At 33.0% G+C, this 115343-nt stretch carries 97 protein-coding genes and 4 tRNA genes (2 of these 101 cut by a window edge); 51 read left to right on the forward strand and 50 right to left on the reverse strand.

What is annotated here, in order from left to right; genetic code table 11:
* Positions 1 to 134 carry the 3' portion of a HEAT repeat domain-containing protein gene (locus M4I23_RS10715; RefSeq protein ID WP_158844563.1) on the forward strand. 313 nt of this gene lie to the left of the window's left edge, so 134 of the gene's 447 nt are visible here — the last part of the coding sequence; the start codon falls outside the window, past its left edge; the stop codon is at positions 132 to 134.
* 76 nt (positions 135 to 210) lie between these two features.
* Here the strand turns inward: M4I23_RS10715 and M4I23_RS10720 are convergent, their stop codons facing one another.
* Entirely contained in the window at positions 211 to 2106 is a 1896-nt protein-coding gene (locus tag M4I23_RS10720; RefSeq protein ID WP_249754386.1) for a SulP family inorganic anion transporter, read from the reverse strand.
* A 105-nt stretch (positions 2107 to 2211) separates the two neighbouring features.
* Entirely contained in the window at positions 2212 to 2577 is a 366-nt protein-coding gene (locus tag M4I23_RS10725; protein ID WP_249754387.1) for a hypothetical protein, read from the reverse strand.
* Between the two features lie 341 nt (positions 2578 to 2918).
* Between M4I23_RS10725 and M4I23_RS10730 the strand changes: the two genes are divergently transcribed.
* The 8 genes from M4I23_RS10730 (at position 2919) to M4I23_RS10765 (ending at position 8298) form a co-directional block, all read left to right on the forward strand.
* A complete protein-coding gene (locus M4I23_RS10730; RefSeq protein ID WP_249754388.1) occupies positions 2919 to 3482 on the forward strand; it encodes a TetR/AcrR family transcriptional regulator in 564 nt (187 codons plus the stop codon).
* A gap of 76 nt (positions 3483 to 3558) precedes the next feature.
* Positions 3559 to 4107: a carboxymuconolactone decarboxylase family protein gene (locus tag M4I23_RS10735; RefSeq protein ID WP_158844576.1), complete on the forward strand. Its 549-nt coding sequence runs from the start codon at positions 3559 to 3561 to the stop codon at positions 4105 to 4107.
* Positions 4108 to 4193: 86 nt separating this feature from the next.
* Entirely contained in the window at positions 4194 to 4502 is a 309-nt protein-coding gene (locus tag M4I23_RS10740; protein ID WP_158844579.1) for an EthD family reductase, read from the forward strand.
* 50 nt (positions 4503 to 4552) lie between these two features.
* Entirely contained in the window at positions 4553 to 5218 is a 666-nt protein-coding gene (locus tag M4I23_RS10745; RefSeq protein WP_249754389.1) for a peroxiredoxin-like family protein, read from the forward strand.
* Between the two features lie 49 nt (positions 5219 to 5267).
* Positions 5268 to 5957, forward strand: coding sequence for a haloacid dehalogenase type II (locus M4I23_RS10750; RefSeq protein ID WP_249754390.1), 690 nt, complete (start codon positions 5268 to 5270; stop codon positions 5955 to 5957).
* A 56-nt stretch (positions 5958 to 6013) separates the two neighbouring features.
* The gene (locus M4I23_RS10755) at positions 6014 to 6679 is read left to right on the forward strand and encodes a DsbA family oxidoreductase (protein ID WP_158844589.1); all 666 of its coding nucleotides are present in this window, start codon (positions 6014 to 6016) and stop codon (positions 6677 to 6679) included.
* Positions 6680 to 6856: 177 nt separating this feature from the next.
* The gene (locus M4I23_RS10760; protein WP_249754391.1) at positions 6857 to 7816 is read left to right on the forward strand and encodes a tRNA-dihydrouridine synthase; all 960 of its coding nucleotides are present in this window, start codon (positions 6857 to 6859) and stop codon (positions 7814 to 7816) included.
* A gap of 257 nt (positions 7817 to 8073) precedes the next feature.
* Positions 8074 to 8298 carry a hypothetical protein gene (locus M4I23_RS10765; RefSeq protein ID WP_158844595.1) on the forward strand — a complete coding sequence of 75 codons (225 nt, stop codon included), beginning with the start codon at positions 8074 to 8076 and terminating at the stop codon, positions 8296 to 8298.
* A gap of 6 nt (positions 8299 to 8304) precedes the next feature.
* Here M4I23_RS10765 and M4I23_RS10770 read toward each other — a convergent pair whose 3' ends face one another.
* Positions 8305 to 8646, reverse strand: a complete 342-nt coding sequence (locus tag M4I23_RS10770) for a DUF190 domain-containing protein (RefSeq protein ID WP_158844598.1) — start codon at positions 8644 to 8646, stop codon at positions 8305 to 8307.
* A complete protein-coding gene (locus M4I23_RS10775; RefSeq protein ID WP_158844601.1) occupies positions 8643 to 9947 on the reverse strand; it encodes a voltage-gated chloride channel family protein in 1305 nt (434 codons plus the stop codon). Before M4I23_RS10775 ends, M4I23_RS10770 begins: the two co-directional genes overlap by 4 nt.
* A gap of 290 nt (positions 9948 to 10237) precedes the next feature.
* On the opposite strand from M4I23_RS10775, the gene M4I23_RS10780 reads away from it, so the two are divergent.
* Positions 10238 to 11557 (forward strand): sulfatase-like hydrolase/transferase, encoded by a 1320-nt coding sequence (locus M4I23_RS10780; RefSeq protein WP_249754392.1) that lies wholly within the window; start codon positions 10238 to 10240, stop codon positions 11555 to 11557.
* Between the two features lie 339 nt (positions 11558 to 11896).
* Here the strand turns inward: M4I23_RS10780 and secDF are convergent, their stop codons facing one another.
* From secDF to M4I23_RS10810, 6 genes are all read right to left on the reverse strand, one after another.
* Positions 11897 to 14890: a protein translocase subunit SecDF gene (gene secDF, locus M4I23_RS10785; protein ID WP_158844607.1), complete on the reverse strand. Its 2994-nt coding sequence runs from the start codon at positions 14888 to 14890 to the stop codon at positions 11897 to 11899.
* A gap of 169 nt (positions 14891 to 15059) precedes the next feature.
* Complete coding sequence (locus M4I23_RS10790; protein WP_249754393.1) at positions 15060 to 15680, reverse strand: hypothetical protein; 621 nt, start codon at positions 15678 to 15680, stop codon at positions 15060 to 15062.
* Between the two features lie 72 nt (positions 15681 to 15752).
* Entirely contained in the window at positions 15753 to 16679 is a 927-nt protein-coding gene (gene mdh, locus M4I23_RS10795; RefSeq protein ID WP_158844613.1) for a malate dehydrogenase, read from the reverse strand.
* Between the two features lie 569 nt (positions 16680 to 17248).
* A complete protein-coding gene (gene gyrB / locus M4I23_RS10800; RefSeq protein ID WP_158844616.1) occupies positions 17249 to 19198 on the reverse strand; it encodes a DNA topoisomerase (ATP-hydrolyzing) subunit B in 1950 nt (649 codons plus the stop codon).
* 331 nt (positions 19199 to 19529) lie between these two features.
* Positions 19530 to 20048 (reverse strand): DinB family protein, encoded by a 519-nt coding sequence (locus M4I23_RS10805; protein ID WP_249754394.1) that lies wholly within the window; start codon positions 20046 to 20048, stop codon positions 19530 to 19532.
* Positions 20049 to 20051: 3 nt separating this feature from the next.
* The gene (locus M4I23_RS10810; protein ID WP_249754395.1) at positions 20052 to 21824 is read right to left on the reverse strand and encodes an ABC transporter ATP-binding protein; all 1773 of its coding nucleotides are present in this window, start codon (positions 21822 to 21824) and stop codon (positions 20052 to 20054) included.
* Positions 21825 to 22164: 340 nt separating this feature from the next.
* Between M4I23_RS10810 and M4I23_RS10815 the strand changes: the two genes are divergently transcribed.
* Genes M4I23_RS10815 through M4I23_RS10825 form a run of 3 tightly spaced genes read left to right on the forward strand, consistent with a single transcriptional unit; the run spans position 22165 to position 25384 of the window.
* Positions 22165 to 22779 carry a fumarylacetoacetate hydrolase family protein gene (locus M4I23_RS10815; RefSeq protein ID WP_158844624.1) on the forward strand — a complete coding sequence of 205 codons (615 nt, stop codon included), beginning with the start codon at positions 22165 to 22167 and terminating at the stop codon, positions 22777 to 22779.
* Positions 22780 to 22798: 19 nt separating this feature from the next.
* Positions 22799 to 24718 (forward strand): DUF294 nucleotidyltransferase-like domain-containing protein, encoded by a 1920-nt coding sequence (locus M4I23_RS10820; RefSeq protein ID WP_158844627.1) that lies wholly within the window; start codon positions 22799 to 22801, stop codon positions 24716 to 24718.
* Positions 24719 to 25384, forward strand: a complete 666-nt coding sequence (locus M4I23_RS10825) for a PolC-type DNA polymerase III (protein ID WP_249754396.1) — start codon at positions 24719 to 24721, stop codon at positions 25382 to 25384. It begins immediately after the preceding gene.
* A gap of 58 nt (positions 25385 to 25442) precedes the next feature.
* On the opposite strand, the gene M4I23_RS10830 is transcribed toward M4I23_RS10825, so the two are convergent.
* The 10 genes from M4I23_RS10830 to M4I23_RS10875 all read right to left on the reverse strand — a co-directional run bounded on the left by M4I23_RS10830 (position 25443) and on the right by M4I23_RS10875 (position 39577).
* The gene (locus tag M4I23_RS10830; protein WP_249754397.1) at positions 25443 to 26006 is read right to left on the reverse strand and encodes a porin family protein; all 564 of its coding nucleotides are present in this window, start codon (positions 26004 to 26006) and stop codon (positions 25443 to 25445) included.
* A 277-nt stretch (positions 26007 to 26283) separates the two neighbouring features.
* A complete protein-coding gene (locus M4I23_RS10835; protein WP_249754398.1) occupies positions 26284 to 27111 on the reverse strand; it encodes an endo alpha-1,4 polygalactosaminidase in 828 nt (275 codons plus the stop codon).
* 199 nt (positions 27112 to 27310) lie between these two features.
* A complete protein-coding gene (locus M4I23_RS10840) occupies positions 27311 to 27811 on the reverse strand; it encodes a hypothetical protein (protein WP_249754399.1) in 501 nt (166 codons plus the stop codon).
* A 331-nt stretch (positions 27812 to 28142) separates the two neighbouring features.
* Positions 28143 to 29051, reverse strand: a complete 909-nt coding sequence (locus M4I23_RS10845; protein WP_249754400.1) for a helix-turn-helix domain-containing protein — start codon at positions 29049 to 29051, stop codon at positions 28143 to 28145.
* 259 nt (positions 29052 to 29310) lie between these two features.
* Positions 29311 to 30600, reverse strand: a complete 1290-nt coding sequence (locus M4I23_RS10850) for an ectonucleotide pyrophosphatase/phosphodiesterase (RefSeq protein ID WP_249754401.1) — start codon at positions 30598 to 30600, stop codon at positions 29311 to 29313.
* Between the two features lie 162 nt (positions 30601 to 30762).
* Positions 30763 to 35043: a T9SS type B sorting domain-containing protein gene (locus M4I23_RS10855; RefSeq protein ID WP_249754402.1), complete on the reverse strand. Its 4281-nt coding sequence runs from the start codon at positions 35041 to 35043 to the stop codon at positions 30763 to 30765.
* 354 nt (positions 35044 to 35397) lie between these two features.
* Positions 35398 to 36735 (reverse strand): alpha-L-fucosidase, encoded by a 1338-nt coding sequence (locus tag M4I23_RS10860; protein ID WP_158850478.1) that lies wholly within the window; start codon positions 36733 to 36735, stop codon positions 35398 to 35400.
* 300 nt (positions 36736 to 37035) lie between these two features.
* Positions 37036 to 37695, reverse strand: coding sequence for a hypothetical protein (locus tag M4I23_RS10865; RefSeq protein ID WP_249754403.1), 660 nt, complete (start codon positions 37693 to 37695; stop codon positions 37036 to 37038).
* Between the two features lie 178 nt (positions 37696 to 37873).
* The gene (locus tag M4I23_RS10870; RefSeq protein WP_249754404.1) at positions 37874 to 38416 is read right to left on the reverse strand and encodes an ASCH domain-containing protein; all 543 of its coding nucleotides are present in this window, start codon (positions 38414 to 38416) and stop codon (positions 37874 to 37876) included.
* A 162-nt stretch (positions 38417 to 38578) separates the two neighbouring features.
* Positions 38579 to 39577 carry a YhdH/YhfP family quinone oxidoreductase gene (locus tag M4I23_RS10875; RefSeq protein WP_249754405.1) on the reverse strand — a complete coding sequence of 333 codons (999 nt, stop codon included), beginning with the start codon at positions 39575 to 39577 and terminating at the stop codon, positions 38579 to 38581.
* Positions 39578 to 39720: 143 nt separating this feature from the next.
* Here M4I23_RS10875 and M4I23_RS10880 point away from each other — a divergent pair, with 143 nt between their 5' ends.
* On the forward strand, positions 39721 to 40041 hold the full coding sequence (locus tag M4I23_RS10880) for a helix-turn-helix domain-containing protein (RefSeq protein WP_249754406.1): 321 nt from the start codon (positions 39721 to 39723) through the stop codon (positions 40039 to 40041).
* Between the two features lie 86 nt (positions 40042 to 40127).
* On the opposite strand, the gene M4I23_RS10885 is transcribed toward M4I23_RS10880, so the two are convergent.
* The 4 genes from M4I23_RS10885 to M4I23_RS10900 form a co-directional block, all read right to left on the reverse strand.
* Complete coding sequence (locus tag M4I23_RS10885; RefSeq protein ID WP_249754407.1) at positions 40128 to 40658, reverse strand: GNAT family N-acetyltransferase; 531 nt, start codon at positions 40656 to 40658, stop codon at positions 40128 to 40130.
* A 95-nt stretch (positions 40659 to 40753) separates the two neighbouring features.
* Positions 40754 to 42661 (reverse strand): acetate--CoA ligase, encoded by a 1908-nt coding sequence (gene acs / locus M4I23_RS10890; protein WP_249754408.1) that lies wholly within the window; start codon positions 42659 to 42661, stop codon positions 40754 to 40756.
* A 225-nt stretch (positions 42662 to 42886) separates the two neighbouring features.
* Positions 42887 to 43249: a DUF779 domain-containing protein gene (locus M4I23_RS10895; protein WP_249754409.1), complete on the reverse strand. Its 363-nt coding sequence runs from the start codon at positions 43247 to 43249 to the stop codon at positions 42887 to 42889.
* A gap of 78 nt (positions 43250 to 43327) precedes the next feature.
* Entirely contained in the window at positions 43328 to 44827 is a 1500-nt protein-coding gene (locus M4I23_RS10900) for an aldehyde dehydrogenase family protein (RefSeq protein WP_158844662.1), read from the reverse strand.
* Between the two features lie 232 nt (positions 44828 to 45059).
* On the opposite strand from M4I23_RS10900, the gene M4I23_RS10905 reads away from it, so the two are divergent.
* The 5 genes from M4I23_RS10905 (at position 45060) to M4I23_RS10925 (ending at position 52247) form a co-directional block, all read left to right on the forward strand.
* Entirely contained in the window at positions 45060 to 45977 is a 918-nt protein-coding gene (locus M4I23_RS10905) for an AraC family transcriptional regulator (protein WP_249754410.1), read from the forward strand.
* 343 nt (positions 45978 to 46320) lie between these two features.
* Positions 46321 to 46596, forward strand: a complete 276-nt coding sequence (locus tag M4I23_RS10910; RefSeq protein ID WP_158844668.1) for a hypothetical protein — start codon at positions 46321 to 46323, stop codon at positions 46594 to 46596.
* A 64-nt stretch (positions 46597 to 46660) separates the two neighbouring features.
* Positions 46661 to 47002: a hypothetical protein gene (locus tag M4I23_RS10915; RefSeq protein ID WP_249754411.1), complete on the forward strand. Its 342-nt coding sequence runs from the start codon at positions 46661 to 46663 to the stop codon at positions 47000 to 47002.
* Positions 47003 to 47608: 606 nt separating this feature from the next.
* Positions 47609 to 50512: a YCF48-related protein gene (locus tag M4I23_RS10920; RefSeq protein ID WP_249754412.1), complete on the forward strand. Its 2904-nt coding sequence runs from the start codon at positions 47609 to 47611 to the stop codon at positions 50510 to 50512.
* A gap of 103 nt (positions 50513 to 50615) precedes the next feature.
* Positions 50616 to 52247: an aryl-sulfate sulfotransferase gene (locus M4I23_RS10925; RefSeq protein WP_249754413.1), complete on the forward strand. Its 1632-nt coding sequence runs from the start codon at positions 50616 to 50618 to the stop codon at positions 52245 to 52247.
* An 852-nt stretch (positions 52248 to 53099) separates the two neighbouring features.
* On the opposite strand, the gene M4I23_RS10930 is transcribed toward M4I23_RS10925, so the two are convergent.
* Entirely contained in the window at positions 53100 to 54461 is a 1362-nt protein-coding gene (locus M4I23_RS10930; RefSeq protein ID WP_158844680.1) for a sodium:alanine symporter family protein, read from the reverse strand.
* Between the two features lie 90 nt (positions 54462 to 54551).
* On the opposite strand from M4I23_RS10930, the gene M4I23_RS10935 reads away from it, so the two are divergent.
* The 3 genes from M4I23_RS10935 to M4I23_RS10945 are packed head-to-tail and all read left to right on the forward strand — an operon-like array spanning position 54552 to position 56020.
* Positions 54552 to 55640, forward strand: coding sequence for a heparan-alpha-glucosaminide N-acetyltransferase domain-containing protein (locus M4I23_RS10935; RefSeq protein ID WP_199269902.1), 1089 nt, complete (start codon positions 54552 to 54554; stop codon positions 55638 to 55640).
* Between the two features lie 2 nt (positions 55641 to 55642).
* Positions 55643 to 55855 (forward strand): hypothetical protein, encoded by a 213-nt coding sequence (locus tag M4I23_RS10940; protein WP_233267589.1) that lies wholly within the window; start codon positions 55643 to 55645, stop codon positions 55853 to 55855.
* 9 nt (positions 55856 to 55864) lie between these two features.
* Positions 55865 to 56020 carry a hypothetical protein gene (locus M4I23_RS10945; protein WP_233267590.1) on the forward strand — a complete coding sequence of 52 codons (156 nt, stop codon included), beginning with the start codon at positions 55865 to 55867 and terminating at the stop codon, positions 56018 to 56020.
* 248 nt (positions 56021 to 56268) lie between these two features.
* On the opposite strand, the gene M4I23_RS10950 is transcribed toward M4I23_RS10945, so the two are convergent.
* Positions 56269 to 56772: a hypothetical protein gene (locus M4I23_RS10950; protein ID WP_158844683.1), complete on the reverse strand. Its 504-nt coding sequence runs from the start codon at positions 56770 to 56772 to the stop codon at positions 56269 to 56271.
* Positions 56773 to 57177: 405 nt separating this feature from the next.
* Between M4I23_RS10950 and M4I23_RS10955 the strand changes: the two genes are divergently transcribed.
* From M4I23_RS10955 to M4I23_RS10965, 3 genes are all read left to right on the forward strand, one after another.
* Positions 57178 to 57966, forward strand: a complete 789-nt coding sequence (locus M4I23_RS10955) for a carbonic anhydrase (RefSeq protein ID WP_249754414.1) — start codon at positions 57178 to 57180, stop codon at positions 57964 to 57966.
* 18 nt (positions 57967 to 57984) lie between these two features.
* Positions 57985 to 58632, forward strand: coding sequence for an HAD family hydrolase (locus tag M4I23_RS10960; protein WP_249754415.1), 648 nt, complete (start codon positions 57985 to 57987; stop codon positions 58630 to 58632).
* A 155-nt stretch (positions 58633 to 58787) separates the two neighbouring features.
* Complete coding sequence (locus M4I23_RS10965; RefSeq protein ID WP_249754416.1) at positions 58788 to 59189, forward strand: hotdog domain-containing protein; 402 nt, start codon at positions 58788 to 58790, stop codon at positions 59187 to 59189.
* 336 nt (positions 59190 to 59525) lie between these two features.
* Here M4I23_RS10965 and M4I23_RS10970 read toward each other — a convergent pair whose 3' ends face one another.
* From M4I23_RS10970 to M4I23_RS10980, 3 genes are all read right to left on the reverse strand, one after another.
* Positions 59526 to 60677 (reverse strand): adenylyltransferase/cytidyltransferase family protein, encoded by a 1152-nt coding sequence (locus M4I23_RS10970; protein WP_249754417.1) that lies wholly within the window; start codon positions 60675 to 60677, stop codon positions 59526 to 59528.
* A gap of 108 nt (positions 60678 to 60785) precedes the next feature.
* Complete coding sequence (locus M4I23_RS10975; RefSeq protein ID WP_249754418.1) at positions 60786 to 61733, reverse strand: phosphoribosylaminoimidazolesuccinocarboxamide synthase; 948 nt, start codon at positions 61731 to 61733, stop codon at positions 60786 to 60788.
* Positions 61734 to 62062: 329 nt separating this feature from the next.
* Positions 62063 to 63016 (reverse strand): PhoH family protein, encoded by a 954-nt coding sequence (locus tag M4I23_RS10980; protein WP_158844698.1) that lies wholly within the window; start codon positions 63014 to 63016, stop codon positions 62063 to 62065.
* Positions 63017 to 63185: 169 nt separating this feature from the next.
* On the opposite strand from M4I23_RS10980, the gene M4I23_RS10985 reads away from it, so the two are divergent.
* From M4I23_RS10985 to dnaN, 4 genes are all read left to right on the forward strand, one after another.
* Positions 63186 to 64064, forward strand: a complete 879-nt coding sequence (locus M4I23_RS10985) for an S-adenosyl-l-methionine hydroxide adenosyltransferase family protein (protein ID WP_158844700.1) — start codon at positions 63186 to 63188, stop codon at positions 64062 to 64064.
* A gap of 54 nt (positions 64065 to 64118) precedes the next feature.
* Positions 64119 to 64415, forward strand: coding sequence for a putative quinol monooxygenase (locus M4I23_RS10990; protein WP_249754419.1), 297 nt, complete (start codon positions 64119 to 64121; stop codon positions 64413 to 64415).
* 52 nt (positions 64416 to 64467) lie between these two features.
* Positions 64468 to 66852: a gliding motility-associated ABC transporter substrate-binding protein GldG gene (gene gldG, locus M4I23_RS10995; protein WP_249754420.1), complete on the forward strand. Its 2385-nt coding sequence runs from the start codon at positions 64468 to 64470 to the stop codon at positions 66850 to 66852.
* Between the two features lie 174 nt (positions 66853 to 67026).
* Positions 67027 to 68145: a DNA polymerase III subunit beta gene (dnaN, locus tag M4I23_RS11000; protein ID WP_158844708.1), complete on the forward strand. Its 1119-nt coding sequence runs from the start codon at positions 67027 to 67029 to the stop codon at positions 68143 to 68145.
* 382 nt (positions 68146 to 68527) lie between these two features.
* On the opposite strand, the gene M4I23_RS11005 is transcribed toward dnaN, so the two are convergent.
* Both M4I23_RS11005 and M4I23_RS11010 read right to left on the reverse strand, forming a co-directional pair.
* A tRNA-Gly gene (locus tag M4I23_RS11005) sits at positions 68528 to 68600 on the reverse strand.
* 50 nt (positions 68601 to 68650) lie between these two features.
* Entirely contained in the window at positions 68651 to 69076 is a 426-nt protein-coding gene (locus M4I23_RS11010; protein ID WP_249754421.1) for a GNAT family N-acetyltransferase, read from the reverse strand.
* Positions 69077 to 69120: 44 nt separating this feature from the next.
* On the opposite strand from M4I23_RS11010, the gene M4I23_RS11015 reads away from it, so the two are divergent.
* Entirely contained in the window at positions 69121 to 69582 is a 462-nt protein-coding gene (locus tag M4I23_RS11015; RefSeq protein WP_249754422.1) for a GNAT family N-acetyltransferase, read from the forward strand.
* An 87-nt stretch (positions 69583 to 69669) separates the two neighbouring features.
* A complete protein-coding gene (locus tag M4I23_RS11020) occupies positions 69670 to 70437 on the forward strand; it encodes a M48 family metalloprotease (protein ID WP_249754423.1) in 768 nt (255 codons plus the stop codon).
* Between the two features lie 87 nt (positions 70438 to 70524).
* Here the strand turns inward: M4I23_RS11020 and porV are convergent, their stop codons facing one another.
* Both porV and porU read right to left on the reverse strand, forming a co-directional pair.
* The gene (gene porV / locus M4I23_RS11025; RefSeq protein ID WP_158844720.1) at positions 70525 to 71781 is read right to left on the reverse strand and encodes a type IX secretion system outer membrane channel protein PorV; all 1257 of its coding nucleotides are present in this window, start codon (positions 71779 to 71781) and stop codon (positions 70525 to 70527) included.
* A gap of 32 nt (positions 71782 to 71813) precedes the next feature.
* Positions 71814 to 75692 (reverse strand): type IX secretion system sortase PorU, encoded by a 3879-nt coding sequence (gene porU, locus M4I23_RS11030; protein ID WP_249754424.1) that lies wholly within the window; start codon positions 75690 to 75692, stop codon positions 71814 to 71816.
* A 273-nt stretch (positions 75693 to 75965) separates the two neighbouring features.
* On the opposite strand from porU, the gene gldJ reads away from it, so the two are divergent.
* Both gldJ and murF read left to right on the forward strand, forming a co-directional pair.
* Entirely contained in the window at positions 75966 to 77630 is a 1665-nt protein-coding gene (gene gldJ / locus M4I23_RS11035; RefSeq protein ID WP_249754425.1) for a gliding motility lipoprotein GldJ, read from the forward strand.
* Between the two features lie 84 nt (positions 77631 to 77714).
* Entirely contained in the window at positions 77715 to 78995 is a 1281-nt protein-coding gene (murF, locus tag M4I23_RS11040) for a UDP-N-acetylmuramoyl-tripeptide--D-alanyl-D-alanine ligase (RefSeq protein ID WP_249754426.1), read from the forward strand.
* Between the two features lie 136 nt (positions 78996 to 79131).
* Here the strand turns inward: murF and M4I23_RS11045 are convergent, their stop codons facing one another.
* The 11 genes from M4I23_RS11045 to M4I23_RS11095 form a co-directional block, all read right to left on the reverse strand.
* Positions 79132 to 79902 (reverse strand): LuxR C-terminal-related transcriptional regulator, encoded by a 771-nt coding sequence (locus M4I23_RS11045; RefSeq protein ID WP_158844732.1) that lies wholly within the window; start codon positions 79900 to 79902, stop codon positions 79132 to 79134.
* A 109-nt stretch (positions 79903 to 80011) separates the two neighbouring features.
* A tRNA-Val gene (locus M4I23_RS11050) sits at positions 80012 to 80086 on the reverse strand.
* Between the two features lie 72 nt (positions 80087 to 80158).
* A tRNA-Val gene (locus M4I23_RS11055) sits at positions 80159 to 80233 on the reverse strand.
* A gap of 72 nt (positions 80234 to 80305) precedes the next feature.
* Positions 80306 to 80380: transfer RNA gene (locus tag M4I23_RS11060), tRNA-Val, on the reverse strand.
* Positions 80381 to 80443: 63 nt separating this feature from the next.
* The gene (locus tag M4I23_RS11065) at positions 80444 to 81661 is read right to left on the reverse strand and encodes a folylpolyglutamate synthase/dihydrofolate synthase family protein (RefSeq protein WP_249754427.1); all 1218 of its coding nucleotides are present in this window, start codon (positions 81659 to 81661) and stop codon (positions 80444 to 80446) included.
* Positions 81662 to 81664: 3 nt separating this feature from the next.
* Positions 81665 to 82555 carry an energy transducer TonB gene (locus M4I23_RS11070; RefSeq protein WP_249754428.1) on the reverse strand — a complete coding sequence of 297 codons (891 nt, stop codon included), beginning with the start codon at positions 82553 to 82555 and terminating at the stop codon, positions 81665 to 81667.
* Positions 82556 to 82592: 37 nt separating this feature from the next.
* On the reverse strand, positions 82593 to 82985 hold the full coding sequence (locus M4I23_RS11075; protein WP_158844740.1) for a biopolymer transporter ExbD: 393 nt from the start codon (positions 82983 to 82985) through the stop codon (positions 82593 to 82595).
* 1 nt (position 82986) lies between these two features.
* A complete protein-coding gene (locus M4I23_RS11080; protein ID WP_249754429.1) occupies positions 82987 to 83688 on the reverse strand; it encodes a MotA/TolQ/ExbB proton channel family protein in 702 nt (233 codons plus the stop codon).
* 176 nt (positions 83689 to 83864) lie between these two features.
* Positions 83865 to 85301 (reverse strand): sodium:proton antiporter NhaD, encoded by a 1437-nt coding sequence (nhaD, locus tag M4I23_RS11085; RefSeq protein WP_158844746.1) that lies wholly within the window; start codon positions 85299 to 85301, stop codon positions 83865 to 83867.
* Positions 85302 to 85324: 23 nt separating this feature from the next.
* Complete coding sequence (locus M4I23_RS11090) at positions 85325 to 86551, reverse strand: Glu/Leu/Phe/Val dehydrogenase dimerization domain-containing protein (RefSeq protein ID WP_249754507.1); 1227 nt, start codon at positions 86549 to 86551, stop codon at positions 85325 to 85327.
* 172 nt (positions 86552 to 86723) lie between these two features.
* Positions 86724 to 87779 (reverse strand): anhydro-N-acetylmuramic acid kinase, encoded by a 1056-nt coding sequence (locus tag M4I23_RS11095; protein WP_249754430.1) that lies wholly within the window; start codon positions 87777 to 87779, stop codon positions 86724 to 86726.
* A gap of 96 nt (positions 87780 to 87875) precedes the next feature.
* On the opposite strand from M4I23_RS11095, the gene M4I23_RS11100 reads away from it, so the two are divergent.
* The 16 genes from M4I23_RS11100 (at position 87876) to M4I23_RS11175 (ending at position 104688) form a co-directional block, all read left to right on the forward strand.
* Positions 87876 to 89018: an acyl-CoA dehydrogenase gene (locus tag M4I23_RS11100; RefSeq protein WP_249754431.1), complete on the forward strand. Its 1143-nt coding sequence runs from the start codon at positions 87876 to 87878 to the stop codon at positions 89016 to 89018.
* 142 nt (positions 89019 to 89160) lie between these two features.
* On the forward strand, positions 89161 to 89496 hold the full coding sequence (locus M4I23_RS11105) for an arsenosugar biosynthesis-associated peroxidase-like protein (protein ID WP_158844754.1): 336 nt from the start codon (positions 89161 to 89163) through the stop codon (positions 89494 to 89496).
* A gap of 167 nt (positions 89497 to 89663) precedes the next feature.
* Positions 89664 to 90719, forward strand: a complete 1056-nt coding sequence (arsS, locus tag M4I23_RS11110; protein ID WP_158844757.1) for an arsenosugar biosynthesis radical SAM (seleno)protein ArsS — start codon at positions 89664 to 89666, stop codon at positions 90717 to 90719.
* A 3-nt stretch (positions 90720 to 90722) separates the two neighbouring features.
* A complete protein-coding gene (locus M4I23_RS11115; RefSeq protein ID WP_249754432.1) occupies positions 90723 to 91412 on the forward strand; it encodes a DUF2064 domain-containing protein in 690 nt (229 codons plus the stop codon).
* A gap of 50 nt (positions 91413 to 91462) precedes the next feature.
* The gene (locus M4I23_RS11120; protein WP_249754433.1) at positions 91463 to 94654 is read left to right on the forward strand and encodes a SusC/RagA family TonB-linked outer membrane protein; all 3192 of its coding nucleotides are present in this window, start codon (positions 91463 to 91465) and stop codon (positions 94652 to 94654) included.
* 39 nt (positions 94655 to 94693) lie between these two features.
* Positions 94694 to 96136, forward strand: coding sequence for a SusD/RagB family nutrient-binding outer membrane lipoprotein (locus M4I23_RS11125; RefSeq protein WP_249754434.1), 1443 nt, complete (start codon positions 94694 to 94696; stop codon positions 96134 to 96136).
* Positions 96129 to 97472 (forward strand): sodium:solute symporter, encoded by a 1344-nt coding sequence (locus tag M4I23_RS11130; RefSeq protein WP_249754435.1) that lies wholly within the window; start codon positions 96129 to 96131, stop codon positions 97470 to 97472. The genes M4I23_RS11125 and M4I23_RS11130 overlap by 8 nt, the downstream gene beginning before the upstream one ends.
* On the forward strand, positions 97457 to 98287 hold the full coding sequence (locus tag M4I23_RS11135) for a metallophosphoesterase (protein ID WP_249754436.1): 831 nt from the start codon (positions 97457 to 97459) through the stop codon (positions 98285 to 98287). The genes M4I23_RS11130 and M4I23_RS11135 overlap by 16 nt, the downstream gene beginning before the upstream one ends.
* Before the next feature lie 52 nt (positions 98288 to 98339).
* A complete protein-coding gene (locus M4I23_RS11140; RefSeq protein WP_158844775.1) occupies positions 98340 to 98834 on the forward strand; it encodes a rhodanese-like domain-containing protein in 495 nt (164 codons plus the stop codon).
* Positions 98827 to 99456 (forward strand): TIGR04282 family arsenosugar biosynthesis glycosyltransferase, encoded by a 630-nt coding sequence (locus M4I23_RS11145; RefSeq protein WP_249754437.1) that lies wholly within the window; start codon positions 98827 to 98829, stop codon positions 99454 to 99456. Before M4I23_RS11140 ends, M4I23_RS11145 begins: the two co-directional genes overlap by 8 nt.
* Positions 99449 to 100261: a purine-nucleoside phosphorylase gene (locus tag M4I23_RS11150; protein ID WP_249754438.1), complete on the forward strand. Its 813-nt coding sequence runs from the start codon at positions 99449 to 99451 to the stop codon at positions 100259 to 100261. The genes M4I23_RS11145 and M4I23_RS11150 overlap by 8 nt, the downstream gene beginning before the upstream one ends.
* A gap of 1 nt (position 100262) precedes the next feature.
* Complete coding sequence (locus M4I23_RS11155) at positions 100263 to 100466, forward strand: hypothetical protein (RefSeq protein WP_158844784.1); 204 nt, start codon at positions 100263 to 100265, stop codon at positions 100464 to 100466.
* 71 nt (positions 100467 to 100537) lie between these two features.
* Positions 100538 to 101419, forward strand: coding sequence for a sterol desaturase family protein (locus M4I23_RS11160; protein ID WP_158844787.1), 882 nt, complete (start codon positions 100538 to 100540; stop codon positions 101417 to 101419).
* Positions 101416 to 102312: a DUF547 domain-containing protein gene (locus M4I23_RS11165; RefSeq protein ID WP_158844790.1), complete on the forward strand. Its 897-nt coding sequence runs from the start codon at positions 101416 to 101418 to the stop codon at positions 102310 to 102312. Before M4I23_RS11160 ends, M4I23_RS11165 begins: the two co-directional genes overlap by 4 nt.
* Complete coding sequence (locus tag M4I23_RS11170; RefSeq protein WP_249754439.1) at positions 102305 to 103006, forward strand: TIGR04283 family arsenosugar biosynthesis glycosyltransferase; 702 nt, start codon at positions 102305 to 102307, stop codon at positions 103004 to 103006. The genes M4I23_RS11165 and M4I23_RS11170 overlap by 8 nt, the downstream gene beginning before the upstream one ends.
* Before the next feature lie 158 nt (positions 103007 to 103164).
* Positions 103165 to 104688: a carboxypeptidase-like regulatory domain-containing protein gene (locus tag M4I23_RS11175; RefSeq protein ID WP_249754440.1), complete on the forward strand. Its 1524-nt coding sequence runs from the start codon at positions 103165 to 103167 to the stop codon at positions 104686 to 104688.
* Positions 104689 to 104821: 133 nt separating this feature from the next.
* On the opposite strand, the gene M4I23_RS11180 is transcribed toward M4I23_RS11175, so the two are convergent.
* Positions 104822 to 105553 carry a metallophosphoesterase family protein gene (locus tag M4I23_RS11180; RefSeq protein WP_249754441.1) on the reverse strand — a complete coding sequence of 244 codons (732 nt, stop codon included), beginning with the start codon at positions 105551 to 105553 and terminating at the stop codon, positions 104822 to 104824.
* Positions 105554 to 105759: 206 nt separating this feature from the next.
* On the opposite strand from M4I23_RS11180, the gene M4I23_RS11185 reads away from it, so the two are divergent.
* Positions 105760 to 109212 (forward strand): pyruvate carboxylase, encoded by a 3453-nt coding sequence (locus M4I23_RS11185; protein ID WP_249754442.1) that lies wholly within the window; start codon positions 105760 to 105762, stop codon positions 109210 to 109212.
* A 552-nt stretch (positions 109213 to 109764) separates the two neighbouring features.
* Here the strand turns inward: M4I23_RS11185 and M4I23_RS11190 are convergent.
* From M4I23_RS11190 to M4I23_RS11210, 5 genes are read right to left on the reverse strand one after another with little or no spacing between them, the layout of a single operon-like run.
* Entirely contained in the window at positions 109765 to 111024 is a 1260-nt protein-coding gene (locus M4I23_RS11190) for a POTRA domain-containing protein (RefSeq protein ID WP_249754443.1), read from the reverse strand.
* Positions 111024 to 111773, reverse strand: coding sequence for a hypothetical protein (locus M4I23_RS11195; protein ID WP_249754444.1), 750 nt, complete (start codon positions 111771 to 111773; stop codon positions 111024 to 111026). The genes M4I23_RS11190 and M4I23_RS11195 overlap by 1 nt, the downstream gene beginning before the upstream one ends.
* Positions 111757 to 112764: a glycoside hydrolase gene (locus M4I23_RS11200; RefSeq protein ID WP_158844808.1), complete on the reverse strand. Its 1008-nt coding sequence runs from the start codon at positions 112762 to 112764 to the stop codon at positions 111757 to 111759. The genes M4I23_RS11195 and M4I23_RS11200 overlap by 17 nt, the downstream gene beginning before the upstream one ends.
* Positions 112765 to 112800: 36 nt before the next feature.
* Positions 112801 to 113685, reverse strand: a complete 885-nt coding sequence (locus M4I23_RS11205; protein WP_249754445.1) for a hypothetical protein — start codon at positions 113683 to 113685, stop codon at positions 112801 to 112803.
* 20 nt (positions 113686 to 113705) lie between these two features.
* On the reverse strand, positions 113706 to 114422 hold the full coding sequence (locus tag M4I23_RS11210) for a DUF547 domain-containing protein (protein ID WP_249754446.1): 717 nt from the start codon (positions 114420 to 114422) through the stop codon (positions 113706 to 113708).
* Between the two features lie 203 nt (positions 114423 to 114625).
* Here M4I23_RS11210 and M4I23_RS11215 point away from each other — a divergent pair, with 203 nt between their 5' ends.
* Positions 114626 to 115343, forward strand: partial view of an NAD(P)/FAD-dependent oxidoreductase gene (locus tag M4I23_RS11215; protein ID WP_249754447.1) — the 5' portion only. 626 nt of this gene lie beyond the right edge of the window; the window shows 718 of its 1344 coding nt (coding positions 1-718); it begins with the start codon at positions 114626 to 114628; its stop codon lies beyond the right edge, outside the window.

Below are 115343 nucleotides of genomic sequence, written 5' to 3' on the forward strand. Positions count from 1 at the left end.
CTAAAAAAGTACGTGACAGTGATGCTAAGTTTAAAGCAAACAAAAATAAAAAGCACAATATATATCGTTGGGAACGCGCAAGTAAAAAATCGTTTGACCGTGTGAAAGCACAATTGAAACGACCAATGCGGTAAAATAAGTTATCAGTCTTCATTAGGTTGTCAAATTTATAGACTACTTACTGAAGACTGAATTACTTTATACTTTAATTTAGAATTTATATTCCGAAAGTCCTTTTGGAAAAGCTTCAGGGTTTGCCGCTAAATGGTAACGCGGATCATCGATATCTTCAACTATAACTTCTCTAAATTTAGGATTCGATTTATATAAAAGAAGCTTACAATCGTCACTTAAATGTTTCAGTTTAATAGACTTTCCTTCAGCTTTATATTTTTCAACTATATTAAAAATAGCTTCTATTGCCGAATGATCACTAACACGAGATTCTACAAAATCAATTTCAACACACTCTGGATCTGTTTTAACATCAAATTTATCATTAAATGCTTGTATGGAACCAAAAAATAATGGTCCCCAAATTTCGTAAGTTTTAACTTTTCCATCTTCAGAAACGCGTTTTCTTGCTCTAATTTTCTTAGCGTTTTCCCAAGCAAAAACTAAAGCCGAAATTATAACTCCAACAAAAACAGCAATGGCTAAATCAAAGAAAACAGTTACAGCAGAAACTATGATTAATACAAAAGCATCAGACTTTGGTATTTTTTTCATAATTCTAAAACTAGACCATGCAAAGGTTTCAATAACCATCATGAACATCACACCAACTAATGCTGCAATTGGCACTTGCTCTATATATTTATCTGCAAACAAGATGAAAGTTAATAAAGTTAACGCCATCATAATACCAGACAAACGCCCTCTACCACCAGCATTAACATTTATAACGGTTTGACCAATCATTCCGCAACCACCAGTTCCACCAAACAAACCACTAAGTATATTTCCTGTTCCTTGTGCTACACATTCTCTATTTCCATCACCTCTAGTTTCTGTTAATTCATCAACTAAATTCATAGTCATTAGCGTTTCAATCAATCCTACAGAAGCCGCTAAAAAGGCATAAGGCGCAATAAACTTTAAAGTATCTAAATTAAAAGGAAGGTTACTCCATAGCTCAACCAGATTTAGGTTCTTAGATAATTCATCGAAACCATTTAATCCAGCTCCACCACCATCTCTAATAAACTCACCAACGTTTATGGATTCAAGCCCCCCAAAAACAGCAATTAAAGTCACTATTAAAATAGCTGTTAAAGCTGCAGGGATTTTAGTTGTTAATTTTGGTAAACCCCAAACAATTAGCATGGTTAACAACACAAGACCAATCATTATATAAAGTGTACTACCTTGTAATCTAGATTTTACAACACCACTATCTTTTACTGAATAAAAACCATTATCCTTTATATTGAATATTACTTTTTTCGTTTTAGCATCGAAAACTTGAGTATCGGACATGATATAAACCTCTGCTCCTGTTTTTACATTTACAACAGATTTATCTTTTATAGAAAACACTTCTATATTAGAAACTAAATCTGTTACAGCACCATCACCAAAATTATAAACAAGTTCTTTAGATTCGGTTTTACGCATATTCTGCCCAAAAATATCTTTAGTGTTTTCTGTAAACATACCCAATTGAGCCATAAAAATAACAATAGCTAAACCGTTTACAAACCCTAACATTACTGGATGCGGAATTAATCGTACAAATTTACCGAGTTTAAAAACACCCGCTAAAATTTGAATAACTCCCATTAAAACTACAGCCGCTAACAAATAAAAGTAACCCATGTTTTCTACGGGTTGATCAAACAAAAGACCTTTAGCGTGCCCTTCTTGAATCATGTGGACAAAAATAACGGCAACTGCACCTGCAGCACCAGAAATAAGTCCCGGTCTACCACCAAAAATTGCAGAAACAATACCGATTACAAAAGCCCCAAAAAGTGCTACAATAGGGCTAATTTGAGCCACAAAAGCAAAAGCTACTACTTCCGGAATCATAGCCAATGATGTTGTAATACCAGCTAAAACATCATCTTTAGCATTAGGGATTATCTTCCTTATAAATTCTGTCATAGTTTATTTTTTGAAGGTGCAAATTTACGTTTTATATACGGACAGACAAGTAGAACCTTAATAATTTGGGTTTTACACTAACTAAAACGTTTGAGAAAAGAAAAACTACTGTTGCTCTATCCAGCACAATGCATCGGCTCGACTATCAAAAAACTTTACCGCATTTTGATCTTTCCCGTTTATAGTGCTTAGCGTTTTAAAAGCCAACAAACCCTCTTTTATTTTAGAAACGAAGGCTATCGATTTTACTTGCTCTAAATTTCCAATAATTTTTTGAGCTTCGAACGTGTATGAATAATGGTTCTTTTTATTTACTAAAATGGAAAATGGAGAATCTAAATTACTAAGTAAAAAATCGTGAAATTCATCAACCTCTACTTCATCAATGATTACTTCATCATTAACGATAACCTCAACTAAATGCGGATTAATAATACAAATAGTGCCAAAAGACAGTTTATAAATGTTCATTCTTTTAAACAGAACCAGAGAGATTTTTAAACAATAAACAACTGCTATATAGTGCTACAATTGTTAAGGTAATTTTACAAGTGAAAGGTAATACTTTTTTTTGAAATTCTATCTATTTGAAAAAATGCGGCCTTTGATTCTTAATAGGTTTTACTTCAGACTTTTAATTTATTTTTTCATTTATCAAGACCTAATGAGAGACATTAATTAAGATGATTTATTTTCAAAATCGACTTATTATTTTTAGATAGCTTGTAAAAATTGGTCATAAATAATAAAAATTTGTTAATTATTTTTTTATTACTAACCGATTGTTTAGTTTTGTCCTGTACTTAGAAATAATGGCAAGAAAAAAAGAATATAACGAAGATGAAGTTGTAGAAAAAGCGATGCGTCTCTTTTGGCAAAATGGTTACGAGTCTACATCTATGCAAATGCTTGAAAAAGAAATGGGCATTAACAAATTTTCCATATACTCTAGTTTCGGAAATAAGCACGGTCTATTTATTGAAAGCATAAAATGCTACAAAAGTAAAATCCGTGAGATGTTTGAAAACTTCAAAAATGCTTCTAATGGCATTGAAGATATTAAACAATTTTTCAACGATTCTGTTAGTTCTAGTTTTAAAACCGACGAACAAAAAGGTTGTTTAGTCACCAATACTTACAATGAGTTTTCGGAAACCGACGACCTAATTATAAAAGAGGAAATGACTTCTTTTATGGATAATTTAAAAACATTATTCATAGAAAAGCTTAAAATGGATCCTTCAAAAGATGAAGAGACCGTATTAAAACAAGCTAATTATTTAGTACTCGCAAAGCACGGTTTAGCTGCCGCAGCAAGAGTAAACAGCAAGAAAGAAATTGAAGATTATATCGAATTGACGTTTAAAAACCTCTAATCATTTTTTTACACTATAACTAAACGAATGTTTAGTTATTTAAAACAATTATTAAATTAAAAAGAAAACAAACATTATGACAACATTAAAAATTCACAACATCGAAAGTGCTCCAGCAGAAAGCAAACCATTATTAGAAAACTCTCAAAAAGCTTATGGAATGATTCCTGGTTTACACGGTGTATTAGCTGCATCTCCACAAATCCTTAAGGCTTACCAACAATTACATGAATTATTTGTAAGCTCGTCTTTCAACGAAAATGAATTAACAGTAGTATGGCAAACCATTAACGTAGAGCATGCATGTCACTATTGCGTACCTGCACATACAGGAATTGCAAAAATGATGAAAGTTGACGACGCTATTACTGAAGCTTTACGTAACGAAACACCTCTTGCAGATCCTAAACTAGAAGCGCTTCGTACTATGACATTATCTATAGTTCGTAACCGTGGTAATGTATCTCAAGCAGATTTAGATGCTTTTTACGCTGCTGGATATGGTGAGCAACAAGTATTAGATATCATTTTAGGACTGTCTCAAAAAGTAATTAGCAACTATACAAATCACATCGCAAACACACCTGTTGATGATGCTTTTAAAAGTTTTGCTTGGAAAAAATAAAAAATGTAGTCCCTAAAACTACAATTTAATAGCTGTAAGCCTTCCTCCTATTAAGAGGAAGGTTTATTAATAAACAAACATAAGACATGATTAAAATAACAGTAATGTACCCTAATAATGCCGATTTAAAATTCGACAAACAATATTACATTAAAAACCACAGTCAATTACTTATCGATTTATTAGGTGATGCTATCATATCTTCCGATATAAATTTCGGATTAGCCGGAGCAACTCCAGACCAACCAGCTCCTTATGTGGTTATTGCAAATTTGGTATTCAAGTCTATGGAAACATTCCAACAATCTTTCGGAGCAAATGCTGAAGCTATTTTAGCAGATTTGCCTAATTTCACTAATGCAAAACCAGAAGTTCAAATTAGTGAAGTTGTTTAATTTTTCTTACTATACAAGAAATTACACTAACAGAATTAATACGCATAACAATGGAAACAAATAAAAATAAAGGGGAATTAGATGCCTTATTAGACGTGCAACGTAAAGCAGGTATCGCAAAATTCACTAAAGAAAAAAATCAAATTTATGCCGATGGTATTACCAGCGTAACAAACTCTGGCATACTAGACAAGGCATTAAACGTTGGAGATAAAGCACCTAATTTCATATTAAATAATGCTTTAAATCAACCTGTTTCCTTATACAACACATTAGAAAATGGTCCTGTAGTTTTAACTTGGTACCGCGGTGGTTGGTGTCCTTACTGCAATATCACTCTACATCATTTACAAGAAAATTTACCCGAGTTTAAAAAAGCTGGCGCAACGCTTTTAGCTTTAACTCCCGAGTTGCCAGATAACTCGTTAAACACTTCAGAAAAAAACAATTTAGAATTTAGTGTTTTAAGCGATATTGGTAATACCATTGGAAAAACATACGGTGTTGTATTCGAACTTACTAAAGAGGTCGCTTCTATTTATCAAAACGGATTCGGTTTAAACGAAAAAAACGGAGATAATAGTAATGAGTTACCCCTAGCTGCGACTTATGTTATTGACAAAAACGGAATAATTCAATATGCGTTTTTAGATGCCGATTATAAAGAAAGAGCTGAATCGAAAGAAATACTGTCTGTATTAAACAAGTTAAAGTAAAACTTCGCTAAAAACTATTAATTTTATTTTTGAATAAAAACATATCATAATGGAAACTAAGCAAAAACCTAAAGTATTATTTTTTGACGTTAACGAAACACTTTTAGATCTTACTAAAATGAAACGGTTAGTTGGAGATGCCTTAGGCGGAAACCAAGACTTGTTACCTTTATGGTTTACTACCATGTTACAATATTCGTTAGTCGTTTCGGCTAGTGGCCAATACAAACCTTTTGGACACATTGGCGCTGCAGCTTTACAAATGGTAGCAGCCAATCATGATATTAAAATTTCTGAAGATGAAGCTCGTAAAGTTATTATATCTGGCTTACGCAATTTACCAGCACACCCAGAAGTAAAAGACGCTTTATTAGCATTAAAACAAGCGGGCTATAAGTTAGTCGCTTTAACAAACTCCTCGGAAGAAGGTCTGGCTAAGCAATTTGAAAGTGCCGGATTAACAAGTTATTTCGATGCACAATTAAGCATTGAAGGCGCCGGTAAATTTAAACCATTTACAGATACTTATACTTGGGCGGCAAACGAATTAAACGTAAAACCTGAAGCCTGTATGCTAATTGCAGCACATGGTTGGGATGTTGCTGGTGCACTTTGGGCCGGATGGCGCGCTGCTTTTTTAAGTAGACCAGGGCAACAAACGTTTCCGCTTGCTCCAAAATCTGAAATTGAATTACCCGATTTAAAACAAGTAGCAGATATTCTTGTTACCTATAAATAGGTTTAAAAAAACCAACTAAACATTGGTAATAATAAACCAAAAAATGAAATAGTAAAATGAAAGAAAAACTTAAGATAGATATCGTTTCTGATGTTGTATGTCCATGGTGTACCGTTGGATATAAACGTTTAGAAAAAGCGATAAAAGAATTAGGAATTGAAGATCAAGTAGATATTGAGTGGCAGCCTTTTGAATTAAACCCTAACATGCCAGCTGAAGGACAGGATTTACACGAGCATATTGCTGAAAAATATGGTTCTACAGATGAGCAACAAAACGAATCGAAGCAACGTATGGTAGAAGCTGGTGAAGAACTTGGCTTTACTTTCGATTATTTTGATGGTATGCGCATGGTTAATACTTTTGAAGCCCATATTCTATTAGAATATGCAAAATATTTCGGTAAACAAACCGAATTGAAAATGACGCTTACCAAAGCATTTTTTACTAACCATAAAGATGTTTCTAAACGCGATGTTTTAAAACAAGCTTTATTAGATGTTGGTTTAGATGCTGAAGAAGGTTTATCAAAATTAGATAATGAAGATATTCGTTCTGAAGTAAAAACCAAAGAGGGTTATTGGCAACAATTGGGAGTAAGTTCTGTTCCTACTGTTGTTTTTAACAGAAAAAGTGCTGTTACAGGAGCACAACCTGTAGATACTTTTAAACAAGTGTTAACCGAATTATTACAAGCTCAAAACGCACCTGTTTCCGAATAGGTTCTTTTGCTTTCAAAATAAAATAATAAATTCTAACGCGTTTGTACGCTATGGTATCACAAAAAACCATGGTTTGCAAACGCGTTTTTTTATTAGTGACATTTGGCGTAAAATCATTAAAAATCTTTCTGCCACGCCATAAAAGATATAACTATCTTTGCGCTTCATAAAATATAAATGGCTTTTACTTTACTTTCCTCTCCATTGCAGGGTTTTACAGACTTTAGATTTCGTAATGCTTTCCATCATTATTTTGGAGGTATCGATACCTTTTACTCACCTTACATTAGGTTAAATGGTAAGTTTAAAATTAAAAGTTCTTACCAAAACGATTTACTCTTAGAAAACAATGATACCCTAGAGGTGATCCCGCAAATTATAACCAACGACGCCGAGGAGTTTTTGTTTGTTGCTAAATATGTACAAAGCTTAGGTTATAAAGAATTGAATTGGAATTTAGGTTGTCCATATCCTATGGTTGCAAAATCTGGAATGGGTTCTGGTTTAATTTGTAATCCTGCCAAAATCGATAATATTTTAGAACGCGCACACAAAGAAACTGATATTTTAGTATCTATGAAAATGCGTATGGGTTACGATCATGCAGAAGAAATTCTAGACGTATTCCCTATTTTAGATCAATATCCGCTTAAAAACATAGCTATCCATGCGCGTATTGGAAAGCAACTTTATAAAGGCCCTGTAGATTTAGATGCCTTTGAGCGTTGCACAACCAGTACCAAACACAAACTCTATTACAATGGAGATATTACTAGTGTTGAAGCTTTTAAAAGCATACAGGCTCGTTTTCCGAGTTTAGATCATTTTATGATTGGTCGTGGCTTAATTGCCGATCCCTTTTTACCACAAATGATAAAAAACGAAACTACAGAATATCCTAAAAACCGTTGGACTATTTTTGAAGAATTTCATGATACGATTTATAATCAGTATGATGAATACCTTTCTGGACCAACACCTATTAAAATGAAAATGTTAGGCTTTTGGGAATTCTTTTCACAATCCTGCTCAAATCCGCAGAAAACATATAAAGCGATTAAAAAAGCTACTAACCCTTTTAAATATAAGCAAGCAGTTAGTTTGATATTGGCTAATGAACGTAAGCTGAATAGTTGATTTTTTTTACTTCAAATTAAAATAGATTAAAGTCTCTTTTAATTATTCCGATAATTAGACAACATATGCAAAATCTGCCATTGAATGCGTCAGTAAAAAATAAAATCTGCTTCAAACAAGTTCAAATAAAATCTTTCTTCTAAGAACTAACTCAATTTTAGTAAACGCGAGTTATAACGCTTTAAAAAGAATCCTATAGCAAGTATCGCCCAGACTTCTCTCAATTATGGTATATTGCAGTAATAAATTACATTATTATGAAAATAAACTTATTGTCTTGTGATGCTCAAAGACCAGATAGAAGAGCGATAGCCAAATGTATTGCTGAAGTTTCATCTAACATTGATGGGTCCTTAGCGAATGAACTTACCGATATACTATTAGAAGGAGATCCCGTAGATTTTGATGTGGATGATAAAAACTCAGGTTCGGCTTTAAGAGCTTTGCGAAAACTAAGTATTGATTATGAAATTATAGAATAAATAAAATCACCTAACTAAAACTTCACTTTTAACAATAAGAATTTTAGTTTCTTGCAACACGTCTTTTTGTTCATCAAGAAATTGATTTATTTTAATTTCAGAATCAGTCATTTCAATAAGGTGAGGATGTTTAAAATGACGAATTTCACTTATGCCCCAATTAACTTTCTGATTAGCCAAATAGCCTTTACTAACATTTAGATGTAAAACCTGCTCTATTCCAAAGGCTTTTGCTCTTTTAATGAGTTCCGTTGAAAAATCTGAGGTATACATTTTTTTCCAAAAAGATTGATCCTTTATTTTCTGACCATATTCAAAATAGATCCGTATTGTAGCAAAACCCTTCATTTCTTCTCCCTTTTTTTACTGATTTCAGATAAAGAAAGCCCCTTCTCTCGCATGAATACATCGTTTTTTGGACTTCCTATTATTTGCGAAGAATAAACCCCAGAATGACCAGAAAATAAATAGGCCGTAGAACAAGCCAAAGCAATAAAAACACCCGACTCTATTCCAAAGAGTTCTATTCCCATTATGGTACAAGCAATAGGTGTATTGGTTGCTCCTGCAAAAACGGCAACAAACCCCATTCCGGCAAGTAAACCCATTGGCAATGGTATAAACCATATTAATACATTACCTAAGGCTGCTCCAATAAAAAACAAGGGTGTTACCTCGCCGCCTTTAAAACCTGCTCCAAGCGTAAAGGATGTAAATATAAGCTTTAAAAGAAAATCGTAAGAATTAAGGTTAACATCAAAAGCTTCAACAATTGTAGGTATCCCGAGACCTATATATTTTGTTGTTCCCATAAAATATACGGCAGCAGCCAATATTACACCACCAATTACAGGGCGTAACGGCGGGTATTTAATATGCTTACTAAAAAGGTGACTCCAAAAATGGGTTGATTTTGAAAAAAGCATGGCCACTAAACCAAAAATAATTCCGGCCAATAAACACCACAATAAATTTACGGGTGTCATTTCTGCAACGGTATTAATATGATAATGCGTATGAGATACATTCCATATTTCACAAAAATAATTAGCAAAAATTGCAGCCATAAAACTCGGAATGATAGACTCTAAACGTATTCTACCCAACACCAATACCTCTAATGCGAAAATACCACCTGCTAATGGTGTTCCAAAAACAGATGCAAAACCCGCACTAATACCAGCTATCAAAACAATTTGTCTATCGCGTTTTGATAAATTGAAAACTTTGGTAAACCTATCGGCAATAGCACCACCAATTTGTACTGCTGTACCTTCCCTACCAGCAGATCCTCCAAAAAAATGTGTTAAAATCGTTCCAAATAAAACAAGTGGAACCATTCTAAAAGGAATTACTTTTTTAGGTGAATGAAATTCCTCTAGCAGTAAATTATTCCCTTTTACAACACTACTTCCATATAAATGATAAGATATACCGATTATAAAGCCACCAACTGGTAATAAAGCGATAATCCATAAATGAGACTCTCTCCAATTTGTGGCCCATTCTAAGCTTAATAGAAAAAAAGCAGAAACACTTCCAGCTAAAGCGCCTAATGTTAAACAGATTAAAACCCATTTTAAAAGATATAATAAAGACGGAATTTGTTCAAATGAGAATAAAAAATCTTTAATTTTATTTTTTTCCATATTGCTTTTAATAAATCACTCTACAGAGACATAAGCCTTTAAAGGTAGATGTTATTAGCTCCAAGCGGAACCGTTACAAGCAGACTTTATTGCCAAAATTGAAATGCAAATATAAACAAAAAACCGTTTTCTATCATGGTATATAGCTTATTGCTGGTTCTAACTTAATGACTAAAACTTAGGCCTGTTTTTTGTTCAGGTTATATGTGCTAAATTAGATGCTAAAACAGAAAAAAGTACCTTCGCTATAATTTAACTCCAAAAATATCATCTTCATAGAATTATAATAAATGAAACATCTATATTTAACAGTATTAGCATTATTTTTTTTGGCTTGTAACCAAGGAAACGGCAATAAACAAACTTTAAAAGCAAATACTGAAATTAAAGACAATTCTATCTCTGGAAAAACACCCAACATCTTGTTTCTAATTGCAGATGATATGGGAAAAGAAGCCATAAGTGGTTTTCAAGAAGGAACAATAAAACCGAAAACACCACATATAGATAATATACGGAATTCGGGATTAAGTTTCAGCAATTTCTGGACGTATCCAACTTGCTCACCTACAAGAGCATCAATGATTACTGGTAAATATGGATATCGTACCAACGTGAGGTGGGCAAACCAAATATTAAGTCCATCAGAATTAATATTACAAAAATATATAAACAATAAAACGAAAAATAAATACGCAACTGCTCTAGTTGGGAAGTGGCATTTATCTGGCCTTGATGCAACTTCCATAAATCCGGAATCTTTTGGATTAGATTATTATGCTGGTATTTTTAAAGGTTCGGTAAAAGATTATTACAATTGGCTTTTAATGGAAAATGGTATGAATAAAACCTGCACAGAATATACAACTACCAAATTGACCAGTTTAGCTACAGATTGGATTGAGCAACAAGAAAAACCTTGGTTTATGTGGTTGGCGTATAATGCACCACACACACCGTTCCATGTGCCACCAAGTGAAATGCACAGTCAAGATAATTTACCAGAATACAACAGTGAATTAAACCCAATACCTTATTTTATGGCTTCTATTGAAGCTATGGATTATCAAATAGGGCGCTTATTGAATTCACTTTCTGAAGCTGATAAAGAAAACACAATCATCATTTTTATTGGAGATAATGGAACAGAGCCGGCTGTAACTCAAGCACCTTATGGCAAAAATCAAGTGAAAAGAAATTTATATCAAGGTGGTATTAACATGCCAATGTTCATTTCAGGAAAAGGTGTTACCCGAAAAGGTATAGATAATAACTTAATTACTAGTAGCGATATGTTTGCTACAATATCGGAAATTGCAGGTGTAGATATTCCTGAGATTAATGATAGTAAAAGTTTTAAATCGCTTTTTACTAAAGAAGACGTTATTAGAACGTATCAATATTCGGAAATGAAAAACGATACTAAAGATGCTTGGACTATTAGTAATGGCACATACAAGCTTATGGTTTTTGGTAACGGCAATAAAGAAATATATAATTTAAACAATGATCCGTACGAAAAAAACAATCTTATAAAAGCGACTTTAACACCTAGTTTACAACAGGTAAAAACAGAATTAGAACAAGAATTACTTAAAATTAGAAATTAAAGAATCTGCTTTTTTGATTATTATTTCTGGTTATTGATATTAGTGATCTATATCCCGATTTTTAGATTACTGCCATGTTTAAAGCATTCTATTTATAGTATTTAAACGGAAAACATTTACCAGTAAGCAATGACATTTATAAAAGTCCGAAACCATAGCAAGCACATGCGTTAGGGATAGAGGCATTGTTGAAGCTCTTTTTGTGTTGTTGCACTTATGCAACACAAAAAAGCGACTGCCGAAAGCCCGACCCTTTTCGGGTAACGCCCAAAACCTTTAAAATATAAAAAGCCCGTCAACTTACGCTAACGGGCTTTTTGCTTATAGAAAAAGTTAGACTTACTCGTCTTCTTTCTTTTTTCCTTCTAATTTACTTATAGTATCATACATTACTGGTGTTGCTATAAATAGCGACGAGTACGTACCTACTACTACACCTACTATTAAGGCAAACATGAAACCTCTAATAGAATCTCCACCGAAGATAAAGATTGCTAATAACACTACTAATGTAGTTAATGAGGTATTTAATGTACGGCTTAATGTGCTGCTTAATGATGCGTTTACTACGCGATCGAATTTCCAGCTTGTGTGCTCGTTGAAGAACTCACGAACTCTATCGAATACTACCACGGTATCATTTAATGAATATCCAATTACGGTTAATATTGCTGCTATAAACGCTTGATCTATTTCCATTGAAAATGGCATGAATTTATACGTTAAAGAGAATACACCTAATACGATTAATACATCGTGGAATACTGCTGTTACAGCACCAAGTGAGTATTGCCATTTTTTAAATCTAATTAAGATATAAAGGAATACTACGATTAATGATCCTAAAACTGCCCAGAATGATTCTTGTTTGATATCATCGGCAATAGTTGGACTTACTTTATCGGTTTTTAATAATCCTACTGTTTTTGTATCGGCATCGCTAATGAATTCTTCATAAGAAAGACCTTCGAAATAAGGTTGTAAAGCTGTATAAAGAGTTTTACGGATTTGCTCATCGACTTCAGATCCTGTTTCTTCTACTAAATATTTTGTAGTAATTTTAACTTGGTTAGCATCTCCAAATATTTTAGCGTTTGCACTACCAAATACATCTGGGCTAGAAAGTACACCTGTAATTTCTGACGCACTAACATCGTGGTTAAAACGAACTTGATACGTTCTACCTCCAACAAAATCAACACCTTGATCTAAACTGTTTGTAAATAAAGATCCTAAACTTACTACGATAAAAGCACCAGAAATGATGTATGCTATTTTACGTTTCGATAAAAAATCGATACGAATATCACGGAATAAGTTTTTAGTCATTGCTGTAGAGAACGCTAAGTTTCCACCACGGTTAGAATACCAATCGATTAGTAAACGTGTGATGAAAATTGCAGTAAATAATGATGTACCAATACCAATAATTAAAGTCGTTGCGAAACCTTTAATTGGTCCTGTACCAAATATAAATAAGATTAATGCTGTTAAACCAGTAGTAATGTTGGCATCTAAGATTGAAGATAAAGCGTTGCTAAATCCATCTTGAATGGCTTCTTTTTGTCCTTTACCCTTGGCGAGCTCCTCTCGAATACGCTCAAAGACCAGCACGTTCGCATCCACCGACATACCAATAGTTAAAACAATACCAGCAATACCAGGTAATGTTAACACAGCTCCTAATCCTGAAAGGATACCGAAGATTAAAAGGATGTTTAATGCCATAGCAACATCTGCAAATGCACCAGCTTTACCGTAATAAAATACCATCCAGATTAACACTAATGCTAAAGCAATCATGAACGACATTTTACCGCTATCGATAGCTTCTTGACCTAAAGATGGTCCAACAACTTCACTTTGAATAATATCTGCAGAAGCAGGTAATTTACCAGCACGTAATACGTTTGCTAAATCGATTGCTTCGTTTAAGCTAAAATCTCCAGAGATTGAAGAGCTACCACCTGCAATTGGTCCGGTTGTTACACCTGGAGCAGAATATACCACGTTATCTAAAACAATAGCAATTTGGCTACCTTGTGTGTATGCATTACCAGTCATTTCTTCCCAGATTTTAGCACCTTTTGCATTCATTTGCATTGAAACCTCAGATTTACCTGTTGGTCCAAATTGGTTTCTAGCATCTGTAACTACAGCACCACTTAATTCTGGTTCGTTTTCTCTGTTTCCTTTTAAAGCATATAAGTCTAATAACTCACTTCCTTTTTTAGGTTTTCCGAAAACAAATTTTGCGTAACGTTGCTCTGCAGGAAGTAAAGCACGTACTTGAGACATACTTAAGTAGTTCTCGATAGTTTCTTTATCTTTTGCTTCAAATTGAGCAATGATTGGTCCACCTTGGTAACCTTGACCTCTAATTAAGTCGAATATTGGGTTAACCGTTGAAACAGTAGTAGAATCTGTTTCTGCTTCACCTAAAAGATCATCAATTGCAGAATCTTGTGCATTTTCTTCATCTTGTGGCTCTACCTCTGCAGTTTCTGTTTTTGGAGAAACTATATCTTTTAATACTTCGTTAGCTTGCGCTAAGAAAGGAAAAAATTGTTCGCCTTTATAAGCATCCCAAAATTCTAATTGTGCTGTACTTTGTAATAATTTAATAGCACGCTCTTTATCTTTTACACCTGGTAACTCTACTAAAATACGACCTGATGTTCCAATACGTTGAATAGTTGGTTGTGTTACACCAAACTCATCGATACGTTTACGTAAAACCTCGAATGCAGAAACTACAGATTCATCAATTTTAGTTGAGATAATAGCTTTAACTTCGCTATCAGTCATATTTCCGTTAATTTCACCATCTAATGCTTTAGTGTAAAAAATATCTGGTGAAGCTAATTTTGTATCTCCTTTAATTTTATCAAAAGCGATAAAGAAATCCTCTAAATACGTGTTCTGACTGTTTTTTTGAATTTCGGCAGCGTCATCTAAAGCCTTATTGAAAATAGGGTCTTTTGTATGATTAGCCAATCCTTTCAAGATATCTCTAATAGATATTTGAAGTGTAGCACTAATACCACCTTTTAAGTCTAAACCTAAATTCATGGCTTTTTGTTTCACTTCATTATAAGTGAATTTTGCGATACCCATATTAAATACAGTATCTGTAGCGATAGACTCTAAATAAAAAGTCTCTTCGGCGCTACGTTTTGCACGGTAACCTTCTTCGGTATCTGCAATTTTACTAATTGCAATCTCCTCTGCCTTGTTCTCAATTTGTTTCGCTTTAAACGTGAATGATAATTGGTAGATACTTACCAAACCAAACAAAAGCGCAAATAATTTTACTAATCCTTTATTTTGCATTGTTTTAATTTTAGTGTGTGTCAAAAGTTTTTCGACGCGCAAATATATTATTTACGGTCAATATCTGACAATATTTAGGTTGAAATTGATTGTGTTTGTTTTTGAAAAATGAAATATTATAGGCTATCAAAATTTACTATTGAAAGTTGAGCCTTATAAATCCATCTTTTTAGCAAGTTGGTCCTGCCCTGCCTTCTGGAATTTTATGAAGATTATTCTCTGTAGAAATCGAAATGTTCCTACGCACTTTATAAGCCGTTTTAACCGTGTGTTTTTCTATGGAAACATTTACAACTTCAATAAAAAAGAAAGCGTTAGGATCTGAAAAACGATCACTTTTAGTATCGGTTGTTAAAACACATTTACCATCAAAACCTAATCCAGTATTATTCGAGTTTTGAATTTCGAATACATCAATATTATAGGCAATATTAGGTACTTCGGAAGGTAATTCTGCTTGTTTTTTCTTTTTACTGAAAGCATTAGAGTCTAAGTTATGCTCTAAACCTTTAGCAAAAATCTTTTTTATACTAGCAATATCGGCATCACTGTAGTACGTGATTTTTAATTTACCATTAACCGTTTGCTGTACTTTAATTTGGTTTGCACCAAGTGCGTACAATTGCTGCTTTACTTGTGCAACCGCTGTTTGAGCCTCATTTGAGGTAACCTCAACATGATTAAACTCTAATACAATTTCTTGATTAGGCGCATTGAATTCTTGCTCTGAAATAACAGCCAAGAAACTCAAAATAAAAATTATAGCACCTATGTACCTTTTTAATTGCATACGGCAAATATAAAAAAATAAAGGCTGTATTGCTACAGCCTCTATATATTTATGTTATTTAACGATTTAAGACTATAAATCTAATAAACCATTAGTTTTTGATACACCTTCTGCACTAGCTTGCATGTGTGCTTTTTCAGCAGCACTTAAAGGAATATCAACAATACTTTCAATACCGTTTTTACCTAAAATTACAGGTACACCAATACAAATATCATTTAATCCGTATTCACCTTCTAAATAAGTTGAACATGGGAACATTTTCTTTTGGTCACAAGCAATAGCTTGAACTAAACTGCTTACTGCAGCACCTGGCGCATACCAAGCAGAAGTTCCTAATAAACCTGTAAGGGTTGCTCCACCTACTTTAGTATCTCCAGCAACTTGCTCTAAACGTTCTTCACTTAAGAATTCTGAAACTTTAATTGAGTTTCTAGTTGCGTGAGACGTTAATGGCACCATACCTGTATCACTATGTCCACCGATAACCATACCGTCAACATCGCTAATAGGTGCTTCTAAAGCTTCAGCTAATCTGTATTTGAAACGAGCTGAATCTAAAGCTCCACCCATACCAATAATTCTGTTTTTAGGTAAACCTGTAGATTTATGAACTAAATAAGTCATAGTATCCATTGGATTACTCACAACAATAATAATTGTGTTTGGAGAATATTTAATTAAACTTGAAGAAACTGTTTTTACAATTCCTGCATTAATTCCAATTAACTCTTCACGAGTCATTCCTGGTTTACGAGGAATACCAGAAGTAATTACACAGATATTACTTTCTGCTGTTTGACTATAATCGTTTGTTACACCAGTGATTTTAGTGTCAAACCCGTTTAAAGATGCGGTTTGCATTAAATCCATGGCTTTTCCTTCAGCATAGCCTTCTTTGATGTCTAACAAAACGACTTCTGATGCGAAATTTTTAATAGCAATATATTCTGCGCAACTTGCGCCTACTGCTCCTGCTCCTACTACAGTTACTTTCATAAGTTTAATTTTAATAAAATTATTATAATATTTAGTTGACAAAACCCTGAAAACACAGAATTACAGTCAAGCAAATTTACGAATTTATCTTCTATTTCTTTAACAAGAACGCATATAAATGTGGTACAATTTTAAATAAAAAAAAGTGCAGAAAGATTTCTGCACTTTTATAACAACTAACTAAACTAAACTAAATAAAACTAAACTATTAACTAAATTTTTTCTTTACTAAATCCGAAATTAAAGCTTACTAAAAAAGCACTAAATCCGATAATATTATTTTTATAATTAGGCTCAATTAACCTAACTCAAATTTGCTTTTTCTTGCTAAGAAAATAAATTAATAATGACATTAAACTCAAAACTTTGTTTTCATTTCAGAAATCAAGATTAATAAGGCTAACTTTTTCATTTTGATTCTCTTAGCTGAAACAAAGATACACTTATTTTTACATTACACAACTTTTATCGATAAAAAATGTACTTAAGCGATCTTTTTAGTAAATTGAACAAAAAAAAGCCTCAACAGTATAACTGTTGAGGCCTTAATAATATAGACTTCTATCTACCTACGCATCAATATTTGCGTAAACAGCATTCTTTTCAATAAATTCTCTACGAGGTGGTACCTCATCACCCATAAGCATTGAGAACACTCGATCTGCTTCAACACCATTATCGATTTGAATTTGACGTAACGTTCTAAATTCAGGATTCATTGTAGTATCCCAAAGCTGTATCGCGTTCATCTCACCCAAACCTTTATAACGTTGAATTTTAGCACCGTCACCATAAAGTTCCATTAATGCCAAACGTTCTTCATCATTCCAAGCATATTCTTTTTTAGCTCCTTTTTTCACTAAAAATAAAGGTGGTGTTGCTATATAAATATGTCCGTTTTCTATTAATTCCTTCATATATCTAAAGAAGAAAGTAAGAATTAATGTTTCAATGTGAGAACCATCTATATCGGCATCACACATGATTACTATTTTATGGTATCTTAATTTTGAAAGATTAAGGGCTTTACTATCCTCTTCCGTTCCAATAGTTACACCTAATGCCGTAAAGATATTTTTAATCTCTTCGTTTTCAAACACCTTATGAGACATCGCTTTTTCAACATTAAGAATCTTACCCCTTAATGGTAAAATAGCTTGGAACGCTCTATCACGTCCCATTTTAGCCGTTCCACCTGCAGAATCTCCCTCTACAAGGTAGATTTCACATTTTTCAGGATCTTGCTCAGAACAGTCACTTAATTTACCAGGTAAACCACCAATACTCATTACTGTTTTACGCTGTACCATTTCACGAGCTTTTTGAGCTGCATGACGTGCTTGTGCTGCAAGAATTACTTTTTGAACAATGATTTTAGCATCATCTGGATGTTCTTCTAAGTAATCTGTTAACATTTCTGAAACCGCTTGACTAACTGAAGCCGAAACTTCCCTATTACCCAACTTCGTTTTAGTTTGCCCCTCAAATTGAGGTTCTTGAACTTTTACAGAAATAATTGCTGTTAATCCTTCACGGAAATCATCACCAGCAATATCAAATTTTAGATTTTTTAATAAACCAGAATCATCCGCATACTTTTTAAGGGTATGTGTTAAACCACGACGGAAACCAGAAAGGTGCGTTCCACCTTCATGAGTATTAATATTATTTACATAAGAATGTAAATTCTCTGCGTAAGATGTGTTATAAATCATAGCAACCTCAACAGGTACACCATTCTTTTCACCTTCAAAAGCGATTACATCTTTCATTAAAGGCTCACGAGTAGCATCTAAATACGTGATAAACTCTTTTAAACCTTCTGTAGAATGAAATGTTTCACCTTCAAACTCACCATCTTCTTTTTTACTTCTTCTATCTATTAAATGAACCGTGATTCCTTTATTAAGGTATGCTAACTCACGTAATCTACTCGCCAAAGTATCATAACTATACTCTAAAGTTTGAGTAAAAATAGTTTCATCTGGTCTAAACGTAACCGTCGTTCCACGTTTATCTGTTTCACCAACTTTTTTTACTGGATACAAGGCTTTACCGCGCTCATACTCTTGTTCCCAAACTTCTCCATTTCTAAAAACTGTTGCTGTTAAATGTGCAGATAATGCATTTACACAACTTACACCAACACCGTGCAATCCACCAGAAACTTTATAAGAATCTTTATCGAATTTACCACCAGCACCAATTTTAGTCATTACAACTTCTAGAGCCGAAACGCCTTCTTTTTTGTGTAAATCTACAGGAATACCACGACCATCATCTTCTGTGGTAATCGAGTTATCTTCATTAATTATAACTGTAATATTGTTACAATGTCCGGCCAATGCCTCATCAATAGAGTTATCGACAACCTCGTAAACTAAATGGTGTAAACCTCTTGTACCAACGTCGCCAATATACATCGATGGACGCATACGCACGTGCTCCATACCTTCTAACGCTTGAATGCTATCGGCAGAATAATTGTGTTTATTAAACTCTTCTTTAGGTTCGCTCATAAATTATGATTTGATATTATTTTATTATTAACACCCGCTCTTCAGCAGAACAAATAAAACTAGCTGAATTATATTTCATCTTGAAAATCCAGAGTTTCATTAGCATAAAAAAAGATGCTATAAAGCATCCTTTTGAATACAAACAAATATACAAATTAAAATCACATTTTAAGCGCACTTTATCGACTTAAAGCAATAATTATCAACATTTGTTAATTATTTAAAAACGTCTTAAATCGCTTAAAAAACACCTTAAATTAAATCCAAACCATCTTAAACATGACTTGTTAACCTAAAAAATAGAAAAGTGGCTTAAAATTGATATTTTGAATTACAAATATCGCGATTTTATGATCTCGGTATGCCAAATTTCATGTCCTAGAACGATAAACGCAGCTGCTCTAGACGACAACTTATTACCACTAGCATGACCAATAAACTTTAAATCTTCGGAAGACAAACTGTTTAATAAAATAATAGAATTTTGTCGAACTGCTAGATATTCTTCAATAAGCGCTTCTAAAGATTTCTCATTTGCTTTGGATGGCGCAATATAATCGTCCTGCTCAAAACCAGCCAAAGCTGTTTTATCGTGTCTGCCAATTCTAAAACAACGATGCATCATAACACGCTCGGTATCTATAATATGCAGAAACACTTCTTTTACAGTCCATTTACCTTCCGCATAACGATATTCAAGTTTATCTTTAGGAATAGCTTTAAAAAAATTAACGACACTCCCTTTCCCTATTTCAAAACCAGTTTTCAAATCCCATGCTTCAGGGATTTGATTAATATAACCTCCATAAAACGAATTGAACTCTTTATTATTTAAATCTGTAGCTTTCATATATTAAATTTTAGCTTGGTAGGTGTATAAATCAAAATAGCGTCCGTTTAAAGCAATAAGCTCATCGTGAGTACCACGTTCTACAACATGGCCAGCTTCGATAACTAAAATTTGGTCTGCTTTACGAATTGTACTTAAACGGTGCGCAATTACAATGGTGGTTCTATCCTTTATTAATTCTGATAAACTTTTCTGAATTAAAGCTTCACTTTCGGTATCTAAACTCGATGTAGCTTCGTCTAAAATAATCACTTTCGGGTTTGCTAAAATAGCACGTGCAATAGCCAGACGTTGACGTTGCCCTCCGGAAAGTTTCACTCCACGCTCGCCTATTAAGGTTTCCAAACCATCATCAAACCTATCGGTAAACTCATTAACATAAGCAGCTTTTACAGCATTTTGTAATTCGGTATCCGTGGCGTTTGGTCTCGGAAACATGATATTTTCTTTTATAGAACCTTCAAACAAAAACTCATCTTGCAAAACGACTCCCAAATGTTGGCGATAACTACTTAATCTAACTTTAGATAAATCTTGATTATCAATAGTTACTTTACCCGATTTTGGAGTTAAAAAGGTAGCAGAAAGTCCAGCTATAGTAGATTTTCCAGAACCAGAACTACCAACCAAAGCGGTTACAGAACCTGCTGGTGCTTTAAAATTAATATTATGCAATACATCTTTGCCTTCTTCGTAAGAAAAAGAAACATCTTTAAATTCAATATCACCTTTTAAGGTGTTTACTTCAATCGTTCTATCTTCATTATCTTCTTCGGCCGTCATGTTCATGAGTTCTTCGGTTCGATCTAAACCTGCCAAAGCTTCGGTAAGCTGACTACCAATATTACTCATTTGTACAATAGGCGCAATCATAAAACCAAGTATTAATGTGAAGAAAAGGAATTCACCAGTCGTCATCTCACCTAGCATCATATAATAACCACCAATACCCATAATTCCGGTGGTTGCAACACCTATTAAAAAGGTTGAAGAACTAGTCATTATAGCCGTGGCTGTTAAACTCTTTTTAACATTTTGAAACAATTGATCTACGCCTTTTTCGAATACAATATTTTCTTGCTCCTCAGCATTAAAAGCTTTTATTACACGAACACCAGAAAGCGTTTCGGTAAGTCGGCCTTTTACTTCAGCATTTATTTTCCCACGTTTTCTAAAAATTGGACGAATATATTTAAAGGCTCTAAGTGCGATATAACCAAATATTGAAAGTGGCACGAATACAAAAAGCGTCATCCAAGGGTTTAGCTTTATCAAGATTATTAAAGATACAATAGCGGTAAATGTTCCACCTACTAATTGTACTAATCCAGTACCGATTAAATTTCGAACACCCTCTACATCGCTCATTATTCGTGATACTAATGCGCCAGATTTGGTATTATCGAAAAAACTAATAGGCAATGAGAGTACTTTTTTCTGAACCTGTGCTCGCAATTCACTTATTAAATATTGTGCTTGCACGCTTAAAATTTGAGTAAGCAAAAATGAGGTTACCGCTTGTACAGTTATGGCCGCAATAACAATGCCGACAAGATTGTATAACATTGACATATCTTTCCCTGGCACAACTTCGTCTAGAAGCACTTTACTTTGCCACGGCAGTACTAAACCCGCCAAACTGCGAATTACTATTAATAATAAACCCAATAGAACCAATTTTCGGCGTGGCCAAATAATAGTTCTAAAGGCCTGTGCCATGGTGACTTTTTGTTTTGTTTTATCTTTAGGTGAAGCGGATTCTTTAAAGTGCTGCATATTAAATTTTAGTATATTGAAAATACAAGTCAATAAAGATACCATAAGTGTGGTTTATGACATATTTTCATTTGCTTTTTTTTGATATGAATTTTATAAACCCACCTAATTATTGGTTGTAAATCCTAAATTTTACAAGTTAGCCCGCGCAAGGGATTGAACGGCATGTTTGAGCTCTTTTTGTGTTGTTGCGCCTATGCAACACAAAAAAGCGAGTAGAGAAAGCCCGACCCTTGGGGTTGCGCCCAAATTATTTTTTGAAGAAACGTCTGTTTTAGGCCACTTATTTACTACTTTTATTTACTTTTTAAACTGAATTAAAAACTATAAAAACAAACAGATGAAAGTTATTGGAATTGGAAAGAATTATGTGATTGATAAGTCTGAAATTAGTGCCATTAAAACGGGTGCTCAGCTTATTTTTACAAAACCAGAAAGTAGTGTAGTGACTGATAATGCCGATATTGTTTTTCCTGCAATTACGGAACAATTGGCTTATGAAGTGGAATTGGTGGTGAAAATTGGTAAAACAGGAAAAGATATTACGTTGGAAGATGCGAACTCTTATATCTCTGAAATTGCTATAGGAATAGATTACACTGCTAAAGATGTACTTGCTGCAAGCCGTGCCAATAAAGGGCCATGGGCTTTAGCAAAAGGTTTTGATGGTGCTTCGCCTATTTCTGCCTTTAAACCTGTTTCTGCCTTTCCAGATTTAAACAATATCAATTTCGATTTGGTTATTAATGGTGAGAAAAAACAGATTGGAGACACCGATTTTATGATTTATAATTTTGCTGAAATTATAAGTTTTGTATCGACTTACATGACGCTAAAAGAAGGTGATATTATTTTTACTGGAACGCCAGCTGCTGGTGTTGGGCTTAATGTTAAAGGCGACCATTTACAGGCTTCTATTGAAGGTGAATTGCTTTTAGATTTTAAATTAATTTAATTCTCATATTAAAAAAATTATGAAAAACTCGATTGCTGAACGTGTTTGCGATTTCTTAAAAATCTATCCACCCTTCGATTTAATAACGTTTAAAAAACTTCTAGAAATTGCCGAAGAGGTTGTTATTGTATATTTAGAAAAAGGAGATACTTTATTTAAGGCAGACCAACCAGCAAACGAGTATTTCTATATTGTTAGAGCGGGTGCCATTAGTTTGTTTCACACAGACAGCAACGATAACAAGCAAGAATTAGTAACTATTAATGATACGGGCGATATTTTTGGTGTACGCCCACTAATTGCTCGAGAAAATTATAAACTAACAGCTACAGCAAACGAGGAAACTATTATTTATGCGTTGCCTATTAAAAACTTCCAGTCGGCTACAGAAAATAACGCCAAGGTTTACGAGTACCTTATTACAGCATTTGCCACCAATGCGTACGACTCTTACACAACAGAGGAAAATAATGAGATTTTTAAAGATTATTTACCAAACACCTCTCAAGACATTGTTAACTTCCAAACAGCAAATTACACAAAAACACCTATTACCTGCCCTATAGGTTCCACATTGCAGGAAGCAGCCTGCCTTATGAGGACCTATAAAATTGGCTGTATTATTGTTGTAGACCATAAAAAACCTGTCGGAATTATTACAAATAGCGATATAAAAAATAAAATCGCCACGGGTGAATACCCCATCAATACTTCGGTTTCAAACATTATGAGTTCGCCTGTTATTACTGCTAAAAAAAATTTAACAGTTGCCGATGGTCAGCTAAAAATGATAAAAAACAATATTAGCCACTTGTGCATTACCAAGGACGGCACGGTAAATTCTCGACTTATTGGTGTACTTACGCACCATGATGTTTTGGTCACATTAGGCAACACGCCTTCGGTAATTTTAAAAGAAATAAAACGTGCTAACCGCACAAAAAAACTACGATTAGCCCGATTAAAAGCAAACACATTACTAAAAGGCTATCTAGAGCAAAATATTCCGTTAACTCATATTATTAATGTAATTTCTGAAATAAACGATGCCGTAATCATTCGTGCCATTGAAATTGCTTTAAAGAAAATGCCAACGCCGCCACCGGTTCCTTTTTCTTGGTTAGCTTTGGGAAGCCAAGGCAGAAGAGAACAGTTACTTTTTACCGATCAAGATAACGCTTTGGTGTTTGAAGATGTTCCAGAAGATAAATATGAAGAAACCCAAGCGTACTTTTTACAGTTGGCAAAATATATAACCAAATCTCTTAATAAAATTGGTTTTGAATATTGCGAAGCCGATATGATGGCTAACAACCCAGAATGGTGTAAATCTATTTCTAAATGGAAAACACAATTTCAGAATTGGATTTTAAGTCCAGATGATAAAGCCATTTTACTATCTTCTATATTTTTTGATTATTCGCGAATTTATGGCAGTGAAAAACTAGTTGACGACCTATCGGAAAGTATTTTTGAAGCTTTAGAAGGGTCTAGTCTCTTTTATAAGTTTTTAGGAAAGGAAGCTATTAAAAGCCCGACACCACTCGGGATTTTTAAACAATTTTTGGTTGAGCAAAACGGCGAACAAAAAGACCTTTTCAATATAAAAAGTCGTGGATTAATGCCTTTAATTGATGCGGCACGCTTACTGGTATTAAGCAACCAAATTAAAAATGTAAATAGCACTTATTTACGCTTCGAGAAAATGGCCGAAATTGACCCAAATAATAAAGAACTCTACGAATCTTGCGCTTATGCTTTTAAGGCCTTATCAAAATTTAAAACCAAACAAGGTTTACTACATAATAACTCGGGAAAGTTTATTAAACTAGAAACTTTAACTAAAGAAGAAAAACTAAAATTAAAGCGCTGTTTTAAGCCTATACAAGATATTCAAGAGACTTTGAAATTACGTTTCGACTTAAAAAACTTTATATAAATGATATTTAATTGGTTTAGGAAAAAGAACGACAACTATCCCGAATTTTATTTGGAGTATTTAGAACATTTTAAAAAGAAACCTAAAGGCCTGATTGAAGAAACACGCTTTGTTGCTTTTGATACTGAAACTACTGGTTTTGATAAAAAAAATGACCGCGTACTATCTATTGGTGCGGTATCTTTTGCAGGAAAATCCATACCTGTAAGCAATAGTTTTGAACTTTATATTCATCAAGACATTTTTAGACCTGAAACCGTTAAAATCCATGGTCTCATGAAAAACGGCAACAATGTAAAAGTGAGCGAAATAGAAGCCATTAAAGCTTTTTTAGAATACATAAAAAACAGTGTACTTATTGCCCACCATGCCAATTTTGATAAAAACATGATGAACGAAATGATGATGAGAAACGGTTTGGGCAAACTAAAAAACAATTTTATTGATACGGGTATTTTATTCAAGAAATCTAAACATAAAATCTATCAGGATACTTTAAAAAAGCATTACTCTCTAGACGATTTATGCAAAGAACTTAATGTACCTAAAGTAGATAGGCACACTGCTAGTGGAGACGCGTTAATTACAGCTATGGTGTTTCTTAAAATATTATCTCGACTAGATAAACGCAAGCATTTAAAATGGGGGTATTTGTTGCGTGGATAAAATAAAAAAACCGAAACACTTTGGCTTCGGTTTTAAGTATATTAAATAACAATGTGTTTTAGAAAAAGAAGTAACCAATAGAAACTTGCATAACACCGTTTTTATATTTATCCGAAAAACTATCGACATCATTAACATCGGATAAGCCTACATTATAGCGAGCCGCAAAATTAAGTCCGCTATCGAATTTATAGCCCACCCCAAAGTTTACACCAAAATCTAAACCTTTGTAATTATCTTTTAGATTAACATCGTCTTGTTTAGCAGATACTAAAAAGCCTACTTGTGGTCCTGCCTCCAGACTTAAGCCTTTAGTTAAGTAATACTTTCCCATTAACGGAACAGTTAAATAATCTAACTGAACAAGACTAGACTCATCGGAATCAAAAGAAAAACCTTGACCAGAATATAAAACCTCAGGTTGAAACGAGAAATTTCTAGAAAGTGGCACCTCAGCCACAAGTCCATAATTAAATGACGTTACCGGATCAAAACTACTGTTTACATCTCCTGTAACTGAAGCAAAATTCAAACCTAATTTAGCACCAAATTGAACATCTTGTGCGTTAACTTGTGCTAATCCCAAAATAGTGATAGCAGTGACGAGTAATAATTTTTTCATTTGTTTTAAATTTTAATGATTTAAAACAAATTAAACAGGTTTTATCTTTGTAAGATTATATTTATAATAGCCTTAACGTTTTTAACCCTTATTAACAGAACATTCTCTAAATTTAACAGAAGGATATCTTAATTTTGATATAGTTTTTAATTAAAACTACGCTCTAATAATATAAAAATATCGATTTCAAAGAGCTTAAAATATTATCTTTAAATTTTGTTTAAAACAGACGTAAAATATTAATCATACTGGTTATTACAGATGTTTCATCCTAAAATCATTCATTATAATGAACATATTTTTGCAAATTGGCATCTTCGCAGATAAAGGATAAATCCGAATTGTAAATACCTTTATATTCAGAGTATACTTGACCACAGTTTGTTTCGTTATAGTGATTTATTATAACAAGTTTTCCTGAGTCTAAAAAGCTTTGAGCACCAGATTGATTCCACCAATTTTTATCATTATTATAAGATTCATATAGTACACCGTCAAAATCAGAAGCATTCTCCACCAAATTTTTAGCCATACATTTCATTCCTTTTTGATGCACATAATCACAGAGTTCTTGATAATATGCTACACCTTCTGCTTCCGTAACTTGAAACCCATAAGTGACTCTTAATTCATCGTCGTAACACCAATCCATATTATCAAACTCAACCCAATCACAGCCCCAAGTGGCAATTTGATCAATACGTGCTTTCATTATATCGATTATGCCTGTAGTTGTAGAATTTACAAAATATTCTTCGGGCCATTCTCCCCAAGGTGTAGCCACTAAAAAGGGAGTCAATGCTGTAAAATCATCTCTATAATTTTCACCTGTGCCAATACTAATATACGCACCAACCTCATTACCATTTGCTTTTATAGCAGCAATTGAAGCGGGAATATTATCTATAAATGGATCTATCAAAACATATCCGTTTTGTGCATTTACAAGAATATCTGCGATTTCATCTGCTACAAAATTTTCATTATAAGCTTGATTATAAATTGGAATAGCACTACTTGAAGTTGGAGCGTCTTCTGAATTATCAGACTCATTGCAAGAAACTAAAAAGAAGAATGTAAAGGCGAAAATAAAATATTTATTCATAAGATTAAATCATTTTAATATTATGAACGATTTTATTTCTCTATTATTTCGTTTTTAGTTGCTGGTAGCGGTTATATATAAAAAGAGTTGTGGTTTTGTGTGCGAGGATTTCCCGAAGGAAAATCAGAAACTAAGTAACAACCAAACGATTTAACTAAAATAAGCAATGTTTTTTTTTACACGGTGTTAGCAAACGTATTTAATTATACACTAACTCAAGTACAATTATCCTTCTATTCAATTTGTTTTTTAATAACATTACATCTGCTAGCATTAGATATAAAGAGCCTAAAGAACGCTTTTTTATATAAAATTCTTCATGAAATTCGCTCTTATCTTTTATTGTTTCTAAAGCTTGTATGTACTTCCCGGTATAATTTATTCGCGCTGATTTCAATTTACTATTAATTACGGAATCAAAATCTGTATTCGGGCTTAAACCAGAACCCCGACCATAAGTATATTCAATTTCACCATCGGGATTAATATACTTAAATCTATATTTGACATATGGAAATGGACTTTCCAAAAATTGCAAAGAGTCCGATTCTATTTTGTCAAAAAAACTATTTTTTAGTATCCAAACAGAATCTGGAAATTCATACATTTCAAGCATTAAATCACTCGATTCAAACTTTTCGCTTGCTTTTTGCGATACTTGTTTCAGGTTTTTAAATTCTCTATCACGTATTTTAGTCAAAAACTATTGATAGGCCTTTTCAGTATCCAAATTCGGGTATTGTCTTTTTAGATAGCCCTTTTCAAAATCGAAAACTAAGAAGTCCAAAGTTGCAATATTTTCTTTTCCTAAAACTTTATTAAATTCAGATATTTTGTTTTCCGGTTTTTTGTGAGCGCAACTTACGAATAGAATAAAAAAGATAAATATTTTGATAATTTTCATTGGTTGGTAATATGTTTGCTAACGGTAAATTGTATGAGTAATGGCAGATTGCGTGGTACTTTCCTGTTAAAAACACTTCACAGTTTGAGCGGGCTATAAACCTTGATACTTAGCACTTTCCCTGCCATTACTTATACAAAACGCTAGCGGTTTGTTGTTTTTTGAACAAAGGATTAATTAATTTAAATATCATATTTATTAAAAACAAAACACTAACAAATAATAAAATGAAACCATTAATCATCATTGGGTCAATTTCTTTGAAAAACAATTTAGAAAATTGTCCACTTGCACTCATTAAAAATACTAAAATAAAAAATATATAGATTTGATTTTTGTTCCCCTTGAGTTTTATATCTCTCTCTACTATGAGTTTCTCGGAAACTAAAGTATTCTTCATAATTTCTACTTGATTTTTCTCAAGAACTAAGGCTCGCACCTTCATGCGACCAGACTCCCTGTGTGAAATTAAAACAACATTATTAAAGAGTTTATTTTGTATCCTTATTCGAGTAACATTTTCCATTTTAATTATTGATGAACCTGAGGTGAAAAGTATTGTATTAAATGCTATAACTAAAAAAGTAAAAGCAAAAGCTCCAGTATATATTGCTAATCCAGTTTTTCCCATATTATAGAAAATTACGGAAAGGGTTATAAATACAGGAATAAAAGCAAAAAACACCATTAATGTTTTAAATACGTTATCGACAGACTTTCCATAGTCTTCAACTAAATCATTGATTTCTGAAGTTTTACTAATCACTAATTTTTTATCGAAAATATGTAAATATTCATATTTAGTTTTAACTGTCTTTTTCGGTTCATCTCCAACTTTGCCAATTAATTCATTAAGAGTAATATTTAATTCACTAGAGATTCTTTTAAGGGTTTCACCCGTTGGCTCTGTTTCTCCATTTTCAAGTCGTTGAATTGTTCTTAAAGATAGCCCTGATTTTTTGGCTAATTCTTCTTGAGATAAGGCTTTCCCTTTTCTTAATTCCTTTACTTTTTGAGCCAACTTTCCGCGTGTCATATTTTATGTTTTTTATGACCAAAAATACATTAAATCAAATATTTTAGATGTATTTATCTTATGCCATCTCTACGTCATCTGTCATTTGCTGGCATTTTATCAATAAACACTAACATTTATCTATAAGAGTAGTTGCAGGTTTAAGCAACTAACTTACTGAAAATGGAACGAACCAGAGGAAATTCCGAAGGAATTTCCAAGTAGGCGAGAACCAAGCAATTAATTTTATACGGTGTTACCTGCTGGCTTTATTCTTAATTCAATTATCTTCCTTTAAAACACTTTTTATTTCATTTATGTCTCCATCTATCGATTCAGGAATTTTCAATCCTAAAATCTCACACATTAATGGATAGATATGAATGTTTTTTATCGAATGTATTTCATAACCATCTTTAAAGGCTGGACCATTCGCATAAAATATGCCATGCATTTCTTTGTATTTACTATCATAGCCATGAACTCCAAATGTTGTAACACCCTCTTCGATAAGAGCATCTTTTCGTCTTTGATTCCAAAAATGATAACCGTAATCTGGTATTAATTGTATCGCACCCCAATTTTTATTTGTTGGGGTGTATTCAAAACCTGGTGTATTTTCAGTTCTATAAGCTTTGAAATTGTTTTCTTTTTGTCTTAAATATTGTAGTACAGAATCTATTTCAACATCTTTTTTTGGATGAATATTTACTATTGTACCATTTTCAATTGTCATGAATAAGTCATCGTTTTCGATAGAATCTATTGGTATTATTTTGTTAGTAGACTGATTTCCCATACCATGATCAGAAACGATAATAATATTTACCGGAAGATTAGTTTCTGATACTCCTTTAAACAAATCGCCTAAATTTTTATCTAATTCAAACAATGTCGTTTTCAGTTTCTCGTCATCATTAGTACCATAATCGTGTCCAACTTTATCCATATCACCAAAATATAAAGTGATTAAATGAGGTCTGCTTTTCTCCTCCAAATTCAACCAATTTATTGTTTGATTAACGCGTTCCTCATTTTTAACGCTATTATCAAATTTATAATAGTATGTTGGTCTGACTCCTTGAATATTAGCTTCGGTTCCCACGAAAAAATAACTAGCAGTTACAATATCTGCTTTATTCGCCTCAACCCAGATAGGAGAACCTCCATAAAAACTCCCGTCTTCTGCCATTTCGGGATTCCTCTTATTAAATAGTGTGTCTTTTTTATAGTCATAAAATATATTTCCTATTATTCCATGTTTCTCAGGATAGAGTCCTGTGGCAATTGTATAATGGTTCGGAAAAGTTTTAGTAGGGAATGAAGGTATTAATGATTCTGACTTAACACCATTTTTAATGAATGAACTCAAATAAGGTGGGTTATACTTTTCTAAATAATCCCAACGAAAGCCATCAAGCGAAATTAATATTAAGTAAGGTTTTTTTTCGACAACGCTTGAATTTGTTTTCGTAATAGAACGAGGTGAACTTATTATTTTTCTATTACAGGAAAACAATAATATCATTCCCATAATAAAAACAGATATTATTATTTTCCGTTGTTTCATTTGAGTTCGTTTTTTGGTTTACAGGTAACGGTTTTGTATATGGCTCGTAGCGTGTAAATTAGCGATAACTTTTCGGTTAAACCCAGACCTTTTTTATATTTACTAACTTTGGTTTTAGCGATTAAACCGCTATTATTCTTATACATTGTTGGCAACTGGCTTTTATCTTTTCAATGAGAAATGCCCAGAAAAAGTTCGACCATTACCAAGGTCTGTTCTAAACCAATAATCATTTGACATCATTTGATTGCTATTGTAAAGTCCATTCCAGCCTAAATCATTTGATGATATTCTAGCTAATAGCTTTCCGTACCTGTCAAAAATTAACGTCTCTGAATTAGGAAAATTGACTATACCTTTAATTTGCCAAAAATCATTATATCCATCGTTATTTGGTGTAAAGAACTTTGGGTAATCAATTACATTAACTTCTTCCGAATCTTGTCCACAACCATCTTTATCTCTCACAAATACTGTATAGGTTCCACCTTGAATATTTGAGAAATAATTATTATTTTGGTAATTAATCCCATCAATAGAGTATTCAAAATCTCCGTCTCCAGATGCAATAATTTCAATATAATTATTCCCTAACTCTCCAAAATTTACCTGAAGTATTTCAGGTAAAACAGAACGAATAAGAGCAAATTCAAATGAGTTTTCACAGGTAATACCATTTTTAATTTTTGTAATAGTTAAGGTGTAATTTCCTTCATCTTTAATTTCCGCACTATTTGTGTCTGAAATTAAAGTTCCATTTTCAAAGAACCAATTATATGAATTAAAGCCAGAATTTATGTTTAAAGAAATGGATGGTTCTAGATTACAAATGAAATATTCATCTTCTAAATTAATATCGGGAAATTCATTTACGATTAAGTCAAAAGATGTTTCAAAAAAACAAATAGGGTTTGAGGCATCTTCAACTCTAACATTTATGGTTTGAGAAAAAGGCTCAGTATTTTGAAACACTTCAGGTAAAGGATTTGGAAGTGGATTATTGCCAGAATCGAAATACTGTATCATTAATCCTGTTTGATTTCCAATAAGTTCTTGTTCTATAAGCGATGTATCAAATTCAGCATACCCATTTCCTTGATCACAGGCATACAAATTATTGGGTTGATTTATATTGGGCTGTGTCACAGTTTGTAATTGCAAAGTTGTTTCTGTATAGCAGGCTGTATTATTGTCTGTTATCCTTACGGTTATTAATTCATTGAATGGATTTGAGTTTGTGTAAGGATTAGGTAAAGGATTAGGCAATGAATTACCTGACTGGTCAAAATAGCTTACAGACATTCCTGTTTGTCCATTCAGGACTTGATTTTCAATGTTAGAGGTATAGAAATATTCTGATATACCATCGTTATTATCGTCACATCCATAAATAGTTGGTGATTGATTTACTTCTGGTAAAGGGTTTACTCTTAAATCAAAAGTACTTTCATTATAACAATTTGTATTTGGATTGGTTATTCTGGCCGTAATAGTTTCCTGATTAATAACTATATTTTGAATTGTATTTGGTAATGGACTAGGCAGTTGTTGACCATTTTCGTGGAAAAATTCTATTATCATTCCAGATTGATTATTTGAAATAATAGTCTCAATGTTACTAATATCAAACTCAGAAATTCCATCATAATTGTTGTCACACGCATTAATATCATCAAAAGTATTAATAGTGGGTAGAGAATTTACTATAAGGTCAAAAGATGTTTCTGCGTAACAATCCAAATTATTATCATTAGCTACTCGAACAGTAATTGTTTCAATATTGGCTATTGAATTGGTCATAGGATTAAGTAATGGACTGGGTAGTGTATTACCGCTACTGTCAAAATAATTTACAACCATTCCAGTTTGGTTTCCTAAAACTTGAGATTCAATATTTGAAGTGTCAAAAGAAGATGAAATACCCGTAGCATAATTATCCTCACAGGCTTTAATATTATCTATTAGATTTGCAATTGGTCTTTCAGAAACCAATATCTCAAAGGTTCTAGTATCTTCACATCCATTAGCAGATTCAATATAAACTGTATATATTCCAGAATCTGTTATACTAGCATTTGAAATAATAGGGTTTTGCTCTGTACTTAAAAAACCATTTGGACCAGACCAAGAATAGGATACACCTCCAGAAGCATTAAATAAAATATCTTCTCCTGAACAAAGGAATTCTGTAGCTTCGGTTAAAATCGTTGATTCACACTCAGTGAATTTTGCTACAAAATAATCAACCTGATCGTAACCATTGCCATCGTTTAATTCAGTTTGATGTGTGCCGTTCGTAGCCATTCCGGTTAAGGAATTAGTTTCTCCCGCCAGATATATAGCATTATTGTCCAAATATACTCCTGTAGCTGTGGTATGGCTGCTACCATAATATGTTCCCCATAATCTATTTCCAAGTTCATCAAACTTGACCAAGTAAGCATTTGTGTATTGACCAAGGCGGTTTTCTTGATATGAATTAACAGTAGATATGTTCGTTTGACTATCAGTTCCACCAGCTAAATAAACATTATTTTCATCATCAGTATCAACTGAAGAACGGGTATAATCTTCTCTTTGTTCACCCCCATAATAGCTGCTCCAAAGCAAACTTCCATTCTCGCTAAACTTTGCTAAAAAATTATCCCAATCAGCTATATCACCACCTTTTTCAACCTGATGTGAATTATTAAATGCAATATCAACCGTACTCTGAGTCGCCCCAGAAACTATTACATTATTTTCACTATCAACTGCTAAATCATAAGCCCAGTCTATAGCATCTCCTCCATAATATGTGCCCCAAATTCCATTTCCATTAGTATTAAATTTTGCTATGAAGGTATCTAGCCTATCACTTGTCTGCGGACCATTCATAGTCAAACTTTCTTTATATGCTCCAGGAGTTGAAATATTATTTTCACTTCTAGTATATCCAACTATATATAAATTTGAATCATTTCCAATTTCAATACTACTAATTACATCATCGTTAGCCCCACCATAATATGTACCCCATTCTCTATTCCCATTTTGATCAAACTTGGCTATGAAAGCTTCACTAGCATATAGGCTATTGTTATTCTCATATTCTTTATCAAATGCATTTTCACTTATCATATTATCTCCACTGCCAGTATTCCCAGCAATATATATATTATTCAAATTATCTGTTGAAACAGTGGTAATAACATCTTGACCTAAGCCTCCATAATAACTAGACCATATTCTTTCTCCGTTAGAATTAAGTTTTACTAAAAAACCATCATTCTCACCTCCTTTAAATTCTTGATGAGAATTGGAAGTTGATATATGTGTATCTGAAAAAGTAAACCCTACTCCAATTATGTTATCATCTTTATCAGTCCCAATATCATAAAATTCCGTTGTGCTTATCCCTCCGTAATAAGTAGACCAAATTAAGTTTCCATCAGGATCAAACTTCATCATTACACCTGTTGCAGGGTGTAACCAATGATCTAATATGTAATTTTCAGATTGATGACTACCTATTGTCGCAATATTATCAGAACTCGTTGTATATCCAGCATGAATAGTATTTCCTTGACTATCTCCTGTGATACTTTTGTTCTGAGCAGTATCGGTAAAAGTTCCTCCAAAATAAGTCCCCCATTCTCTTACCGGTGTTGGGTCAATAACTAACACCGAACTTTTATTATAGTTTTCATCGTCTACTTTAAAACCAAATACCCCTTTACTTTTTTGAACATAATTAATCGCAACTTCTTTCTTACTTTGATTGTTTTGAATCCAACTTTTAGGTATTATTTCTTTTAGATCACCATGAATTAAATTCATTTTCAAAGCATTATTTTCTAAAATAACTTCTGCACCAGAAACTTTCATTTTTATTTTAGAAATATCGGCTTTTGGGCTAATAATAAAATTATATTCTACAGGTTTTTTTATATCATTTGGTACAAAAAACTCCACATCAATACCATCATATAAATTTTGATATACTATTTTTTTAAAGGACTTAACTTTTGTAATCCCTTCCTCATGTTCAGGGATATTATAATAGTTAGTGTAAGACTTTGAAACTCCGTACTCTTTAATAACTAAATCATCGCTCGAGTCTAAAAAGTCGATATCCAGCCTATGAAATACTATTTCTTCAAATACTGAATCCTTTTGTTTATTAAAATTGTTCAGAATAGGTCGAACCTTATTTCTATTCTTATATTCAGGGCTTAAATTTCTTTTCTTTTTTTCATAAACATCATATGAAAAACCATTCTTTTTCAAATGAACATTAAGACCTGAAGTATTCAGTAAATAGAGAACTGTATTATTCGGCATACCATTTTGATCAACAATTTGACCTTTATTCTGAATAAAAAGATTACTGCCTTTCAATTTCGAATTTTCTTTGTTATTCTGAGATGTGCCCAACTGATATATTAAGATCGTTAAAATCATCAATATCCAATTTATTTTGAGGTATTTCAATATTATCTAAATTTTAATTTACAGCTTGTTGCCAACGTTTAGTATAAGAATAGTAGCCGACTGCGTAACACTTAACTGTCAAACTACAAGATAGTTGAAGCGGGCTACAATCCTTGAAAACACTGCTGTTTCGGCTATTATTTTTATGCGTTGTTAGCGGTTGTTTTTCTATGTTGTATCATAGTCTTCAAATGTATCTTCAAAATCCCATTTGATTTTTCAAGACACTCATATTGGGTAATGCTTTAAACTGAAAACAAACACCCTCTCCCTATTCCAAGAGTGGGTGTAACTAACAATACATTCACTAAACTAAAATTAAAACTATTTTACTTCTAACTTAATAACAGTAGCAATAACATTTTGCGCATTTGCGGGTAAACTTATTTTTTGACCTAAAGTAGTAGAATTAATTTTTAATTTGGTTTTGGAGTCAGACAATAGTAATGCCTTTTTCGCATTTATACTTTTGTCTAGCAAAAGCACACCATCATTAGGCCATTCAAAAATGTGAGCGTATACTATACCGTCTTTACTTGTATATCGTCCCCATTTTGGAGTGTTGTAAGGGCTAGCTTTTGCACCATAAATCGATTCTCCATTAATTTCTGTCCATTCGCCCATATCTTTTAAGCGTTCTACACTTTCTGGAGGAAATAAACCCTGTGCGTCTGGTCCAATATTCAATAGATAATTACCACCCTTAGAAACAATATCAATTAACTTTTTAATGAGATCTTCACTACTTTTCCAGTTCGTATCGGATGGTTTGTAGCCCCAAGAACCATTCATAGTCATACATGATTCCCAATCGCTATCGATGCCTGTTGCCGGGATTTCTTGTTCCGGTGTGCCAAAGTCTCCTACGAAATTACCTTCTTTATCCGTTCCTTTCATACCCTGACGACCTTTGTCTACTCGGTTGTTAACAATGGTTTTAGGTTGGATGTTAAGTATGAAATCATACATTTCTTTTCCCATTTCAGTAGTGTAATCTGAAATCCATTCGCCATCGAACCATACCACACCAATATCACCATAATTGGTAAGTAATTCTTTCACCTGCGGTTTTAAGTAATTTTTATAATACTCTGGAAACTCCGGATTAACGTTTTTACCTGTATAATTAGGATAATAAGGGCCCTGTGCCTGAGGATGGTGCCAATCGGAAATAGAATGATATAAACAAAATTTGATTCCAGCTTTCTTACAGGCAATGGATAGTTCTTTAACAATATCGCGTTTAAAAGGGGAGGCTTCCATGATGTCATAATTGGTGATTTTTGAATCCCATAAACAGAAACCATCATGATGTTTTGAGGTAAGAACAATGTATTTCATACCCGCATTTTTTGCCATAGCAACCCACTCATCGGCATTAAAACTTGTGGGGTTAAACTGCGAAACTATTTTTTCATAATCTTCAATAGTATAATCCAGTTTAGCCATAATCCATTCGGATCCGCCATTAAAAATTTCACCATCACGTTCACCACCCGGAATTGCATAAGCTCCCCAATGAATGAACATTCCAAAACGGGCATCTCGCCACCATTCCATACGCTCATCATCCGATGTTTTTTTCTGATTTACTTGACCTTGTACACTACATATGTTTGTGAACAAGATAATAACTGTAAATATTTGAATTAGTTTTTTCATGATTATAATATTATTTGGGGTATAAATATGCTATATGTTAATTCGGGTAGCCCATTTCCAAAGTTTTCATTTAGTTTAAAGTTCATTTCCAGTGTCAATTTGTTAAATAACCGCTAACGATTAATGTAAACGTCTGTGCGATGCAGAAAGTCAGTGACTTTCGGAATAAGTACAAGGCGTTATACTTTTTATTATTTTAAATTAATTCAATTGTAAAATAATACAATTTATGACGCCGACCTCACAAACACAAAACTCCCTTAGCTCAAAACACTAAAAAAGCATTGCGTTTACATAGTGTTAGCCATTGTTTATTTTTATCAATTCCTCTATTTTTTCTGTAGTAAGTAGCTTTATTTCTTCTTTCGTTAACTCCAGATTTAATATATCATTAATACTTCTTTTGGTTAATAATCTCCAGCCAGAATTTTTATACCCTCTTATGTGATTTAAATCTAATTTTTTAGTGTTTACTATCAGTATTTTTGATTTAGTACCATCTTTTGATTTCCAACTTCCCCCCCATTTAGTAGATTCAGAAATTAATAAGCCTTGTAAACCAACACCGTAATAGTTATTTTGACTATTAATGTCTTTCTGAGAAGATTTATTGAGAAAAATAGCGAGGTATTGACCAGATAAATCTGATTTCACAAAAGTTTCAGGACTTATATAATCTTTACAATATCTCAAATTAAAATATGTAATTGAATCGTGTTTGATTGCCCATGGGAAACCTGCTTTTTTACTTTTTTTACCAGTATTTTTATTTAGTATTTTTTTTACCTCTATAAATTTGTCTCCTTTATCTCTAATCTTTAGAGATACTATTTCATTAGATATTTTATTGTTCGTATAATCGTTAGTAGAAGTAAAATATTTTACGTCAATATTATCATGTTGAGCGTTAGAAATATATGAAATCAATAACAATAATATAGTAAGTAATTTTTTAATCATTTTGTTTTTAATAATAGCTAACAAAGTTATATAGTTATCACTAACCATATACCTATTTTAAGACTCCTAATATAGGAAATTATCCAACAATACTATTGTTGTCTCTTTTTTAAATAAACACCTCTAACTATCAAAAAAAAATACACAAAATCTTTAACGAGACAACAAAGAACTATTATTAATACTCTTCCATCCATATTACTTCAAACCATTCGCAAACTATAAGCATGTCTTCTTTTGGGTTTCCCCCATTTTCTTCCATTGCACTCGCAAAAAAGTCCCAATGTGCTTTTCTCCATTTTTTTAGGGGTTCAATATCCGTTCCCATATCTAATTCAGCATAATCTTTAGAAATCTTATTAAATGGAATTGTATCTACTTTTTTAATTTCAATTATTGCTCGAGCTTTTCCATCAAAATCCGTTACAATGCTTTTTGCTCCTATTTTTGGCAAATCGACATTAGCTTTTTCATATAAATAATATAAATTAGAACTTGCTTGCTTTTTTCCATTTACAATCAATTCTGCTAACCTATTTGCGTCTGTTTCATTATTATGAAAATAATCAGAGTCAGGCTGTTCGTCTGTTTTGAATTCGGGATTTGATTCAGTAAAATCATTCCACATTTGATAAACACTTTTATCAATGTCACTTTCAGTTTTTATTCCGCTTTTACAGCTAATTAAAATTAAAAAAATAATGATTATTATGCGCTTCATAGTTTATTCAACATTAATGGTAACACTAACTTATATAAAAATTCACGTGTTTACGTACGAGTCTTTCCTTAAGAAAAAACAAGATGTAAGCAAACACGCAATAACCTTAATATTAAACTAATATATTATATTTTAACACAGCACTTAGTTTTGTAACGTTCTTTATAAATCTAATTTAACCACCGTTCTACCTTTTAATTTCCCTTTAAGCATCAAATCTATTTTTTCTTTCAATTCATTTAAAGATATTTCAGTAGAAGTTTCTATTAATTGGTCGTTCATCCATTCATTAGATAGTTTTTCCCATGCTTTTTCTCGATATCCCATTGGATAATTTTGGGAATCTATACCGATTAAGGTTACACCTCTTAAAATGAAAGGAAATACGGTTAAATCTAATTTTGGGGAGGCAACATTCCCGCAACAAGTAACAACGCCCATTGGGAATGTAGATTTAATTATGTTTTCAAGAATCACTCCTCCTACAGTATCTATACCACCTGCATAAATAGGTTTTAAAAGTGGTTTTTTAGCCATGTTCTCAAAATCTTCTCGCATAATAACTTCATCTGCTCCAAGGTTTTTCAAAAATTCAATTTCGGTTTCTTTACCTGTAATTGCAACTGTTTTGTAACCTAATTTTTTTAAAATCGAGAGACTTACAGAACCTACTCCTCCAGTAGATCCAGAAACAACGATTGGGCCATCTTCCGGTTTTACAATTTCACTTAATTTTAATACAGACATACCAGCAGTTAATCCTGCTGTACCAATGGTCATGGCTTCTTTCATAGAAAGATTTTCGGGTAGCTTTACCGCCCAATCTGCTGGTGCTTTAACGTATTGCGCAAAGCCCCCATCTGTATTCATCCCTAAATCATAACTTGTTACAATAACATTATCTGAAACCTTAAACTTAGAAGACTTAGAAGAAACAACGGTTCCAACAGCATCAATACCTGGTGTATGAGGATAATTTCTAGTAACACCTTTATTTCCCGAAGCAGACAAAGCATCCTTATAGTTTAAAGAACTATAGTGTACTTTTATTAGTAATTCACCTTCGGATAAATCTGTAAAAGGCATCTCTTTGATAGAAGAAGTATAGTTACCATCATTTTCTTCTATTCTAAAAGCTTTGTATGTTGATTGCGTATTCATAGTTGTTATTTTATATGTTTTACTTATTTTTACATCAAATTTCGTTAAAAATACACTGATATACAAGAGCTTACAATTCATACATATACGAACATTTTGTGCCGTTTTGTCTGTTTATAAAGCTTAAAAGCATTAAAAAAAAAATGAAAAAAAGTTATTGCCCAATAGATACTTTTATAAATACGATTAAAGGAAAAAGAAAGGGCACTATTATTTTGCATCTTTTTCAAGGAGATAAGAGATATGGTGAATTGGTAAGGTTAATGCCAGATATTAGTGAACGTATGATTACCAAACAGCTAAAAGAATTAGAAATCGATGGATTGATTAATAGAACCGCATTTCCTGAAGTTCCACCAAGGGTTGAATATAGTTTAACAAAATTAGGTAATGAGATTCATCCCGTTTTGAAAGGCATGTTTAAAGGTGGCCTACTTTTTGAAAAAAGTATTGATACTCTTTAATATTATTTTTTTGCTATTTTTTTGCTTGGATTGATTTCTTTAATCATAAAATATGGCGATAAATTAAATTTAATCATCCTTGATAATTACTGCCAATCTGCTTTTTCAATTCTAAAAACATTCACTTTATTCCTGCCATATTCTGTTACTTTATCAACACACATTCCGTTTTTAATAGCAACTTTTTCTGATGGCGTATTGGTAAGACTTATAATTGAGATTATTGAATTTGATAAATTATTTTCAAAAGCAAAATCTCTACATTTTTTAGCAGCTTCACTAGCGAAACCATTATTCCAAAATTCAGGTAAGATTGAATATCCTATCTCTAACTGAGATATTGCATCAACATTTTGAACTAAAAGCCCACAATGTCCAATTAATCTCCCTGATGTTTTTTCAATCAGGACATTCATTCCTCCTAAATTATTTTTGTAACGATAAAATTGTTTTTCATACCACTTTTCACACTCAATCTCTGGGCTGTCTAACTCAGAAACCCAATGCAAAGAACTATTTGGGTTTTTATAAAATTCCAACCAATCGTTAAAATCAGATTTTTCTATTTTCCTGAATAAAAGGCGTTCGGTTTCTTGATTATTAAGCAAGTATTTCATTCGTTAATCACCTTCTATTCTTCATATCAAAACTATTCTCATTATACCATTTCTCCTAAAATTGAAATGATAAAACATATCATTTCAATAAAAATCTACAACACGTTATCTATAATTTCTTGAACTACTTCAGGGTTTAATAACGTACTTGTATCTCCTAAATTACTGGTATCGTTGCTGGCTATTTTACGTAAAATACGTCGCATAATTTTACCCGAACGTGTTTTAGGTAATCCAACGGTAAACTGAATTTTATCTAATTTCGCGATTGGCCCGATAGACTCGGTAATCATTTGGTTTATCTCTTTCCTTAGGTTATTTTGATCTCTAGTTTCTCCAAAATCTTTTAAAATTACGTAACCATAAAGCGCGTTTCCTTTAACATCATGTGGAAATCCAACAATAGCAGACTCCGCAACTGCAGGATGTTCGTTTACAGCATCCTCAATTGGAGCTGTTCCTAGATTATGGCCAGAAACAATAATAACATCATCTACTCTACCGGTAATTCTGTAATAACCAACCTCATCACGCAAAGCACCATCACCTGTAAAATATTTATTTTCGTAAGCTGAAAAATAAGTATCTTTATAACGCTGGTGGTTTCCCCAAATGGTTCGTGCCATACTTGGCCATGGGAATTTTATACACAAACGCCCATCTACTTGATTTCCTTTTAACTCCTCACCTTGCTCATCCATTAAAACCGGCTGAATCCCGATAAATGGTAACGTCGCATAAGTTGGTTTTGTTGGTGTTACAAACGGAATTGGGCTAATCATAATTCCACCCGTTTCGGTTTGCCACCAGGTATCAACAATTGGACTTTTCCTTTTCCCAACGTTATCGTTATACCAGTGCCAAGCTTCTTCGTTTATTGGTTCTCCAACAGAGCCCAACACTTTTAAGGATGATAAATTGTATTTTTCAACCAATTCTGGCCCCTGTTTTGCCAAAGCTCTAATAGCCGTTGGCGCGGTATAAAATTGATTCACTTTATGCTTTTCTATAATTTCCCAAAAGCGTCCAAAATCTGGATAACTCGGCACTCCTTCAAACATAACCGTTGTTGCCCCATTTATTAATGGGCCATAAACAATATAGCTATGGCCGGTAATCCATCCAATATCGGCAGTACACCAAAAAACATCAGTTTCTTTATATTGAAATATATTTTTAAATGTATATGCTGTATAAACCATGTATCCGGCTGTAGTATGCACCATACCTTTAGGTCTTCCTGTAGAACCCGATGTGTATAAAATAAATAACGGATCTTCAGCATTCATAATTTCGGCTTTACAATCTGCCGATGCTGCATCCAAAAGTGGTTGTAACCATTGATCGCGACCTGCTTCCATATGAATATCCGTATTGATACGTTTTGCAACCAATACATCTTTTACACCAGGGCAACTCTCTAAAGCTTCATCTACAATACCTTTTAAATCGATGCTTTTAGAGCCACGGTAAGAACCATCGCTAGTAATAACTATTTTACAATCGGAATCATTAATTCTAGTAGATAATGCTGTAGATGAAAACCCTGCGAATACCACAGAGTGAATTGCCCCTATTCTAGCACAAGCTAAAGTAGAAATGGCTAATTCGGGAATCATTGGTAAATAAATACAAACCCGATCACCTTTTTTTACACCTTGATTTTTTAAAACATTAGCAAACCGATTAACACGGTCATGTAATTGATTATACGTAATATGCTCAGCAGGATCTTTTGGATTGTTTGGTTCAAATAAAATGGCTGTTTTATCGCCACGTGTTGGCAAATGACGATCAATACAGTTTTCTGTAATATTTAATTGTGCTCCTTCAAACCATTTTACTTCGGGTTTAGAGAAATCCCAACTAAGTACTTTATCCCATTTTTTTTGCCACATAAAATGTTCTTCAGCGATTTCTTCCCAAAAATTTTCGGGCTCGCGAACCGATTTTCTATAGACTTGATAATATTCTTCTAAATGTTTAATGTGATAATTACTCATGGTTGGTTTGTTGTTTAGTAATGTTTAGTGTTAATGAAATTAAAAAAATACAGCTTTAGACAGTAAGGATAGTTACCAAGGCAACCTGTCAAAATCTATTCAATTATTATTGGAATTAATAGTTATTTAATTTCATTTTCTAATTTAATAAATTAATATGAAAACACTTCCTTTTTTACATTTTGTTAACAGAAATTATGCGCAAATTTCTTCGCATATAGATCTCTAACTTTTTGAAAGGTTTAAAATTTTAGATTCTTCAGCTGTTAATAGTCGAGACTGAATTAAAAACCGAAGTCCCAATGGAATTTCTAAAGAGAAACTTGCACCGCGTCCTTTAGTAACATCAACTGTTAAATGCGTGTGCTTCCAATATTCAAATTGATCCTGATTCATATAAAAATTCACACCTTCTAATGTGCCCAATAAAATATCGCTTTCATCCAAATACATATCGCCTTTTTCAAAAATCATTGGTGCAGATCCATCGCAACACCCACCACTTTGATGAAAAATAAGATCGCCATATTTAGCCTTCAACTCATTCACAACAATGGCCGCTTCTTTTGTAATAGCTATTCGTTCCATAATTTTAAATTTATAAAAAAGGCTGAACACTGCATGGTTCAACCTTTTAAATCACTATTAATTAATCTCTATCTAATTCTAAAAAAACCCTAACTTATTTTTATCATAAGAAATCAACATATTTTTAGTCTGGCGGTAATAATTCATCATCATTACATGATTTTCTCGTCCGAAACCAGATTTTTTATAACCTCCAAAAGGTGCATGCGCAGGATAAGCATGATAACAATTCACCCAAACACGTCCCGCTTTTATAGCTCTCGGAATTTGATATAATTGGTGTGCATCGCGCGTCCAGACTCCTGCACCTAAACCATAAAGCGTATCGTTTGCAATTTCCAATGCTTCGGCTTCATCTTTAAATTTTGTAACACAAGCTACCGGACCAAATATTTCTTCCTGAAAGACTCGCATTTTATTATGGCCTTCTAAAATAGTTGGTTGAATGTAAAATCCGTTTGCCAGATCGCCACTTAATTTATTAGCAGCACCACCAGTTAATACTTTAGCGCCTTCTTCTACCCCTATTTTTAAATAGGCCTGTATTTTCTCGTATTGATCGTTAGATGCCTGCGCACCAACCATGGTATTTACATTGTAAGGATTATCTTGAATAATAGCATTTGTTCTCGCAATTACGCGTTCCATAAAAGCATCATAAATATCTTCTTGTACTAAAATTCTCGATGGACAGGTACACACTTCACCTCCATTAAAAGCGAATAAAACAGCACCTTCAATGGCTTTATCTAAAAAAGCATCATCTTCATCCATAACAGAATTAAAGAAAACATTTGGTGATTTCCCACCTAATTCCATAGTAACCGGATTTAAGTTTTTAGATGCATATTGCATAATTAATTGTCCTGTTGTGGTTTCTCCTGTAAAAGCTACTTTATCAACTTTAGGACTTGAAGCCAATGGTTTACCCGCTTCTGGCCCAAACCCATGCACAACATTAAATACTCCTGGAGGAAATACATTAGCAATTTTTTCCATAAGTAAAGTCGCTGAAGAAGGTGTTTGTTCTGCTGGTTTTAAAACCACACAATTACCTGTTGCTAAAGCTGGTGGTACTTTCCACGATAACATTAATAAAGGAAAATTCCAAGGAATAATCTGTCCAACCACACCTAATGGTTCTTTAATATTCATAGATAAGGTATTTGCGTCTAATTCTGTAGCACTACCCTCTTCGGCACGAATACATGCTGCAAAATACCGCCAATGATCTGCCGCTAGTGGTATATCGGCATTTAAAGTTTCTCGTATTGGCTTCCCATTATCGCAGGTTTCTACTAAGGCAAATTCCTCAAGGTTTTCCTCAATAATATCGGCTACTTTATTTAGCAATGCAGCACGTTCGGCAGCCGGTGTGTTGCCCCAAGACTCTTTTGCTGCATTGGCAGCATCTAGAGCCAAATCCACATCTTCTTTTTGCGATCGCGGATATTTCGCAATTAAACTATTATCAATAGGTGATGTATTATCAAAATACTGACCGCCAATTGGTGCGACAAATTCCCCATTAATAAAATTAGAATAGGACGTCTTAAATTTTGGTTTAGAATAACTCATTTGTTCTTGTCTCTTTTAGTTGGTTTAACTTTTATTAATTCAATCCACAATAATTAATATGAATTCGCTATATTTTAACATATTCATATATTTATTATTAATAAATTGCTTAATATTTAGTTTTGATAAAACTATATTATCAAATCGGTAATGAGTTGAACATAGTTATCGAATTATTGAACATATCTATTATATCACCCTTAGCGCAAATTTTTTATTTGTATTATTGATTATGAACCAATTACTAAACCATCATAGAAGCATTAGAAAACTCACCACTTTAGTTGAAAACAGAACAACGTACAATGCCGAGTATGCCGAATTAAATATTTATGAAACACACGCTTACGCGGAAAAAGTAGCACTTAAATTCGATTTTCCTATAATTGCAAGTATGCTTACAGGTAAAAAAGTGATGCATATTGATGGGTTAGAATCTTTCGATTTTTTCCCAGGTGAATCTGTTGTAATGCCAACCAATAAAGAAATGATTATCGATTTCCCGTTAGCAAGCCTAGACAGCCCAACACAATGTTTAGCTCTAGGAATAGATGGTAGTAAAATAGACGAAGTAGTTCAGAAATTTAATCACCATGTGACAATTGAGAATGAAAACAATACATGGCAACTAGACGAAAGCGCATCGCATCTTATTAATAATACCGATGTTAACCACCTTGTAAAACGCCTCGTTTACACCTTTACCAACAATAACACCTCTAAAGATGTTCTACTCGATTTAATGATACAAGAACTCGTGGTGCGTTTACTACAAACCAAAGCCAAAGCTTTTATATTAAACGATACCGAATGCATTTTTAACGATACTCGTATTGGTATGGTTATTAAATTCATTAAAAAAAACTTGACCAATAAGGATATTAGTGTCGATTTATTAGCGAAAAAGGCTTGCATGAGCACCTCTCATTTTCATAAGAAATTTAAAAATACACTTGGCATTTCTCCGATTGATTATATAAATTCTGAAAAAATAAAGTTCTCTAAAAAACTGATTAAGGAATCGAAAGATTTCCGAATGTCCGAAGTTGCCTTTAAATCCGGATTTAATAACACTAGTTATTTTAACCGACAATTTAAAAAAGTAGAACTCATAACACCTCAACAATTTAAGGCTTCACTTAGCAAATAACAGTTTTAATGTTACTTTAGAATAATAGAGTTTTTGAAGTCAATTATAGAATTTTTGCGGAACTCTTATAAACAAGTTGGCTACCATACTAAAAATAGCATATCAAATAATTCGTAGTTTATTTCTTAACCATGAATTCTTGCAACTATTATAAAAGTCGAAATATTAGAAAATATAGGAACTTAGTATGGCGTATTAGGAAGTAGTTACTTCATTAAGTTGTTTATTCTTTTCTCTCCAAAACAGACTAACTTACTAATATTTAGACGGGTATGTTTTAAATTCTAAGCTTATTTTTATAAAGTTTAAAAAAAATGACTTAAATTTAATAAAATCATGAATTATGGTACATAATAAAATAATGAAGTCTGTTATTGGGGTTTCTATTTTTGAAATAATCATTATAAGTATTTGGTTCTATGAAACAAAACCTCAATTAAGCACTGCTTTAGGGCTTTTAGAAATTGTATTAGTATTGTTCGGGATTAATGTTATTCTAGGATTAATATTATACGTTCTAAAAAAAAGAATATCACTATTGCTTTTCGCTAATGCAATAATTTGTCCTTTAATTTTTTATGCAGTATGGATTATGTGGTTTACCTATTGGGCTAAATAATTAAAATTCTTTACCAGCAATTGCTGTAAATTAGCTTCAGCGGGCTAAAGAATATATATCACAAATGAAAAAAGAATTCATAATAAAAAAAACACCTCTTCTTAAAATTGTATTGAACAAAATGGACTTTGAAATTATTAACCACCAATACAAAGAGGAAAATGGCGTTTTTTTATATTCAAAGTTATATGATATTGGTTTCAAAGAAAAAAGCACAAATCATTTAGAAACCTTATTTGTATTCTTTTTTAGTTTAATACTACCCGGAGCAACAAGCAAAATAATGAAAACAAAGGAAAGAATAAGAATGAATTATGACGGAAAGGAAAAACACTTTATTCTATTTGATTGTGATAAGCATGTTGTATTGGAAGTTATTACTGAAATTAAAAAACGGATAAACTAACCATAGCAGAAAACCCCAACAACTTCAAATAAAAACCCGCTAGTAATTACTCGCGTTAGGGATTGAACGGTTTGTTTGAAATCCTTTTTGTTTTTCCTTTAAAACAAAAAGATTGAGTAGTGAAAGCCCGACCATTGCCAAGCCCTAAAAGCTTGGCAATGGTAACGCCCAAATTATTTTTAATACGCACCTTCCTCTGCTCTGCTTAGCATTCTACTATTTTCTACTAAGCCTTTAGCACTTTGAGAAGCTTATAGGATTGATTATGAATATACGATTAAGCTTGTGGAGGAAATAACTAAATTTGTTTACCCTGAAGCACCAAAAGATGCACAAGAACTAAGTGTCGATTTTCACGAACACCTATTATATAGTAACCTTATAAAAGAGATTATACTTAAAACTAAAGGTCGACTTGATGTGCAAATTTTAAGGAAACTTAAGTAGTATAAAAAAACAATTAATTTTATAGTTTCTTTCCATAAAAAACACTTTTAAACCACATAACAAATTGATAACCATTATACCGTTTATCGATTTTTTTGGTTAATTAACGATATTTAACGAGATAATTATATATTTGCGTAAGAATTTTAAAAAAATATTATGATTTTTAAATCTACTCAAAGAAAAACTTATGCCTCTTTCGCGAATATATTTTTGCTTTTTTTATTTTTAATTAGCTTATCTGTACAATCCCAAAATTGGGAGACAGTTACTAGTCTTTCAGGAATTGATGCCGATGAAACACACCGCAATCTATTTTTTCTAAACGCAAATACTGGATGGATTGCTAGAAATGATGGTGCTATTTTAAAAACTATAGACGGTGGAACTACTTGGTCTGTACAAGCGACAAACACTCGTGTTGCAGATATTTTTTTCATTTCAGAAACAAAAGGTTGGGCTGCTGGAGACCTAAACGTATATTACACTACTAATGGTGGTGATACCTGGACAAAGGTTCAAGCTGGTAGTACCATAGGGTCAGAATCTATTTATTCCGTTTATTTTATTTCAGAAACACATGGCTGGGCTAGTGGGCTTAACTATATTTATCGTACAACAGATGGCGGGTTAACTTGGTTAAAAGTTTTGCCTTCAGGATTTTCTTTCAACGATATATATTTTACCTCAGAAACAGTTGGTTACGCTGTAGGCAGTGGAAATAAAATATTAAAAACAATTGATGCCGGTGTAACTTGGGTAGAGCAAAATGCAGGAACGCTTTATACAACCCATAATGCTATCCATTTTACGGATGCAAATACGGCTTTCGTATGTGGAAAATATGGTATTATAAAAAAATCTATCGATGCTGGAGCCACATGGACAAGCATAATAAGTCAAGATTATGGTTCTCCAAGCTTAAATGACATCTTTTTTATAGATGCTAATAACGGTTGGGTTGTTGGAAATGAACGAACCATTAAACACACATCTGACGGAGGTTTAACATGGACAGATGAAAACACCTTACAATCCGATCAATATAAGTCTTTTAGATCTGTATTTTTCACTGGAGCAACAACTGGTTTTGCTCTAGCCTATGATGATTTACAAACCTATAGTATAGCATTAGCGCCAATTATAAGTGGCTTTTCTCCAACAACTGCTACATATGGAGATACTATGGTTATAACGGGAGAGCACTTTAATGGAACAAAAAATATTACTTTAGGAGGAGTAGATGTGCAAAGCTTTACAGTAGATTCTCCTACCCAAATAACATTAACCGTTGGTCCTGGCTTATCAGGAAATCTTGCTGTTACAAATTTTGGAGGAACGATTACATCTGGTGGTTTTAATTATATTAATCAATCGCCAAATATGGTGGATATTGATGACGTAAGTTATTGTCAGTCTTTTACAAGTTACTCTGTACCTATTTCTGTTAGTGATATTGAATCACTTCCTGCTAATTTAACGGTAACCGCAACTTCTAACAATGAAACCATTGTTACCAATGCCAATATTTTGGTAACTGGAAGTACAGAAACTAAAGTTTTAAATATTACGCCAGAAACGGGCACTTCGGGTATTGTTACAATTACTGTTACTGTTGAAGACGAAGAAAATGATACAGCTCAAAAAACGTTTGAATTAACTGTTGGAGGTGATATTTCAAAACCAGTGGCGTTAACGCAAAATATTAGTGTTTCTCTAGATGTTACTGGTAATGCTAGTATTACGCCAGAAGATATTGATTTTGGATCAAGTGATAACTGTTCTTCTAGTGCAGGAAGTACTCCCCCTATTTACTTATCTGGAGGACAAACCAATAAACTATGGTCATTTATACCAGGTATTGATATAACACCACAAGAAATTGCTGTAGATTGGTCTGTAGTCGGTGATTATGGAGGTAGTAACTATTTTGGAAATTATGGTGCTTTAGAAATAAATGAATTAACTAACGAATTATTTGTTGCAGGTGGTAGCTATGATAAAAATTATGTTATGAAAGCCCCAATAAACGGCAACAGCCCAATGAATCATTATACTGGACAATTTTCTTATGGCACTACGATTGATTTTGAAATAGAAAACACAACACAAACAGTTTACACAGCTACAACTGATGGTATTTTTTCTGAAGCTATCGGAAGTGGAAATCCAACGCTTTTAATAGCAGGTGATATTAAAGGAATTACTTTAGATACCACAAATAACACATTATACTTTGTAACTACAGCAGGTATTAGTAAAGTTCAAACAGATGGCACATCACTTTCCGAGAACTTCCTAACGGTAGATAATCCAGCACTAATAACAATGGATACAGTAACAGGTCGTTTATTTTGGATTGAAAAAGATTTAAATGCGGTTTACACTGCTTTAGCAGATGGGACTGAAACACCTTATGCGCTTTATACAAACACAAGTATTACAGGTATACCTTATGCTATAGATTTTGCTCCAAAATCGAATGAAATTTATTATTCTATAACAGGTGGTTCTTATTATAATCTTCAAGATTATATTTTGAAAGCTCCTGCTGATGGAACTGGAGTACCGGAAACCGTTATCTCTGGAGATTTAGGGGGAACAACTGGTATTGCTACGGGTAAGAATTACACGCCAAGACCAGATTTACAATTAAGTTTAGACATAACAACTTTTACATGTTCCGATGTAGGAGAAAATAGAACAGTTACCTTAACTGTTAAAGATGACTCTGATAACGAAAGTACTAAAACAGCACTCGTAACTGTTACCGATACTAATAATTACTGTGGTACTTTAAGTCTGTCTCAACATGAAAATGATAACAAGTTTGTATTGTACCCTAACCCCACAGATCATGTGTTACACATTAAAAACAACTTGAATACGGAAATAAATAGTATAAATATTTACGATTTAAACGGAAGAATGGTAATCAATGAGTCTGTAAATAAATCACAAGAATCCGTGCAAATCAATACCACAAACTTACAAGCTTCAATATATATTATTAAGATTAAAACATCTACAAGTGTTGTTGTAAAACGCTTTACAAAACAATAAGCATTACTCCCATTAATAGCGCATATAGGTTAAAAACAAATATTTTTAGTATGTGTGTGCTATTTTATTACAATAACAATTTGTTCTCCGAAATTTTAAAAACATGAAATTTTATTTTTTTTGTTTCTTACTGTGTTTTAATTTAAATCTTGGATTTAGCCAAAATACGGTTGGAACCATTATTAATTCCTCCGAAGCTTTTGAAGGTTACACCTTATTTTCCTTTGGAAAAAAAACCTATTTAATTGATAATTGTGGGCAACGCATTAATGAATGGACAAGTGAATATATTTCAATAGGAGTTGTTTATTTATTAGAAGATGGATCATTACTACGTTCAGCAACCCTAAATAACTCAACTATTTTCTTTGGAGGTGTTACGGGTCGAATTGAAAAATTTGATTGGGACGGCAATCTAGTTTGGAGTTTTGAATATTCGGACAACAATAAACGTTTGCATCATGATTTTTGCCCTTTACCCAATGGTAACATTCTAGCTTTGGCTGTAACAAAACTATCTAACCAACAAGCCATAGATTTAGGCCGCAACCCCAATAAAATAGTAGCTAACCTATATAATGAGCAAATTATTGAAATAGAGCCCATAGGATCTAATATGGCTAACATTGTGTGGCAATGGAACATAAAGGACCACCTAATTCAAGATTTTGATAACACAAAACCTGATTTTGGTATTGTTTCGGAGCATTCCGAAAAACTCAATATTAATTATTTAAACGAAAACCCACCAATTGCCAATTGGTTGCATTATAACTCTATTCAATATAACGAAAACCTAAAACAAATTATATTAAGCTCGCGTTTAATGAGCGAAATATATATTATTGAACATACTCAAAGTACAGCAATAGCAGCATCCAATACAGGTGGTATTTACAATAAAGGTGGTGATTTCTTATATCGTTGGGGCAATCCTGAAGCGTACAATAAGGGAGATATAACCTCACAGAAATTATTTGGCCAGCACTTTCCACATTGGATTCCAGAAGGACTTCCGCAAGCAGGAAAACTAATGATTTTTAATAATGGAAGTGATCGATCTCCAAATTTTTCAGAAGTATTTATCATAACGCCTCCTATCAATGAAAGTGGTTTATATCCTTTACAAAGCGATGAAACCTTCGGGCCAAAACAACCCGATTACATTTACCATAATGAAGCCATACCACAAAGTTTCTATTCCGCTATTGTATCTGGTTCTCAAATGTTACCCAATGGGAATATTTTAATTTGTGATGGAGATTCTGGTCGCATTTTTGAAATTAATAATGAAAAAAACATAGTTTGGGACTATGTAAACCCTGTTATAAATACAGGTGTTCTTTCACAAGGCGATATACCAAATGGGAATTTAGTTTTCCGAGCTACAAAATACGCCATGGATTATGCTGCTTTTAACAATCGTAACCTAACACCTTACTTGCCAATTGAAACAAACCCAAATTTGTCGGGTTGCGAATCATTATCTATTAAATTGACAACTAAAGTCGAATTTAAGATTTACCCAATACCAACCAAACAACTCTTAACCATAAAGAGCAATAAACCTATTGACCGTATTATGTTTTATGATACTTTTGGAACTCTTTTAAAAACCCTGTCCATTAAAAAATTGGAAACACAAATTGATGTTTCTTCTTTTTCGTCAGGATTGTACATAATGACATTAAAAATTGATGAGGAAAATTTCAGAAAAAAAATTATTAAGGCATAAAATTAAACCTACTAAACCCACCATTCTTAAAAGGTTTTCAGGTGAGTTTATCTCGATATAAAATAATATAAGCACCGGCGTTAGGGGTTGCTACGGCATCCTTTTTTTAAACTTGAGCACAATAATTATTATGAAACTAAAAATTGATAGACTACTTATCGCTCCTTAAAAGAATTGTTTAAAAAGATATAACGAAAAGCACTCTCCATTTTTTAATAGGGTAACGTCCAAATTATTTTTAATACATAAATTCTCCTACTTTGTTCAGTATGCATTTGATGCTTTAAGAAGGCTGATACTATGCCGCTGCCTAAATGAAATCATATTATAAATCCAGTTACATCCTAATAGATATAAATAGTAAATGTAATGCCTACTAAAAAATACAAGTATAGTTTTGAATACCTAAGCCTTTGAGAAAAACACTATGCATGGCATGTTCGTTATATCGCGTTTATTAATTAAACGGACATAAACAAAAACAACATACATAAAGACTTGTTGAGCAAACCAAAACCGAGTTTTAAACCGTCAAATTCGACGATTTTTTACGCATCTTAAAAAAGAATTCCTGCGCCAAAAGAAACGTTAAACCATAAATAGTAGCAGAACTACATATTTAATGTTATCGCGCTAATAAGCTTTCGCTCGGTCTCTGTCTGTCATGGTGTAGTTTAGCTTAGTTGATAAAGCGGGCTGCTAAAATCTGCATAGAAAACAGAACAATAACAGTTGGTATTCGTAAATTTACATTAAATAATTAGATTATTTTAATAAATGTTTTAAAAAAATTAATTATTCACTATTTTAACTACATATTTTTGAGTTTTTCTCAAAAATGGATGTAATATTTTAAGCTTTCAGCTTTTTAAAATAGGTTTTTGCTTCCTTCAAAACCTTAGGTGCAAGAATTATGGTACTTAACATAGTTGGAATAGCCATGAGTGCAAATACGCCATCGATTAAATTAAGCATTACGCTAAAAGGTGTGGTTACTGCCAATACAATGCTTAAAATATAGATATAGTTATAATAATGCTTTTTATCTGCTCCTATTAAAAAAGACAGACATTTTGTACCATAATATGAATATGAAAACAATGAGGATATGCTAAAAATGGCAACGCATACCATTAATAAATATTTACCGTAAACAGGCATGGTATGGTTAAAGGCCGAGGCCGTTAAACTTACTCCATTATCTGCCGTAGTTTGCCAAACGCCTGTTACCAAAATAGCTAATGCGGTTAAGGTGCAAACTATTAATGTATCTATGGCTGGACCAAGCATAGCAACCAATCCTTCTCGAATAGGTTCAGATGTTTTTGTTGCGCCATGTGCCATGGGTGCTGTTCCTATTCCCGCTTCGTTTGAAAAGGCTCCACGACGAATTCCTAACAAAATTAACGCACCTACAACACCTCCGAAAAAGGGTTCACCTTTATAATTATTTGCTGTAAAGGCATCGGTGAAAATCATGATAAAATATTTTGGAACCACTTGATAGTTTGAAATTAAAACAATTAGTACCAAAACGAAATATAGAATAACCATAGACGGCACAAGCTTAGACGCCGCATTACTTATTCGTTTTAAACCACCAAGAATAATAACGGAGGTTAAACTTACTAAAACTAATGATAAGATGAGGTTTGATTTTAAGCCAACCTCAACACCATTTGGAGTTAATAAAATATCGTTTATTGCTTGTGTTAATTGATTTACGTTTACTACCGGTAACGCACCAATCAATCCGCATGCACTAAACATTATAGCTAATGGTTTCCACGATTTACCCAATCCTTCGGTTATAAAATACATAGGACCGCCTTGTAAATCGCCATTGGAATCTTTTCCGCGGAACATAACTGCCAATGATGAGGTAAAGAATTTTGTAGACATGCCGACAATAGCACTTACCCACATCCAAAACATAGCGCCTGGCCCACCGAGTGAAATGGCTGCGGCAACTCCCGCGATATTCCCCATACCAATGGTAGACGATAACGCTGTGGTTAAGGCTTTAAAATGTGAAATTTCTCCAGGAGCATTGGGATCATCAAACTTTCCGCTTAATACCTGTATAGCATGACCTAAATACCTAAAAGGCAAAAACCTTGATAGTATAAGTAGATATAATCCACCACCTATTAATAGTAAAACCAAGGGTAAACCCCAAGCGTAATCTGAAAATGTTTTTATAAGTTCTTCCATAGTTTCAAATTAATTATATAAATATATCAATTTACAAACACGACCTTTACATTTTTTAGAAGTATATTTATATTTCAAAACTCATTTTTATTGCAAGCTAACCGAATATATTTTATTGATGCCGTTCGTGCATTTGCCATTTTAATGATGTTGCAAGGGCATTTTATTCATAATTTACTAACTCTAACTTATAGAGATAACAATAACCTCATTTATAATATTTGGGAATATTTTCGTGGTTTTACAGCTCCTACCTTTTTCACTATTTCTGGTCTTGTATTTTCGTATTTGCTATTACGTGCCCATGCGAAAGGCGATGACAAACCAAGAATAAAAAAAGGATTATTTCGTGGTTTATTACTACTAGTTATTGGGTATAGTCTACGATTAGATATTTTTAATTGGCTTAAAGGTGATTTTGATACCCACTTTTTTGCAGTCGATGTTTTACAATGTATTGGCTTAGGTTTAATTACTTTGGCCGGACTACACATTCTTTTTAAGAAATACAATTACCTATTCTCTTTTGTCCTTTTTACTTTAGGATGTATTTGTTTTATTACCGAACCACTTTACAGAAACTTAGAATTAACGAATACACCTCTCTTTTTAGCAAACTATATAACAACAAAAAACGGTTCAATATTTACAATTTTACCATGGATAGGTTACTCGTTTTTTGGTGCTTTTTTATCGACCGTGTTTTTTAGGCACTTACATCGTAAACATTTTAAACTACTTACAATTTCCACCTTTTTTATCACAGGCTACTTCCTTATTTTTCAATCATCTATAGTATTAATAAAACTACACTTATTAACCAATATTGACCTTTTTAAGGAATGTGCTTACTACAATTATTTATTTACCAGACTAGGTGATACTTTAATTCTATTTGGAGTTTTTTATAGCTTAGAACGCTTTCTAAGACAATCTTTGATTACGAGGATAGGCGAAAAAACATTATCTATTTATGTAATTCATTTTATAATACTTTACGGAAGTTTTACAGGATTGGGCCTAAATCGATTTTTAAGAAAATCTCTAGACCCTACGCAAGCCATACTTGGTGCTATTTTATTTATGATAGTGGTTTGCTTTATTGCTTTCTACTACGCTAAAACAAACGCCTTTATTTATAATTTAATCCGAAAACTATCAGGGGAATTCAAAAATTAGTTATGACTTATGATGAATATTTAGCTGATATAATTAGACATGCTTTAAATGATAAACAAATTTATTTTTCTGAACTTAAAATGATGGGAGACTTATGTTTTAAAGTCGACAACAAAATGCTTTGTGCTATTTTTTTAAATAAAACCTATGGAGGTAGCTTAATAATGGCTCGTATTGGCGAAATAGTTTACCTAAACGAATTTAAAAAATCATAATGCTTACCCATGAATTTTACAGGTCGTCCCATGAAAGGTTATATTTATGTTACTCCAGAGGATTTTGACACCGAAGACGGTTTGGAATATTGGCTGCAAGTATGTTTAGATTTTAATCCGTTAGCGAAAGCGAGTAAACCTAAGCGGAAAAACACACTATTATAACAATCAAGGTAATTGGTTATGGAGCGAGGTGTATTTAGTTTTTACATTGAAGATAATTGAAATGCATTTTTAAAATAAAAACTCACTAGTTTAAAACCAATATATTTTATCGGTAGTCTCTCATCCTAAAAGAGAGTTACCCAAAATACTGAAAAAATATTTTATTATTTTTAAAACTCTTAAACAATAATAATAAACCCCTTTGTATACAAAGGGGTTTTAAAATTAGTAAACTTTATTTACTAGTATTATTCATCGATTTCAATACTAAATTCACCACTATAGTTAATCTCAACAACTTCGCCATCTTCCAAAGTTAATATACCACTTATAGAATAAGTAGTACCATTTCCAGAAACAATTATATCTCCATCTACAACATCTAAGTAGGAACCATCAAATTCTAGAGAAGAGTCTGAATAGTAAAAATCTGGCAATTCTTCGTCAGAATTGTAATCATAAAATTCAAAAGTACCCGCTACAAAAGATTCAGTACCTATTGAAAACAATTCCGCATAAAATTCAAAAGAAATCTCATCACTAGATGTTCCTTCTAATGTATAATCATAATTATAATAACCTTCTTCCGCACCATAATCAACTATATAAGCTTCTGTTACATCAATCTCATCACCATCATACCCAATAGTGTTAGAAAAACCTGCATTGCCTGAATCATCATCATCTGAAGAACATGAAGCAATTAATAACGAGATAAATAATAGACAACTTAATTTTGTAATTCTTTTCATTCTATATGTTTATTGATTAGTTGCGAATGTATATTATTCTTATTAAAAATTAACATAAAATCTTAAAAATAATGAAGGTTATCGGTTTTAAATGCTTTTAATCGGTTTTAATGTTAAAAACAAAAACTACTTTTAAACACCACCCAACTACTATAATTATCTCAAACTTAAAAACTACAAAACCAATATATATTGTTTATTGACAACTGTTAACAAAAAAAAATATGCAATTATAATATTCTTAGGCCTAACCATAAATTAATAATAAAAATTTTAACTATGAAAATTTAAGTAAATTATTTAAGCTAAGTCTATAATTTTTTAAATTTAAAAACATGATAATTGTAAGCTTTTAAATGAAAAGACATACCTAATTTTGCGGTTTAAAACTCACATAAATTAGATATGATGATCACTAGAACCTTTTTACTTCCGCTTATATTTTTAGCATGCGTTTTATCATGTAAAGACGCTAGCAAAACAGAACATACAGAGAAAACAGAAAACGAACACCATTGGAGTTACGCTGGTGAAACATCACCAGAACATTGGATTGAGATTGAAAAAAATTCAGATTGCGATGGCAAGTACCAGTCACCAATAAATATTATTAATAAAGACGCAGATTCAATAGCCACAAAAGATGATTTAAAGATATTATATACGCCTACAACAAATATTAGTAAAGTAACAAACAATGGACACTCTATTCAGTTTGATTTTGAAGCAGGCGATTCTATAAACTACAAAAATGAAAACTATTACTTAAAGCAAATTCATTTTCATGAACCATCAGAACACAAAATAAACGGTGTTATTTACCCTATAGAAATACACCTAGTGCATGTTAGCAAATCTGGAAATATTACTGTTTTGGGTATTATGGGAGAAGAAGGCAGCAAAAGCCAATTATTCGAATTCTTTGAAAGTTTTTTACCTATTGAAAATGAAACAACAAAAACCATTCAACAAAAAATAGATTTATCTAGTTTATTTTTGGAAGATAAGAACTATTACTCTTACGGTGGATCATTAACTACTCCTCCTTGCTCTGAAGGTGTAAATTGGCTAGTTTTTAAACAACCTATTATTCTATCTGTTGAAGAAGTTTTAAAACTAAGAAACAATATGCCAACTAACAATTACAGAAACGAACAGCCGTTGAATGACCGTGAAATTAAATTGAATTATTAATCTTAACTTTTAAAACAGATGAAATATAAAGCAGTAATTTTCGATTTAGATGGAACGCTAGTTAACTCCATTGAAGATATTTCAGACGCCATGAATAGCGTGCTTCAAAACCATAATTACCCAACTCATAGCTATGAAGCATATGGAAATTTTATTGGTAGTGGCATCCGTAATTTGGTTCAAAAAGCACTACCTCCCACTCATAATAATGAAGAGAAAGTTACCACTTGTTTTGATGCTATGATGAACGTTTATCGTAATCAATGTATACATAAAACAAAGCCTTACGATGGCATTATCGAACTCCTTGACACCTTAAAATCGCGCCAATTAAAACTTGGTGTATTTTCAAATAAGGCCGATGAATTTACAAAAAAAGTAACCTTAGCCTTATTGCCAAATTATTTTGATTCTATAGATGGTTTGACTATTGAATCTCACAAAAAACCAAACCCAATAAAAGCTATTCAAATAAGTAGAAATTTAGGAATAAAACCAGAAGACATCATTTTTGTTGGCGATTCTGGTATAGATATGCAAACCGCAAATAATGCTAATATGTATGCTGTTGGTGTGTCTTGGGGTTTTAAACCGAAAGAAGAATTAATTGCTGATGGAGCGAAATTAGTATTAAATAATCCTTTGGAATTAATTGATATTTTGTGATTTTAAAATTTCAACTAAGTTTATAAAATAATACAAGTCGTTATAATAATTCAAATTATCTCAAAATCAAAAGCCTTCATACAATAACAAAATTTAGCTACTTTTAGGAACACAACCATAATAATCCAAAAACAATAAAATTCAGAAAAACTAACATGAATACTAACAAGCAAACCACACACCTTCTAGCTTCAAAAAAATTAATAGGTTCCGTTGTGTCCATTGGAAACAATTGCGCCACTGTTAAACTAACTATTACAAAAGAAATGATTGTTGATACTTACAATCTTTCTCACGGTGGTTTTGTTTTTGGATTAGCAGATTACGCAGCTATGGTAGCCATAAACAAACCTACTGTAGTTTTAGGTAAAGCAACAACAAAATTTTTAAAACCAGTTATTTTAAACGACGAAGTAACAGCTGTTGCAACAATTAGCGAAAATTTGAATGAAAAAAAAGTAATTGTATTCGCCGTTGTAAAAAACCAAAAAAATGAAATCGTTTTTGAAGGTGAATTCGTTTGTTTTGTTTTAGAAAAACACATTCTAGAAGACTAACATATACTTAACTGTTATAGATAAAAGTTTTAATAAATAGTACTAAAAAGTATTTGGACGAGTAAAAAACATGATAAAACTAAAAAAGGTTTCAGAAATCCCTGAAACCTTTTTTATGATGTTTATTCTTAAATTATTATAAACACACTCTTAAATAAATCAATTATTTACATTCAAAACTTTATGTAGTCGCCCATCATTTTTGTCGTAATTCGATTTAATCTTTGTTCTTTGTACCTTTTAGCATAACCACATCAAAAACCGATAAACAATTTCTTTTGTATAATCAAAAACTGTACTCTCTAAATAACAACTTAAAATAAGAATAAGTTACCCTTACAGAACTTCTTTTCTTCTAATATTAATTCGCATAGTGCCTTCAATAGGCTTATCCGAAACTAAAATTAAATATCCACCACCACCTGCTCCAGCTAATTTCCATGCGAGTGCTTTATCTTTATATTTAGCTATTTCTGCATTAATTCTATCATTAACCATTTCAGGAAACATCTTCGTTTGTGCATTAAACGATTTTGAAAACCCTTCTGCAAATTTCCTCAAATCCTGATTTTGAATAGCCTCCCAAACATCATCAGCGGCATTTGCAAGCTCCTTTACGTTATCTTCATTGATATGTGTATCCTTTAAAAGATCTAGTCCTTGTTCCCTTGGCCACAATAATCTCATGTAAATATGCTCTTCTAACCAAGCAAGCGTAGACTCTGAATGTACAGATTCGAAATCAACAGGCCAATATGCGTTGTCATATTTATGTCTAACCAAGCCAGGCATACAAATACCGATAGCATCTTGCGCACCAGAAATCATAGTAGATCCAGGCGTATTTTCAAATTTAAAAAGAATTTCTGCCAGCTTTTCTGGTTTTTCCATTGGCAAATAATACGGCCATATTTTTTTTGCTGCATTTCGAGTAGAAGTAGACATTCCACATCTTTCATTATACTCAATTACGGGTTCTAATGATAATGTTATAGCCCAACCTGAACCATATTTTGAAACATAAGGTTGATCAATCCAAGTTCCTGCTAAATCGATTCTATATGGCAATGTACAATTACCAGCAGATCGTATAGCCGTAGTTGAACGCTCTGGTAATCCTGCATCTGGTATTCTTTCTAGTAACTTTAATTCTATACCTAAACTTGCACACAATTCTTGTTTCTCTGGAGAAAACCCATCTTCATTTACAATAAAATAATCTGGTTTTAAATTAACAAGATCTTCTTTAAAATCTAAAATACCAGACCCCGTATTCACAAAGGCTTCTTTTACATATCTAATAGCGTTAATGGTATAGATTCTTTCTTGCTCAGAGTTTATAGTTTGACGCCCTTTCAATTCTGATACAGTTGCATCAGATCCGATTCCAACATATAAATCACCATAGGTTGCGGCTTCTTTAAAAAATGCAATATGTCCGCTATGCAACATATCAAAACAACCTGATACAAAAACCTTTTTACTCATTATAATATAATTTTAAAATTAATTTAAGATGAAATTCTTTATCCATCATTTATAAAAACACTAAACCACAAAATAAATTAAGTGCTTAGAACTAGAAATATACACTTTCTACTTCAAATATGCTAAAACATTGTTTTCAATACGCTCTTGAATGTTAGAAACATCAGCTTTCACAAAAGTTTCGCCTGTAATATTTTCATATAGCTCGATGTAACGATCGGATACCGATTGAATATATTCATCGCTCATAAAAGGAACCGTTTGCCCTTCTAAACCTTGAAAATCGTTAGCGATTAACCACTGGCGCACAAACTCTTTAGAAAGTTGCTTTTGCGCTTCTCCTTTATTTTGGCGTTCTTGGTAGCCATCGGCATAAAAATAACGTGAAGAATCTGGCGTGTGTATTTCATCAATCAACACAATTTTCCCGTCTTTTGTTTTCCCGAATTCATATTTAGTATCTACCAAAATTAATCCACGTGAAGCAGCTATTTCTGTTCCTCTTTGAAATAATTTTCGAGTATAATCTTCTAAAACCACATAATCTTCCTCAGAAACAATACCACGCTTTAAAATATTTTCACGAGAAATATCTTCATCATGATCACCCATTTCAGCTTTTGTTGCTGGGGTAATTATTGGGTTTGGAAACTTATCATTTTCCTTCATCCCTTCTGGCATTGCAACGCCACAAAGTATGCGTTTGCCCGCTTTATACTCACGTGCTGCATGACCAGACATGTAACCACGAATTACCATTTCTACTTTAAAAGGTTCGCATAAATGCCCTACCGCTACATTTGGATCGGGTGTTGCGGTTAACCAATTTGGAACAATATCCTGAGTGGCCGCCATCATTTTTGTAGCTATTTGGTTTAATATTTGCCCTTTGTAAGGAATTCCTTTAGGCATAACAACATCGAAAGCAGATAAACGATCTGTAGCGACCATTACTAATTCATTATCATTAATATTATATACGGCTCTTACTTTCCCTTTATAAAGACTTTTTTGTCCTGGGAAATTGAAATTGGTATCTATTATGGTATTACTCATTTTGTTTTATTAGTTTATGAGTTTGTTTTTTAATTTTTATTTGCGTCAAATTTAGTTAAAACGATACACTTTTTTAGAATTTTGAATTCACTATCTTTTTTTGATATGAATTTCTCTTTTTAACTTTGTAAATCTTCCTTTTCGTTGAATTAAAAAACAAAAATTTGCGGATAATTTAGCCCCGATTGATGCGACATCCTTTTTATGTACTTACCCTAAGCTATAATTTACACTAAAACCTCACTTTATACGCTATAAATTAATTAGATAGCGAAATATGTTTAGTACATAAAAAGATATAGCGGAAAGCGGGATGAGCTTCAAAAAAATTAATCTATATTCTCGATACTTTTATAAGCTTCAATTACTTTTTTAACGAGTTTATGACGAACAACATCTTTATCGTCTAGAAAAATCATGCCGACACCTTCTACGTTTTTCAGAATTAAAAGAGCTTCTTTTAATCCGGAAATGGTACGCCTAGGTAAATCTATTTGCCCAGGATCGCCGGTTAATAAAAACTTGGCATGTTTCCCCATACGGGTTAAAAACATTTTCATTTGGGCATGTGTTGTGTTCTGCCCTTCGTCTAAAATCACGAATGCATTATCCAATGTTCTCCCTCGCATAAAGGCTAATGGAGCAATTTGAATGGTACCATTTTCGATATACTGTGCTAGTTTTTCGGCAGGGATCATATCACGAAGCGCATCGTAAAGTGGTTGCATGTACGGGTCCAACTTCTCCTTTAAATCTCCTGGTAAAAAACCTAAGTTCTCACCTGCTTCTACAGCCGGACGCGTTAAGATAATACGTTTTACTTCTCTATTTTTTAGCGCTTGTACTGCCAATGCTACACCGGTATATGTTTTACCTGTTCCAGCTGGACCAATAGCAAAAACCATATCGTTTTTATGCATGAGCTCCACCATTTTTCGCTGGTTTGCCGTTTGGGCTTTTATAAGTTTGCCACCTACGCCGTGCACGATAACCTCGCCTCCTTTGGCAGATGCTATATAATCGTCGCTACTTTGGCTTGTTAAAACCCGTTCAATAACGTTTTCGTCCAACTTATTATATTTAGCAAAATGTTTGATAAGCATCGTCATGCGACGGTTAAATTCGTCTAGCATTTCTTCTTCACCAAAGGCTTTAATTTGATTGCCCCGTGCTACAATTTTTAATTTAGGAAAGTACTTTTTTAAAAGTTCAATATTTACATTTTGTGCTCCAAAAAATTCTTTGGGCGTGATTTCTTCTAATTCAATAACAATTTCATTCAAAGGCGTTGTTTTAATTTTAACTAAATTAGATATTAAAACCTCTCAATTTTCATTTAAAATATAAAAACGAAAACAAAAAATTATGTAGGTTTGTATCTCGTAAGTGTTCATCTCAAAAATACATAATTTTAGATGACAAAACGCTAAAAACATATCAACAATTTTGTTCATGGCAATAATAACTTTAACATCAGATTTTGGCTTAAAAGACCACTTTACTGGCGCAACTAAGGGTGCTATTTATAGTGAGTTGCCCGATGTTAATATTGTTGATATCTCGCATAATGTCTCTCCATTTAGTATTCCCGAGGCGGCATATATTATCCAAAATGCCTATAGTAGTTTCCCCGAAGGCACTATACATATTATTGGTATTGACTCGGAAATTAACGCCGAAAACAAGCATATTGCGGTTAAATTAGATGGACATTATTTTATTTGTGCCAACAATGGCATTATGAGTATGATTTGCTCGGAAATTGTTCCCGAAAAAATTGTAGAAATTAATATTCATGATAAAATACAAACTAGTTTCCCTGTACTCGATGTATTTGTAAAAGTGGCTTGCCATATTGCACGTGGAGGAACATTGGATGTTATTGGTAAATCGATAAGCGGCATAAAACCAATTAAAAATATTGAGCCATTTGTTAACGACGATAAAACAAAAATTGTTGGAAATATTATTTATATTGATAATTACGGCAATGTGGTTACTAATATAAAACGTAGCTTTTTTGAAAGTATACAAAAGGGACGAGATTTTGAAATTTCGGCTCGAAATTATAAGTTTAAAAAAATACATCTTAAATACAGTGATATTGTTAATTTTGATATCCCTGCTGAAAAACGACAAGATGAAGGACGGAAATTAGTAGTTTTTAATTCTGGTGGATTTTTAGAGATTTCTATATTTAAGAGTAATCCAAAAACCAACGGAAGCGCTTCTAGCTTATTGGGTCTAGGCGTTATGGATGCGGTGAGCGTTAGTTTCAACCCAACCTCTATTGTTGCTAAAAGCCAGATAGCTCTAGATGAGCGTATTTAATTATAAAAAAAACAGAAAGGTAGCCCTTTCGAGAAAAAACAAAAACAGTAAAATATGTTAGTTCGAATTGTTAAAATGGGTTTTTACAGACAGAATGTTGACGTCTTTTTGGAGAGTTTTGAAAACAACAAAACTAAAATTAGAAATTCTAATGGTTGTACCTTTTTAGAATTGTATCGTGATAAAAACAACCCTACTATACTTTTCACGTATAGCTATTGGGAAAGTGATGCCCAGTTGCAAGAATATAGACAATCTAAAGATTTTAAAACGCTTTGGAAAACTCTAAAACCGCTTTTTAGCATTCGTCCAGAGGCTTGGAGTTTCGATAAATTAGAAACTTTAGATTAAAATTTAATAAAAAAAGCAATAATATATAATTGCGCCTACATCTGTAAAATATATGCTTGCCATACTTAAAAAAGAAATAAACGCATTTTTCGCTTCACCTATTGGTTATTTAGTAATTGGTATTTTCTTGTTACTAAACGGACTATTTCTATGGGTTTTTAAAGGTGATTTTAATATTCTAAATTATGGCTTTGCCGATTTATCACCTTTCTTTTTACTAGCGCCATGGATTTTAATTTTCTTGATTCCAGCGGTAACTATGCGGAGTTTTTCCGATGAAAAAAAACAAGGTACTTTAGAGCTTTTACTAACAAAACCTATTTCGCACACACGTATTGTGTTGGGTAAATATTTTGGAGCACTTATTTTAATACTAATCGCGCTTACTCCAACACTACTATATATTTACACAGTAATCCAATTAGGAAATCCTCAAGGAAATTTAGATATTGGTAGTACACTTGGCTCCTATTTCGGGTTGTTTTTTCTAGTAGCTTCTTACACGGCAATCGGTATTTTTACATCTACTTTTACAGATAACCAAATTGTGGCTTTTATAAGCTCTGTATTTATTTGTTTTCTTTTTTATATTGGTTTTGAAGGCATTGCCGATTTTGCTTCTAGCAATTTTATAGACCAACTCGGTATGAATTTACATTATAAAAGTATGAGTCGCGGTATTCTTGATACACGAGATATTTTATACTTTTTAAGTGTCACTGCTTTTTTTATTTTCATCACTGTAAAAGGAATCAAAAATGAAAAATTACAGAAAAAATCATGGATACAAATTGTTGGTGTTTTTGCAACTTTATTTATCCTGAATATTGCCGTAAACGGAATACACAAACGTTTTGATCTTACCGAAGATTCGCGATACACTCTAAGCCCTGCTAGTTTAGATATTTTAAAAGATGTAGAATCTCCAATAATTATTGATGTGTTTTTGGATGGAGAAAATTTTCCTTCGGAATTTAGACGCCTACAAACTGAAACTAAACAATTACTAGAAGAGTTTGCTTCCGAAAACCCGAATATTATTTTCAATTTTTTCAACCCTTTGGAAGATGACGCTAATCGCGATATTATTATAGAACAACTTACTCAACGTGGTTTAACCCCAATGCAAATGAGCATTCAAGAAAACGGATCCTCAACTCAAGCCATCATTTTTCCATGGGCTTTAGCAAGTTATAACAACCAAACAGTAACCATCCCTTTAATTAAAAACAAAATAGGTTCTAATCAACAAGAATTAGTTAGCAACTCGGTACAGCATCTAGAGTACGCTTTCGCGGATGGATTTAGCAAACTAACAAAACCTAAACGCCGAAAAATAGCTATTCTAAAAGGGAACCAACAATTAGAAGATAAATACATCGCAGATTTTGTTAAAAAATTAGGCGAGTATTATTTAATAGCACCTTTTACTTTGGATAGTGTTGCTAAACAACCACAAAAAACGCTAGAAGAATTAAATAATTTCGATTTAATAATTTCAGCTAAACCAACCGAAGCTTTTACGGAAAGCGAAAAACTAGTACTCGACCAATACACCATGAATGGCGGAAAAAGTCTTTGGCTTATAGATGCCGTTGCTATCGAAAAAGATAGCTTATTCAATGCCTTAGGAACAAGTTACGCTGTACATCGCGATTTAAATCTAACCGATTTTTTCTTTAAATACGGCGCTCGAATTAATCCGGTATTGGTTGCATCAATATATTCTGCGCCAATTACATTAGCTATGGGAGAAGGCAGCCAATCCCAATTTCAAAATTTACGCTGGCCATATTCGCCTTTTGGAAGTTCTAACAGTAACCACCCTATAGTAAACAATTTAGATTTAATTAAATTCGATTTTGCAAACCAAATAGATACGCTTAAAAACAACATTAAAAAAACCATTCTTTTAGAAACAGCTCCTTTAACACGACTTGAAAGTACTCCGCAAAAAATTAGTTTAGAAGTCGTTACGCAAGAGCAAAAGCCAATAGAATTTAACTCAGGAAAAGAAACTTTGGCAGTTTTATTAGAAGGTGAATTTACATCGGTTTACAGTAACCGAATGAAGCCTTTTAAACTCGCAAATAATAGAAACAATAGCAAAGCCACAAAAATGGTTATTATAGCAGATGGAGACGTTATTGAGAACGATGTTATAAAGAATGTTCCTCAAGAATTAGGTTTTGACCGATGGACAGGGAAAAATTATGGTAATAAAGAATTTTTGCTGAATACTGTAAATTACTTACTCGATGATAATGGACTTATAAACATTAGATCCAAAGAAATTGCCGTTGCCTTTCTAAATCAACAAAAAATTGCTGCCGAAAAAACCAAGTGGCAACTTATTAACATTGCGCTACCATTGGTATTGTTAGCTATATTCGGGTTTAGCTTTAATTACTTTAGAAAGAAAAAATATAACATTTAAATGTTAATAAGTTTGTTTCATAATATAAGCCATATAGAATATATTTGTAAGTAGCATAATTACAATTTAAACTAAGTTAATAGATAAAACATTTACGCCTAAACGCTGCTTTCTGTTGTTTAGAATTATAAAATAAATGTTATATTCTAACCTCTAAAAAATATAATTCAACACATGAAATTTATAGTATCGAGTACTTATTTATTAAAGCAACTACAGGTTTTAGGTGGTGTAATCAATAGTTCGAACACCTTACCTATTTTAGATAATTTTTTATTTGAATTAGACCACAATAAACTTACTGTTTCGGCTAGTGATTTAGAAACCACTATGGCTTCTTCTTTAGACGTTGAAAGTGATAGCGAAGGCAGTGTTGCTATTCCTGCACGTTTGTTGTTAGATACTTTAAAAACCTTTCCTGAGCAACCTTTAACTTTTGTTATTGAAGAAAACAATACTGTTGAAATTAGCTCTAACCACGGTAAATATGCTTTGGCTTATGCCGATGGTAACGAGTTTCCTAAAGCTGTAGCTTTAGAAGACCCAAGTAAAACAGTAATTGTTGGTGATATTTTAGCAACAGCAATTAGCAAAACCATTTTTGCCGCTGGAAATGATGATTTACGCCCAGTAATGAGTGGTGTGTTTTTTCAATTTTCTACAGAGGGTTTAACTTTTGTAGCTACCGATGCGCATAAATTAGTAAAATATACACGTGCCGATGTTCAAGCTAACCAAGTGGCAGAATTTATTATGCCTAAAAAACCTTTAAATTTATTAAAAGGAATTTTGGCTGGTAGCGAGAATGAAGTTACTATTGAATATAACGAAAGTAATGCTAAATTCACTTTTGAAAACTCAGAATTAATTTGTCGTTTAATCGATGGTAAATACCCAAATTACGAAGCGGTTATTCCTAAAGAGAATCCGAATAAATTAGCAATAGATAGAACACAATTTTTAAATTCTGTACGTCGTGTTAGTATTTTCTCTAATAAAACAACACACCAAATTCGTTTAAAAATTGCTGGTGCGGAATTAAATATTTCTGCTGAAGATGTAGATTACAGTAACAAAGCAGAAGAGCGTTTAACTTGTGATTACCAAGGTGACGATATGCAAATTGGCTTTAACTCTCGTTTTTTAACCGAAATGCTTAATAATTTAGGCTCGGACGAAGTTCAACTTGAAATGAGTATGCCAAATAGAGCAGGTATTTTAACGCCTGTTGATGGTTTAGATGAAGGCGAACATATTACTATGCTTGTTATGCCGGTTATGTTAAACGCGTAGAAACAACATCGAGGTAATAAAATTCTAACATAAAAAAGAGGCTATTCAATTTAAATTGAATAGCCTCTTTTTAGTTCGCGTAATTTTGATAGCACTTATATAACTTTATTCTATTTTAAATGAAATACCCTTGCTGTCTAGCTCGCGTTAAGGATTGTAGAGAAAAGCCCACAGCAGCCCTGATAAAATCGGGATGCGAGGACTTGTAACGAAAAGCCTGACCCTTTTCGGGTAACGCCCAAAATAAAAAAATCAAGAATTAATATTACATGGATTTACTTCGACTTAATTCGAGTCGCTAATTTGTATTTCAAAAAATACACCTTTTATTAGAAGAAAGTACTAAAAACAAAAAAGCTTCATATTTCTATGAAGCTTTTAGAGCGAGAGACCAGGTTCGAACTGGCGACATTCAGCTTGGAAGGCTGACGCTCTACCAACTGAGCTACTCTCGCATTTCCGGGTGCAAACATACAACATATATACTTGTTTTTCAAAATAAATATTACATTTTTTTCAAAAAATGATAACCTAAAATTTTAAATCCTTCGTTGAAATAAAATTTATGAGAGCCATGGTTTGATACATAGGTATTTAGCTCGATAGCTTCAAATCCTTTATTTTTTGTGTAATTATAAATCCACTCAAAAAATAGCTTTCCTAAACGCTGTCCTCGGTATTTTTCGTCGATAAAAACATGATCGACCTCCACACTTCTGCCAGAATAATGACGTGTACAAAACCACAAGCCACAGACTCCAATAAGTTCCTCGTTTTTAAAAAGACCAGCACATTCATAGTTCTGTGAAAACATTTCGACAAAGCGTTGGCGCAAAATAGTATCTAAAACTTGATTATTGTTTAATTTTTGAATTAAAGGAAGAATAGAATCTATACTTTCTTCTTCAATAATTTTAAATATAAATGGCATACTTTTTTTTAGTGAAGATAAATATTTTAACTAAGTTTGATTTTATGAAAAAGCAAAATTATTATATAAAACAGATATCGGCTATCGATACGTATGCCGTTAGACATCCTGTACTTCGTGCAGGAAAACCGATAACGTCTTGCATTTTTGAAGGTGACGACTTAGAAACAACTATGCATTTTGGCATTTATGATAATGATGAATTGGTTGGTGTATGTTCTTTTTTAAAAAATAACAATCCTAAATTCCCTGAATTTAGACAATACCAATTACGCGGTATGGCTGTTCTTAAATCGCAACAAGGTTTAGGACTTGGGCAAGAATTACTAAAATATTGCGATACCATTTTAAAACTAGAGAAAACGGAATTAATTTGGTGTAATGCTCGTGAAGTTGCTGTGAGTTTTTACAAAAAAAATGGATATAGCCCGATTGGGGAACCTTTTAATATAAAAGATATTGGACCGCATTTTGTTATGAAAAAACAACTTAATCCTGAAACTTAGTTTATGTGACGAAATGTCTAAAAAAGTGTCTATTATATTATATAACCCATTTTTTTGTAATTTCATAAATACTAAACACCAACCACAATGAGAGGAAAAAACCTAAAAGTAAGATTATTAATTGGTGCTGCAATTGCATTATTTTTTGTTTTTAAAAGATGTAGCCAGCGTGAAGAGAATCCATATACAGGCAGAACGCAAACAATTTCTATGAATGCTAACGAGGAAATTGCAATTGGCTTGCAAAGTGCTCCGCAAATGGCACAACAGCATGGTGGTTTACACGAAAACAATCAATACCAAGCCTTGGTAGGTAATGTTGGAAATAAGCTAGTAAACAATAGTATTGCTCAAGAAACTCCTTATAAATACGAATTTCACTTACTTGCAGACCCTAACACTATTAATGCTTTTGCTTTACCCGGTGGACAAATATTTATTACTTATGCCTTGTTTTCAAAATTAGAGAATGAAGACCAATTAGCTGGTGTTTTAGGTCATGAAGTTGGACATGTCCTCGGCCGACATAGCGCCGAACGTATTGCTGAAAGTGAATATTGGCAAGGTTTAACCACCGCTGGCTCTGTAGGAGCAGATATGGGAAGTTTAGTAAATGGTATTGGACAAAACACCTTACTTACCAACGGACGCGATGATGAGCTTGAAAGTGATGAATTAGGTGTACGTTTCATGCTGAAAGCGGGTTACAATCCAGAAGAAATGATTGGTGTTATGGAAATTTTAAAAGATGCCGCTGGACCAAATCGTGTTCCTGAATTTAAAAGCACGCATCCTGATCCTGATAATAGAATTGAAAAAATTAGAGAAGCTATAGAAAAATATAAAGGCTTGTAAAACTATTTAACTTTATAAAAGTTAGAATTAATTAAATAAAAAAAGACTGCCTTTCGAGCAGTCTTTTTTTATTGTTTTATTTATATTTTAGTACTCGCGGTATTCACCTGCACCAATATTAAATGTTAATGAGAAACGTAACGTATTTTCTAAAGGACTTTGAACTTTAGAAGCTGAGAATAAATATGATAAATCTATATTAACCACATTCGCTTTAAATCCTGCTCCCATAGCAAAAAACTTTCGCGCGCCTTTTTCTTCACTTTCATTGAAATAACCTGCTCTGAATGCAAAAGAATCTTGATATACATATTCTGCTCCTAACGAATAAGTAAACTCTTTTATCTCTTCGCTAAAACCTCCTGGTGCATCTCCAAAAGATTGAAACATTCCTGCTAAAAAGCCTACATCGTTAGATTGACCTTTGTAGATTACGTTATCTGTTTCACTAATTAAATCATCACCTTCATAATCATCATCAGCTTCTTCATAAGTACCATTATCATTATTATCTGTAAAAACAATTTCCGTCCCTAATCTTGGAGGTGTTGGCACTAATAGCTTAGCAACTTCTGCCGTTACTGCAATTTTATTATAATCATCGAATATAAAATCGAAACCTGCCCCTAAACGTAAATTAGTTGGCTGAAAATTTTCAACTCCACCTTCTTCGTAAGAAAATTTAGGGCCAATATTTTGAATAGCAAATCCCATTCTCCACCGTCCATTAAAATCAGCATAAGCTTCTTCTTCCCCTTGGTAATAACCAGAAATATCTACACCAAATGTACTTGCTGCAGTAGCATCTCCACCTAAACCACTAAGTTTTAAATCGGATCTCATATAACGCATAGCAACCGACATGGCAAATTCTGGTGACAAACGTAGCGCATAAGAAGCATCTAGCGTAAACTCATTTGGTCTTTGTATTAAAGCATTCACAAATTCGTTTTCACGGAATTCAATATCTCCTAAAGAGAAATATTTTAAACTCGCTGCAAAAGCACTACGATCATCAATACGATTAAAATATGTTAAGTTTCCTAAAAAAATATCATTAACCAACTTGCTTAAGTATGGTGTGTAACTAACACCAACTCCAGACTTCGTTTCCGAAAAAGCATATTTAGCAGGATTCCATTGTTGAGAAAAAGCATCTACAGAAGTTGCAACTCCCATATCCCCCATGGATGCCGCGCGGGCATCTGAGGTAATTAATAAAAAAGGAACACCTGTTGTAATAACTCTAGAATCATTTGTATTTGGTATAATTACCGTTGTTTCTTGAGCATTCATTTTTACAACAAAAACAAATGTTAATAATAGCAGTACTTTAGTTTTCATAAATTAGTAGTTAGTTGCAAATATATTTTATTTTATAAAATTACTAGTTTTTCAATTTTTTCTACTGTTTTGTTTAGCAGATTAGAATGTACTTTTAGTTTGTAAATATAAACACCTTTACCGATTTTATCACCAAAATCGTCCCGACCATCCCAAACTATATCTCTTGAGAGCGAACTTGTAACATTAAAACCTGTTGTCGTTTGCCCGTTTAACGTTCTAACTAACTTCCCTGAAACAGTGAATACTTGTATAGAAACGTCTAAAGCGTCCGAACTATTGTGATTGAACCAAAATTCGGTGTAATTCACAAACGGATTAGGATAATTGAGTACATTATTAATAACCAATACTTGGTCTTTATCGTAAACTATAAATTGTATTTCCGAAATTGCCGAATTATTGTAAACATCCCAAGCTTTAAGTGTTAACGTATGTAAACCTGGCTCTAAATCTCTAAATGGATAGCTTAAAATCCCTGTTTTATAATCGTCGACTCCTGTTTGGTAGTAATCGTTTAAAACTACTGGATTCGTTTCATCTCCATCAAGTATAGCAACAATATCATGCCCTACACCACTAGCTGTGTTAATCCCATTTTCATCTTCCATGAGCGCCAATAGAGTTGGAGATTCGTTGGTAATGCCGCCTGTTACAAAATTTTCATCATTCATATATAATGAAATTACTGGGCCAGTATTATCAACTGGTGCATCTTCATTTAGCCCTCCTATTTTAACAGTTCCAACACTTGCACCTGCTTGGTTACTTTCTAATGTGTCATCTTTAGAGTAAAAACTAATTTTACCAACTCCTACCGGAATACCAACATCTTTTGGTACAATAAAATCGAATTCAAATTCACCATTTTTAACGGAAGCTTGTCCTCTAAAAATAATTTCTCCTAATGTCGTAAAATTTAATTTCACAAGTTCCCCATTTAGTCTAGTTCCGTCGTTTGCTAAGGTTTCCCTTTCTATATTTTTATCATAAATTGTTGTAGATACTGTTCCGTTGTAACTACTTAATAAATTCCCAGATAAATCGGTAACTTCACCGGCTAATTTCACATAACTTAAAGCTTTTAAAGTATCGGTCACTTCCTCTAATGGCACGTCGTTAACTTTTGTTAGTTTTATATTAGGTTCAGCAAAAGCAAGTTTCATTGCAGGATCTCCAATAAAAAATACCAAACGCCTTTGACTAGAGTTTGAAATTACTGAATTATTTTTTGTAAGCCTTAATGCTTCAGCCATTGTTGGATACTCATAATCCTCATAAGTATCGTCATCAGCATAAGAGAACAAATACTGACCTAAATTATTATTGAAATTTATGGCAAACGAAACAAAGATTTGTCGGGTTGTAGAGATTAAACCGATGGCTCCAGATTCTTCATTCCAATAGGTTACTTCGCCTGCAGTTTCTTTATATGGATTATCAAATTTAGTATACTCACAGGTTACTGTTACAAAACAATTTAATTTCCCAAAATTACGAAACTCCTTAATATCATTATGCGTTAGCAAGCGTTCTTGTGCTATTCCATCTTCTCCTCCGTGACCAAAATAATTAACAACCAAGGCTCCTTTATCAATAGCATCCACAATTTCGGTTGTAACTTTTGGATATCTATTTCCTCCTGCCGTTGTTTCTTGTTTATAGGCATCAGAATGTATTTTTGTAACATTCAAAAAAGGTTTATCTTGAGTAATTAAATTCCCAACATTATCTGTTGTTTCTTCCAATATACCTTCCCAATCTTGATCAACATCATCAGATATCACAACCACATTATTTCTCCAAGTACCGTAGGCTTCTTTTATGTAATATGATTCTATTTTATCTATCATTTGCTGAGCTCTATCAGGAGTATCAGCAAGTATACGCCCCACGGCAATATCTAATTTATCACTAGTAGTCATTGTTCCTTCATTATCGTCCATCATACCATAGAAATCATCAGAAACAAACGAATTGGTAAGGTTTAGGCTTTCATAAGAGTACCAAGATGGCATAACATTGGTGTTATTTGGTATTCGGTCTTTATAATCAAAAGACCCATCTCCAATTAAACACAAGTACTTAATTCTATTTTCCGGAGAACTTGCGTTATCATAAACATATTTAACTAAGTTTCTAATCGCTCCTATATCTTGGTTTCCGGTACTAAATTCATTATAAATTTCGGTTAACCCTAAAACCTTTACATTCAAGTTATATTGTTCTTTATTAATTTGAGCAAGTCGATTGGCTTGACTCAACATATTATCTGGCGAGATAATTACATAATCAATATCTTGAAACTCGTTTTGGTCGTTCAAAAAGATAGTCCCTTTTATATTTTGATTACTTATCGTTGTTTTTCCATCAAATTTTGGTTCAAAATAATTTGATGATGTTAACGCCACATATGTTTTTAAAACACCTAAATTAGACGTAAAAGTTAAACTCTCTTCATCTTCATCATTTTCAAAATTAGTTACATTATAAATATCGCTTATATCCCAAACTTCGGAAACTTTTGATGCATTTGTAATTGTATATCGTCCAATTCCCGACGCAGATTCTACTTCCTTATTTCTAAATTGAAATTGAGAGTCTATAAACTTCAATGCTCTAGTAGCTTCTAGAGAAACATAATCTAAATACCCCAAAGCACTTGGATCTCCCTGATTATCATAACTTAATTCCACATCAACTTCCGCCGAGTTTACTGTAATATTACTAATATAAGAATTATGATTTCCTATTGTTGGCGTTTTAGCTCCTGCTATTTGTAAATCTCCAATCTTACTACTATTTACAGACACAGACATTGTAGTGGAAGCCGATGAAATAGCAGCTACATAAACCTTTAAAGTTATTGGAACCGATGTTATAATCTCCGGAAATTCGAATTTAAAATTCTTTACAGGTTCCACATCAAATCGATCACCAAACCAACGACGTCCAAGTAAAGCTATATTTTCATTATCCAACTCATGAAACTTATAATCTTGAAATGTATTTATTTCTAAATCTATAGGACCTTCCGGTTGTGTAAATGTCGATATCCGCTTTCCAAGACCCGACCCCGTATTTATATAATAATACGTTTTATCTGTATAACAGTTTATATTAGTATTACTTTCTACATTATACTGCTTAGGACCTTGCCCATAAAACAACATATAATCTGAATCGTTAAAAACACCATCTTCTTCACCAATAAATTTAACTGCATTTTCGGCAACATCAAAAGGATAATCTTCACTATTAGAAAAAGGAATCATGCGTCCTCCATTACCAAAAACCCTAATAGTTCTTGGATCTATATTATTAACATTTACTCCTAAACGTTTTAAAAATGACTTTGACAACTTAAAAACGCCAGTTGTATCAACAAAAAAACGAAACCATTCCCCCTTTTCTAAAACTGAATTTGAAATAACCTTCGTTCTTGAGACTTTATTAGAGGAGACCCCTCGTCTTGAAGCTCCGTTGCTATAATTAACTTGAAATTGAGTTACTTTTTTATAAACACCATTATCATTAATAATAGGTGATAACTGAAGCATTGCATATTGCTTGCCTCTAGCTATAGAATTTTTTAAACTGTATACTAATTTATTAGGAATTTCATCTTTAGGCAAATCTTTTAACTCGGCTAAAGAAATATTGGCATAACTAATTTGAGATATAGATACTGATGATTCATTAACTGAAGAAGAAACACCCCATTGCGATACAAACTGAAGTCCGGAATCAAAATTGAAATCACAGAGATCATTATTAAAAAAAGGGATTTGAATAGAATAAGTACCTGCTGAAATTGTTTGAGACGCTTGCCAATCGAGAGAAAACTTCTTTTGCTGCGAGAATACAGTAATAGAAACCAATAATACAATAAGGAATAAATTCTTTTTCATCGTTAAATTAACGTGTTAAGCTTAAAGTTAGTATTAAAAATGTAATAATTTTTAAAACAACCCCAAAAATACAATAATAAATTAGCAAAACATCCGTTTATAGAACACAATCCATTGAAAAGAAGGGCAGAATTCACTCGAAAACATCGATGTAATGCATGAAAAACAGGATAAAACACCTCTTTTTTTGGTTAAAATGTAAAAAATAGCTTGGTGTGTAAGGTTTAATTCTTATATTGCAGCTCCAAAAATATTATTAGCTTACTTAAAAGTATGAATATGAGAAAAGTAGTGACAATCAAGATTTTATTAATTTTGGCGCTAACCGTAGTGTCAACAAGTTGTAAAAAATCTTCGAGTTCTAAAAATAGCTCTAGAGCAACTGGATGGAACATTAACGATAGAGATGGTGGTTTTCAATATAATACAGATTTTAAAGAACAGGAAACATCTCCTGGACTTGTATTTGTTGAAGGTGGAACATTTACCAAAGGTCGTGTGCAAGACGATGTTATGCACGACTGGAACAATAGCCCTAACCAACAGCACGTTATGTCTTTTTACATGGATGAAACAGAGGTTACGAATGCAATGTATTTAGAATACCTAGATTATTTAAAGCATCGTTACCCACCTTCTGAAGAAAATTTTAAAGCTATTTATAATGGTGCTTTGCCAGATACTTTAGTTTGGAGAAATCGTTTAGGATACAATGAAGTTATGACAGAGAATTACCTCCGTCACCCAGCTTATGGTGAATATCCAGTAGTTGGTGTTAGCTGGATTCAAGCTGTTGAATTTTCAAACTGGAGAACGGATCGTGTTAACGAATTAAATTTAAGTAAAGCAGGATATCGCGAAATAGACTATGCCGATAACGATCCCGATACTGCATTCAACACAAATAGATATACTATTGATCCTAGTTCTATGGATACAGGTGAACCTGTTGACTCTAGAACAAATAGAAATATTACTGTAGATGCAGAAGGAAACGAATCTGGTATTTATGCAAGTAGAGAAACAGGTGTTTTAGTACCAAAATACAGACTACCAACTGAAACTGAGTGGGAATATGCTGCTTTAGGTTTAAGCGAAATTAGAAGTTACAACCTTTACAGAGGACGTAAAAAATACCCATGGGATGGACAATACACACGTTCAGGAAAACGAAAAATAAGAGGAGACCAAATGGCAAACTTTAAACAAGGTAAAGGTGATTATGGTGGAATTGCAGGATGGTCAGACGATGGTGCCGATATTACAAACGCTGTTAAATCTTATGCGCCAAACGATTTTGGTTTATACGATATGGCTGGTAATGTTGCTGAATGGGTTGCCGATGTTTACAGACCTATTATTGATGATGAGTTTAATGACTTTAACTACTATCGTGGTAACGTTTATACTAAAAACGCAATTAACGAAGATGGTTCTGTAAAAGTTATTACTTCAGATGAAATTGTTTACGATACTTTATCTAACGGAAAAATTATTGCTAGAAACTTACCTGGTGAAATTTTACAAGTTCCTGTAGATGAAAATGAAACGTTCCAAAGAACTAATTTTGATAAAAGTAACGAGATTAACTTTAGAGATGGAGACAAGCGTTCATCAAGAAAGTTTGAAAGCTTCGGAGATGAAGATGAAGATTCTGGAAAATCTAGCGAAATGTATAACTCTCCTAAACATAATATCAGTAAAGATTCGTTAGGAAACATTGTTAGAGAATACGATAAATCAAACACTAGAACATCTTTAATTAACGATGAAGTTCGTGTTTATAAAGGTGGTTCTTGGAAAGATAGAGAATACTGGTTAGATCCTGCGCAACGTCGCTACTTCCCACAAGATATGGCAACAGATTATATTGGATTTAGATGTGCAATGTCTCGTGTTGGTTCTAAAAGTAAAGGAGCAAATAAAACGAAAAACTAAAACAGTTTAATCGTTAATAAATATAGAAAGTCCTAGCAATTTGTTAGGACTTTTTTTTATACATTTATTTTAAAATTATAAGTTTTGAAAACAGAACAATTACACAAACTATTTTTAGAATGTGAAGCTGTATCAACAGATACTAGAAAAATTGAAAATAACGCCATGTTCTTTGCCTTAAAGGGCGAAAACTTTAATGGGAACATCTATGCTCAAAAAGCTATAGAAGCCGGGGCTAAATTAGCTATCATCGACGAAGTAGAATATCAAATTTCAGATAAAACAATTTTAGTTGATAATGTTCTGGAAACTTTACAATCCCTAGCAACTTTCCACAGGGAATATTTAAAACTTCCTATTATAGCTTTAACAGGAAGTAACGGAAAAACGACTACTAAGGAACTTATAAATTCTGTATTGTCGAAAAAATTTAAAACCACCGCCACTATAGGGAATTTGAACAACCATATTGGTGTGCCACTTACCCTACTATCAATGAACCAAAGTACAGAAATTGGTATCGTAGAAATGGGCGCAAATCATCAAAAGGAAATTGAATTTTTATGCAACATTGCAAAACCTGACTTTGGATATATTACAAACTTTGGTAAAGCCCACTTAGAAGGCTTCGGAAGTGTTGAAGGCGTAATTAAAGGGAAAAGTGAAATGTACGATTTTCTAATTACCAATAACAAAACGATTTTCGTTAACTCAAATGATAAAATACAAGTACAAAAAACAGAAAGCGCGATACGTTTTACCTTCGGAAATAAAAATTCAAACTCTAATGCTGAAATTAATTTTATTGAAGCCCAACCTTTTGTTTCTTGTGAATTTAAAGATAAAGAAATCAAAAGCCAATTAATTGGGGACTATAACTTTAACAATATTGCAGCTGCTATTACTATAGGTCAGTACTTTAAAGTAAACATAGCAGATATTAAAACAGCTATAGAAAACTACACTCCTACTAATAATCGCTCACAAATTATAGAAAAAGCAAGTAATAAAATAATTCTCGATGCTTACAATGCAAACCCAACGAGTATGCATGCTGCTCTTTTAAATTTTGAGAAACAGAGCGGAAACAAAATAGCGATTTTAGGTGATATGTTCGAACTTGGAAAAGAAGCCAAAACAGAGCATCAAAACATTGCAGATTTAGCTATTTCATTACAGATACAAAATATAATTCTTGTTGGAGAAAATTTTGATAAAACTAATACTCCGTCAGAAAAACTAAAAAAATATAAAAACTTTTCCGATTTAGAAGATGCTTTCAATATTTCAGAAATAGAAGATTCTATTTTATTAATAAAAGGATCGAGAGGTATGGCATTAGAACGGCTTTTAAATAAAGCATAAAAAAAGTGCCTAGTTAAAAAACTAAGCACCTCTGTTTAAATAATTCTCCCTAAGAACTAATTAATAGCACTGTAAAGGTCTTATTTTTAAGAGGTTCCCACAATACTCAAATTGAGTATTTTTAAAATTAAGTAACTTAAAGTAAAGTTCTATTCATTTTAAGCATCCCTATTAACTCTCCTGTAGACGAGATATTTAGCTTCTTTAAGATGTTTCTTCGGTGTGTATCAACCGTATTAGAACTAATACTTAAGCTAGTTCCTATTTCTTTACTAGATTTATTTAACACTAAAAGTCGAATAATATCACGTTCTCGATTACTAATACCTCCTTTCAATAATTTATGCGAAAAATTGCTAAAGTAAACAGTTTCATATTCATTCTTTTCATTTAACAACTTTGCAGAAGCACAAACATGCATTTCCATTTGAGCCGGCAAAACCGTATAATGTGCTAAACCAATAATAGGCTTATTATCACTATCAAACTCTAAGGGTGTCGTATTTTGAATAACGTTTACATATTCGTCCTTAGAATTTTTTAAACGATAATTCCAGGTATAACTCATTCGATTCCTGTTTTCCAAAGAAATTTCAGCTAAGGTAAAACTCATTAATTCGTTTAAAGCTTGAAGCCACTGCTCTAAATCTAACGGATGCATTCTACTCCAAAAATTACGCATACCAAGCGCTTTTAATTCCGTTTTATCCAACCCTAAACAAGCGGTCATATTTTTACTTATATACTCAAAAGCTAGATCTTGAGTATTGGTAACGCAAAAAAATGTTGAACTATAAGGCAAATAAGTATCCAACTCAATAAATTTCTCGATATGCTTTTTAAGAGAAGGATTATCGTGAGATTTGAATATTTCCTTATAAGTCTCTTTAATGTCAAGTCTAGTCATAAGAGCCAATTAGTTATCCTAAAATAGTAAAAATATTATAGCTTTTTAAAAATTTGATAATTTTTTGACATAAAAAAACCCAAGACTTTCATCTTAGGTTAAAATTCTGTGGGCGCGAAGGGATTCGAACCCCTGACCCCTTGGGTGTAAACCAAGTGCTCTGAACCAACTGAGCTACGCGCCCTAATAATTTTAAAGAGTATTACAACTCTTTTTTTTGTACAAAAAAAGTCTAAGATGAAATCTTAAACTTTTGTGGGCGCGAAGGGATTCGAACCCCTGACCCCTTGGGTGTAAACCAAGTGCTCTGAACCAACTGAGCTACGCGCCCTAATAATTTTAAAGAGTATTACAACTCTTTTTTTTGTACAAAAAAAGTCTAAGATGAAATCTTAAACTTTTGTGGGCGCGAAGGGATTCGAACCCCTGACCCCTTGGGTGTAAACCAAGTGCTCTGAACCAACTGAGCTACGCGCCCTAATTATTAGGAGGTGCAAAGATACACGACTTTTTGACTTTACAAAGACTTTTTTTGAAAAATTTAAATTATTTCTGCAACAACAAAAGTACTACCTCCTATAAATATAAAATCATCAGCATTAGCTTTTTCAAGTGCTATATTATAAGCTTCATTTACAGAATTATAGCTCTCACCTTTTAAATTATGTGCATTAAACACCTCTTTTAATTCTTCCGCAGCTAATCCACGAGAAATATTTGGTTTACAGAAGTAATATTCAGCCTTTTTGGGTAACAAATCAATTATCGAAGATAAATCCTTATCATTTACAACACCAAAAACAATATGAAGATTATTGTAAACTTCATTTGAAAGCTGTTTCATTACATAAATCAATCCTTCTCGGTTATGGCCCGTATCGCAAACTACCTTCGGGTTTTCATTTAAAACTTGCCAGCGTCCTAATAAACCCGTATTCTTTATAACATTCAACAATCCTTTTTTTATATCTCTTGATGAAATACTATAACTTTTCTTTTGAAGAATTTTTATTGCAGTAACAACAGTTTGAATATTTTTAGCTTGATAATCACCTTTTAAATCAGAATCATAAACATTTAAATCTTGCTGATCGGCAAAAATAATTTCAGAATTATTCTTAGTTGCTAAATCAACAAATACTGGTTTGGTTTCCTTTTGGGTTTCTCCAATCACGACGGGAATCTTAGTCTTTATAATTCCGCCTTTTTCAAAAGCAATTAATTCTAAAGTATTACCTAAAAACTGAGTATGATCTAAACCTATATTTGTTATTACAGAAACTTCGGGTGAAATAATATTTGTAGAATCTAATCGACCTCCTAAACCAACTTCAATAACTGCAATATCAACTTTTTCTTGAGAGAAATACTCGAAAGCCATACCAACAGTCATTTCAAAAAATGATAATTGATTTGCTTCAAAAAACAACTTATTTCGTTCTATAAAACCAGTTACAAATTCTTTACTAACTTCTTCACCATTAATCTTAATACGCTCTCTAAAATCTTTTAAATGTGGCGAAGTATACAATCCTACTTTATAGCCAGCCTCTTGTAAAATAGATGCTAACATGTGGCTAGAAGAACCTTTTCCGTTCGTTCCGGCAACATGAATAGTTTTAAAATGTTTATGTGGATTATCTAAATGATTTATAAGTAAAGCTGTATTACTTAAATCTACTTTATAAGCCGATTTACCCTGCCTTTGATACATTGGCAGTTGCGAAAACATCCAATCTAAAGTATCGTTATACCTCATGTGTTATTGCCCCAATTTGAAGTTTACTTTTACAAAACCAATTTGTTTTGCGGGTGCTTTAGAATCTGCTGGCCACTTATGAGAAAGTGCTATTTTTTTTGCTGGCTCTAACAAGCATTGCGACGTATTTGTTGTTCCTTTCACTCCAGGCACAGCTTCCACTACGTTCCCACTTTGGTTTACAACAATTTTAACAATCACTAATCCCGATTCGTTACAATCTTGTTTTACTGTATTAAATGATGCACGCCCACGACCATTAAGCCCATAACCAACACCACCACTTCCAGAGCCCGAACCAAAATAACTTGGCGCATATGGGTTACCATCTAATTGCCCCTTATCTCCCGCTTTATTGTCGTTGCCTTCTCCTCCAGATTCTGTTCCCTCAGATTTACTAACACCTCCAATTAAAGCATCTAATTTTCTTTTCTTTTCTTCTTGCTCGCGTTTTTCTTTAGCGACTTTCTCTGCTTCCGCTTTAGCTTTTGCTTCGGCTTTAGTCTTAGCATCTGCCTTTGCTTTCGCTTCTGCTTTAGATTTAGCCTCTTCGATTGCTTTTTGCTTTTTTATCGCAATTTCTTCAGCATTATCTGCTGTTAAAACCTCTTCTTTTGTTTCTGTAGGTTTTGCCGCCTCAGCTTCTTCTTGTACCGTTTCTTCTACTGGCTGAGGAATCTCTTCTACCTCACGAGGTTCAGATTTTATAGGCGCTTTGGGTTGTACATCTCCTTTTCCAAAATCTGTAGTTCCAAAATTTACAGCAACACCGTATTCCTCTGGAGGATCCATATAAGGCGGACCAACAACAAAAAGCAACAACAAAAGAATAACCATAATTAAAGTGGTTATTTTTGCTGAATCTTTTTCGTGTTTGGTTTTGAAGTATCTCATAACAAGCTCAGTGCTTTAAGCCTAGAAGGGTTCCCTATCAATTAGGCTGAACCGCTAAAATGACTTTGAATTTATTTCTATTGGCAATATCCATAACCTTTACAACATTTTCTACAGGAACAGACTTCTCGGCTCTAAGTACAATTGTAGGTTTCTCTTTGTTTGATAACGAAGTTATCAATTCATTTTCTAATACGCTTTCTCCAACCCTTTTTTGATCTATATAGTAGGTCAAATCTTTTTTAATACTAACTGCTATAGACTTTTTATTCTCGGTTTTCCCACTAGCTTTTGGTAATAAAATATCAATAGCACTTGTAGTAACCAAGGTAGAAGCAATCATAAAAAAGATAAGTAGCAGAAACACAATATCCGTCATCGACGACATATTGAATTCTGGCGAAACTTTATTTCTTCCTCTAAAATTCATATTAAGAAGGTTCGTTTAAGTGGTCTAAAAACTCTAAAGAAGTCGCCTCCATTTGATATACCACTTTATCTGTACGAACCACTAAATGATTGTACGTTACGTAAGCCACAATACCAACAATTAAACCTGCAACAGTAGTTGTCATAGCTGTGTAGAGTCCGCTTGCCAATACATCCATTTGGATACTTCCTCCAGCATTTGCTAGTTCAAAAATTGCCAAAATCATCCCAACAACCGTTCCTAAAAAACCAATCATTGGTGCTGCTCCAGAAATAGTAGCTAAAACACTTACGTTTTTTTCGAGTCCGTAAATTTCTAAACGTCCTGCATTTTCTATAGCGGTATTAATATCGGCTAATGGCTTCCCTATTCTAGATATTCCTTTTCCTATTAAACGAGAAACTGGAGAGTTTAATTGCGTACAAAGCGCTTGTGCCGATTCTATTTTACCATTACTTACATGATCTTTTATTTGATTCATAAAGTTAGCATCTACTTGCGATGCCGCCTTAATAGCAAACAAACGTTCGAAATAAATGTAAATGGCAGCTACCAATAATAAAAATAGAATAGCGATAATAATTTGTCCTGCGAGCCCTCCACTACTAATTAATTCTATTATGGAGAGTGTTTTTTCAACTGGTTCTCCTTCTGGTAATACTTCTGCACCTTCTTGTGCATTTTGTAATAATATATTTAGCATATAATCTTAATTTATTGCAACACTATAACGTCAATATTTATATTAAATTATGGTTCTATTGATACTATTTTAAATAAAGTATAAAAACCTTCAATATTCACTTTAAGCTTCATTCTATAAATGGCGTTATAATCAATATACATGCCACTCTTCAGCGAAAGCGAAATAAATTTATTTTAAAATAAAGTTCTTGTAAACATAAAGGCTCCAGCACCAACTAAGAAACCAATTAACGCTAACCAAGCGATTTTTTTAAGGTACCAAAAGAAATCAATTTTCTCCATTCCCATAGCCACAACACCTGCAGCAGAACCAATAATTAACATACTACCACCTGTTCCTGCAGAATAAGCTATAAAGTGCCAAAGCTCATTATCTAAAGGCTCATGGAACATACCTAAACTAGCCGCTACTAAAGGCACATTGTCTATTACTGCCGATCCAACACCTAATAGCAACACTACTAAATCGGAAACACCTTCGTGACCTCCTACATGAATTTCAGTTCCTAACATTGGCATGGATTCCTGTAAAGATCCAGCAAAGTTGAATAAGATACCTAAAGACTCTAAAGCTGCAACTGCCATTAAAATCCCTAAGAAAAATAAAATACTTGGCAACTCAATTTTAGATAATGACTGATGTACTGGGCTATGGTGTGCAGCTGCATCACTTTCTTCAGAATCATGATCCGTCATGCTAAATTTAGCATTACTATAAACTTCTGCAAAAATTGCAACAACAGCTAAAGATAACATCATACCAACATAAGGAGGTAAATGTGTAATCATTTTAAAGATTGGTACAAAAACAATAGCACCCAAACCTAGGTACAGCATTTTACCACTAAATTTAGATTTTGGTTTCTCTTCCACTTGTTCTACTTCTAAATCACCTTTAAATGCTGGTAAAAATGAAGCGATAAACGTTGGAACGGCCATACATAAAAATGATGGTAATAATAGGTAACCAACTAAATGACCTGTTGTTACTTTTTTACCAATCCAAAGCATAGTAGTTGTTACATCTCCAATTGGAGACCAAGCACCACCAGCATTTGCCGCGATAATAATTAAACCTGCATACCAAATACGTACACTTCTATCTTTTACAATTTTCTGAAGTATTGAAATTAATACGATTGTAGCAGTTAAGTTATCAATGATTGCAGATAAAATGAAAGCTAGGATAGCAAATATCCAAAGTATTTTACTTTTCTTTTTTGTTTTAATAAAATCTTTAATAGTTGAAAATCCATCGAAATAATCTATAATTTCAACGATAGTCATTGCTCCTAAAAGAAACACTAATATCTCACAAGTTTTACCTAAGTGATGCAATAATGTATCTTCCATTAAGCTCATTTTCCCAGAAGTTACAACATGCCCACTTGCATCTAATACATCATGCAAAGGCAACCCGCCAAAATTTTCCATTAACGTATGGTTTGCAGAATCGAACCATTGAGAAAAGTCATCTAGACCTAAAGCTATTAAAGCCCAACAAATAGCCATCATGACTAGCGCGGGTATTAATTTATCGATTTTTATACTATGCTCCATTGTTATGGCTAAATAGCCAAAAACAAATACTAAAATAATTGCTGCTTCCATATTAAATGTTAAATTTATTTTTTTTAGATTAGTTGACTCAGCGCGAGCTCGAAAGCCGTAGCGCTTATTTCGGTTTTAGATTTATTTTTTAAATATACTTTTTCTAATGCTTCTCTAATTTTATTGGAGGTATCATTAAAAATAGCTTCATCTGTCATTTGTACTTTACGCTCCATAAAATAAGCGAAAACTCTTGCCATACCACAGTTTGAAATAAAATCTGGTATTAAACTCACACGGCTATCGGTGTGCTCCATAATAGAACCAAAAAATATTTCCTTATCGGCAAATGGCACATTAGCACCACAAGAGATAACTTCCAAACCACTATTTATCATCTCATCAATTTGATTTTGAGTGATAAGTCGCGATGCTGCACATGGTGCAAAAATCTCAGTTTGCAACTTCCAAATGTCTTGATTTATTGTTTCAAATGGTATTAAATTATCGGCTTCTAAAGTATTACCTGTTTTAGCTAAAAACAATTTTGTAATCTCTTCAAAAGAAAAACCATCTTCATTAATTAAACCACCTGCAATATCGATAATTCCAACCACTTTTGCACCCATTTGGGACAAATAAAATGCAGCAGCAGCTCCAACATTTCCAAAACCCTGAATTACAGCTCGTTTTCCTTTTACCGAGCCTCCATAAATATTGTAATATTGTTTTACAGCTTCGGCAACACCAAAACCAGTAATCATATCGGCAATGGTATATTTTCTCGATACACTTGGCGAAAAATCTGGATTTTCAATAACCTTAATAACACCTTGTCTTAACTGTCCAATTCTATTTATTTTATCTGCTTCTGTTGGTTTAAAATGCCCATTAAAAACACCTTCTTGCGGATGCCAAACACCACTTTGCTCCGTAATAGGAATCACTTCGTGAATTTCATCAACATTTAAATCGCCGCCAGTTCCATAATAACTTTTAAGTAACGGAGAAACAACGGCATACCACCGCTCTAGAACACCTTTTTTTCTTGGATCTTTTGGATCAAAATTAATCCCCGATTTAGCGCCACCAATAGCAGGACCAGAAACCGTAAACTTGATTTCCATTGTTTTTGCTAAAGATAACACCTCATTCATATCCAATCCTTTTCGCATACGGGTTCCTCCGCCTGCAGCACCACCTCTTAAAGAGTTTATTACAACCCAACCTTCTGCTTCGGTTTCAGAGTCTCTCCAATTAAATACTATTTCGGGTGCTTTATCTTCGTACTTTTTTAATAATGCTTTTATCATTTGTATAATTCAAAATTTTAATAAATAGATTTTTTCAGCTAAAGCTTTACGAGTAATTTTCAATTTCTACAGCTAAAGTTGATTCATTTTCTATAAAATTTTAAATTATTAATACTAAGTAACAAATATAAAAAACTAAAAACCTTGTAAGATTAAATTTCCGTTATTTTTAAGAATAAATTCTACCAGAACTATGATTTTTTGACGCTCCCGTAACCGATTGTAAGCAATTCACTTCATTTCGCAATTTCAAGATACCTAAAAAGGCAAAAATTAAAGCTTCTTTAAATTCTACTAAGTCATGATTTGGAATAATAATTTCCGTTTGAATATTCGATTTAATTCTTGAAATAATATAATCGTTATAAGCACCCCCACCAGTAACCAAGACTTTAGCCTTTGGTTTTATAACCCTAGATATTTGTTTTGCAATATGATCGGAGAATGTTCTTAAAACATCTTTATCACTTGCGTGAGAAGATTCAATTAAAGGGAAAATATTTTTATTCACCCATTCTAATCCTAACGATTTTGGTGGTTGTTCTTCATAAAAATCCAACTTATTGAGTTGATTCCCTAAATGAGTTAAGTACGCTCCCGATGCGGCAATTTGTCCTCCATCGTCATAATTCAAACCTAAATTTCGAGCGTATTTATTCAAAACAATGTTTACAGGACAAATATCATAAGCTATGCGTTCATTTTTTATTTGGGTAGAAATATTTGCAAAACCACCTAAGTTCAAGCAAAAATCGTATTCCGAAAACAATAACTGATCGCCAATAGGTACCAGTGGAGCACCTTGCCCTCCAAGCTCAACATCCTCAACTCTAAAATCGCAAACCACGGTTTCATTTATAAGTTTAGCTAAAATGGGTTGATTCCCTATTTGATAGGTTAATTTATTTTCTGGTCGATGCAGCGCGGTATGCCCATGAGAACAAACCGCATCGATATTTTTAATATTATTTTTTATGATAAACGTTTTAATAACCTCAGCTAAAAAAACCGTATAATCTTCATCAATCTTTTTTAATTCATCTAAAGAGCGTAATACTAAACCCTTTAGTTCTTCATGCCAAACATCAGGATAACCAACCGTTTCGGCACAAATAATTTCAAAACGCCAAGTTTCATCTAAAACAAATTTGGCTTCAACTAGATCTATTCCATCTAAAGATGTGCCGGACATCACTCCAACAACATGATATTCTTTTTTTTCCATCGGATGTAAAAATAACAATACCCATTGAAATATTCACACTAAAAACCTATATTTGAAAACATTTTTTACATTATTAACACCCTTTAATTACGAATTATGGATTTTAAACTCTCAGAAGAACATATTATGATACGCGATGCCGCTCGCGATTTTGCTCAAACCGAATTACTTCCTGGCGTAATTGAACGCGATAACAAACAAGAATTCCCAAACACCTTAGTTAAAAAAATGGGTGATTTAGGCTTTTTAGGTGTTATGGTCGATCCTAGATACGGCGGAAGCGGTATGGATGCCATTTCGTATGTTCTAATCATGGAAGAGCTATCTAAAGTAGACGCCTCGGCATCTGTAATAGTTTCGGTAAACAATTCCTTAGTTTGTTACGGACTAGAAGCTTATGGTAACGACGAACAAAAAGAAAAATATCTTACAAAATTAGCAACAGGCGAATTTGTTGGTGCATTTTGTTTAAGCGAACCCGAAGCTGGTAGCGATGCCACATCACAAAGCACGACAGCCATAGACCATGGCGACCACTATATTATTAACGGTACAAAAAACTGGATTACAAACGGTGGCCGTGCCGATGTTTACATTGTAATAGCACAAACCGATCGCGATAAAGGTTCTCATGGTATTAATGCTTTTATATTAGAAAAAGGCATGGATGGTTTCCATATTGGCCCAAAAGAAGATAAACTTGGTATCCGCGGAAGCGACACGCATACTCTACAATTTAACGACGTAAAAGTCCCGAAAGAAAACCGCATTGGCACTAACGGATCTGGTTTCCGCTTTGCAATGAAAACACTTTCTGGAGGTAGAATTGGGATTGCTGCACAAGCTTTAGGTATTGCATCTGGCGCTTTCGAACTTGCATTAAAATATTCTAAACAGCGTAAAGCTTTTGGAACCGAGATTTGCAACCACCAAGCCATAGCCTTCAAACTTGCCGATATGTACACCGATATTGAAGCCGCTCGCATGCTTGTAATGAAAGCCGCTTGGGATAAAGACCAAGGTAATAATTACGATAAATCGAGTGCTATGGCAAAATTATACGCCAGTAAAGTTGCCATGGAGCACACCGTAGAAGCCGTACAAATACATGGCGGTAACGGTTTTGTAAAAGATTATCATGTAGAACGCTTAATGCGAGATGCCAAAATAACACAGATTTACGAAGGCACATCCGAAATACAAAAAATCGTTATTTCCAGAAGTTTAATCAAGGAATAAATACCTAGAAATATTATATTTCGTAAAATAAAAATCATGAATTCAAAAAAAAGACTCAAATATTCGAGTCTTTTTTTGTTAAGAATCACCAAAGTACTCGACAATTACAAATAGATTTCATTATTTCGTAAAAAATAAAATCATGCAAAAAACATATTACGACCCAGCCGATTTAAGAAAATTTGGAAAAATCACCGAATGGAGCAAAGATTTAGGCGAAAAATTCTTTGAATATTACGGAAAAGTTTTCGAGGAAGGCGCACTAACAGCACGCGAGAAATCGCTAATAGCACTTGCTGTAGCACACACAGAACAATGCCCATATTGTATAGACGCTTACACAAAAGATGGTTTGCAACGTGGCGTAACTAAAGAAGAAATGATGGAAGCCATACATGTAGGAGCTGCAATAAAAAGTGGAGCAACCCTAGCACATGGTGTTCAAATGATGAATAAAGTAAACAAATTAGACGGGTAATATTTTTGGCGCTACCACAAGGGTCGGGCTTTTCGCAGTCGCTTTTTTGTGTTGCATAGGTGCAACAACACAAAAAGAGCTCCAACAATGCTCCAATCCCTAGCGCAGTTATCTGCCAAGTGCTGTTTTCAAAATAGAAACAGTATCTTAATTTTAAAAAACTATTAATGGCAACAAAGTCCCTACAAAAACGCGAAAGCGACTTAGCAAATAGCAACAGGCAACTCGACATTTTATCGAACGGCATTTTCAAAAATGGAGAATTACCAACTTTTAAAAATAAAATTTCCGAAACTGGCCATTTTCCGCTTAAAGCGAAAAAACTCGAAATCCTGCAAATAAATGTAGGCTACATGTGTAACCAAGTTTGCGACCATTGCCATGTTGATGCTGGTCCAGACCGTAAAGAAATCATGACGCGCGATACCATGCGCGAATGTTTAGAGGTTATAAAAAACACAGGTGCTCACACTTTAGATTTAACAGGTGGCGCACCAGAAATGAACCCTGATTTCCGTTGGTTTGTAGAAGAAGCCGCAAAAGCAGGTATCAAAGATTTTATTGTTCGTTCTAATCTAACCATAATTAGAGCCAACAAAAAATACTACGATTTACCAGAATTCTTTAAAAAACACAATGTACATGTTGTGAGCTCTATGCCACACTGGACACGTGGAAAAACCGATAAACAACGTGGAGACGGTGTTTTTGATAAATCTATTAGAGCACTACAAGATTTAAATGCTATTGGCTACGGTATACCGGGTAGCGATTTACGTTTAGATTTGGTTTACAATCCCTCGGGAGCCTTTTTACCTGGCGATCAAGTAGCTATGGAAAAAGATTTCAAAAAAGCATTGAAGGACGATTTCGATATTCAGTTTCATAATTTATTTGCTATTACAAATTTACCTATCGCAAGGTTTTTAGATTTCCTTATTGCTTCAGAAAATTACGAAGACTATATGTACTCTTTAGTAGAAGCTTATAATCCAACTGCAGTTGAAAACGTAATGTGCACAAATACGCTATCCATAAGTTGGGATGGTTATTTGTTTGATTGCGATTTTAATCAAATGCTTAATTTACCAGTAAATAGCAAATCAAAACACATTAGCGAATACAATGAAGAATTACTGGAAGGTAGAAACATTGTGATTTCTCAACATTGTTACGGTTGTACCGCTGGTGCAGGTAGTAGCTGTCAAGGTGTAGTTGCTTAAAAGATGAAGAAAAATAAAATAGCCATATTAATTTTTGCTAACTCTGCCGAGAAGGAGATGGTTTCAAAACCATTACCCTCGCCCAGCAGTTTGTTTGAAGCGTTAAACCTTCAAACTATAAATATTGCAAAAAAAACAGGCTTACCTTATTTTCATCTTAGCGAAAACCAACAAATTGGAGTAAATTTTGGAGAACGTTTTACAAACGCCATTCAATCTGTTTACAATAAAGGTTATGATACCGTTATTACCATCGGGAATGACACACCACATTTAACAGCAAAACATATTTTAAAAACTGCAGAGAAACTAAAACATCATCATGTTGTTCTAGGCCCTTCGACAGATGGTGGTTTTTATTTAATGGGTTTAAAAAAGGATCTATTCAATCCTGATGTTTTCTTAAAATTACCTTGGCAAACTACCAATTTAAATAGGAATATTTCTAAAGTATTAGCTTCTGAAAATACCCAAATTCATTATTTAGAAGTATTAACCGATATTGATAATGCTTCGGATATAGAACGTGTTTTAAATAGTTTCAAAAGCATTTCGGCTGCTATTAAATCTATTCTACTTCAATCTATTTCAATTTCAACTAAAATAATAGCTTACCATATTACAGCCTTTCACAACTTCGTATTAAAAAGGCAACACAATAAGGGCTCTCCTGCTCTACTTCATTTACAATAGTTTTACGACATCAATCTTCACGAAGATTTTACTAACTTTTATTTAACTAAATGAAGCATATTTTACTATGCATAACGTTTGCCATATTTGGCATTACGCATGCACAAACAACTATAACTGGTCGTGTTACAGATACGGAAAGCAACGCCCCTTTACCTTTTGTTAATATCTCAAGTAATAAAACAGGAACTATTAGCGATGAAAACGGAAACTATACTATTGAAGTAATATCTCAATCTAGCGTAATACAATTTTCTTTTCTCGGCTATAAAACGGAAACTATTACCGTTGGAAACAAAACGGTTATAAATGTGAGTTTATCGGAAGATGCCGCAGCACTAAACGAAATTGTTATTACAGCCTTAGGTATAAAACGAGATTCTAAAGCTTTAGGATATTCTGTACAAGCTATTAAATCGGAAAGCCTAACCAAAGTTAAAACGGTGAATTTCTTGGATAACCTCCAAGGAAAACTAGCCGGAGTTACCGTAACGCAAGGCGCAACAGGAGTTGGCTCTACGTCTAAAATCACCATTCGTGGTGAAGCCTCTTTCTCTAATAACAATCCGCTTTTTATTGTCGATGGCACACCTATTAACAACGAAACCGTTTTTAATTTTACAAATCAAGCTGCGGCAGGTTTTCAAGAAATAGATTTTGGTAATGGAGCCATGGAAGTTAATCCAGACGATATAGAATCGGTTACCGTTTTAAAAGGCGCAAATGCTGCTGCTCTTTACGGCACACGCGCTGCGAACGGTGTTATTGTTATAAAAACTAAAGATGGCAACAAGCAAAAAGGGTTTCGTGTTAGTTTAAACACATCCATAACTGTGGATTCTGCTTTTAAACTTCCTGAATTTCAAAACGAGTACGGCCAAGGACAATCTGGCCAGTTTGAATATGTTGATGGTTTAGGAGGAGGAACAAGTGATAATATCACCTATTCTTGGGGCCCGAAATTAGATACAGGTATTTTAGTACCACAGTTTGATAGCCCTGTACAACTTACCAACGGTAATTTTATTCGTGGTGGAGACACATCATTATATAACGATTTACCAATTACGGCAACACCCTTTACATCAAACCCAAACAACTTAAAAGATTTTTACAAAACAGGCTTAACAACCTCCAATAATATTGCTATTTCTAATGGTTTTGAGACTGGAAGTTACAGATTATCTTTTACCGATTTAAGAAGTGAATCTATTATTCCGGGTGTAAATTTGGATAGACAAACGGTAGCAACAAAACTTAACTTTAACCCTTCGGAAAGAACCGAAATAAACACCTCTATAAGCTACGTTAATTCCAGCAGTGACAATAGGCCTGCAAATGGCTACGGAAGTGAAAACGCAAATTATTCATTAGTTGCATGGGGACCGCGTTCTTTAGATATTAATAATTTAAAAAACTACTGGCAACCTGGTTTAGAAGGTGTACAACAATATTCTTTTAACTATACATTTTTTGATAATCCTTATTTTATTTTATCAGAAAACAGAAACGGTTTTGAACGTGATAGAATATTTGGAAACATTGCTATAAAACAAGAACTAGCTAATCATTTAAGTGTAACGCTTAGAACAGGAATGGACTACAGTAGTGAAACACGTCAATTTATTAGAAATTTTAGCAGCAATCGTTTTCAAAATGGCGCTTATACCGAGCACGATGTAAAATACAGAGAAATAAATACCGATTTTTTAATTAACTATAATAACACGTTCGGGAATTTATCTTTTGATATTTCTGTTGGTGGCAACCGTTTAAATCAAGCAGCTTCTACAAAACAATCGCAAACGGTAAACTTAGCACAACCTGGTATTTTCAGCTTAAACAATGCTGCATCGCCTATTGAAGTTTTTCAATTTGAAAGTGAAAAACGTATAAACTCGCTTTATAGCGTCGCTAAATTAGGGTATAAAAACTATTTATTTTTAGATATTACTGGCAGAAATGATTGGTCGAGTGCCTTAGCTACTCCTTTTTCTGTAGACGGAACATCTTTTTTCTACCCATCGGTTTCTACAAGTTTTGTTTTATCCAACGTTGCGAAACTACCTCGTTTTGTTTCATTTGCAAAATTACGCACTAGTCTGGCTCAAGTAGGTAACGATACGAGTCCTTACCAAACCTCTGGAACATTTGTTTCGCAAACTACATTTAATGGAGATGCTACTTTTAGTAATCAAGATTTTATACCAAATGCCAACTTAAAACCAGAACAAACTACAAGTTTTGAAATTGGTGCAGACCTTCGTTTTTTTAAAGATCGCCTAAATTTCGATTTCACTTATTACAATGCAGATACTAAAGACCAAATTATTTCTTTACCAATTGCTACCTCTTCTGGATACAACCAACAAGTTGTAAATGGAGGAACAGTAAACACACAAGGTGTTGAAATTGTACTTGGCATAACACCTATTAAAACTAAAAACTTTAATTGGAATTCTACATTTAACTTTGCAACTAACCGTTCTACAGTTAAAGATTTACCGCAAAATGATGGCAGATTAACCTTAGCCTTTAGTAGAATTTATGACAGTGCAGACCAAACCGTTTGGTTTCAGGTTGAAGAAGGCGGACGCCTCGGTGATTTCTACGGTACTGGATATTCTAAAAATGGCAACGGTGAATTTATTATAGATGATAACGGACGTTTTATAGCAGATAATACTTTAAAAAAATTAGGTAATTCTAATCCCGATTTCACTTTAGGATGGAACAATAATTTCACCTTAAAAAACTGGAATTTAAACTTCCTTTTCGATTGGAGGCAAGGTGGCGAAATTGTATCAAGAACGCGTGCTTTAGGTAATGTTGGCGGACAATTAGCAGAAACAGCCTATAGACCAGATGCCGGTATTATTGCCCAAGGTGTTAACCAAAACACAGGCTTAGCGAATACAACAGCCGTTACTGCAGAAAGCTATTACAGACAATTTTACGACAGAAATCACGAAGAAAACAATGTATATGATGCTTCCTTTTTAAAGCTTCGTCAGTTTGCTTTAGGTTATAACTTTAAACTTAACGAAGGCTTTCTAGGCCTTACTAACCAAGCAGAATTAACGATTTCTTTTACAGGAAATAATCTATTCGCTATTACTGAAAACCCACATTTCGATCCAGAACAAATAGCCGTTCAAGGAAATGGTTTTGTTAGTGGTGTTGAAGACTTAAGCTATGCTACAACACGAAGTTTTGGTTTTAAAGTAGGCATTGATTTTTAAAACATTTTTCCGTTTTAACGGAAATGAAAATATTAATTTATGAAAAACATTATATATATATTATCCTTTTTGATTCTATTGATTACAGCAAGCTGCACCAATGATTTTCAAAATATAAACACAAACCCAAACGCTCCGGTTTCTGTACAACCTAGTTTATTACTACGCCAAGTTATTTATAATTTCGGAGAAGAAATGAGTTATGAAGGTTTTGTTGCTGGCGATTTATTATCGCAACATCGTACAGCTTTAGATTTTAATTTATTTGATAGACATGCACTTAAATCACCGCAATTAGGCGGAAACCCTTGGCCTGTATTCTACACAAATTTACGAGATAACGAAATTATTTTAAATCAGTCGAGAACTTCCGAAGCCTTTAAAGTTTACGAAGGACCTGCATTAATTTTAAAAGCTTATATGGCTGCTGGACTAACCGACTTATTTGGAGATGTTCCTTATTTTGAAGCTTTTAATGGCTCTACAATTACAGTTACCCCAAGTTATGATAATCAAGAAGATATTTACCTAATGGAAGGAGGTATTCTCGACAACCTTAACAAAGGTATCATCGCAATTCAGAACTACAAAGATGCTATTCCTCTAGAAGGCGACATTTTATTTAATGGAGATTTAGAAGCTTGGATACGTTTTGCTAATTCATTAAAAATAAAGCACCTTATCAGAATTTCTAACAAAGAAGATGTGGCTGCAGAATTACAATCACTTTTTGATGATGACAATTATATAAAAGATAATTTACAGAATGCTGTTTTCGACTTTACGAATTCTGACCCAAATAGTTTTAGACTAGCACAATTAAGGGTTGGTGATTTTAACAACTTTGTACTTTCTGAAACTATGGTAAATATTTTAACCGACTTAAACGATACGCGAATAAATACGCTATTCAAGCCTTTTTCAAACTCAACCACGAATGAATTTAACGGTTTACTTAACGGTATCGACGCTACCTCAACAGCTGTATCTTTAGCTGATTACTCATTAGCAGGAACTATTTTTAGAGAAGACACCTCTACTCTGGATGCTAATTTTATAACTGCTTGGGAAGTGCATTTCGCTTTCGCGGAAGCTGCTTCAAAAAACTTAATCACAGCTGATGCGCAGCAACTCTATGAAACCGGTGTTACATTGGCTTTTGAATATTGGCACTCAGAATTACCTCTAGACTACTTAACAAATAATGCTGCTTTTAACGCTGTTGGCAAAACGCCTTTAGAGCAAATTATAACCCAAAAATGGATTGCAAATACTATAAACGGTTATGAAGGTTGGATTGAATATAACCGAACAGGTTTCCCCGAATTACAAACTATTTCGGCAAGTTTAAATAATGATTTAGTACCTCTTAGAATGCCCTACCCTGCCGAAGAAGAAACGCTTAACGCAGAAAACTATTTGGAAGCTGCTCTAAAAACAGATAATAACAGCATTAATATACCAGTATGGTGGAATGAATAACCTAGACACAACAACATTGCAATGGCTATTAATTATAACATCTAGTTTGATTTTATTTTTTATATCGCCGTTCGCTAAAACGAAAGATCAGTTTTTTAAAGCCACTAAAAGGTTAAAAAAGCCGAACACCTTAGTTTTAACGGGTAGCTTAATAATTTCTTGGATTTTTGCCAAAAGCATTACCAATGCGGCGAACCTCGGTTTAAGTTTTGGTATTGTTGGCGGCGTGGCTTATGCTGGTTATTATTTATCATTTGCCGTTGCAGGTATATTGCTTTATCAGCTTAGAGTTAAAGGTGGTTTTGAAAGTATTCATGAGTTTTTAACAACAAAGTTTGGTAAAGGTGCCATGGCCATTTTTTCAATTTTAATTGCTTTTAGGTTGTTTAATGAAGTTTGGAGTAACACCATGGTTATTGGTAGTTACTTTGGAGGACCGGGAAGCACGCCATACTATTGGTCTATAATTCTGTTTACGTTACTAACTTTAGCTTACGCTCTAAAAGGAGGATTAAGTAGTTCTATTTTTACAGATGTTATTCAAATGGGGTTATTTTCAGTTTTACTAATCATTATTTTATACAATATTTTTTCAATTGAAAACTTTTCAACTCAAGATATTGCATCTTCTGGCACGTGGAGTTTCGAATTAGGTTTAAACTTATTTTTTGCAGCTATTATTCAATCTTTTAGCTACCCATTTCATGACCCCGTTTTAACAGATAGAGCGTTTATAAGTTCTCCAAAAGTAACACGCAGAAGTTTTTTAATTGCGAGTATTTTAGGTGCTTTCTGCATAATTTCATTTAGTGTAATTGGTGTTTATGCACAAACCCACAATATGCAAGGGCAAGCTGCTGTTGAAGTAGGTAAAGCCTTTGGTGTATTCATTTTACTTATTATAAATTTTATCATGATTACGTCGGCTGCATCTACCCTAGATTCAACATTTTCATCCTTTTCAAAACTATTATCAATAGATTTAAACCTAGGTAAGAATGTAACCTTTGGTCGTGTATCCATGGTACTTATTGCTATTTTAGGCACAATTCCTATTTTTTTAAATGCTGAAATATTATCGGCTACAACCATATCGGGAACTATGGTTATAGGTTTAACACCTGTGTTTTTATTCTGGGATATAAAAGTTCCTAAAATAAGTTATTACCTCAGCGTGACATGCGGATTAATTTTCGGCATCATATTAGTATTAGAAATATTCCCCGAATCACTCATTTTTACACAAGGAAAATATGCCGATTTACTATGGATTAATTTCTGGGGCGTTTTAAGTTGTATCACATTATATATTATTCCAAAATGGATAAAAAAATAGAAAATTTAGGTCAAATTTCTGGCAAAGTATTACTTTTTGGCGGCGTCTATAGCAACCTTCAAGCTTTAGAAGCAATAAAACAAATTGCTGAAAAAGAAAATATTCTTCCAGAAAATTGTATTTGTACTGGTGATATTGTGGGCTATTGTGCACAACCTGAAGAAACCGTGCAATTGTTCAAAATATGGAATGCAAAAAGCATTGCGGGTAATGTTGAAATACAACTTAGCGAAGGTGCTACAGATTGCGGTTGTGAATTTAAAAAAGGTTCGCGCTGCGATGGGTTTTCTCAGCAATGGTATCCTTATGCACAAAGTAAACTTTCAAAAGATTCTTTAAATTTTGTAGACAGTTTACCAGATCATATTACCTTTAATTACGCTGGAAAAGAAGTGATAGTCGTTCATGGCTCTTATGAAAACACTTCAGAATTTATTTTTAAATCTTCGCCTTGGAAAACGAAAGCGCCAAACTTTCTAGAAAACAAATACGATGTTGTTATTAGCGGTCATTGTGGCTTACCATTTCAAGATGAACATGAAGATAAATTATGGATAAACCCAGGTGTAATTGGGATGCCAGCAAACGACGGAAACCCTAGTGTGTGGTATGCTATTTTAGACGATTCGCAAAACACATTCAGCTTTAAACATCACAGTTTATCCTATAATTATAGATTAACAAATAAACTCATGCAAAACGGGCTTTTACCAAAAGAATACGCAAAAACTATTATTACTGGTATTTGGGATAACACCGAGATTTTACCGGCTATAGAAAGTGGTTTGCAAGGCTTTGGCGTTAATATAAATTAACACCAAATCACCATCAATTGTAATTTTATTAAATTTGAGAGACTAAATCGATATGAAAAACAGCTTATTTTTATTAATACTTCTTCAAGGGGTTTCTTTGTTTGCTCAAAAATCTATTGACAAATTATTAAAACAATATAACGATAATAGTGTGCCTTATATAAGTGTACAAGAACTAGCTATGCCAAACACTAACGCCACTATTCTCGATTCCAGAGAACTCAAGGAATACGAAACTAGCCATTTAAAAAATGCCATTCATGTTGGTTACGATCATTTTAAAATAGATAGTGTTTATAAAAAAGTACCGAATAAAGAATCTAAAATAGTAGTGTATTGCTCCGTTGGTATTCGTTCAGAATCAATAGCCGATAGTCTTAAAAAAGCAGGATACACACATGTAGAGAATTTATATGGTGGAATTTTTGAATGGAAAAGCAATGATTTCCCTGTATATAATAGAGAAGAGAAAGAAACAGATAGTATTCATACATTTAATAAAGTATGGAGTAAATGGCTAAAAAAAGGAATAAAAGTATATGAATAAAGAACTCGTTATTGTTTTTGTGAAAAACATAAAACTAGGAAAAGTAAAAACTAGACTAGCCAAAACGATTGGAAATCAAGGCGCTTTTGATGTTTATACCGAATTGGTAGAAGTTACAGAAAAAGCAACTAAAAACCTTAAAGCAGACAAACGTATTTATTTTTCTGAAACCATAGTGGAATCTATGTGGAAAAACGATTATAAAACAGTCCAAAATGGCCCTGATCTAGGAGAACGTATGAGTAATGCTTTCCAACAAGGTTTTAAAGATGGTTATGAGCGTATTGTGTTAATCGGTTCCGATTTACCAGATATCACAGCCACACAAATAAACTCAGGATTAGAAGCTCTTAACAAAAGTGATGTGGTATTTGGACCTGCTGAAGATGGCGGCTATTACTTAGTTGGTTTTTCTAAATTTCATAATTTTGTCTTCCAAAACAAACCTTGGAGTCAAGACTATTTATTAAAAGAAACGTTAAGCCAATTAAAAGAAAATCGAGTAACTTTTAGTACTTTAGAGACCTTAAATGATATTGATACTTTTGAAGATTTAATAGCTTCAAAATTTTATCAATCTAACTTAGAGTTACAAAAAAAACTAAAACAATTACATGATTAAATTTATAGAAGAAACAGTAGATTACTTAAAAGAAAAAGGATTTGAAAGTCCAGAAATAGGTGTCATTTTAGGTACAGGATTAGGCAAACTTGTAGATGAAATAAATATTATAAAAGAAGTAAGCTACAACCACATCCCTAACTTCCCGACAGCCACTGTAGAATTTCATAAAGGAAAACTTATCTATGGCGAACTAGAAGGCAAAAAGGTAATTATAATGCAAGGACGTTTTCATATATATGAAGGCTATAGCTTGCAAGATGTTACGTATCCTGTTCGTATTATGGAAAAACTAGGAATAAAAACGTTATTGGTTTCTAATGCTTCTGGAGCTATAAATCTAGACTATAAAAAAGGTGAGCTTATGCTTATCGACGATCATATAAATTTACAAGGCAGTTCGCCTTTAGCTTTTAAAGGTGTTGAACAATTAGGAGAACGTTTCGCAGATATGAGCCTGCCTTATGATACCGAAATTAACGCTAAATTCAAAAGTATTGCTAAATCAAACAACATAAAACTTCACGAAGGTGTTTACGCCAGTGTAGTTGGCCCACAACTAGAAACCCGTGCAGAATACCGCATGCTAAAAATTATTGGTGCAGATGCCGTTGGTATGAGTACTGTTCCAGAAATTATTGTTGCTAACCATTTAGGATTAAAAGTAGCAGCCATTTCTGTATTAACAGATGAGTGCGACCCAGAAAACTTAAAACCAGTAGATATTAGCGAAATAATTGCTATCGCTTCTAAAGCAGAACCAAACATGATTACGCTTTTTAAAGAATTGATAAAAACAATCTAATTTGAAAATATTACTATCCTTTATTATACTAGCATTATCAATATACAAAGTGTTAACTAGTTTTATGTTAAACGAAAAATACGGTATACTTTTCGATATGAAAATAAATATTTGGATTTACAGAGCTATATGGGCTATAGCAGGTTTATCATTTGCATACAACCTTTTTAAAATATACAAAGACAAAAAGCGATTTGGTATATAATTGTGCTTAAGATTCCGCTTTACACTAGTTTGATTTACCTTAATAATCAGGATTAGATTATTTAGTTTTATATGAATAAATACCTAGACATAATAAAAAATGCTTATTCCGGTTATTGGAATTACCTTAAAAACGAGATACTTTTTCCAAACCAATGGGATAACTATTTTTATGGATTAATAGCCATTTCTCTAATAGTTTGGGGATTGGAGATTGTATTTCCATGGCGTAAAAATCAATCTATTTTTCGAAAAGATTTTTGGTTAGATACCTTTTACATGTTTTTCAATTTCTTTTTATTAAACCTTATTATATTAATTGCACTTTCTAATACAGCCGCAGAATTTTTTAATGATCTTTTAAAAACAATTGGGTTATCTCTAAATGATTTTCAACTCTTTAATGCTAACGATTTACCAAAATGGCTCGGTTTAATCATTTTCTTTTTGGTATCCGATTTTGTTCAATGGAACACGCATAGATTACTGCACCGTTTTGAGTTCTTTTGGAATTTCCATAAAGTACATCACTCGGTAAAAGAAATGGGGTTCGCAGCTCACTTACGCTATCACTGGATGGAGCCCATAGTTTATAAATCACTTCTATATATTCCGCTAGCATTAATTGCAAATTACAGTGCGCAAGATGTTGCTATTGTTTATTTTTTCAGTATTGCTATAGGTCATTTAAATCACGCCAACTTAGGTTGGGATTATGGCCTTTTAAAATATGTATTTAATAATCCTAAAATGCATATTTGGCACCATGTAAAAAGTCTACCAAAAGATGTTAGGTTTGGCGTAAACTACGGACTAACATTAAGTATTTGGGACTACATTTTTAAAACCGATTACGTGCCTCACGATGGTAGAGACATTGAATTAGGGTTTGATGATGATGAAAAATTTCCAAAAAATTTTATTAGTCAAGAACTTTACCCTTTGAAAAAATGAAAAATTTAATTTACTTCAGTTTTAGTTTTTTTTTGCTCGCTTGTAGTGCCAATAAAACAGTTACACAATTACCTCAACAAAACATGCCTTCTACCCTACCAGCAGTAACCGTTGAACCAGAAAAAATAGAAAAAACCGAGTCAATAAAAGAAAGTAGCGAAACAGAAATCAATACTATTAATATTACCAAAGAACCAGTAAGCGAAACTAATAGCACTGAAGAAACTGTTAATAAAGATATTGCAGCACCGCATAAATTATGGAATGAGTTATTACAAAAACACGTTTCGGATGCTGGACATGTAAATTACAAAACCTTTAAAACGGAGAGATCAAAACTACTAAGCTACATACAGGATTTAAACCTCATCTATTCTGATGATAGTTTTAAATCGCTTTCTAAAGAAGAAGCTCTCGCCTTTTGGATTAATGCCTACAACGCCATGACGGTAGATTTAATTCTTCGAAACTACCCGATAAAAAGCATAAAAGACATCGATAAACCTTGGGATCAACGTTATTGGAAATTAGGTGAAAAATGGTTTAATTTAAATGATATTGAACATGAAATTTTACGCAAAATGGACGAACCAAGAATTCATTTCGCCATTGTTTGTGCTTCGGTTTCTTGCCCTAAATTACAAAACACAGCTTTTACAGCTTCTAATATTGAAACACAACTAACCTATGCTACTAAGGAATTTTTAAGTGATCCGGAACGTAATGAAATTTCAGAAAACAGTATCAAGATTTCAAAAATATTTCAATGGTTCTCTAAAGATTTTAAGAAAAACGGCGATTTAATAGACTTTTTAAATCAATATTCAGATGTTGAAATTTCAGCGAAAGCGAAAAAAAGTTTTAAAGATTACAACTGGAATTTGAATGAATAAAATATCCATCATAATTCCTGTTTTAAATGAAGCTGAAACTATTGAAAATTTACTTTTCTACCTGATAGATTGTTCTTCATTAAATAATATCTCGGAAATTATTGTTGTTGATGGTGGCAGTACAGATGGTACGATACCGATAATTAAAAACTTAGGCCTAAATATTAAAGTTTTAAACTCTGAAAAAGGTCGTGCCAAACAAATGAATCTTGGAGCAAGTGAGGCTAACGGTAATATTCTATACTTTCTACATGCCGATTCTTTACCGCCAAATAGATACGATCAACTGATATTATCGGCTATAGAAAACGGCAACGCTGCAGGTTGTTTTAAAATGAAATTCGACTCTAACCATTGGTGGCTAAAACTAGCGAGTTGGTTTACGCAGTTTAATTGGCAAGTGTGTCGTGGCGGTGACCAAAGCTTATTTATTACTCACTCCCTTTTTAAAGATATTGGTGGCTTTGATGAAAACTTCACCATTTACGAAGACAACGATTTTATTGCCAAATTATACCAACGTAAGCAATTTGTGGTAATACAAGAATGGCTAACAACCTCTGCTAGAAAATATAATAGTCATGGTATTTGGAAACTTCAATTTCATTTTTGGGCTATTCATTTAAAAAAACGATTTGGGGCTACACCAGAAAAAATACACCAATACTACCTAAAACACATTACGACTAATTAACTAAAAAACAGTTAATTAGAACAAACCCATGCTTTTTTATCAATGTTTTAACATCCATTTCGTTTTATGTTAAAAACTGATAAAATTCACTTAAATAAAAATTAAATGTTACAAATGGTTCGGTAATTCGTCTACTTTTATAAGAAACAACAATATACATGAAACATTTCTACATTTTTATTGCCACCTGTTTATTATCGATTTACAGCCACTCACAAGAATCTCTTAGTGCCAAAATTTTAGATTCTCTTACGCAAGAACCTATTCCGTATGCCACTATTTCTATTAATGACAATTCGGGTGTTATTAGTAACGCCAATGGAGATTTTCTTATTTATTTAAATAAAAAAACGGCCAGTCAAGATTCTTTAAAAATTAGATGTTTGGGTTACGAAACCAAACAATTTCTAGCTAAAAACTTTAAAGACAGTATTGTTTTTCTAAGCACAAAAGCCATGGAATTGGATGAAGTTTTAGTTTCTAATAAAAACTATACGCCCGAGGAAATTATTGAAAAAATACAGGAAAACCTAGAAAACAATTACGATCATAATTTTACAAAAAGCAAACTATTTTACCGAGCCTCATCGTTTCAAAACTTAATAAAAAATGATGTTGAAGTCAACGAATCGACTATTCCGGAATTTAACCAACAATTTATAGATAGCTTAGTTGCTGCTATTCCTAAAAATGCTGACGATTACACTGAAATCCTAGCCAACTTATATGGTAAACCTGGTGAAGGTGATGATCAAAAAATAGATATTATTAAAGCTTCGCATTTATACGACAAAAGCGCAGAAATGAGTTTTGAGAGTTACGAAGAAAAGCTAAATACTATTCTAAAAAAACACGTAAAACGCGATTCATATTTCAAAATTAAATCAGGTTTCTTTGGTGTAAAAACAGATATAGACTCTACTGCTTTTGATTATGGTGAGCAAAAGGAAGACGTTAAAAAAACGGAAGCCATGCTTGCAGAAGAACAAAAGAAAGAAGCAGAGCGTAAAAAAGATTTTTCTAATTACCGTAAATCGGCCATTGCAAGACTTGAACATGGTAGCTTTATTTTTGAAGACAGCGATTTAAACTTTTTAGAAAAACAAAATCGTTTTGAATTCAAAGTTGAAGATTATAGTTTTTTAAATGATGAATTTGTTTATAAAATAAGCTTTACTCCAAAACGAAAAGAAGATTTTAAAGGAACAATTTATGTGAATACAGATGATTTCGCGATTGTTAGAATAGATTATGAAAACGTAAAAGTCCTTAAAAACTTTAAATTACTAGGCTTATCTCACACAAGAAACTTAAAAAAAGGAACCCTTATTTATTCTAAAAACGAAACCGAAAAATACACTTTAAAATATGCTGAGTTAGAAGAAGGTAGTCAATTTGGTATTAAACGTCCGTTAACAATTATTGAAAAAAATAAGCACGTTAAAGGCAGACGCAAACAAAACGAATTAGATACCGATATTCATTTTGTAATGGCGATTAAAGAAAAAAGTGAATTAGTAGTTTTTGAAAACGAACAAATAACGGAAGTTACCTTTAACGACTTTACAGAAAAACCAAAAGTAGAACCGGTGTATTTACCAAAATACGATCCGGAATTTTGGAAAGGTTATAACGTCATTGAGCCAAACCAAGCTATTAAAGGTTTTAAGAGTTTGGAATAAACAATCAAACACTTATTATCATTATTTTTTTGTGATGTAGACAAAGTAGAGACCACATATGGAACTAGATATTCGTTATGTGATGTTTACTTTGTCTACATGACATTACTGTTTATTGATGACACGATGAAAACTAATCTTTATTACGCCCTTTTTCATTTGGATACAAGGTGTAAACAGGATCACTTTGTAAAAACGTTTTAGTTTCAATATCCATACCAGAAATCCTACCTTTAAATGCAGCACCTGTATCTACATTCCAGATATTAACGGCGTTCATAGGTATATCACATTTAAAATTAGTTGTTGGTGTGTGCCCAATATAAATTTCGTGATAATGTTTTAATCTATTTGGATAGAAATAAGAATCAATCTTTAAATTATTATCTATCGCCAAAGCCATCTCCCAAAGTGTTCTATCAAAATACAAGGTTGGCTTATGTACTTCCTTTTCAACGCCGTGCATAGATGTAAACCCTGCATGAAGAAACAATCGGTTTTGGTTATCTAAATAGTAAAACTTTAAGTTTTCAAAAAAAGCAATCTGTTCCTCTTTTTCCTCTTTTGTAAAACCATTATAACTCGCCATAGTTTCTTTTCCGCCGTGCACATACCACGTTTGGTTTACTTCTCCCGTTTTTAGCCATTCTTCGCACCAAACATCATGGTTCCCTCTTATAAACACACAGTTTATCTTTTTGGATAAATCCATTAAAAGCTGAACAACTTGAGCAGATTCACTCCAACCATCTACATAATCACCCATAAAAATAAGGTTATCATCATCTTTAACTTCTAACTTATTTAAAAGTTGAACTAATGCTTTTAACCCACCGTGAATATCTCCAATTACAATTGTTCGCATGTGTACTTTCTTTTTCCGCAAAGCTAATTGAATATAAATAATTTAAAAAATTGTAATATTAAATTTAAATTAAAAATCATTTTACAGATTCTTTATTAAAATGCTGTTTATTCAATAATTAAAAGACCTGATAATCAAATATGTTATAAATAATTTAATTATATTTAATACCAAATTAAACTTTAGTAAACTAAACACCACACACCTTGAAAATAGAAAAAATACTTGTAGCCAATAGAGGCGAAATTGCCATTAGAATATTTAGAGCTTGTACAGAAATCAACATAAAAACAATCGGTATTTACACTTTTGAAGACCGCTATTCCTTACACCGATATAAAGCTGACGAATCTTACCAAATTGGAGAAGATAATGAACCTTTAAAGCCCTATTTAAATATTGATGCAATTATAAAAATCGCATTAAAAAATGGTGCGGATGCTATACACCCTGGTTATGGTTTTTTATCTGAAAATGCAGACTTTGCACAAGCTTGTGAAGACAATAATATTATTTTTATTGGCCCAAAAGTATCTGTTTTAAAAGCTTTAGGAGATAAAATTATGGCCAAAACAGTGGCTGTTGAAAATAATATTCCTATTATTCAAAGTAACGAAAAGCCGTTAACTGATATTAACGTAGCCATTTCCGAAGCTAAAAAAATTGGTTACCCTATTATGCTAAAAGCAGCTTCTGGCGGTGGCGGACGAGGAATGCGAGTAATTAGGAAAGAAGAAGAGCTTAAAGGTGCCTTTAACGAAAGTAAACGTGAGGCTTTAAATGCTTTTGGTGACGATACCGTTTTTCTTGAAAAATTTGTAGAAAACCCAAAACATATAGAAATTCAAGTTGTTGCCGATAGTTTTGGTAATACCGTCCATTTATATGAACGTGATTGCTCTGTACAAAGACGTTATCAAAAAGTGATTGAGTTTGCCCCTTCTTACGGTTTAAAAGATGAAACAAAGCAGGCACTTTATAACTATGCTATTAAAATTTGTAAAGCAGTAAATTACAATAATATTGGTACGGTTGAGTTTTTAGTGGACGATGATGATTCTATTTACTTTATTGAAGTAAACCCACGTGTACAAGTAGAACATACCGTTACCGAGGTTATCACGAATATCGATTTAATAAAAACTCAAATTTTTATTGCTGGTGGTTATAAGTTATCGGACGAGCAAATTAAAATTCCGAATCAAGAATCTATTCATATAAACGGTTACGCGCTGCAATGCAGAATTACAACCGAAGACCCACAAAACGATTTTAAACCCGATTACGGCACTGTTTCGGCATATAGAAGTGCGTCTGGTTTTGGTATTCGGTTAGATGCGGGAAGTATATATCAAGGCGCTACTATTTCGCCTTTTTTCGATTCTATGCTGGTAAAAGTCACCGCAAATAGTAGAACGCTTGATGGTGCTAGTAGAAAAATTCGTCGAGCTTTAGCAGAATTCAGAATTCGAGGTGTAAAAACCAATATGCCTTTTCTAGATAACATTTTAAAACATGACACCTTTAGACAAGGAAAAGTTACGGTTAATTTCATTAAAGCGAATCCAGATTTATTCATATTTAAAGCGCCTAGAAATAGAGCGACAAAACTGATTACTTATTTAGGCGATGTTATTGTAAACGGAAATGCAGATGTTAAAAAAATAGATCATTCTAAAACCTTTATAAAACCAAAAGTTCCAAAATTTGATGCCGATGCCAGATTCCCTGAAGGCACCAAAGATTTACTAACCAAATTAGGTCCAGAAAAGTTCTCGCAGTGGTTAATGAATGAAAAGAAGGTTCATTTTACAGATACCACCATGCGTGATGCACACCAAAGTTTATTGGCCACACGTATGCGAACTTTCGATATGATGAAGGTTGCCGAAGGTTACGCCAAAAACCATCCAGATATTTTTAGCATGGAAGTTTGGGGCGGTGCTACTTTTGATGTTTGCTTGCGCTTTCTTCAAGAAAACCCATGGGAACGTTTACGCATGCTACGCAAAGCAATGCCCAATTTATTATTACAAATGCTTATTCGTGGATCGAATGGTGTTGGCTACAAAGCTTATTCCGATAATTTAATTGGCGAATTTGTAGAGCAATCTTGGGAAAATGGTGTTGATGTTTTTAGAATTTTTGATTCTCTAAACTGGATGAAATCTCTTGGCCCATGCATAGAACATGTGCGCACAAGAACTGGCGGTCTAGCCGAAGGTTCTATTTGCTATACCAACGATATTTTAAATCCAGAAAATACAAAGTATAACTTAAAATATTACGTTAATCTAGCCAAAGAAATAGAAAATGCCGGTGCGCATATTTTAGGCGTAAAAGATATGGCAGGTTTACTAAAACCTTATGCAGCTTACGAATTAATTTCAGCATTAAAATCGGAACTTAAAATCCCAATTCACTTGCATACACATGATACTTCATCTATACAATCGGCAACCTATTTAAAAGCTATTGAAGCAGGTGTAGATGTTGTAGATGTTGCTCTCGGTGGCTTATCTGGATTAACCTCGCAACCAAACTTTAACTCCGTAGTTGAAATGATGAAATTTCAAGACCGAGCAAGTCGTATTAATATCGATTCTTTAAATGAATATTCTAATTACTGGGAAACCGTAAGAGAATATTATTATCCATTTGAATCGGGTTTAAAGGCAGGATCGGGAGAAGTCTTTAAACATGAAATTCCTGGCGGGCAATATAGTAACCTAAAACCGCAAGCTAGAGCATTAGGCTTGGAAGATCGTTTTCATGAAATCACCAAAATGTATGGTGAAGTGAACACGCTTTTTGGAGATATTATAAAAGTAACGCCTAGTTCTAAAGTAGTTGGAGATATGGCGCAATATTTAGTGAGTAACAATTTAACCATTCAAGATGTGATAGAACGCGGCGATACGATTTCGTTTCCGCAGTCGGTTGTAGATTTATTTAAAGGCGAATTAGGTCAACCGGTAGGTGGATTTCCTAAGGCGCTCCAAAAGCTGATTTTAAAAGGTCAAGAACCTTATACCGATAGACCAAATGCGCATATTCCGCCGTTAGATATTGATAAAGAATTTAAAGCCTTCAAAAAAACATTTGAACATGATTTAAGTAGAACCATTGATTATACAGATTTCCTATCCTATCAGCTCTATCCAAAAGTATTTACAGATGCTTTCAATAAGCATTTAAAGTATGATAACCTCATGAATTTACCAACCAAGAATTTTTTCTACGGTATGGAAATTGGAGAGGAAACTATTGTAGAATTAGATAAAGGAAAAACACTACTTATCACTTTAGATTCCATAGGAAAAGCTAATGAAGATGGTATTGTAACCGTTTATTTTAAAGTGAATGGCCAAGGCCGAAGTGTTAAAATTAAAGACACATCAATAAAAGTTAATAAAGTTGAAAACATAAAAGCAGACAAAGCTGATGCCAATGAAATTGGAGCACCTTTACAAGGTATGCTATCTACTATTCTCGTTAAAAAAGGCGAAAAAGTAAATAAAAATCAACCCTTATTTATTATTGAAGCCATGAAAATGGAAACAACCATTACAGCAACTACAGATAGTACGGTTAAGAAAATTATTTTAAAAACTGGCTTTATGGTGAATTCTGAAGATTTGGTTGTTGTTTTGGAATAAACACAACATTATTTAATAAAAAAATGCCCAAATTAAACTGTATTTCACACTTACAGTTTAATTTGGGCATTATATATTATACTATTTATTACGATTGAAATACACGCTTTTTAACATTGAAAACCTGTTTCAATTTTTGAGAAAAACTAGCCTCCGTATTTGTTTGTTTGCTCATTTTTGAGACTGAACTCTTTTCTTCGTGTAATACTTGATAACAGTGGTAAGCTTGGGATATAAACATAATTTTAGGTTTTATAAAAAATTGAACATTTTAAATGTCCCATTTTATTATTAATTAAGATTTGGACTTGTTTTTGTAATAATTTACACTGCAAAGATATAGTCATCATCCATTTTTCAAAACACTGAAATTAATATATTTGTATGCTTATTTATCTGTTAATTTTGCATCATTTTGGGGTAAAATCAATGTATTGTAAGTAAACTAAAAAAAAATCACTAATTAAATAGAAAGAATTTTCTTCCGAATAAAAATATTTTTTTTTCGTAAAAACGCTTTAGCAATTAAAAAAATGGCAAAGCATCGATAAACTAAAAGTACTGACCAATACCAAACACTAAACCTTGTGTAGCGTTTTTAGAAACACCATAGCCATAATCTATTCTAAAAACAGCATTATAGATCTTCTTATGAAAAAAACGTAACCCAATGCCTGGATAAAGTTTCATGTTTTTACTTCTACTAAAATCGGATAGTTCACCACCAGGATTTCGCCAAGAACCAGCATCTACAAAGGCATTCCCTTGCAGAACAAACCAATCTTTTTCAAAAAGTGTGTGGCGGTATTCTGTATTAACGACTATTACACCCGTACCTCTATCTATGGTATTCCCTACGCCACGTATATTAACATTGTTATCTACAGAAAACGGTGCAAAAGGCGTATCGTTATTAGATGCTAAACCCAACCGAATTCTATTTGCCCAATTGCCTTTTTCCCCAACTCTTTTGAAGAGAAAAAAATCGTTCCAACCTATAAAAAATTCTTCAACACCTTCGCGTCTAGATGTTACAAACTGAAAATTAAACTGACTTCTAAATCCCGATATATACTGATAAGAATAATCTAAATTATTAAACTCGTAAATCCCTTTTAAAAGCCATTTAGGTATATTTAGTTCTAATGGAACCTCTGGACTTGTTTCCCCGCTTTCGTATTTATAATCTTCAACAAAAGTATTTATCCCAAGTTCTAGTTTGTTGCTAAAATTAAACTCGTACAAACCAGAAAGCCCTATAGACTTATTATTATACCGATAATAAGCCGATGTATTATTAAAAAACACCGGTTCTAGCGTGGTTAAACTCTGCAAATTAAAAGCCAAACCTAATTGTTTGGAAAACAAATAAGGTGCTCTAAAATTTAAAGCATAACTATGGAAAACATCTTTTTGATAAAATGCACCAACGGTAATATTTCTTCCTAAGGCATTAAATTCGGTTAACCCTAATCGATATGCAAATTCATCATTATCGGTTGTATAAATATTTAATGAAGGAATGAGTGTGAAGTTTTCTTCAATACCATAAAACACATTATAGCTACCTTCTTCCGTAGGAAATACTTGATAATACGCATGAGCTACCGAAGGCAAACGTTTTAGGCGCTTAATATCTTGTTCAATAACCGTAGAATCTAAAACACTACCACTTTTTATGGAGGCCAAACTTTTTAAAAAAGACGTTTTTAGTTTTTTATTTCCTTGAATTTTTAAATCGGCAATAATATGGTTTTGTGAAACACCACTAAAACAGATTAGTAATAAAATAAAGAGTAGTTTTTTTTTCATTATTTAGCAGCAAATGGCGTCATGATTACTTGGTTTACCCAATTATCTAAGCTCACGTCCATTACTGTAAATATATAATTATTTCCTGATATTAAATTTGGTGGTGTATTTGGAGTAATATTTAGCACCACATTATCTAGTTTATAATATTGAAATTGATTGTTGAATGTATATGTTCCGGAAATTAAATCTGAATCTTCCGTTGACAAAACTTCAAAGAAAATAGCGTTGTTTTCTTCGGAAATAATATCCCAAGTAAATAAAGGCATTAATGCTTGTTGTTGATTAATACTAACCTCATCGGTCCATAAAGAAGGCTGTTCGTTTTTTTTATTCCGAATTGGAGTTGCTATCTTTATAGCTTCATCTACATTGTAAACCACAGTAAACCAAGCGCCATTAGACTTGGTTTCAAAAAAACGTAAAGCACCATTAAAAAGTGGCTGGGTATCTAAATCAATGAATTTATATTCCGAAAAATCTTTGCTATCCACTTCAGATTCATCTGTTTCATATAATTTAAAATTGCTAGCACCTTCTTCTGGATAAAAATAAACGTAAACAACATTTACATCATTTTCACTACTGGCGGCACACGCAATAACGGTATCTTCTTCGTAAGTTTTATTGTTTAAGAATTGAGATAAAATAGTAGCATCATTTATAATTAAATCGTCGACATCATCAGTTGCACAAGAACCAAGAAATAGACATGCAATTACATATTTAAATTTACTTATGATCGCCATAATAAGATTGTATCAACTTTTCTACGGGTTTATTTTGAGGGGTAAATCTAGAATTATTTACGCCGCCCGCTGTTTCGTGATTATGAAACCATTTCCAAATAAAACCACCAGCAAACCACTCTTCTTTCCAGAATGTTTTAAATAAAGCTTGAGAGGTATTTGTTTGAGCCTGCAAGTTTACAGAATTCATACCCCTATCGCTTCGCCATGGTTCTTTACCAGAATAATCAACACTTCTATAACCAAACTCGGTAAATAATATAGGCTTCTTAAATACTTCTGATGTGCTTTTAATAACCGCTTTATGCACTTTCCAATTAGACATGCACTCTTCTAAAGTTGGTGTTTTAGTTTCACTAACCGGAAAATAGGCGTCTATACCAATATAATCTAACTCATCCCAAAAAGGTGTTCTTTTAAACTCATCCCAATTAGCTGCATAGGTAAGTTTACCTTTATAAATATCTTTAATTTTCGCAATTAAACCTACCCAATACTCAGGTCTTTGAGCTATAAATTTTTCTAATTCTGTACCTATGCAAAAAATCTCGGCATGTAATTCTTCTGCTAACTTGGCATATTCTAAAATAAACTTAGAGTACGATTGTTCGAAAACTTGCCAATTCTCTTCATTTGCCATTTCAATATGGCCAGTATATATCCCATGACTCACCCAAATTTGAGGCTTCAGCATTATTTTGATGTCTTGTTTTCGTAATTCAAGAGCATATTGCTTAGAGCCATTTCTAGTTTCTCCAAGCCATTGTCTTTGGGTATTAAACTTAATTTCCGGATGCGCAATATCCCTAATAAAGCCAAAAGGCATAATCGCAGCAAAATTGGCGTTTACTTTTACAACAGGCATAACATTAACCTGAGAAATAGCTTCTCTGGATGCCACAAAGCTTACGCCGTTAATTTTTTGTGGTTGGGCGTTGCAAGACTGTAGAAGCATTACTGCAACTAGAATTAAGAGTATTTCTCTTTTCATTTAAAAAGTTTTTTTAACTTCTAAAATAACTAATCATTAAAACAATGCTCTTAAACCTATGTTAAATGATTGTCCTAAGCCCGTATCATTACCTCTTACAAAGCCTGTATAAAGGGTTTCTACATTAAGAACATCTGTTAATTGATATTTTAAACCACCACCAAGTGCTGTAAAATCTTGAGAGAAATCATTTCCAGCATCAATTAATTGTGAGTGTTGTATCAACCCTAAAACAGTAAACTTAGAACTTGGGAAATAACTTAAAAACACGCCAGGTGTTAAACGTACGCTATTGTTTGCAAAACTATCTTCTTTTTTTCCGAAGTTATATTCCGAATTAAGTTCTGAAAACAATTGCCATTTTCCACCAGAAAAACTGTAATCATAGAAAAAACGATTCTGGAATATGAATCCTTTTTGATCTAGATACACACCGTTTTCAGTTTCATTATCTATTAAAGGAATATGAAAAGCCGTTTGAATGGTAAAATTACCAACACCCTTAATAGGATTAAATTTTATTGCTGGTGCGAAAGACGTTAAACCAGAACGTGCAGAGTTTGTTTCTCCATCAAATTTAAAAACATCTAAAGCGTCTCTACCTCCAACAACATTGGAACGAAACTCTAATAACAAACCAACATTTAATTTACTGTTAGCTGAAATACCTGTAAAAACATCTAGAGTGGAGGTGAAAAAAGTATTTCTTGGTATATCTTGTTTTTTACCATTCGGACCAAATAAATCTTTAGTTTCGGTATATAAATTATTAAACCACTTAATATCCCATTGCCCACTACTTAATAGTTTTGATGGTGTATAGGTTTGTATATTACTTTTTTTATTTTCAGTTGTATCTTCCTGGGCAAACCCCACTAAAGACATAGTTAATAGTAAAGTTATTAGTATTTTTTTCATCATTATGTGTTTTATAATTAGTATTAAAGCGCGTTAGTTTTCCAGTTGTAAGGAAAGTAACTCAGTTTATAATCGGCAGGGATTTTTTCGGTTCTATAAAGGTTAATAAAGTCTATTTCATTTTTTCCATTCATGGTAAAATCACCTTTATACCATTCCATAATTTGAGAAGCTTCTACACGAAGCTTTTTAACGTTTACCTTTAAAAAGCTTCCATTTATAGCCACTTTAGTTTGCTTCGTCATTTGGTTATTTAACGTTTTTGGTAAATACGCTTTACTAATTAATGGTGGGCAACCTATAGCACCACAAACTAATACAAAATGAAATCTAGCATCCTTGAAAGCCTCTCGTAAAAGTTTATTTTCAATATCATTCAATGTGATATTTTTACCTCCTAAAGCATGTGGTGTTTTATCAAAAAAACCTTTTTTATCTAAAGGAGAATTTAAAGGATAGTTATCCATTATTCCTTTTATTACGGACAAGTTATAGGCATTTATCCAGAATGCTTGGTATACATTAGCATCATTTTTAGAAACTGTAATACCTTCAGCTAAGCTTAAAACCTCATCTAATTGAGCTTGATCGGCATTTATTTTAGAATAATCAACTTTTCCGTTAACCACGTATTCTTTAAAAAAAGAATCGGCCTTTAAAAAGAAATCATTCGTGTTTTGTGCAAAACTTGCAAACGACAATAAACATATGGTTGCAGTAATAATAATTTTATTTTTCATACTATAAATTTTAATAATTCAAAATAACAACTCTTTTTTTTATTGAATTGTTAGCCATCTTACATTTTACAAAAGCTTCTATCAAAGTCCATTAAACTTAAAGCTCCTTACATCTAGATACCTATTTAAAATGATTATAAACTAATACTTCAAGTTAAGTTCCTATCTTTAAAACGACCTAAAGAAACACAATTCTAAAAATTATGGAACATATTGTTATAATCGGGAATGGAATTTCGGGTGTTACCGCAGCGCGACACATTAGAAAACTTTCTGATAAAAAAATCACTATTATATCGGCTGAAACCGAATATTTTTTCTCTCGAACAGCTCTTATGTATGTATACATGGGACACATGACGTTTGAACATACACAACCCTATGAAAATTGGTTTTGGAAAAAGAATAGAATAGAACTAAAAAAAGCTTTTGTTAAAACAGTTGAGACTGAAAACAAAACGCTTCATTTTGAAGATGGTGGTTCTTTAACTTACGATAAGCTCATTATAGCTACAGGAAGTAAACCTAACAAATTTGGTTGGCCTGGTCAAGATCTAGATGGCGTTATGGGCATGTACCATAAGCAAGATTTAGAAAATCTAGAAAAATATGCACCAGATAATAAGGTTTGTAAACGAGCCGTAATTGTTGGAGGTGGATTAATTGGCATTGAAATGGCCGAAATGTTGCACTCGCGCCATATTCCGGTAACATTTTTAGTAAGAGAAGATAGCTTTTGGAATGGTGTGTTACCTGAAGGTGAAAGCAAAATGATAAACCGTGAAATTTTAAGTAGCGGAATAGATTTACGTCTTTCTACAAACTTAAAAGAAATAGTTGCCGATGAAAACGGTAATGTTAAATCGGTTATTATTGATGAAACAGGAGAAGAACTTTCTTGTAACGTTGTTGGTTTAACCG

The organism is Algibacter sp. L4_22 (genome assembly GCF_023473045.1).
Taxonomy (GTDB): domain Bacteria; phylum Bacteroidota; class Bacteroidia; order Flavobacteriales; family Flavobacteriaceae; genus Algibacter.

Excerpts from the sequence above, each read along its gene's own strand:
- M4I23_RS11165 (WP_158844790.1), top strand. The coding sequence starts at position 101,416 with ATGAAAAATTTAATTTACTTCAGTTTTAGTTTTTTTTTGCTCGCTTGT.
- M4I23_RS10810 (WP_249754395.1), bottom strand. The coding sequence starts at position 21,824 with ATGCAGCACTTTAAAGAATCCGCTTCACCTAAAGATAAAACAAAACAA.
- M4I23_RS11080 (WP_249754429.1), bottom strand. The coding sequence starts at position 83,688 with ATGCTAAATATATTATTACAAAATGCACAAGAAGGTGCAGAAGTATTA.
- M4I23_RS10970 (WP_249754417.1), bottom strand. The coding sequence starts at position 60,677 with ATGAGTAAAAAGGTTTTTGTATCAGGTTGTTTTGATATGTTGCATAGC.
- M4I23_RS10750 (WP_249754390.1), top strand. The coding sequence starts at position 5,268 with ATGGAAACTAAGCAAAAACCTAAAGTATTATTTTTTGACGTTAACGAA.
- mdh (WP_158844613.1), bottom strand. The coding sequence starts at position 16,679 with ATGAAAGTAACTGTAGTAGGAGCAGGAGCAGTAGGCGCAAGTTGCGCA.
- M4I23_RS11175 (WP_249754440.1), top strand. The coding sequence starts at position 103,165 with ATGAAACATTTCTACATTTTTATTGCCACCTGTTTATTATCGATTTAC.
- M4I23_RS11145 (WP_249754437.1), top strand. The coding sequence starts at position 98,827 with ATGAATAAAGAACTCGTTATTGTTTTTGTGAAAAACATAAAACTAGGA.
- M4I23_RS10920 (WP_249754412.1), top strand. The coding sequence starts at position 47,609 with ATGATTTTTAAATCTACTCAAAGAAAAACTTATGCCTCTTTCGCGAAT.
- M4I23_RS10770 (WP_158844598.1), bottom strand. The coding sequence starts at position 8,646 with ATGAAGGGTTTTGCTACAATACGGATCTATTTTGAATATGGTCAGAAA.
- M4I23_RS11205 (WP_249754445.1), bottom strand. The coding sequence starts at position 113,685 with ATGATGAAAAAAATACTAATAACTTTACTATTAACTATGTCTTTAGTG.
- M4I23_RS10855 (WP_249754402.1), bottom strand. The coding sequence starts at position 35,043 with ATGATTTTAACGATCTTAATATATCAGTTGGGCACATCTCAGAATAAC.
- gldJ (WP_249754425.1), top strand. The coding sequence starts at position 75,966 with ATGAATATGAGAAAAGTAGTGACAATCAAGATTTTATTAATTTTGGCG.
- M4I23_RS10895 (WP_249754409.1), bottom strand. The coding sequence starts at position 43,249 with ATGGAACGAATAGCTATTACAAAAGAAGCGGCCATTGTTGTGAATGAG.
- M4I23_RS11190 (WP_249754443.1), bottom strand. The coding sequence starts at position 111,024 with ATGAAAAAAAAACTACTCTTTATTTTATTACTAATCTGTTTTAGTGGT.
- M4I23_RS10760 (WP_249754391.1), top strand. The coding sequence starts at position 6,857 with ATGGCTTTTACTTTACTTTCCTCTCCATTGCAGGGTTTTACAGACTTT.
- M4I23_RS11065 (WP_249754427.1), bottom strand. The coding sequence starts at position 81,661 with ATGAGGTATAACGATACTTTAGATTGGATGTTTTCGCAACTGCCAATG.
- M4I23_RS11120 (WP_249754433.1), top strand. The coding sequence starts at position 91,463 with ATGAAGCATATTTTACTATGCATAACGTTTGCCATATTTGGCATTACG.
- gyrB (WP_158844616.1), bottom strand. The coding sequence starts at position 19,198 with ATGAGCGAACCTAAAGAAGAGTTTAATAAACACAATTATTCTGCCGAT.
- M4I23_RS10790 (WP_249754393.1), bottom strand. The coding sequence starts at position 15,680 with ATGCAATTAAAAAGGTACATAGGTGCTATAATTTTTATTTTGAGTTTC.
- M4I23_RS11140 (WP_158844775.1), top strand. The coding sequence starts at position 98,340 with ATGAAAAACAGCTTATTTTTATTAATACTTCTTCAAGGGGTTTCTTTG.
- M4I23_RS10860 (WP_158850478.1), bottom strand. The coding sequence starts at position 36,735 with ATGAAAAAACTAATTCAAATATTTACAGTTATTATCTTGTTCACAAAC.
- M4I23_RS10820 (WP_158844627.1), top strand. The coding sequence starts at position 22,799 with ATGAAAAACTCGATTGCTGAACGTGTTTGCGATTTCTTAAAAATCTAT.
- M4I23_RS10845 (WP_249754400.1), bottom strand. The coding sequence starts at position 29,051 with ATGACACGCGGAAAGTTGGCTCAAAAAGTAAAGGAATTAAGAAAAGGG.
- M4I23_RS10740 (WP_158844579.1), top strand. The coding sequence starts at position 4,194 with ATGATTAAAATAACAGTAATGTACCCTAATAATGCCGATTTAAAATTC.
- M4I23_RS11095 (WP_249754430.1), bottom strand. The coding sequence starts at position 87,779 with ATGGAAAAAAAAGAATATCATGTTGTTGGAGTGATGTCCGGCACATCT.
- M4I23_RS10965 (WP_249754416.1), top strand. The coding sequence starts at position 58,788 with ATGAATACTAACAAGCAAACCACACACCTTCTAGCTTCAAAAAAATTA.
- M4I23_RS10825 (WP_249754396.1), top strand. The coding sequence starts at position 24,719 with ATGATATTTAATTGGTTTAGGAAAAAGAACGACAACTATCCCGAATTT.
- nhaD (WP_158844746.1), bottom strand. The coding sequence starts at position 85,301 with ATGGAAGCAGCAATTATTTTAGTATTTGTTTTTGGCTATTTAGCCATA.
- M4I23_RS10805 (WP_249754394.1), bottom strand. The coding sequence starts at position 20,048 with ATGAAAGCTACAGATTTAAATAATAAAGAGTTCAATTCGTTTTATGGA.
- M4I23_RS10985 (WP_158844700.1), top strand. The coding sequence starts at position 63,186 with ATGGCAATAATAACTTTAACATCAGATTTTGGCTTAAAAGACCACTTT.
- M4I23_RS11075 (WP_158844740.1), bottom strand. The coding sequence starts at position 82,985 with ATGAATTTTAGAGGAAGAAATAAAGTTTCGCCAGAATTCAATATGTCG.
- M4I23_RS10925 (WP_249754413.1), top strand. The coding sequence starts at position 50,616 with ATGAAATTTTATTTTTTTTGTTTCTTACTGTGTTTTAATTTAAATCTT.
- M4I23_RS10880 (WP_249754406.1), top strand. The coding sequence starts at position 39,721 with ATGAAAAAAAGTTATTGCCCAATAGATACTTTTATAAATACGATTAAA.
- M4I23_RS10780 (WP_249754392.1), top strand. The coding sequence starts at position 10,238 with ATGAAACATCTATATTTAACAGTATTAGCATTATTTTTTTTGGCTTGT.
- M4I23_RS11210 (WP_249754446.1), bottom strand. The coding sequence starts at position 114,422 with ATGAAAAATAAAATTATTATTACTGCAACCATATGTTTATTGTCGTTT.
- M4I23_RS10945 (WP_233267590.1), top strand. The coding sequence starts at position 55,865 with ATGAATTTTACAGGTCGTCCCATGAAAGGTTATATTTATGTTACTCCA.
- M4I23_RS10975 (WP_249754418.1), bottom strand. The coding sequence starts at position 61,733 with ATGAGTAATACCATAATAGATACCAATTTCAATTTCCCAGGACAAAAA.
- M4I23_RS11125 (WP_249754434.1), top strand. The coding sequence starts at position 94,694 with ATGAAAAACATTATATATATATTATCCTTTTTGATTCTATTGATTACA.
- M4I23_RS10720 (WP_249754386.1), bottom strand. The coding sequence starts at position 2,106 with ATGACAGAATTTATAAGGAAGATAATCCCTAATGCTAAAGATGATGTT.
- acs (WP_249754408.1), bottom strand. The coding sequence starts at position 42,661 with ATGAGTAATTATCACATTAAACATTTAGAAGAATATTATCAAGTCTAT.
- M4I23_RS10875 (WP_249754405.1), bottom strand. The coding sequence starts at position 39,577 with ATGAATACGCAATCAACATACAAAGCTTTTAGAATAGAAGAAAATGAT.
- M4I23_RS10730 (WP_249754388.1), top strand. The coding sequence starts at position 2,919 with ATGGCAAGAAAAAAAGAATATAACGAAGATGAAGTTGTAGAAAAAGCG.
- M4I23_RS10850 (WP_249754401.1), bottom strand. The coding sequence starts at position 30,600 with ATGAAACAACGGAAAATAATAATATCTGTTTTTATTATGGGAATGATA.
- M4I23_RS10955 (WP_249754414.1), top strand. The coding sequence starts at position 57,178 with ATGATGATCACTAGAACCTTTTTACTTCCGCTTATATTTTTAGCATGC.
- M4I23_RS10755 (WP_158844589.1), top strand. The coding sequence starts at position 6,014 with ATGAAAGAAAAACTTAAGATAGATATCGTTTCTGATGTTGTATGTCCA.
- M4I23_RS11045 (WP_158844732.1), bottom strand. The coding sequence starts at position 79,902 with ATGACTAGACTTGACATTAAAGAGACTTATAAGGAAATATTCAAATCT.
- M4I23_RS11100 (WP_249754431.1), top strand. The coding sequence starts at position 87,876 with ATGGATTTTAAACTCTCAGAAGAACATATTATGATACGCGATGCCGCT.
- M4I23_RS10830 (WP_249754397.1), bottom strand. The coding sequence starts at position 26,006 with ATGAAAAAATTATTACTCGTCACTGCTATCACTATTTTGGGATTAGCA.
- M4I23_RS10950 (WP_158844683.1), bottom strand. The coding sequence starts at position 56,772 with ATGAAAAGAATTACAAAATTAAGTTGTCTATTATTTATCTCGTTATTA.
- M4I23_RS11130 (WP_249754435.1), top strand. The coding sequence starts at position 96,129 with ATGAATAACCTAGACACAACAACATTGCAATGGCTATTAATTATAACA.
- M4I23_RS10990 (WP_249754419.1), top strand. The coding sequence starts at position 64,119 with ATGTTAGTTCGAATTGTTAAAATGGGTTTTTACAGACAGAATGTTGAC.
- porU (WP_249754424.1), bottom strand. The coding sequence starts at position 75,692 with ATGAAAAAGAATTTATTCCTTATTGTATTATTGGTTTCTATTACTGTA.
- M4I23_RS11150 (WP_249754438.1), top strand. The coding sequence starts at position 99,449 with ATGATTAAATTTATAGAAGAAACAGTAGATTACTTAAAAGAAAAAGGA.
- M4I23_RS11070 (WP_249754428.1), bottom strand. The coding sequence starts at position 82,555 with ATGAGATACTTCAAAACCAAACACGAAAAAGATTCAGCAAAAATAACC.
- M4I23_RS11020 (WP_249754423.1), top strand. The coding sequence starts at position 69,670 with ATGAGAGGAAAAAACCTAAAAGTAAGATTATTAATTGGTGCTGCAATT.
- M4I23_RS10835 (WP_249754398.1), bottom strand. The coding sequence starts at position 27,111 with ATGAATAAATATTTTATTTTCGCCTTTACATTCTTCTTTTTAGTTTCT.
- M4I23_RS10725 (WP_249754387.1), bottom strand. The coding sequence starts at position 2,577 with ATGAACATTTATAAACTGTCTTTTGGCACTATTTGTATTATTAATCCG.
- secDF (WP_158844607.1), bottom strand. The coding sequence starts at position 14,890 with ATGCAAAATAAAGGATTAGTAAAATTATTTGCGCTTTTGTTTGGTTTG.
- arsS (WP_158844757.1), top strand. The coding sequence starts at position 89,664 with ATGGCAACAAAGTCCCTACAAAAACGCGAAAGCGACTTAGCAAATAGC.
- M4I23_RS10930 (WP_158844680.1), bottom strand. The coding sequence starts at position 54,461 with ATGGAAGAACTTATAAAAACATTTTCAGATTACGCTTGGGGTTTACCC.
- M4I23_RS10870 (WP_249754404.1), bottom strand. The coding sequence starts at position 38,416 with ATGAAGCGCATAATAATCATTATTTTTTTAATTTTAATTAGCTGTAAA.
- M4I23_RS10915 (WP_249754411.1), top strand. The coding sequence starts at position 46,661 with ATGAAAAAAGAATTCATAATAAAAAAAACACCTCTTCTTAAAATTGTA.
- M4I23_RS10865 (WP_249754403.1), bottom strand. The coding sequence starts at position 37,695 with ATGATTAAAAAATTACTTACTATATTATTGTTATTGATTTCATATATT.
- M4I23_RS11195 (WP_249754444.1), bottom strand. The coding sequence starts at position 111,773 with ATGGCGATCATAAGTAAATTTAAATATGTAATTGCATGTCTATTTCTT.
- M4I23_RS10745 (WP_249754389.1), top strand. The coding sequence starts at position 4,553 with ATGGAAACAAATAAAAATAAAGGGGAATTAGATGCCTTATTAGACGTG.
- M4I23_RS10940 (WP_233267589.1), top strand. The coding sequence starts at position 55,643 with ATGACTTATGATGAATATTTAGCTGATATAATTAGACATGCTTTAAAT.
- M4I23_RS11135 (WP_249754436.1), top strand. The coding sequence starts at position 97,457 with ATGGATAAAAAAATAGAAAATTTAGGTCAAATTTCTGGCAAAGTATTA.
- M4I23_RS11160 (WP_158844787.1), top strand. The coding sequence starts at position 100,538 with ATGAATAAATACCTAGACATAATAAAAAATGCTTATTCCGGTTATTGG.
- M4I23_RS11170 (WP_249754439.1), top strand. The coding sequence starts at position 102,305 with ATGAATAAAATATCCATCATAATTCCTGTTTTAAATGAAGCTGAAACT.
- porV (WP_158844720.1), bottom strand. The coding sequence starts at position 71,781 with ATGAAAACTAAAGTACTGCTATTATTAACATTTGTTTTTGTTGTAAAA.
- M4I23_RS11180 (WP_249754441.1), bottom strand. The coding sequence starts at position 105,553 with ATGCGAACAATTGTAATTGGAGATATTCACGGTGGGTTAAAAGCATTA.
- M4I23_RS10815 (WP_158844624.1), top strand. The coding sequence starts at position 22,165 with ATGAAAGTTATTGGAATTGGAAAGAATTATGTGATTGATAAGTCTGAA.
- M4I23_RS10765 (WP_158844595.1), top strand. The coding sequence starts at position 8,074 with ATGAAAATAAACTTATTGTCTTGTGATGCTCAAAGACCAGATAGAAGA.
- M4I23_RS10905 (WP_249754410.1), top strand. The coding sequence starts at position 45,060 with ATGAACCAATTACTAAACCATCATAGAAGCATTAGAAAACTCACCACT.
- M4I23_RS10910 (WP_158844668.1), top strand. The coding sequence starts at position 46,321 with ATGGTACATAATAAAATAATGAAGTCTGTTATTGGGGTTTCTATTTTT.
- M4I23_RS11015 (WP_249754422.1), top strand. The coding sequence starts at position 69,121 with ATGAAAAAGCAAAATTATTATATAAAACAGATATCGGCTATCGATACG.
- M4I23_RS11200 (WP_158844808.1), bottom strand. The coding sequence starts at position 112,764 with ATGAAAAGAGAAATACTCTTAATTCTAGTTGCAGTAATGCTTCTACAG.
- M4I23_RS10960 (WP_249754415.1), top strand. The coding sequence starts at position 57,985 with ATGAAATATAAAGCAGTAATTTTCGATTTAGATGGAACGCTAGTTAAC.
- M4I23_RS11010 (WP_249754421.1), bottom strand. The coding sequence starts at position 69,076 with ATGCCATTTATATTTAAAATTATTGAAGAAGAAAGTATAGATTCTATT.
- M4I23_RS10885 (WP_249754407.1), bottom strand. The coding sequence starts at position 40,658 with ATGAAATACTTGCTTAATAATCAAGAAACCGAACGCCTTTTATTCAGG.
- gldG (WP_249754420.1), top strand. The coding sequence starts at position 64,468 with ATGCTTGCCATACTTAAAAAAGAAATAAACGCATTTTTCGCTTCACCT.
- M4I23_RS11115 (WP_249754432.1), top strand. The coding sequence starts at position 90,723 with ATGAAGAAAAATAAAATAGCCATATTAATTTTTGCTAACTCTGCCGAG.
- M4I23_RS10735 (WP_158844576.1), top strand. The coding sequence starts at position 3,559 with ATGACAACATTAAAAATTCACAACATCGAAAGTGCTCCAGCAGAAAGC.
- M4I23_RS10900 (WP_158844662.1), bottom strand. The coding sequence starts at position 44,827 with ATGAGTTATTCTAAACCAAAATTTAAGACGTCCTATTCTAATTTTATT.
- M4I23_RS11105 (WP_158844754.1), top strand. The coding sequence starts at position 89,161 with ATGCAAAAAACATATTACGACCCAGCCGATTTAAGAAAATTTGGAAAA.
- M4I23_RS10775 (WP_158844601.1), bottom strand. The coding sequence starts at position 9,947 with ATGGAAAAAAATAAAATTAAAGATTTTTTATTCTCATTTGAACAAATT.
- dnaN (WP_158844708.1), top strand. The coding sequence starts at position 67,027 with ATGAAATTTATAGTATCGAGTACTTATTTATTAAAGCAACTACAGGTT.